Here is a 91713-nt window from a genome sequence, read left to right as displayed (position 1 = left end):
GTGGGCTTATGCGGTATTAGCAGTCGTTTCCAACTGTTGTCCCCCTCTTTGAGGCAGGTTCCTCACGCGTTACTCACCCGTTCGCCACTCGATTGAGGAAGCAAGCTTCCTCTCTCTCGTTCGACTTGCATGTGTTAGGCGCGCCGCCAGCGTTCGTCCTGAGCCAGGATCAAACTCTTTATAAATGATATTTATCACTTAAAAAGTGTTAAATCTTCTTTCGCTCAGCACGCAATCGCTTGCGTCCTGTGTGAATTACTTTGTTTGGAATTGTTTAACGTGTTTTTCCAACACGAAAATAGGTTCCGTTACAAGTTTTTCGATATTGTTCAATTTTCAAGGTCCTGTGCGCCTCAGCCTTAGCGGCTGACGACTTGATTATTTTACCACAGAAGTGATTTTTTGTCAAGCTTTATTTTTGAGAAGCTTTTGAAGTTTTGCGAACTTGGAGCACTTTAAGTTTCTCGGTATCAGCCGGAACTTTTCAGCGTCTATTGGTTCTTTTCAAGGGCTTCCTGCCGAGCTTTCAGAAGTCATTCTTTTGTCTCAGCGCTTGGCGCTCAAGTATAATACCACACCCCGGTGCTCTTGTCAACACTTTCTGACATCTTTTTTCCAAATTCTTTGCGCAAGGCAAAAATCCCCCTGTTTTTCTCTTATTATAATAGCCGCCTTTTCTTGACAAGGCGGCGGGCAGAACGTATCATGGAGTCATCCCGTATCCTGTATGAGATAGCTATACTTTAATATAAAGGAGAAGCGCCATGTCCTGTGTTCCTGTCCGCGGCTGCCGTATCGGCGAAGGCCGCCCCAAAGTCATTCTGCCCATCGTAGAGCGCACCGAGGCTGCGATCCTGGAAAAGGCCGCTGTGTTTTCCACACTGTGCGCCGATTGTGTGGAATGGCGTGTCGATCTGTTTGAAGCAGCCGCTGACCCCGGGGCAGTGGTGCGCTGCCTGGCAAAGCTGCGGGTCCTCTTAAAGGAAAAGCTGCTGCTTGTGACCCTGCGCACAAAGGAAGAGGGCGGCAGCATACCGGTCAGCCATGAGGGATACCTCCGTTTTCTCCGCACCATTCTGGATACCGATTGCGCTGACCTCATTGATATTGAGTTCTTCACCGCAGGCACAGACCTTCCCGCACTGGTTCAGGACGCGCACACCGCCGGGGTCAAGGTCGTGTGCTCCAGCCACGACTTTCACAAGACCCCGCCCAAGGCCGAGATGGTCTCCCGGATGGTGGCCATGCAGCAGGCGGGGGCCGACCTGCCCAAGCTGGCCGTGATGCCCCAGAGCCGTGCCGATGTGCTGGAGCTGCTGGCCGCCACCGCCGAGATGACCGACCACCACCCCGAAACGCCCGTCATTACCATGAGCATGGGCCCACTGGGAGCCGTAAGCCGCCTTTGCGGCGAAGCTTTTGGCTCTGCCATGACCTTTGCCAATCCCGGCACGGCCAGCGCCCCCGGTCAGGTGGGGCTGGATGTGGTCAACGCTGTGCTGGACAGCCTGCGGCTCAGCTGATCTATCAATACACAGCGCCCCCGGAGAGCGATTTGCCTTCCGGGGGCGCTTTCTGTTTTATTCTGTTTCTATTTCCCGTGCGATCTTCTGAAAGCAGAAGTACGGGATCACGGTTCCGGCCACAAAGGAGGCGGGCCAGCCAAGCCAGACCACATCCAGATTCCGCATTCCCCATGCGCCCACAGCCACCACCGCAATTTTTGTAATGAGCTGCATCACGCCGCCCATCAGTGCCTGATTCGCCTTATCAACGCCCCGGAGCACCTGCTGATACACCTGCATCACACCGGCCAGGATCCCCGGCACCGCCGTGATCAGCAGAAACCGCTGCACCACAGTCAGGATCTCCGCAGACGGCTCCGCGAGGAACAGCCCTGCCATCTGGCGGCCGCAGAACAGCAGAAACACTCCCAGCACAGTGCTGACCACCAGAGACAGCTGCAGGGAGGCCCGTACCCCTTGCCGGATGCGCTGCGGCTTGCCGGCTCCGTGGTTCTGAGAGGCATAGACGCTGAGGGAGGAACCGATGGTCTCCACCGGCATCAGGGCCAGCGTTCCGATGCGGCTGGCGGCAGTGTAGGCCGCCATGGTGGCCTCGCCGAACAGATTGACAGCGCTCTGTGCCACCAGATTGCCCAGATTGTTGAAGGCAGACTGCACCGCAATGGGAATGGCCAGCACCGTGATCTGCCGCAGCAGCTTTCCATGGAGCCGGAGGTCCTGCCGCCGCATCCGCATCATGGGATATTTGCGGAACAGCAGCACCGCCGCCACCACCGCCGACAGGGCCTGCGCCAGTGCCGTGGCCCAGGCAGACCCGGCCACTCCCCAGCGGAACACAGCCACAAACAGCACGTCCAGGCCAATATTGCTCAGAACAGAGACGATCAGGCAGTACAGCGCTGTCTGGCTGTCCCCCAAGCCCCGGAATGCACTGGAAAACAAATAATACATCAAGGGGCAGATCATGGTGATGAAACTGATCTCCAGATAGGCAGTGGCTTCCTGCAGGGGGCCCTCCGGGGTCCCCATCCACCGCAGGATGGTACCGGAGAAGGTCAGGCCCATCACCATCATCCCTGCCGACAGGAACAGCCCCAGATACAGGCTGTTTACAAAAGCCCTCCGCATCAGCTCCTCGTTCTTCTGGCCAAAGTACCGGCTGATGATGATCCCCACGCCCACATTGATGCCGATCATCAGAGCTGCCAGCAGCAGGATCACCGGCATGGTGCTGCCCACCGCCGCAAGGGCGGTCTGCCCGAGATACCGCCCCACCACAATGCTGTCGGTAATGGAGTAAACCTGATTCAGCAGGTTGCCCATCAATGTAGGAAAGGTAAAGGCCCACAGCAGGGAGATCGGCTTTCCCTCTGTCATATCCAGATTTTTCTTCACGCACATCCTCCTTTGCATCAAAAAAGCTCCTTCAGAATGCCCGCAAGCACGCAACCCCGGTTTCAGGGGGGTCCCTGTTTGCAGCACTCCAAAGGAGCCTTTGTTGATTTGATTTTTCTGATACCAGTGTACCACAGCGGCGCTGATTTGTCCAGCGCTCCGGGGTCAGTGGACAGAGGTGCGGACGAGGGCGCGCTTGAGGCGGGCCTGGGCCAGCTCATATTCGCGCTCATCCAGGTCCTTCCGGGCCAGGATCTCTTCGGCGCGCTTCTTGGAGGCCTCGGCGCGGGCCTGGTCGATCTCCTCTGCCCACTCCCAGGTGGTAGCGACCAGATGGACATCCCCGTTCAGCACGGTGAGCATCCCGCCCATGCAGGCGGCGCGGCGGCGCTGGCCGTCCGCGTCCACGATATGGGCTTCGCCCATTCCCAGCGCGGTGCAGTAATCACCATGCTTTGCCAGAATGGCAAGGTCGCCGTCGATGGCACGGCAGACCACCCGTTCCGCCTGACCGTCAAAGGCACAGCCGTCCGGCGTGACCACCGTCAGATGAAAGGTCGTCATGGTTTACCCTTTCTTCGCCTTGGCGAACACATCGTCGATGGTGCCCGCGAACAGGAAGGCGCTCTCGGGCAGGTCATCGCACTCGCCGTTCAGGATCATCCTGAAGCCGCGCAGGGTCTCCTTCAGCGGCACATACTGACCGGGCATACCGGTGAACTGCTCCGCAACATGGAAGCTCTGGCTCAGGAAGCGCTGCACCTTGCGGGCGCGGCTGACGGTCAGCTTGTCCTCTTCGCTCAGTTCGTCCATGCCCATGATGGCAATGATATCCTGCAGCTCCTTGTAGCGCTGCAGCACCTTCTGAACATCGCGGGCGATCTCGTAGTGCTCCTGACCCACGACCTCGGGGCTGAGGATGCGGCTGGTGGAATCCAGCGGGTCCACAGCGGGGTAGATGCCCTGAGATGCAATGTCACGGCTCAGGACCGTGGTGGCATCCAGATGGGTGAAGGTGGTGGCAGGGGCCGGGTCGGTCAGGTCGTCGGCGGGAACGTAGACAGCCTGCACCGAGGTGATGGAACCCTTGCGGGTGGAGGTGATGCGCTCCTGCAGAGCGCCCATCTCAGTGGCCAGGGTGGGCTGGTAACCCACGGCAGAGGGCATACGGCCCAGCAGAGCCGAGACCTCAGAGCCTGCCTGCGTGAAACGGAAGATGTTGTCGATGAAGAGCAGCACGTCCTGATTCTTGACATCGCGGAAGTACTCCGCCATGGTCAGGCCGGACAGGGCCACGCGCATACGGGCTCCGGGAGGCTCGTTCATCTGGCCGTAGACCAGAGCGGTCTTGTTGATAACGCCGCTCTCGGTCATTTCACCGTACAGGTCGTTGCCCTCGCGGGTGCGCTCGCCAACGCCGGTGAACACCGAGTATCCGTTGTGCTCGGTGGCAATGTTATAGATCAGCTCCTGGATCAGGACGGTCTTGCCGACACCGGCACCGCCGAACAGACCGATCTTGCCGCCCTTTGCGTAGGGGCAGATCAGGTCAACGACCTTGATGCCGGTCTCCAGGATCTCTGTGGTGGACTGCTGCTCCTCATAGCTGGGGGCAGGGCGGTGGATGGGCCAGTAGGCCTCCGGGGTGGGGGCAGGCTTATTGTCCACCGGCTCACCCAGCAGGTTGAACACGCGGCCCAGGCACTGGTCACCCACAGGCACCCGGATGGACTCGCCGGTGTCCACGGCATCCGTGCCGCGCACCAGACCATCGGTGCTGCTCATGGCAATGCAGCGGGCCACATTGTCGCCGGTGAGCTGAGCGACCTCCACCACCAGCTTCTGGCCGTGGTTGTCGATCTCAATGGCGTTGAGCAGGTCCGGCAGCTCGCCATCCTTGAACTGGATGTCCAGCACCGGGCCGATGACCTGGATCACCTTGCCGATGTGTTTTTCGGACATAGGCTATTCTCCTTTTTTAGATTTCTGCGCCTGCCACGATCTCGGTGATCTCCTGCGTGATGGCAGCCTGACGGGCGCGGTTGTAATACAGATTCAGATGGTCGATCATTTCGCCCGCGTTCTTGGTGGCGGCATCCATGGCGGTGCGGCGGGCGGCCAGCTCACTGGCCACGCTCTCGCACACGGCACCATAAACGATACCGGCCACATACTCGGGGATGATGGCGCGGAACACTTCCTCGCTGCTGGGCTTGTACAGGATCTGACTGCGGCGGGCAGCGGCCTTCTGCTCCTCGGTGGGCTCAATGGTCAGGGGCAGCACCTCCATGGTGACAGCGGTCTGGGTCATCATCGAGTCGAACCGGGTGTAGCAGAGTTTCACTGCGTCGTAATCGCCCTTCAGGTAGCCCTCGGTGATCTTCCGGGAGAGGGCAAAGCACTCACCCACCGAGACATCCGCCGCCAGCAGCACCTCTTCGGTGAACAGGTCGGCCCCGTGGTGGGCAAAGTACTCCTGACTTCTTTTGCCAATGGGCAGCACCGTGACCGGGCCCTGCTGGACCTCCGCCTGCTTGAGCACGTTGGAGTTATATCCACCGGCCAGGCCGCGGTCGCCTGCAATGACGACCAGCAGGGTGCGTTTGATCTCTGCCCGGCGCAGGTAGGGGCTGCGGGCCCGGGGGTCTGCAGCCGCAATGCCGGTCAGCGTGTCGTGCAGCGTTTCAAAGTAGGGGCGGCTGTGTTCCACCCGCTCCTTGGCACGGCGCATTTTGGAGGAAGCCACCAGCTCCATGGCCTTGGTGATCTGCATGGTACTCTCTACGCTTTTGATGCGCAGCTTGATGTCCTTCATGGAACCTGCCATGCGTTACGCCTCCTTCCCTCAGTGCGCCTTGACGAAGCTCTCGGTGTAAGCGGACAGAACGCCCTTGAGTGCTTCCTCGGTGTCCTTGTCCAGATTGCCGGTGGTGCGGATGGTCTCCATCACAGCGGCACCGGCGGCATCATTCTCGAGATATTCGTACAGGCCCTTTTCGTATTCGGCCACATCAGCCACCTTGACCTTGACCAGAAGATCATGGATGGTGGCATACAGGATCGCCACCTGCTTTTCCACGGGCACGGGGGCCGAGCGGTTCTGCTTGAGCACTTCCACAATGCGTTCGCCCTGTGCCAGACGGGCCTTGGTGTCCGCGTCCAGATCGGAACCGAACTGGGCAAAGGACTGCAGCTCGCGGTACTGGGAGTAGATCAGCTTCAGGGTGCCGGCCACCTTCTTCATGGCCTTGATCTGGGCGTTGCCGCCAACACGGGACACCGAGATGCCGGGGTTGACAGCGGGCATAACGCCCGAGTGGAACAGCTCCGTTTCCAGGAAGATCTGACCATCGGTGATGGAGATGACGTTGGTGGGGATGTAGGCCGAAACGTCACCCGCCTGGGTCTCGATGATGGGCAGAGCCGTCAGGCTGCCGCCGCCCAGCTCATTGGAGAGCTTGGCCGCGCGCTCCAGCAGACGGGAGTGCAGGTAGAAAACATCGCCGGGGTAAGCCTCACGTCCCGGGGGACGGCGGATCAGCAACGAGAGGGCACGGTAGGCCACCGCGTGCTTGGAAAGGTCATCATAGATGATGAGGACATGCTTGCCCTGGTGCATGAAATATTCGCCCATGGCACAGCCGGAATAGGGGGCGATATACTGCAGGGGGGACAGCTCGGAGGCCGTGGCGGACACCACGATGGTGTAGCTCATGGCACCGGCCTCGGTCAGGCTCTGCACCAGGTTTGCCACGGTAGAGCGCTTCTGGCCGATGGCGACATAGATGCAGATGACATCCTTGCCCTTCTGGTTGATGATGGTATCCGATGCAATGGTGGTCTTGCCGGTCTGGCGGTCGCCGATGATCAGCTCACGCTGGCCGCGGCCGATGGGGATCATGGAGTCGATGGCCTTGATGCCGGTCTGCAGGGGTTCCTTGACCGGCTGGCGGTCGATGATGCCGGGGGCCGGGCTCTCGATGGCCCGGAACTCGGTGGTCTCAATGGGGCCTGCGCCGTCAATGGGCTGGCCCAGTGCATTGACCACGCGGCCGATCATCGCCTCGCCCACGGGCACGGAAACGACCTTGCCGGTGCGCTTGACGGTGCTGCCTTCTTTGATGCCGACATCGGAGCCCAGCAGAACGATGGAGACCGTGTTTTCCTCCAGGTTCTGGGCCATACCGTATTCGCCGTTGTCAAACTGAAGCAGCTCACCTGCCATGCACTTTTCCAGGCCGCTGGCCCGGGCGATGCCGTCGCCTACCATGATGACCGTGCCGACTTCGCTCTGCTCGATGACATTCTCGTAGTGCTTGATCTGGGCACGGATGATCTTGGAGATCTCTTCAGGTTTCAGTTGCATTGTCTTGTATTCACCACTCAATTCTTAAAATCTTTCGGGTGGAAATTCGATGGATCACAGTGTCACGGACGCGATATCCCTGCGCAGCGCCGCCAGACGGTTCTGAACCGTTCCGTCCAGCTCGGTGCCCTCGATATCCAGCCGGATGCCGCCCAGCACAGCCGGATCGACCTTTGTTTTCAGGTCGATGGTCTTGCCGGTGAGCTTTTCCAGCTTTTCGTGCAGGCTCTTCACCTGCTGCTCCGTCATTGCCACTGCAGTGGTTGCCGCTGCTTCCAGAATACCGTGTGCCTGATTGTAGCGCACCCGGTAGGCCCGGGCGCAGCCGGGCAACTCCCGCAGGGTGCCCTTCTCGCACAGGATCTTCAAAAAGTTCAGCACATAGAGGTGGACCCGATCCCGCAGCGCTTCGTCCAGCAGGCCGCAGCGCTCCTTTTTGGGGATGCTGGGGGTGCTGAGCAGATGCAGGTACTCCGGGCTTGCCTTAAAAAGCGCCACGGCCTCGTCCAGCTCGCCCAGAATGCGGGTCTCCAGCCCTTCCTCCGCTGCCAGGTCATACAGGCTTCCGCCGTACATCCTTGCTGTCTCGGTCATGATGCTTCACCCACGTTTTTGATAAATTCGTCGATCAGGTCCTTGTGGTCGGCTTCCTTGATCTCACGCTCGACCACCTTGGAGGCGATCTCCATGGCCATGCCGCCGATCTCGTCCTTTGCCTCGTTCACGGCCTTCTTGCGCTCCTGCGCAATGTCAGCCTCCGCCTTCTGCTTCAGGGCAGCGGCCTGTGCACGGGCCTCGCCCACGATCTCTTCACCGCGGGCGGTGGCCGTTTTCTGGGCACGGGCAACGATCTGGTTGGCCTCGGCGCGGGCATTCTGCAGGTTCTGCTCGTACTCCGCTTTCATGGCCTCAGCCTCCGTGCGCAGCTTTGCAGCATCGGCGATCTGGCTGTCCGCCTTGGCCTTGCGCTCGGCGATCACCTTTTTGACCGGATTCAGCAGGAACTTTTTGAAGATGAGCAGCTGGATCATCAGGTTGCAGATCTGGGCCAGAAAGGTCCAGCCGTCCAGCGTGATCAACGCCTGGTACAGTTCCATAAGCGTCTCCTTTCGTTCTTTTGTAAAAGGTTCCGCTTATGCCAGGAACTTCATAAACATGCCGGGTGCCAGGAAGATCAGCAGCAGGCCGGTAACAAAGCCGTAAATACCGGTGGTCTCGGAAAGTGCAACGCCCAGGATCAGGGTACTGGTCACGTCGCTCTTGCACTCAGGCTGGCGGCCCACGGCCTCACAGGCAGCGGCGGCAGCGTTGCCTTCGCCGATACCGGGGCCGATACCTGCGATCAGTGCGCAGCCTGCGCCGATGCCGCAGCCTGCCAGGGCGATACCACGAGCAAGGTACTGAAAGTCAGTCATAAGTTTTGTCCTCCAAAAAAGTTTTTTGTTTTGGGAGATGCCGTTGTGAGGGCTTAGTCCTCACCGGCAGCACGTTTGATGAAAATTGCGGTCAGGGTACAGAAGATGAACGCCTGAATGCAGCCGCCGAACCAGTCGAAATACAGGCCCGTAAAGGCCGGGATGCCGATCTGGAACAGCTGGATCTGGCTCAGGAAGCCGGGCAGCCAGCCGAAGATGACATGGCTCAGGCTTGCCAGCGCCCAGTACAGCAGTGTGGAAATGACAGTACCGGACAGGATGTTGCCAAAGTGACGGAACGCCATGCTGACGGGGGTCGAGATCTCCGACAGCACATTGATGGGTGCCATGATGAAGATCGGGTCCAGCAGGCCCTTCAGATAGGAAAAGATGCCGTTGGTCTTGATCTTGTAGTACATGATCAGCACAAACACCACAATGGCCCACGCAGCCTCGGTGTTCAGGTCGGCCGTGGGGCTCCACAGGCCAATGACACTGATGAGGTTGCAGCCGATGCTCAGAGCGAAGATCGAGCCGATCAGGGGGATATACTTGTCAAAGTGATACCCCATGTTGTCGTGCACGAACTGATCCAGCCGCTCCACGATGAACTCGGCCGCGGCCTGTCGCTTTGAGACATTTTCCAGCTTGAGGTTGCTGCCCAGCCAGATGGCCAGGCCCGAAAGCAGCGCCATGACGATCCAGGTAGTGACTAGGGTCTGGGTGATCTTGAGATCGCCCAGCAGGGGGATATCGGTATGGATGGTATACAGGATCTTTGCGCCGTTCAGTTCCATTTGTTACGTTTCACCCCCTTTGTCACGGGGTTCAGCCTCCGGCTCCGGGGCGGGTTCGGGGTCGTCCTCCACAGAGACATCCACCGAGGGCCCGGCCGGTGCAAGGGGCTTGTACTTGCCGGTTATTTGCAGGTAGTAGATCGTAACACGCGGGAACAGCAAGGGCAGAACGCTGGCAAAGGGCTGGAAGCAGGGTGCCCCGATGGACACGATGATCCACACCGCCTGCAAAAGCATTCTGACGTTGTAGGAAGCTTGTAATGTGGCTTTGCGCCGCTTCTCATCCTGCTCGTCGATGACCTTCTGACACACGATGCAGATGCCCGCAAAGTTGCCGATGGCCACGGCCGCGCCGATGAGACTGCCCAGAACGACAGTGTAATCAAATTTCACCCAGCCAACCAGGTGCAGCGCCGCAAAGGCCACCCACAGGGCAGCGGTGCAGATGGCCGTGCCGCAGGCGATGCGCGTCAGCTCCTTTTTGGATTCCGGCTGTAGTTTCATAAAGGGGAACCTCCTGTAATGTTTACTGATGTGAGTTGAACCCCACCCGCTTCGGTTTTTCCTTTTTGGCGCGGTCCAGGTGCTCCTTGGCAAAATACCAGAAGTTCTGCGCCCCGGAGGCAAGGCCCAGCAGGATGGCCGGCAGGAACACCCATTCCGGCCAGCTCCAGCTGTTCACCGCCCACCAGGCACCGCCCAGGCACATGACCAGCGGCAGCAGCATATTCAGGCCCAGCTGGGTCAGCCAGACAAGATCTTCCAGCGCCTTGTACCAGCCCTTCATGCGGTGTCGCCCTCCCTCTGTGCGCAGGCCCGAACCAGCAGCCCGCCGCACCCTTTCGCAATGGTTTCGCTCCGGTTAAGAAGCTCATATGGATAGTATAATTCAATTCACTGAACTTTTCAATCAATTTTCCACCGATTTTTGGTAAAACTTCATAGTTCGTTCACACTAACGCCATAATTGTACGTCCACGGTGGAGTATGTCCGTCTCCGGCAGCATCAATACCAAAAATATGATAGGTTTCTTGTGCAAAACGCAAAAACCGCCCAGCTCATTTGAGAGCCGGGCGGCGTTATCCTGGAAGTGCGGGGGTCAGCTGTCCTTGCGCTTGATCCACACCTGCGTGCCGTAGAAGGGATTGGCAGTACCAAGGCACAGGCCCTGGTCGGTGGTGGCGAATACCCGCAGACCATGGTTGTAGGGGTCTCCAAAGCCGTCCACTGTGATGGTCTGGAAGTTCACGCCGTCCTCCGAAACATACAGGTCAAAGCCCTGTTCTGCCTTGCGCAGGTAGTTGAGCAGCCGGATGGCACTGGCGATGTTGCCGATCGTGATGTTCTTGAACACGAATTTGTAGGAAAACTTGATGGTCTGGGCCAGCGTGTCGGGATTCCCGTTGCCGTCGGGATCCGTCTCCTGCAGTGCCTTCATCAGGGTCTTGAGGTAGTCCCACTGGGTCTTCCACTGCGCGGGGGTGCGCGTCAGCAGGTTGCCGTTGACGAACTGACCAATGCACTCCAGCATACTGCTGGTGTCAAAGGTGCCCACATACAGCTTGCCATCGTACACCTGCATCCGCCAGATGTACTGGTTCTCGCTGCGCCCAAAGCCGGACTTTAAACCAGAAAGGCTGCCGGAGGGGAACATCTTGGTGGCATTGCCCACCACAAGCTCCATGTTCTCGTCCCTGTCCATGCGGTACAGGTTCACCGACTGCTCCAGATTGGCGTTGATGAATCGGCAGTCCAGTCCGCCGCCAAACTGACCGTTGGCGTTCTTGCCGGTCTTGGCGAAAAGGATGCGCTCCAGCGCGATCTCCTCATCGTTGTACTCACCAATATAGAGGTGGTCGTTGTACACGATCAGGTTCGCCGCACCGGAGCGGGTGCGCTCCGGGTCGATGCCGAAGGTGTAGCGGGCACCGTCCTTTTCCTGATCGCCTGCCACGGGTGTCCATGTGAAGGTGCCGTCCGCATCCTGGTCCCCCCGCACCAGTGCAAAAGACTGCATGGTGTTGTCGTCCGGCATATTGTCCTCGGTGCCGGTGCAGATGGACACATACAGGCGGCCGTTGAACTCAGCCATATCCCAGATGCTGCCGCCGTAGATGCTGTCGGCGTAGTGATAGGCGGGGTAGTTGAACAGGCTGTCGGAATCCGCGATCTGGGTAAAACCCTTTTCCGGGTCGGAGGAGATCAGCAGGGCGGCGCTGCTCTTGCCGGTGGCGGCATCCATGGTCACGTTGCTGATGACCAGCTGATCCTTGTAGACACACATCCCGCGGATGCCCACGGAGATGCCCTGCTGGTAGGCTGCGGCATAATCCTGCACACTGTTCAGACCGATATACACCGGCTTGCACACATCGGTGGCGGGGTCTACCTGCCAGATGCTGGGCAGAAAGCCGATGCCGCCGCCGCCCACACTGCCGCAGAAGTACAGCTTGCCGTGATACTCCAATGCGTTACGGAACAGGGGTGTGTAACCGTTGTAGGAGCCGGACATCAACACCTTGGTCTCGCCGGTCCTGGTGTTGATCTTCACCAGCACGCCCTTGGGCCGGCCGCCATCCTCCTCGGTCAGAAAGAAAGTGCCGTTGTAAAGGGCATCGAAGGTGGCGGCAAGCACCTTGTCGTCGTATTCGTCGCCCAGACTACTCTTCATCAGGGAGAGGGTGTTGCCGATGGCGGCGTAGCAGGTGCCCACATACAGCCAGTCGCCGTAGCCGACCGCTGACCATGCGTAGTTCTGACCCCGGTCACCGGCGTTGTAGGCGGCATCCTCCGGGTCAGTCACCACCGCCACCGCGCTGTCTCCCAGATAGTCCACGATGCCATCTGCGGTTTTGACATCCTTTTCCGGGTGGGTGATCTTCTCAAACGTCTGGTCGTCCTTGCTGTAAAAGAAAGTGTTGCATTCGTCGAGAGGTTCCAGAGTGGTCAGTTCCTCCCAGCCATCGGCCTGCCCGACCGCCTCCGTGCCTTCTGCCGACACCAGAAGCTGCACCGGCAGAGCGGACAGCATCACTGCTGCCAGCACGCCGCTGATGACACGTTTCCAGTTCATATCGTTCTCCTTATCTACTCTGCCATTTCTTCAAAAACAGGAAAGAGCTGTCAATGTTCTTCATTGTAGCACAGTCCTGCCGGAAGCGCAAAGGTGCCTTGCTGCTTTTTGCGGATGATCCTTGTAAAATATGTGTGGAAGTCCGCAAAAAAGCCGCCCGGCTCCTGCGAACCGGGCGGCAAAAGGCAGACTTTTGAAAATGATTTACCAGAGGTTTGCGGTCTCGTTATACAGGCCCTCGTAGCTCTTGGCGGAGAGGTCCCAGCTGAAATCGCATTCCATGTCGTGCTTGACGAGGTTGTGCCAGTCCTCTTTGTTGTAGTAGCGATCCTGTGCACGGCAGCAGGCATCGTACAGCTCATGGGCGCTGTAACCGGCAAAGGTAAAGCCATTGCCCTCGCCCAGCGTGCAGTCATGGATGGAATCCCGCAGGCCGCCGGTCTCGCGGACGATGGGAGGCGTGCCGTAGCGGCAGGCCACCATCTGTGCCAGGCCGCAGGGCTCGCTCTTGGAAGGCATGATGAACACGTCTGCACCGGCGTAGATCTCCTGAGACAGGGCGGGCTCAAACCCGATGTAGGTGCCCACGCGGCCCGGGTGACGGGCGCACAGGTCAGAGAAGAAGGTCTCGTACTGGTTCTCGCCGCTGCCCAGAATGACCAGCTCGATGCCGCGGTCCACCAGACCGTCGGCAACGCTCTGCACCAGGTCAAAGCCCTTCATGCCGACCATACGGCTGACCATGGCAAAAACGGGGCTGCCATCCTTGTGCAGGCCAAACTTGTCCTGCAGGGCCTCCTTGCACTTTGCCTTGCCCTCTTCAAAGTTGGTGACATCGTAGTTAAAGGGGATCTTGGGGTCGGTGGCGGGGTTATTGGCCTCCATATCGATGCCGTTCAGGATGCCGCAGAGCTTATACTGCTTTTCCCGCAGCAGGGCATCCAGACCGTAGCTGAACCAGGGGTCCAGGATCTCCTGTGCGTAGGTGGGGCTGACGGTGGTGATCTTATCTGCCGTCTCAAAGGCACCCTTCATAAAGTTGGCGCAGCCATCGTACTCCACGATGTGCTGGTCACGGTGGCCGATGCCGCAGGTGTCCTCCAGGATATCGGTGCCGTACTTGCCCTGATATGCGATGTTGTGGATGGTGAAGATGGTCTTGATCCGGTTGAACTTATCCAGATGGCGGTAGTACAGGTTCAGGTAAACGGGAACCAGTGCGGTCTGCCAGTCGTTGCAGTTGATGATATCGGGAGTGAAGTCGATGTAGAACAGGGTCTCCAGCACAGCGCGGGAGAAGAAAGCGAAGCGCTCGCCGTCATCGTAGAAGCCGTACAGGCCGCGGCGCTTGAAGTAATACTCGTTGTCCAGGAAGTAGTAGGTCACGCCGTTGACCTCAGCCTTGAACAGGCCGCAGTACTGGCTGCGCCAGCCCACGGGCACCGAGTAGTTGGTGACATACTCCAGCTTATCGCGCATTTTCAGGTCGCCGTACAGCGGCATGATGACGCGGGCATCCACGCCGTCCTTGACCAGAGCCTTGGGCAGGGAGCCTGCCACGTCGGCCAGACCGCCGGACTTGGCAAAGGGGGTCGCTTCCGAAGCGGCATACAGGATCTTCATAGTATTTCTCCTTTCCAGAAAAAAGGGCGGATACACAAAGAGCGGGCGGGGGCGCAAAGGCCCCCGCCCCTCTTTGAGAGGGGCTACCGGGGAGGGGAGCCGCCCCTGTGAAAGTTTCAGTGTATCAGGCTCAGACGGTGTGGTTCTTCTGAACATAGACCGGGAAGCTCTCGGTACCGGAGAGCTTCTTGTCGGCGGTCACACGCACATTCTTATCGGTGACAACGCAGTCCAGCTGAGCGCCTGGTTCCACAACGGTATCCTGCATCAGGACACAGTTTCTGACCACAGCACCCTTCTTGACGCGAACGCCGCGGAACAGCACACAGTTCTCCACGGTGCCCTCGATGACACAGCCATCGGCCAGCAGGGAATTGCTGACGGAAGAGCCGTTGACGTAGCGCACGGGGTTGTCATCACGGATCTTGGTGTAGACAGGGCTCTCCTTGGGGAACAGAGCGTTCAGGTTCTTCTCATCGATGAGCTTGAGGTTCTCATCAAAGTAGCTCTTCATGTCGCAGACATGGGCCACATAGCCGGTGTACTCCAGCGCACGGATGTTCAGGATGTTGACGTTGTGGGCCAGGATGTCACGCTCAAAGTAGATCAGGCCGCGGGAGGTCGCATCCTTGACCAGCTTGATCAGGGTCTCGCGCTCCAGAACGTAGATGTTCAGGTCCAGGTTCTGGACACCGGGGCGGTAATCGTTGAACAGCAGCTCGGTCACACGGCCATCGGCATCCACAGTCAGGGTGTAGTTGTCGTTCTTGCGGCCCTCGGGGATCTCAGTCTTCTGGTAGGCGATGGTCACATCCGCGCCGCTTGCCTGATGGGCAGCCAGCAGGGCGTTGAAATCGTAGTTGATGGCGATGTTGGCATCGCTCATCACAACGTACTTCTCCTTCTGGTTCTCCAGGTAGCTCAGGATGGAGCCCAGAGCCTCCACACGGCCGGAATAAATGCGCACACCCTTTTCTGCAAAGGGAGGCACGATGTTCAGGCCGCCGTGACGGCGGGCCATATCCCACTCACGGCCGGTGCCCAGATGATCCATCAGGGAGTGGTAGTTCTTGCGCACCACGATGGAGACATTGGAGATGCCGCAGTTTGCCATGCTGGACAGCATAAAGTCCACCATGCGGTAACGGCCTGCAAAGGGGATCGAAGCCATGGTGCGCTCAGTCACAAGCTCCGGTACGGTGTTATCATAGCTGTTGGGGAAAATGATGCCCAACGCATTGTTGTTCTGGCTCAGCATACTTCCTCGCCCTCCTTGACGGAATCAAATACTTTGGCACCCTCTTTTACGGTAGCGCCTGCGCCAACGGTAAGGCCGGTACCCACGTGTGCAATGGGGCCCTCGCCGCCGATCTTGGCACCGGCGCCCACCACAACGTCCTCAGCCAGGATGCAGCGCTTGACCACGGCACCTGCCTTGACCACAACGCCATCCATCAGGACAGCATCCTCAACGGTAGCACCCTCTTCCACGGTAACGCCTGCGCTCAGGACAGAGTGCTTGACGCGGCCATAGATCTGGCAGCCCTCGGTGATGAGGGAATCCTGCACCACGGCGCGGGGGCCGATCTTCTGGGCGGGCAGCACGGGGTTGCGGCTGTAGATCTTCCACTTCTTGTCGAAGATATCAATGCCGGAGTTTTCGGGGTCCAGCACTTCCATGTTGGCTTCCCACAGGCTGTCGATGGTGCCCACGTCACGCCAGTAGCCGTTGAAGTGGTAAGCATACATCTTGCGGCCATCCCGCAGCAGAGCGGGGATGATGTTCATGCCAAAGTCGTTCTTGGAGTTGGGATCAGCCTCGTCCTCTTCCAGGTACTTCTTCAGCACATCCCAGTTGAAGATGTAGATGCCCATGGAAGCCAGGTTGGACTTGGGAACCGGGGGCTTCTCCTGGAACTCGGTGATCTTATCGTTCTCGTCTGCCACCATCAGACCGAAGCGGGAAGCTTCCTTCCAATCGACCTCCATGACAGCCACGGAGAACTCCGCGCCCTTTTCCTTGTGGAAGCGCAGGAAGTCGGCGTAGTCCTGCTTGCAGATCTGGTCACCGGACAGGATGATGACGTACTCGGGATCATAGCTGTCGATGAAGCTGATGTTCTGGTAGATGGCGTTTGCAGTGCCCTTGTACCAGTCGGTGCCCTTTGCCTGCTCGTAGGGGGGCAGGGTGTGCACGCCGCCGTACAGGCGGTCCAGATCCCAAGGCTGGCCGTTGCCGATGTACTCGTTCAGCTTCTGGGGCTGATACTGGGTTGCGATGCCCACAGTATCAATATTGGAGTTGACGCAGTTGGACAGCGGGAAGTCCACGATGCGGTATTTGCCGCCGAACCCCACTGCAGGTTTTGCCGTTTTCTGTGTCAGCGCGTACAAGCGCGAGCCACGTCCGCCGGCAAGGATCATTGCCACAATTTCTTTTGCCATAGCTTTATTCTCCCCTTTTACACATTTCCGGATTTATTGGATTTGGAAATGGTTTGACTGTGTTGTGCGGATGCGCCCCGGTCACTCCTCGGTCTTGGCGGCCTTTTTGGCGCGGGGCTTGCGGGCAGGCTTTTCGGCTGCCGCGGGGGCAGCTTCAGCGGGCTCGGCTTTGGGTTTGCGGCCCCGCTTGGCGGGTGCTGCTTTGGGTTTGCGGCCCCGCTTGGCGGGTGCTGCTTCGGGTGCGGCAGCGGCTTCTGCCTTGGGCTTCCGGCCGCGCTTGGCCGGGGCCTTTTCCGGTGCAGGTTCCGCTTCTGCCTTTACCTTGCGGGTGGAGGTCTTCTTGGGCTTTTCCTCCTTCACGGCAGGCTCAGCCTTGGCGGTCTTCGTGGTCTTGGCGGCTGTCTTTTTGGCAGCGGTCTTTTTCACGGTCTGGGCCGTCTTGGCCGGATCTGCTGCCTTGCGGGTGCGCTTGGTGGGCACCTCAAAATACAGGGTGCTCATGGGCGGCAGGGTGATGGTAATGCTCTGCTCAAAGCCATGCAGGGGCTTCTTGTGGGTGCGCACGGACTTGTTATGGACCGCGCCGGAACCGCCGAAGGCCTCGTCATCGCTGTTCAGCACTTCCTTGTATGTACCTGCCACGGGTGCGCCCAGGGCATAGCCCTCGCGCAGGACGGGGTTGAAGTTGCAGACCACCAGGATCTGCTTGCCGTTTGCGTCCTTGCGCAGGAAGGCGACCACGCTCTGCTTGGAGTCATCGGGCACGATCCACTGGAAGCCCTCCCAGCTGTAATCGATCTGCCAGAAGGCGGGGTGCTCTTTATAGAAGGCGTTCAGGGTCTTGACGTAGTTCTGCAGCTCGGTGTGCTTGTCGTAGTCCAGCAGCATCCAATCCAGCTGCTTTTCCTCGTTCCACTCCGTGAACTGGCCAAACTCCTGCCCCATGAACAGCAGCTTCTTGCCGGGGTGGGCCATCATGTAGCCGAAGAAGGTGCGCAGGTTGGCAAACTTAGCCTCGTACTCGCCCGGCATCTTGTTGATCAGGCTGCCCTTGCCGTGCACTACTTCATCGTGGCTGATGGGCAGCACAAAGTTTTCGCTGAAGGCATAGAAGAAGCTGAAGGTGACCTTGTTGTGGTTGCCCGCGCGGAAGAGCGGGTCGGTCTTCATGTAGCTGAGCATGTCGTTCATCCAGCCCATGTTCCACTTGAAGTTGAAGCCCAGGCCGCCGTCGCTGGCCGGTTTGGTGACCATGGGCCATGCGGTGGACTCCTCCGCGATCATGCACTTGTGGGGGTGGCGGCCCAGAACCGTATCGTTCAGCTTGCGCAGGAAAGCAACTGCTTCCAGGTTCTCCTTGCCGCCATTCTTATTGGGCTCCCATTCGCCCTGCTTGCGGTTGTAATCCAGATACAGCATGGAGGCCACGGCATCCACGCGCAGACCATCGATGTGATACTGCTCCAGCCAGTACAGGGCGCTGGAGATCAGGAAGCTCTGCACCTCGCTGCGGCCGAAGTCGAACACCATGGTGCCCCACTCCTTGTGCTCGCCGCGCTTGGGGTTGGGGTCCTCGTAGCAGGCTTCTCCGTCAAAGTTGTACAGGCCGAAGCCATCCTTCGGGAAGTGGGCGGGCACCCAGTCCATGATGACACCGATGCCGGCCTCATGCATCTTGTCCACAAAGGCCATGAAGTCCTTGGGGGTGCCGTAGCGGCTGGTGGGGGCAAAATAGCCCGTGACCTGGTAGCCCCAGCTGCCGTCGAAGGGATACTCCATCACGGGCAGAAGCTCCACATGGGTGTAGCCCATCTCCCGGATGTAGGGGATCAGCTCGTCGGCCAGCTCGGAATAATTATAGGGAACCTTCTCGTCCTTCAGCTTCCAGCTGCCCGCGTGCATCTCGTAGATGTTCATCGGGCCGTTGATCACGTCCGCCTTTTTCTGAGCAGTCTGCCAGGCATCATCGTGCCAGGCAAAGCCGGTGATATCGTAGACCTTGCTGCCGTTGGAGGGCCGGGTCTCCGCGTGGAACGCATAGGGGTCGGCCTTGTAGATCAGGTCGCCGCCCCGGGTGGTCACACAGTACTTGTAGACATCGTATTCCTTTACGCCGGGGATGAACAGCTCCCAGACAGAATCCCCATCCACTTTACGCATCGGGTGGCTGCCCGGCTTCCAGCTGTTGAAATCGCCCACCACACTGATGGCGGCTGCATGGGGTGCCCAAACACGGAACACCACACCGGACTCTCCGGCGCGGGTCTCAAGGTGTGCACCAAAGTAACGGTATGCTTCGCAGTTGTTGCCCTGCTTGAACAGATAAATCGGCAGATCCGAGGGATCTTTCTGGATCTTTTCTTCCTTCGGTCTCATAAACAGCTCCTCCCCGTACAGGCCGCAGTGAGCCTATACCTTTGTACTCTCTTATATTAAAGAATTTTGTCCGATTTTTCAAGGGCTTTCCGTCAAAATCTACTATAATCTTTTCGTCAATATTTTTTCATTGTGGTCAACTTATCCAATTTTACACAAGAATTCTCGGCAAACTTTACAGAATATAGGGCAAAAAGAAAAACCCGCCTCATTTTTCCTGCAAATCCAGGAAACTGAAGCGGGTGCTTTTTCAAATTTTCCGTGTGCTATGCGGTTCAGCCTACAACGTAAACGTTGACCTGAATGGCTCCGTTGATGACCGACTCTGCGTAGGTCTCATAGAACAGGTCCACCAGGATCTGGCCCTTCTGCACCGCGATACCGGTGTCGGTGGCAACGGCATAACCGTAAACAAAGCTGCCGTCCGTGGAAGTGATGTACAGCAGCGTGCCATAGGGGATGACGCTGGGGTCAACGGCAACGGTGCCGTAGCCCAGGCCCAGGCCCGACGAGCCCTTGCCCGTGCGGGAATAATAGCCCGTGGCCTTGCCGGTGAGGACCTGGCTGTACGAGGCGGGGGCGTTGGTGGTGCCGTCCGGCCCGGTCAGGGGAGAAACGGGCGCACCGGCACCATAGGTCTTGATGACATGGTCGGTGGGCTCCACCGTGGTGGTCACATCCACCACCATGCTGTTTTCCAGCTCGCCGTCCACATACTTTTCGCGGGTGGTCACGGTCTGCTGACCCTCCGCCCCATGCTGCAGGGTGGTGGCCCGGCCGGTGTTGCGGAAGTACAGGCTGGTGTAGACATACTGGGTGTCGTAGGGGATGGTCTGGGTCTCCACCTTGTCCTGGTAGTCCACCCGGTGCACCGTGATCTCACTGCCCACAGTGACCAGCTGATCCAGCGCAGGCTCGGTGTAGTCATCTGCCTCCAGGGTGATGCCGGCGCGCTCCAGCGCATCGGCAACGGTGCCAAAGGCCATCTTCACCGGGTACTCCTGGCCGTCGGCCTGGATGTTCACGGTGAAGGCCCGCTCAATGTTCAGGGTGGCAAGATTGCCGCTGAACGCGGTGTAGTAAACGTGGTCGCCCTCTTCGGCCTCAATGCCGGAAAGGCTCATGACGCGGGCAGGGTCGGTCTCACTGCTGACCACCAGCTGACGCGCACCATCGGAGTCGGTGACGTAGGTCAGCCGCAGATTCGCGGCGGTCACAGCCAAAGTGAACACAAGGCTCACTGCCATGACGCAGAACGCCAGCACACGGGGTGTGACCGCACGAGCGCGGTCAGACAATGCTTTTTGAAATTTGACGGAAGCGATACGAGACAACTCCTCTCTTTTCATCATTTTGGAATGCGGCGGGCTCTTCCTTTGCCCGCAAAGCGCAGGGCATTTTTCCCTGCAAAGGGCCGTCTTTTTATACGGCGTTTTACTTCCTGAGAAATAAAATTTAGACGCTCCAACGTGTGTATGATCCGTTGAGCGGGCACTATTTTAGCAGACGACGGCCCATTTGTCAAATCTGTGCGCTTCTGCTTGACAATTGTTTCACATAGTTTTTTGTGCAATCTGTACATTGTTTTCCTTGATTCAGAATGATTTCGGGCGTTTCCTTCTGAAATTTTCCCAAAAAATTGGTCGTATTTGTTCATAATTTTTTAACATTTTAAGTCTGTTTCCCGGGGAGAAATCGCCGGGTTCTTTTGCACATTCCGGCGCATCAATCATGCGTAATCCGACATTTTGCGGCACAAATTCCCCGCTGTTTTCCTGCCGGAAATAACGGGGAGTTTCTCCGCAGTTTCTGTCAAAAACCGGCTTCCAGCAAAATGCCGAAAGGTAAAAAACGCCATAAAAAAAGACCGCGCTTCCGTGCCCTGCCGCAAACCGGTACAATGGGGTCAAAAAGAAGAAAGGAAGGTTTTTATGCAGATCAAGATTACTCCCCGCACGCTGGGCGGCACCGAATTCACAGCCCAGCCCACCCGGCTGCACCTGGGCGCACAGAACGCCGAGGGCGTGGACCGGCTGGTGTTCCAGCTGCCTGCGGAATGGGCCGGGTGCAGCGTCACCTTGCACATCCGCCACAGCGACGGCACCCTTGCCGCACCCCTTGTGCTGGATGCAGCGCACAGCGCGCCCGTGGGCCGCAGCTTCACGGGCTGGCCCGCCGGGCAATGGATGCTGGCCGCCACCGACGGCAGCGGCTATACCGCTTACACCCGCCCGGGCCGATACGATGTCTACGACATTCTGCCCACCGACGGCACCGAGGAGGAGCCCAGTCCCTCGGTGTACGAACAGTTCATCGCCCAGGTATCGGGGCAGGCCGATGCGGCGGTGCAGGCGGCCCAGAACAGTGCCGCCAGTGAGGCCAATGCCGCCCGGCAGGCGCAGGCCGCTGCCGATGCTGCCGAGCGGGCAGCACTGAATGGCAGCCGTGCCGCGACCTCAGCTTCCCGCGCCGAGAGCGCCGCCCTGCGCGCCGAATCCTTTGCGCCCGAGGACGGCACCCTGCTCAGTGTCAACGGCAAAGGCGGCGCGGTGGTGCTGGACGCGCAGGACGTAGGCGCGCTGCCTGCCCCGGTGGCCCCGCAGGCTGGTGCCCTCCTGCGGGTGCTGTCCATCCGCAGCGATGGCAGTCTGGTGGTGGACACCGTCACTCCCGCCGCCCTCAAGACCCTGCTGGAGGCCACCTGATGTTCACGGTGCTGGATGTCTCCCGCTGGCAGGGCCGCATAGACTGGGATACCGTAAAAGCCAGCGGCAGGGTCCACGGCGTGATGCTGCGCGCACTGGGCAGCAGGAGCGGCACGCCCTACATCGACCCCATGTTTGAAACAAACTACTCTGCCTGCACCCGGCTGGGCATCCCGGTGGGGGTCTACTATTACAGCTGTGCCGTTACCGCCCCACAGCGGGATGCCGAGCTGGCCCTCCTGCACGATGCCCTCAGGGGAAAGCGGCTTCAGCTGCCCGCTGCCATCGACGTGGAGGATGCCCGCCTGCGTGCCCTGGCACCAGACGCGCTCTCCGCCCTTGTTGCCGGGGCGGCACGGCAGCTGGAGCACTGGGGCCTGTACGCCATGGTATACACCTACACCCATTTTGCAGATACCGCCCTGCACATGGACACACTGGCCCCCTTCGACCTCTGGCTGGCGGACTACCGGGGCAAACGCCCGGCCCGCAGGCACGGAATGTGGCAGTACACCAGCAGGGGCAGGGTACCCGGCATCTCCGGCCCCGTGGACCTGAGCCGCACCGAAAAGGATTATCCCGCCCTGCTCCACCGGGCGGGGCTCGACCGTACCATCCTATAAAAGAAAGGAGTTCCCCATGAAGAAATGCAAGATCTCTCCCGCCACGCTGGCCCGCACGGCGGCGCTGGCACTGGCGCTGACCAATCAGGTGCTCAGCGCCACCGGCCACCGTGTCCTGCCCATTGAATCGGCAGAGCTGGAGCAGCTGGTCTCCACCGGCCTGACCATTGCCACCGCGCTGGTCAGCTGGTGGAAGAACAATTCCTTCACCCCGGAGGCCATCGAAGCCGATGACTTCCTCTGCCAGCTGAAGGAGCACAGATAACCAAAAAGGGACGATGCTGTTGCGGCATCGTCCCTTTTTGGTTATCTGCTTTTGTTCTGAAGCACCGGCTCAGGAAATGGCATCCACGTCCCACTTCATGCGGACGGCATCCGCGCCATCCAGTTTGATATTCAGTGCACCGGCATTGTCCAGCACCTGCTCCGGGGTGCGGGCACCGCACAGCACATGCAGGCCGGGGATCATCCGGGCCGTCAGGGCAATGACCAGCTGGGCCATGGTGCAGTCGTATTTCCCGGTCAGGTCGCCCCACTTGGCCAGCAGATCCAGCGCCTGCTTCCGGCGGGCGGGCTGGAAGCTGGGGTTGCTGTTCCGGGTGCTGCCCTCGGGGAAGGTGGTCTCCATAGTGACCTTGCCGGTGAGCAGACCCTGCTCCAGCGGGGAGTAGGCCTGCACCGAAACACCCAGCTCCCTGCAGGTGGGCAGGAGCTGCTTTTCGATGCGGCGGGTCAGCAGGCTGTACTTCTCCTGAATGACATCCAGCTGGCCGTACCGGCAATAGCCCCGGATGAGATCCGCCGTCACGTTGGACGCACCAATGGCGCGGATCTTGCCCTGCTCCTTCAGCTTCATCATGGCCTCCACGGTCTCCTCCAGCGGATAGAGGCCGAGGTCCGGGCTCTGCCAGTGGGTGTACAGCACATCCAGGTGGTCGGTGCCCAGGCGGCGCAGGCTGTCCTCCACGTCCTCGATGATGCTCTGCGCCGAGAGGTCTCGGTAGACGGCGGTGCCGTCCACGACCTTGTGGAGCACCGGCGTTTCATGCCGCCACTCCAGGCCGCATTTGGTGGAGAGCACCACCTTGTCCCGGTCGATGTGTTTCAGGGCCTCGCCCACCACGGTCTCGCTGTGGTACAGGCCGTAGATGGGCGCGGTGTCGATCCACCGGATGCCCTGCTCCACAGCAGTCTGGATGGCTTTGACCGAAAGGGCATCATCGTTGTCGCCCCACCAGCTTCCGCCGCCGATGGCCCAGGTGCCCATGCCCAGAAAAGGCACTTCGATGCCGCTGCGGCCAATGTTCAGGTTTTCCATATACGTTTCCCTCCATGCCAGCAGTGTTCCCCGCAATGGGAACCATTCATACAGAGGCTGGCATCTTTTGTTGTATTTTTTGCTTTTTTACAAAAAAGAGAACTGCGGTGCGAGTCAGCTCCGCACAGCAGCCCTCTTTTTTCCAATCAGATATTGCCGAACTCGCTCAGTTCCAGCTTGTCGTTGTGGGTCTCGGCCCAGCGGACGGCCCAATCAGAGGTGAACAGCAGCAGACGGTTGCCCTTCATATCCTCCACAGCCTTGGTATCGCTGGTCAAATCCAGGTCGCGCAGGTTGTAGGTGTCGGGGTCGTTCTTCACCCAGCGCAGCTGCTCAAAGGGCAGCTGCTGCATCCGGATCTCCACGTTGTACTCGGTGTTCAGGCGGTACTCCAGCACTTCCAGCTGCAGCACACCGACCACGCCGACCACCACTTCCTCCATGCCGCCGCCGACTTCGCGGAAGATCTGGATGGCACCCTCCTGGGCGATCTGCTCCATACCCTTCACGAACTGCTTGCGCTTCATGGTGTCCTTCTGCTCGATGCGGGCAAAATGCTCCGGTGAGAAGGTGGGGATGCCCGCAAACTCGACCTTCTTTTTGCCGGTGCACAGGGTGTCGCCGATGGAGAAGATGCCCGGGTCAAACAGGCCGATGATATCGCCCGCGTAGGCCTCATCCACGATGGCGCGATCCTGCGCCATCAGCTGGGTGCCGGTGGCCAGCTTGATGTTCTTGCCCTCCTGCACGTGGTAAGCCTCCATGCCGCGCTCGAACTTGCCGGAGCAGATGCGCATAAAGGCGATGCGGTCACGGTGGGCCTTGTTCATGTTGGCCTGGATCTTGAAGATGAAGGCCGAGAACTCGTCACGGCAGGGGTCCACCGGCTCGCCGGTCAGGCTGTCCACACGGGCCAGCGGGGTGGGGGTGAGCCGCAGGAAGTTTTCCAGGAAGGGCTCCACGCCGAAGTTGGTCAGAGCAGAGCCAAAGAACACTGGGCTCAGCTCACCGCGCAGCACCTTGTCGAGGTCAAATTCCTCGGCAGCGCCGTCCAGCAACTCGATCTCGTCCACCAGCTGCTGGTGCAGGTAGGGGGTCAGCAGCTCGTCCAGTGCGGCATCGCCCAGTTCGGCCTCGGTCTCGTTGACCTTCTTCACGCCGTTGGCGCGGCCGTCGCTGGAGAAAGCCAGCACCTTGCGGGTGTTGCGGTCAAACACGCCCTTGAACTCCTTGCCGCAGCCGATGGGCCAGTTCATGGGGTAGGTCTTGATGCCCAGGATCTCCTCGATGTTTTCCATCAGCTCAAAGGGATCGCGGGCTTCGCGGTCCATCTTGTTGATGAAGGTGAAGATGGGGATGTGACGCAGGGTGCAGACCTTGAACAGCTTGATGGTCTGGGCCTCAACGCCCTTTGCCGCATCGATGACCATGACAGCGGAGTCCGCTGCCATCAGGGTGCGGTAGGTATCCTCCGAGAAGTCCTGATGGCCCGGGGTATCCAAAATGTTCACGCACTTGCCTGCATAGTTGAACTGCAGGACAGAGGAAGTGACAGAAATACCGCGCTGCTTTTCGATGTCCATCCAGTCGGACACAGCGTGCTTGGCGCTCTGCTTGCCCTTGACGGAACCGGCCTGATTGATGGCTCCACCGTACAGCAGCAGCTTTTCGGTCAGGGTCGTTTTGCCGGCATCGGGGTGGCTGATGATCGCAAACGTCCGGCGGCGCTCGATCTCTTCACGATTTGTCATATATTGATTTCTCCTGAATCAGAATGGCTCTTTATTCGGTCAATCTCACGTTACATTGGTGATTCTCCGTAAACTGGCTTGCCCTCTCAGTCTGCTTCGCAGCCAGCTCTCCCAAAGGGAGAGCCGGTTGCTGCTCCAGGTACAGGCCCTGCAGATCTGCAGCACTTCTCCTTCCAGATGCGTTGGCTCCCCCTTCGGGGGAGCTGGCAAAGCCGACAGGCTTTGGCTGAGAGGGCAAGGATGCCAAAATTACACACAACTTATATTTTACCAGCAATTCCACCTAGATGCAAGAGTTTTTGTTATTTTTTCAGGAGGAAGCAGGGCAAGGGGGCGGTATCGGCCCAATTGGCGAAACCGCAGACAAGGGCGGTGCACTGTTTCAGGGGCCGGGAGCGCATCCACTGAAGGATCTCGGTCTTTTCGTCGGAACCGATGACCTTGCCGCTGTACAGGATGGCGCTGAGCACCCCGCCGGGCCGCAGAGCCTCGAGGGCGGCTTCCAGCGCCGGGATGCTGCTTTGTGCGCGGGAGAACACCCCGTGGTCGGCACCGGGCAGCCAGCCGAAGTTGAACATCACGGCATCAACGGTGCCGGGCTGCACATATTGTAAGAGGTTGGCGTGGCTGTCGCAGTGAAGCTCTGCCGCAAGGCCCTTCCGTGCAAGGTTCTGCCGGGTGGAGGCAATGGCTTCCGGCTGGATGTCAAAGCCCAGCACCCGGCCGCCTTCACCCACAAGGCGGCAGAGAAAGGCCGTGTCGCCCCCGTTGCCGCAGGTGGCATCGATGCAGAGCCCCGGGTCAGTCAGCCGCGCGGCGAGGAAGTCCTGCACAAGCTTCACGGCCGTCAGGTCGGGGGTGCGGCGGCGGCACAGGCCGCTGCCCTCTGCCGCAAAACCAAACTTTGCCCAGAAAGCCAGCTCCCCCGCATCGGCAGGCAGAGGAGCCGTGAACACCGTGGCCATCTCTTTGTCATAGCCGCCCAGGCTACGCAATACCTCTTTTAACAGGTAGGAGCCGTAGCCCTTGCGCCGCCATTCCGGCACAATGGTCAGGGCAGTGATGTCCGCGCCCTGCTCCGTGGGCCGGGCCTGGCAGGTGCCAATGATGGTTTTCTCTTTATACAGGGCATAACCGCCCGGAATCTTTTCCAGTTTCATAATTTGCTCCTTTCGCGAGCTTGCCCTCTCAGTCTGCTTTCGCAGACAGCTCTCCCAAAGGGAGAGCCTATTGTGGCTCCGAATAAGGCCCCTGCAAATCAGCGATTGCTCGCCTGTCAGATGTGTTGGCTCCCCCCTTCGGGGGAGCTGGCATCGCGCAGCGATGACTGAGAGGGTCGTTCTTAAAATACCAAGCCCCCGCGCCGCTGTCAAGGCTTCCCGCTGCGACCTTATTTCACATATTCTTCACCCGGTCAGCGATTCCTTTTCACAATTACCGGATACAATAGAAACAGTTCCAAGGAGGTGCGGCAGAAGCGCCCCCTCCGAACCATTCCCTTTGAGAAAGGAAGTAACCAGTATGGATAACGAGAACAAGTGGGAATACGATTATTCCTCTGAACATAGCCAGACCGGCGAGACCGGCTACCCCAACGTTGGCTCCTCCGGCATGAACACCGCCAACACGGCAGGCACCTACGGCGAGGCCGCACAGGCTGCCCCCCAGGCCGAGCCGAACAGCGGCAGCGATGGCGGCGCGGTGCCGCCTCCGGAAGGCCCCCGGTATCAGGCCGCACAGGGAAGCCCCAAACAGCCCCCCAAGAAGCGCCGCCGGAAAAACGGCAATATCGCCCGCAGTGCAGTTGCGCTGGTGCTGGCCGCAGCCATGGGCTTTGTCGGCGGCTTTGTGGGAGCCCAGGTGGGCAACACAGGCGGCAAAGTGGTCATTCAGCAGGTGGCACCTTCCTCCACGTCCAGCAGTGATTCCGGCTCTGCCTCTGCGGTGAACACCGCTTCCGGCATGACCACCGCTCAGGTCTCTGAGATGGTCAGCCCCAGCGTTGTGGTCATCACCACCGAGCAGGTGGTCTACTCCCAGTGGTCCTGGTACGGCCAGAACCAGGTGGAGAGCGGCGCAGGCAGCGGTGTCGTGATCAGCTCCGACGGCTATATCCTGACCTGTGCACACGTTGTGTCCGGCGCATCTAACATCACCGTAACCATCGGCGATACCGATTACCCCGCCACCGTGGTAGGCGAGGATGACACCAGCGACGTGGCTGTCCTCAAGATCGATGCCACTGACCTGACCCCCGCCACCGTTGGCAACAGCGACAGCCTTGCCGTGGGCGAGAGCGTGCTGGCCGTGGGCAACCCGCTGGGTGAGCTGGGCGGCACCGTGACCAGCGGCATCGTCAGCGCCCTGAACCGCAGCGTGACCATCCAGGGCACCAGCTCCACCAACACCATGTCCCTGATCCAGATGGATGCCTCTGTCAGTCCCGGCAACTCCGGCGGCGGCCTGTTCAACATGAACGGTGAGCTCATCGGTCTGGTCAACGCAAAGTCTTCCTCCAGCGATGCGGAGGGTCTGGGCTTCGCCATCCCCATCAACGATGCCATCAAGGTGGCACAAGATCTGCTGGAGAATGGCTATGTCTCCGGCCGCCCCTACATGGGCATCACCTATCTGGCTGTGACCGATGCCCAGACCGCCGCACAGCTCAACGTCACTGCCTACGGCGTTTACGTTGTGGATGTTGTGCAGGGCGGCCCCGCCGACAAGGCCGGTCTGAAGACCGGTGACCGCATCGTAAGCATCGACGGCACTGAGATCGCCCAGAAGGACGACCTTGGCACCCTGATCCAGCAGCATGCCGCCGGTGATACCCTTTCCATCACCGTGGCCCGGGAAGGCCAGATGCAGACTGTCAGCCTGACTCTGGGCGAGAAGAATGCCCAGACCCAGCAGGCACAGAAAAACTCCTGATTTTCCCCAATCTTTTTCCTGATCCATAAATCAAAGATCCCCTGACCGGCGTGAACTGGTCAGGGGATTTTCAATTGCAGGTTGTCAAGCAACGGCAGACCGTATTTTTACACCTGCCCGAACACGGTGGCGCTCAGGGGCAGGAGGACGGTCTGGCCGGTGCAGATGCGGCTGCTGCCCCGCCACAGGCTGGAGGAGATGCCGTCGCTCAGCAGCTTCCAGCTGCCGCCGGGCAGGGTGACGACCTGCGTCGTCTCGGTGGGGTTATAGTAGACGCACAGGGCGCTCCATGCCGCGCCGTCGCCCCACTGGGCAGGGAGCCGCCAGCCCACAAGAGGCTGTTCCAGCGGGAAGAACTCGATGGCGGCAGGGCTGGCCTTGTCCAGCGCGCCCAGCCGGGGGAACGCCGCCCGCAGACCAATGAGCCCGCGGTAGTAATCCACAAGGCTGTGGAACTGTTCGGCCCGGTGCCAGTCCAGCCGGTTGAGGGCCGGGCTGGAGCGGTAGCTGTTGCCCTGCCCCTTCTTGGTTCGGGCAAACTCCTCGCCCGCCTGCCAGAAAGGCAGGCCCATGCTGGTCAGGTAGATGCCCGCTGCCAGCCGGTTCTGGGCCAGCGCGGTCTTGTCCACAGCGGCAAACTCCGGGCGGGCGTAGCGCACCATCAGGAGCTTATCCCACAGGGTGAAGTTGTCGTGGGCCGAAACGTAGCTGATGATCTGCCCCGGGGCGTGAGGCGGCAGCTTTTCACTGCGGCACCACGCTGCCACCGAAGCACCGATATCCCAGAAACTCCCGGGCTTGCCCTCCACAAAGCCCGGCTCCCGGGCATCGAAGCAGCCGCCCTTGATGGCATCCCGGGTGTTGTCGCAAAAGATGCCGATGCGCTCGTTCAGCATATTCAGGTTGTTCTTGTTGGCCTCGTACCGGTGCAGGGCGCTGCAGCCGCCCTGCCACGGCTCACCGTACATCAGGATATCCCGCCCGCCGGGCAGTTTGTCCAGTTCAGCCCGGAGGAGGTTCATGGTCTCCACGTCATACAGGCCCATCAGGTCAAACCGGAAGCCGTCGATGTGATATTCCCGTGCCCAGTAGAGCACCGAATCAATGAGATAGCGCCGGGCCATGGGCCGCTCGGAGGCAAACTCGTTGCCGCAGCCGCTGCCGTTGGAGAGGGAACCGTCGTCGTTCTGGCGGAAGTAGTAGAGGGGCACCACCCGGTTCAGCACATTGTCGGAGCGGTACATGTGGTTATACACCACGTCCATTACAACGCCGATGCCCGCCGCATGGAGGGCCGCGATCATCTGCTTGCACTCCCGCACCCGCACCTCACCCCGGGTGGGGTCGGTGGAGTAGCTGCCATCGGGCACATTGAAGTTGGTGGGGTCGTAGCCCCAGTTATACTGCCGGGTCAGGGGGCGGCTCTCATCCACGCTGCCAAAATCGAAGATTGGCATGAGCTGAACATAGCTCACCCCCAGCCGTTTGAGGTAATTCAGGCAGGTAGGGTGGATGCCGTCGCTGCTCAGGGTCGTGCCCTGCTGGGTAAAGGCCAGAAATTTGCCCCGCCAGGCTGTGTGCACACCGCTGGCCGGGTCTTGCGAGAAATCCCGGACGCTGACCTCCCACACACTGCGGCGGGCCGGTGGGATCACTGGCCGCACATCCCGCTCCCAGCCCTGCGGGTCTACCCGGGCCGGGTCAAAGATCATGCTGCGCACCCCGTTCACCCCAGCCGCGCGGGCGTAGGGGTCCGCTGCATTGCAGGTGCCAAACGGGGTGGTAAGGGTGAAATCGTAGTATTTTCCGTGCTGGTCGCCGGGCAGATAGATGCTCCACACACCCTTGTCCTGCTGCTGCAGGGGCAGGGTGCCCACACAGGCCCCGCCGGTGCCCCGGCGGTACAGGTTCACTGCTGCCTGTTTTGCCGTGGGAGCCCACAGGCGCAGGTGTGTCCCGGCGGGGGTATACTCCACCCCCAGCGGGCCGTAGTATTCCGTCTGGCGGGCAAAGGCTTCGCTCTCAAACAGCGTCTTCCATTCAGCAGGTGTTCTTGGCTCCATGGCAATTCATCCTTTCATTTGACAATAGTGTAACGAACTTTGTCCTTTATTTCAACCCTTTCCTTGCAAAACGTACCAGACTCCACTATACTGAAAGAAAAAGCACTGCACGGAGGGAAGTTTTATGGCATACACCGATGATTGGGAAAGTCTGATGAACGGCGTGTTCGGCCCGGGGGGCAGATTCAAGGCCGCCCCCGGCACTTCTGCACCCAAAACAGGCGGCAGCGCCGCCCTGCCTGACCTGAACGCGGCGCTTCTGGAACAGCAGAAACGGCTGGACGAGCTGTTGAAGCAGCAGAACGCCCAGCTCAGGACCCAGAGCGATGCCACCGCCGCCGCGCTGGAAAGCAGCCGCCAGATGCTGCGGGACATGGAGGACGAAGGCCTGCTGGCCAGGGGCACCACCGACGTGAAGCCGGAGCACCTGGGCAGCTTTGAAGGCCTTGCCGCCGAGGTCAAGCAGACGGTGCTGGGGCAGGATGCTTTTGTGGACAGCGTGGTGCGGGCCATGCGCCGCCCCTTTGTGCTTGGCACCGAAGCCCCCGCTGCCCGCAACGTCATTCTGCTCACAGGCGGGGCAGGCACAGGCAGGCATTTTGCACTGGAAGAAACCGCCCGCTGCATGGCGGCCCGGGGTCTTTTGCAGAGCGACAGGATCGCCACGCTGGATCTGGCCCTTTACCCCAATTCCGGAGCCGAGAAGCTCTTCCTGCAGGACCTCTACGCCGCCCTGCACGCACCCGGGGAGATCCTTGCCTTTGAGCACTACGAGAGCTGTTATCCCGGCTTTCTGAAGACCCTGTCTGATCTGGCCGTCAAGGGCAGCGCCCCCCTGTCCAGCCGGTATCTCGTGAACAAAGAGGGCATCCTTGTGGATGCAGGCACGGCGCTGGCCCCGGGAGCCGTCAGCCGTATCGACCCCTGCGGCAAATACCTCATCTTCTACTCCCACAAGGGCCGGGAGGCACTGGCTGACAAATTCGGTGCGGCGCTGGTGTCGGCACTGGGGGATGTCTGCGAGACGGCCTCCTACACCCGGGAGGATCTGGCCGCCCTTGCCGCACAGCAGCTCAACGGGCTGGCCCAGAAGATCCGCACCCGGCTGGGGCTGACCCTTTCCGCCGGGGCCGACGTGCGGGACTATGTCGCAGCTCAGTGCACCGCACAGAAGGGTGCGGCAGGCCTTTCCGCGTGCACTGACCGCATCTTCCGCGCCCTGAGCGAATACTGCCTGCGGACCGATGAAACCCTTACCGGCACCGTGACCCTGACCGCCGGGCCGGAAGGGGTGCTGTTCCGCCTGAACGACGACGCAGACCAGCCCCTGTTCGACCTGCTGCCCGCCGCCTACACCGGTGCGCTGGATGCCATCCGCGCCGAGATCAACGAGCTGGTGGGCCTTGCCCCGGTCAAGGAATATGTGTTCGGTCTGGCCGACAACCTGCAGGTGCAGCAGCGCCGGGCCGCCGCCGGGCTCAAGACTGCCAGCCTTTCGATGCACATGATCTTCACCGGAAACCCCGGCACCGGCAAGACCACCATTGCCCGGCTGGTGGCGAAATACCTGAAAGCCATCGGTGCCCTCAAGGGCGGCCAGTTGGTGGAGGTGACCCGTGCCGATCTGGTGGGCCGCTACACCGGCCACACCGCCCCCCTGACCAACAGCGTCATCGAGAGCGCCCTGGGCGGCGTGCTCTTCATTGACGAGGCATACAGCCTTTACCGCGGCGAACAGGACAGCTTCGGGCTGGAAGCCATCGACACGCTGGTGAAGGGGATGGAGGATCATCGGGATGAGCTGGTGGTCATTCTGGCAGGTTACACCAGGGAGATGGAGACCTTCCTCACCGCCAACAGCGGCCTTGCCAGCCGTTTTCCCAACCGGATCGAGTTCCCGGACTACACCGCCGTGGAGCTGCTGCAGATCACCCAGGTCCTTGCCAAAAACAAGGGCTACACCCTGGCCGAAGCCTGTACCGAACCCCTGCTGGGCTATTATGCCCGCTGGCAGACAGCCGATGCCCGCACCGCCGGCAATGGCCGCCTTGCCCGGAACACACTGGAAAAGGCCATCTTCCACCAGAGCCGCCGCCTTGTGGCCGAGCCCGCCGCTGCCCTGGATCTGATCCTGCCCAGTGATCTGGAATTGAAAGAACCGTAAACACGCAAAAAAGGACTGCTTTCGCAGTCCTTTTTTGTTATTGATGCTGTTCTGCCAGCCGGGCGGTCATCTCCCGCATTCCCTGCCGCACTTCGGGCGGGGCAACCACTTCTATCTTGCCGCCAAAGCCGCAGACCCAGCCATAGAACTGGTCACTGACGCAGATGGGGACATCGAAATGGAAGCAGCCATTCTCCTCGGGCAGGAACACGGGCGTTGCGCCAAAGCGCTCCCGCATGGCACCTTCCAGATCCGCGGTGCACTGCAGGGTAACGCGATGCTCCGGCCCGCCGTACATTCCAAAGTGCTTGCGCAGATAGGCAGGCAGGTCAAGATCCGCAAACTGCTCCTGACCCCGCCGGGGCGCATCCAGCACCCGGACCCCGCTCATCTTGTCCACCCGGTAATGGCGGATGCCCTTTTCATCGGCAAAGGCAATGAGGTAGTAACACCCGTTCTCCCAGGCCAACTGCCACGGGCTGACGGTCCTTTTCTCTTTCTCGCGGCTGTCGGCTTTTCTGTAGAGGAACTCCACCATTTTACCGTTGTTGATGGCCTCGTGCAGGGCATCGATGCTGTACAGCAGGCTCTTGCTGTCGGTCTTGGGACGGCCCTCCACATAGACCTGACGCTGCAGCTGGCTGCCCTCGTAGTTGGAGCAGAGCTTTTCCAGCTTGTGGATCAGCCGCCTGCTCGTGGTGCCGGATACCACCCGGCTTGCCTGCACGGCATCCACCAGCAGCTTGAGCTCCGCCAGATCAAAGGTGCGGCTGGCAAGGAAATACCCGCCGCCCCGGCCCCGGCGCAGCTTGATATCATAGCCCAGCGCACCCAGTGCCTCAATATCGCTGTACACGCTCTTGCGCTCACAGCGGATGCCCTGCGCCTCCAGCAGCTCCACCAGCTGCGGCACGTTCAGCAGGTGGTTTTCATCGGTCTGCTGCTCAAAAATGCGCAATAGCGCCAGCAGCTTGGATTTCTGGCCTTCCTGTTTGGGCATTCGGTACACCTCATTTTTTCGTGTTGTGCCAAGCCTCTCAGTCTCGCTTCCAGCTCTCCCCAGCAGGGGAGCCAGGAGAAACAGCAGTGCTGTGTGCTGAAAAGGTTACGGCGCTTTCTTATCAAACGCCGCGCGGCGCTGGGTGGACAGGCGGAACATCTCCTCCAGCTTTTCCCGGTCATCGGCCACAAGGGCGTTGCGCATCTCGTTCAGCGCCCCGCTGAACTGGTCGATCTCGGAGATGAGGTTTTCTTTGTTCCAGAGGAACAGCTCCGCCCACATCTTATCGTTGATGCGTGCAATGCGGGTCAGGTCCCGGAAAGAATCTCCGGTGTACTCGCACAGCGAGGTATTGTCGTTGGCGCACATCAGGCTGACGGCGATAGCATGGCAGAGCTGGCTGACATAGCCGATCATCCTGTCATGCTCCTGCACGGTCAGGGTGCAGATATGCTTGAAGCCCAGCACCTCGGCCAGCTCCCTGGCCCACTGAACGGCCTCCGGGGTGTTCTTTTCTGTGGGAGTCACGATGAAGTTGGCCGGGGCAAAATTCACCTCGGCGGCGTGCTCCACGCTGGAGGTCTCACGGCCCGCCATGGGGTGGCTGGCAATGAACTCCACACCCGGCCTGCACATAGCCTGAATGGGCTCCACCAGACCGGTCTTTACACCCGACACATCGGTAAAGATGCAACCCTCCTTCAGCAGGTTGCCGTAGGTCCGGAACCACTCGATCAGGGCCGTGGGGTACAAGCCAAAGATGATATGGTCGGCCTGACACACCAGATCCTCAAAATCGTGGGTCTTGCCGCTGGTGATATAGCCGTGGTCGAGGGCATACTGCAGATGGCCCTCGCTGCGGTTGATGCCGTCCACATGGAACCCGGCCCTGCTCAGCTCCAAGGCGTACTTGCCGCCCAGCAGGCCCAGGCCCACAATGAGATAACGCTTTGATTTATCCAACATGTTCCACCTCCGCGCCCAAAGGCTTGATGGCTTCCAGAAAATCCGGCCAGCTCTTGGCAACGGCCTCGGCTCCGCTGATGGGCAGGGCCAGCCCGGCGGCCAGCGCCAGCACCGCAAGGCTCATCACCACGCGGTGGTCGTTGTGGCCGGAAAGCGGCTGCTCCGGGGCATGGAGCGCGCCGGCACAGCCATGGATGGTAATGGTGCCGCCCTCGCTCTCCAGCTGCCCGCCGCAGGCCCGCAGCTCGGTCTCCATGGCCTCGATGCGGTCACTCTCCTTGATGCGGAGACGTTCGGCGTTGCGGATGACTGTGGTGCCCTCACACAGCAGGCCCAGCACCATCAGCACGGGGCCCAGGTCGGGGCAGTCGGCAAGGTCGATGTCCGTTCCGTGGAGCGGGGCCTTTTCAAACACCACGCCCTGCCCGGTGCGGGTGAATCTTGCACCGCACCGCCGGAGGATCTCCAGAATGGCGGCATCGCCCTGCAAGGTCTCCTCAGACAGGCCGGTGATGGCCACACCGCCGGTCACAGCGCCCAGCACGGCAGGAAAGGCCGCCTGGCTGTAATCGCCCTCCACGGTGTGATCACCGGGAAGATAGTGCTGCCCGCCGGGAATTTCCAGCGTGTTTTCATCCAGCCAGCGGCTCTCCACGCCAAAGGCGTGCTGCACCGCGCGGGTCATATCGATGTAGCTCCGGCTCTCCACAGGCGGGATGAGGTGCAGGGTGCTGGTGCCGCCCAGCAGGGGCAGGGCAAACAGCAGCCCGCTGATGAACTGGCTGGACACGTTGCCCGCCAGCTCGTATCCGCCCGGGGTCAGGGCACCTTCCACAGTCAGGCGGTCCGCGCCCTGCTCAAAACGCAGGCCCTGCTGCTGATACAGCGTTTTGTAGACCGACTGGGGCCGCTCCATCAGCCGCCCACGGCCTGTAAAAGTCACTTCCTGCCCGGTCAGGCTGGCCAGCGGGATGAGGAAGCGCAGGGTGCTGCCGCTCTCACAGCAGTCCACGGGGGCATCAACCGGCAGAAAGCGGCCCAGCCCCTCCACCACCGCGTCGTTTTCCCCGGTGGTGACACGGGCGCACAGCCGGGCCGCCGCACCCAGCGTGGCGGAGATATCCTTGCTGAAAGCAAGATGATGGAGATGGGAGGTTCCCTTTGCCAGCGCCGCGCAGAGCACCGCCCGGTGAGCCATGCTTTTGCTGGGCGGCGCGGCGATGTTGCCGCCCACCGTCCGGCTTGATTTTATCGTAATGTTCATCGTGTTACTTTACCTGGCTCGCCCTCTCCGTCAGCGCTTTGCGCTGCCACCTCTCCCAAAGGGCGAGGCCTTGGCAGTCCACCGCAAGGTCTGTGGTTTCGCCAGAGGCTCTCCCTTTGGGAGAGCTGGCAAAGCCGTCAGGCTTTGACTGAGAGGGTGAGGCCGTTCATCGTGTTACATATCCCGGCCAATGGCCCCTGCGACCTGACGGCACTTTGCCATAGCCTGTGCAAAGGCATCCGGGGTCAGGCACTGTGCGCCATCGCTCCATGCGTGGCGGGGATCATAGTGGACTTCCACCTCCAGACCGTCGGCACCGGCGGCCACAGCGGCGATCATCATCGGCTCAACCAGATTGGCCTTGCCGGTGGCGTGGCTGGGGTCCACGATGATGGGCAGATGGGTCTTTTCGTGGATGATGGGCACAGCAGAGAGGTCGAGGGTGTTGCGGGTGTACTTCTCAAAGGTGCGGATGCCCCGCTCGCAGAGAATGACCTGCTCGTTGCCGCCGGCCATGATATACTCTGCGGACATGATCCACTCCTCGATGGTGTTGCACAGGCCGCGCTTGAGCAGAACAGGCTTGTGCATCTTACCCACGGCCTTGAGCAGCTGGAAATTCTGCATGTTGCGGGCACCGATCTGTACCACGTCCACATATTCCTCAAACTCCGGGATCCGGTCCTCGCTCATCAGCTCGGACACGATGGGCATTCCGGTGGCCTCCCGTGCCTTGACCATATCGAGGATGCCCTCGGTCTCCAGACCCTGGAAGGAGTAGGGAGAGGTGCGGGGCTTATAAGCGCCGCCGCGGAACAGGCTTGCACCGCCCGCCTTTACGCCGTTGGCAATGCGCAGTGCCTGCTCTTCCCCCTCGATGCTGCAGGGGCCTGCCATCACGGCGATCTTCTCGCCCCTGCCGATCTTCACGCCGCCGCAGTCGATGATGGAATCGGCGGGGTGGAACAGGCGGTTGGCTCGCTTATAGGGAGCGGACACGCGGGTGACGTTGTCGATCCAGGGGTTGGCCAGCACGTCACGCTCATCGATCTTGGTGGTATCGCCCACCAGACCGAACACATTGTAATCCTTGCCGGTGATCAGGGTCACATCCAGGCCCTGCTTCTCGAATTTGTCTACGATCTTTTCCAGCTCTTCCTTGGGGGTGCCTTTTTTGGTCGAAATGATCATCTTGTTTCTTTTCCCTTCTGTTTTGTCTCTATGCTTTCCGTTTTGCTGCACAGCCTGCCCTACTTGCCAAGGGCTCCCCCTTCGGGGGAGCTGGCGAGCGAATGCGAGACTGAGAGGGTTGTTACTGCACCAGGTGCGTCTGCGCGCCGCCATCCAGCCGGAGCAGCTGCACAAGGTAGGCGCAGGCATGGAGATATCCGCTGACCCCCTCGCCTGCAAAGCGGCCCTGACAGCCAAAGGAGACCACATCCACGCTGCGGAAGGGCTCCTTGCCGCTGGGGTCGGCCAGCATCACTTCCACGGCGGGCACGCCGCACACCTGCAGCGCTTCCAGAATGGCCACGCTGTAATAAGCGTAGCCGCCCGGGTTGAGGATGATGCCATCGGCCCGGCCTGCCGCCGACTGGATCTCATCGATGAGGTCACCCTCGTGGTTGGACTGAAAAAAGTCCACCTGAACATCCATCTGGGCACAGCCCGCCTCGATATAATCCAGCAGTGTATTGAAATCGATCTGCCCCTCCATGCCCGGCTCCGTGAACTGGGTCAGGTTGAGGTTGGGACCGTTAATGACTAAAAATTTCATCCAGCGCCTCCATTGCCGCCGTCACGGCATCCGCAGGGGTGGTCTTGTTGGGGATCACAGCATCCGCTACCGCCAGATAGAGCGGACGGCGCTGGGCTTCCATGGTTTTCAGGGCCTCAGGGCTGGTGGAAAGGGGCCTTCCGCCGCCCACCAGCAGATCTTCCAGCGGCCGGTCGATAAAGAGCACGATGCCGTTGGCGTGGAGCGCCCGGAGGTTTGCCGGGTCTTTGATCACGCCGCCGCCGCAGGAGATGACCTGCCGGTTCTCCCTGGCAAAGCGGGCGGTCTGCGCGGCCTCCAGCTTCCGGAAGCCTGCCTCCCCCTCAGCGGCAAAGATGTCCGGGATGCTCCGGCCGTCGGCCTTGACGATCTCCTCGTCCAGATCCACGAACCGCTTGCCCAGCCGTTCCGCCAGAGCGCGGCCCAGGGTGGATTTGCCCGAGGAGGGCATCCCGATGAGGGCAATGTTCAGCTGTTCCCGCCGCAGTTCGCTGGTCACACGGGCGATCTCGGCACCGGCATCCTCAAACTTGCGGTCGAGGAAAAATTCTGCCGCGTACACTGCCTGCGCCACCAGCATTTCCAGGCCACCGACGGCAACGGGCACCCCCAGCTCCTCGGCCCGGAGGATGAGCTCGGTCTTATCGGGATTATAGATGACATCGATCACGGCTTCCAGCCCGGGCATGGAGGTGATATCCAGGGCGCTCACGCCCACATTGGGGTACATGCCCACCGGCGTGGTGTTGATGATGATCTGCGCCCCGGTGGTCAGGGCCTGAGCATAAGTCAGCTCTCCCTTTTCGGGGTCTGGATGGCGGCTGACGGTATAGATCTGTTTCGCGCCCCGGTCATGGGCCACGGCCCATGTGGTGTTGTGGGTGCCGCCGGTGCCCAGAATGAGCACAGTCCTGTCCTTGAACTCCACCCCGTGTGCATCGCACAGATAGGAGAAGCCGGGGTAATCGGTGTTGTAGCCGTAGAGCAGGCCGTTCCTGTTGACGATGGTGTTCACGGCGTTGATGGCCTTGGCGTGGGGGTCGATGTAGGAGCAGTACTCCATGACCACCAGCTTATAGGGGATGGTGACATTGATGGCCCTGAACTGCCGCCGGGTCAGAAAGGCCCGGACTTCCTCTTCCGTGGGCAGGGGGCACAGGTCGTACCGGTAGCCGCAGAGCATCTCGTGGATGACCTTGGAGTAGGAGTGGCCCAGCCGCCCGCCGATGAGTCCGTATTCCATTTACAGCACCTCCTTGCGGTAGCCGGTGGGGTCCTCCATCCAGGCCATGCCGTATTTTGCGGTGAGCAGGTCGCCCACGGCCAGCGCGGCGGCGCAGGTCTGCACAATGGCGGCCCGGGGCACGATGCAGGGGTCGTGGCGGCCCTGAATGGACAGCTCCGCGTCCTTCTTTGCGATATAATCCACCGTGTCCTGCGTTTTGTAGATGCTGGGGGTAGGCTTGACCGCCGTGCGGAACACCACGGGCATTCCGTTGGAGATGCCGCCGTTCAGGCCCGCATTGTGGTTGGTGGCGGTGACGATGCGCTCCCCCTGCATCCGGAAGGCATCGTTGGCCTCCGAGCCCTTCTGGTCCGCAAAGCCGAAGCCGGAACCGAACTCGATGCCCTTGACCGCCGGGATGGAGAAGGCCAGGTGAGCGAGCTTGCTCTCCACGCTGTCGAAATAGGGTTCACCCACGCCTGCGGGCAGGCCCAGAATGGCGGTCTCCAGCACGCCGCCCACACTGTCGCCCTCGGCACCGGCGGCACGGATGGCAGCTTTCATGGGTTCCTCCACACTGCCGTCCAGCAGGGCAAAGCCCTCGGACTTGTTCAGCAGTTCCTCGGCCTGCGCCGCCAGCGCGGCGGGATCATCCAGCGCAAAGGGGGCATCACTGATCCCGGCACACCGCCCGATGTGAGTCACGATCTCGATTCCGGCCCGGTTCAGGGCTCCCAGCACCAGAGCGCCGCCCGCCACCAGCGCGGCGGTGACGCGGCCCGAAAAGTGGCCGCCGCCCCGGGCATCCTGATAGCCGTGGTACTTGGCGTAGGCCGTGTAATCCGCATGGCCGGGCCGCAGCAGGTCAGCCGTTTTGGCATAGTCGCCGCTGCGGGTGTTCTGGTTTTCGATCATCAGGGCAATGGCGGTGCCGGTGGTGCGGCTGTTGACCACGCCGGATAAAAACTGCACCGCATCCCCCTCCACACGGGGGGTGGAAAGGCCGTCGCCCCGGGCACGGCGCTTATCCATGCAGGCAGCAAGAAAGGCTTCGTCCACAGGCACGCCCGCCGCCATGCCGTCCAGCACCGCACCGACAGCCCTGCCGTGGCTCTCGCCAAAAATGGTCAGCGAAAGGTCGCTGCCAAAGGTGTTTTTCATGGCTTACTCCTCCACACCCAGCAGGGGGCGCAGGCCCTCCACGGGGATGGTCTCGGCCCGCCAGCAGCCCAGACCCGGCACCTTGATCACCGTGATCTGGCCGCCCTGGGCCTTTTTATCGTGCAGCATCTCGGCCAGCACCTTTTCCTTGTTATAGGTGGTGCGGGTGGGCAGGCCGATGCGGCGGTAGACCGCCCGCACCCGCTTCTGCAGCGCCTTGGATTCGATCATGGGCAGCATCCCCAGCGCCACGCACTCGCCATGGAACAGGCCCACGGTGCGGCGGCCCTTGATGCCCTTGACAGCCTCGATGCCGTGGCCGATGGTGTGGCCGAAGTTCAGGGCCTTGCGCATCCCACGCTCGGTCTCATCCTGCTCCACAACGTTCTTCTTGAACCGCAGGCTGCGGTAGATGATCTCGCTGATCTGGGTATCGATATCGCCTTTTTCAAAGATGGCAAACAGCTCAGGGTCCGCCAGCAGGCCCGCCTTGACCGCCTCCGCCAGGCCGTTGATGTAGTGGCGGCGGGGCAGGGTGGAAAGGGTGGCCGGGTCCACGATGACCAGCTTGGGCTGCCAGAACGCGCCCACGATGTTTTTGGTATCGCCCAGATCCACAGCGGTCTTGCCGCCGATGGAGGAATCGATCATGGAAAGGGTGGTGGTGGGGCAGTTGATAAAATCGATGCCCCGCATGTAGATGGCAGCGGCAAATCCGGCCAGATCACCGACCACGCCGCCGCCCACGGCCACCACCAAGTCGCCGCGGCCCATGTTGAACTCCAGCATCTGCCGGAGCACCGTTTCCAGGACCTTGAAGCTCTTGCTGGCCTCGCCCTGCGGCACCGTGATGATGGTGGATTCCCGGCACTGGTCGGCCACGCGCTGAGCATACTCGGCAGGCACGCCGCTGTCGGTGACAACGGCCACCTTGCGGTCCAGCCGGGCAAACTGGTACAGATTTTCCAGTGCACCGTTTTTCAGGATGATATCATAACTGCGCTCGCCCAGATTCATGGTGAGCTTTGTCCCGATGAAATCGCTCATTTCGTATACACTCCTAACAGCCGTACCGTGCGGCAGACATGATTCAGCTCGCGCAGCAGCGCGGCGGTCTTTTCGGCGGCGGGGTCTCCCACCAGCTCGACATAAAAATAATAATCAAAGGGGACGTGGGGCAGCGGGCGGCTCTTGATGGACTCCATATCGTAGCCGCTGGCACCGATGACCTGAATGACCTCGGCCAGCTTGCCGGGCTTGTTGTCCAGCGTGAACAGCAGGGAGAACCGGTTGCCCGCCGTGGGCTTTTCGCGGCTGAGGACGATGAAGCGGGTGGTGTTGTCGCCATCGGTGTTGATGCTGGGCACCAGCACCTCCAGCCCGTACAGGGCGGCCGTTTCCACGCTGGCAATGGCCGCCTTGGTCCGGTCGCCGCTCTCCGCCACAAACTTTGCCGCCATGGCCGTGTTGGGCATGGCCGTGGCAGGCAGGCCGAACTGCTTCAGGAAGGTCTCGCTCTGGGCAATGGCCTGCTGGTGGCTGTACACACGGGTCAGGTCGGAAAGCTGGGTACCGGGCAGCACCAGCAGGTTCTGGGAGATGGGCAGGTCGTAGACATCCACCACCCACAGATCCGGGTGGTTGTAGCACAGATCCAACACAGCGGAAACATCGCCTGCGTGGCTGTTTTCAAAGGGCACCACGCCGTGGGCGGCATCGCCCTTCTCCACGGCATCGAACACCTCATCCCAGGTGGGGCAGCTCACGGCCTCGGCATGGGGAAAGAGCGCCCGGAGCGCGATGTGGGCAAAAGCACCTTCCACGCCCTGATAGGCGGCGCGGTTGCGGCCCAGCACCTCGGCCTCGTACTGCTTGGCCACGTCCATCATGTTCTGCACATGGTCCCGGTAATAGGGGCGCAGGGCCGGGTCCCCGATCCGCGCTTCGGCCTTGTCCAGCACCACCTTTTCGCGGGCGGCATCAAAGATGGGCAGGCCGTGGGCCTTTTTGTATTCCGCCACGCTGAGCACCGCCTTCATCCGCCGCTCAAACAGGGCAGCCAGCTGGGCATCCACCGTGTCGATCTCCCGGCGGGCCTGTTCCAGTGCGTCCATCATTCCACATCCTTTGCATTTCGTGATACTGGATTAGTATACCATAACTCGGACACGGAAACAACAAAGGGCGCACGGTTTCAGGGTGGACAACTTTTCAACTAGCACCTGTAAAAAGCGAATAGAATTGAAGAGGTGCCGCCCGTGGCAGCACCTCTTCAGCGTTTCAGATCTTCCCGGCTTCGCGCCGTTCCATAGTATCTCCCATAGGGGTTTTCCAGCTCAGCGGCACGGGGCGGAACAGCCGCGGCAGGCGGTTCCGGCGCGGGGGCCGGGCGGCGGGGCGCGCCTTTTTCCCGGCGCAGGATACGAAACCGCATCGGCTCACCTCTCCGCTTCCACGGTGGAGACTGCCCCGGCGGTCAGTGCCTGCCAGAGCTCCTCGCCTCCCGCAAGGTTCTCCTCGGTGCCGGTGTTCCAGGCTCCGCGCATCCCGACGTAGAAATCCGCAAGATAGGTCTGGCTGTCGCCGCCCTGGGCGTGGGTGGTGTCGGCGCGGTACTCGCCCAGGTCCAGCCCGGTCAGCACCGGGCAGTCCGTCCAGCGGTAGACCATGTTCCACCAGTCGCTGTCGCTTCCGGCTTCGGGCAGGGTGCCGTCCAGATACCGCAGGGAGCCGGTGCTCTCCTGAAAGCCTGCCGGGTCATACAGCAGGAACACCGAACTCAGGCCGCCCGCCACATCTGTGGCCAGCTTGGTGGTGCCCGCCATGGTCAGGTAGGCATCGCTCTCGGTCTGGGTATCCCCGGCAGAATAATCCAGCGTGTAGACATTCAGGGTCACGACCGTTTTGCCGTCGCCGTTCAGGTCCTCGCCGTACCGGGCCAGCTGCTCCTGCAGGGCGGTCACGGTGTCATCCGGCAGGTAGTAGGGGGCCACCGCTGCCACATTATAATCGGGCTTGGTGGTAAAGAAATACTGCCCGATGAAGCTGTAAGCCACAAAGGCCGCTGCAATGCCGATCAGGAGGACCCACTTGAGGTTATAATCCCACCAGTTGGCCCAGCGCTCTTTGCGGGTATACTGTTTTTCCGCCCGCGGGGCAAGGTCTGCGGGGTCGATGTCCCGCTCGTAACGATAGCTTGCCATAGTTCTCCTTACAGTTGGGCCAGAATGGTCTGGCGCACGGCATCGGGCAGCTGCTTCTGTTCCGCCTTGCTCATGCCTGCGGTCTGGATGGCGGGCAGGATGCGCACCCGGATATCGCCGGGCGTGGCCCGCAGGCCGTGGCCCTCAAACAGGCCCCGCGCACCGGAGATGGCCACCGGCACCACGGGCACCCCCGTCTTGATGGCAATGCGGAAGGCACCGGCCTTGAACTCGCCCGCGCCGCCCTCTTCGCCCTTGTAGCGGGTGCCCTCGGGGAAGATGACGAAGCTCCGGCCGCTCTCCACGATGGCGGTGGCATCGTTCAGGGCCTTGACGGAAGCGCGGATGTCATCCCGCTTGACGAACACACAGCCCAGCAGCTTCATCCAGCGGTTGAGCAGGGGGATCTTTTCCAGCTCCTCCTTTGCCAGAATGCCGTGGGGCGCGTCCAGCGCGGTCAGCAGGATGGGGATATCATAGTAGCTGCGGTGGTTGCCCACGAACACGCAGGGCCCCGCCGGGATATTCTTCTGCCCTTCCACCGTCATCCGGGCCCCCGTAACACGCAGGATGCCCCGGCTCCAACGGGGGATGTTGGCCTTGACGATCTGCTCCACCGTGTCCAGATCCCCGGCAGCCAGGGCACGCTCGGCCCGGCGCAGGGTGGCATAGTGCACGATCATATAGCCAAACAGATAAACGAATAACGCAATGGTGCGTAAAATGCTCAAATTCCTTTCCTCCTTCCGGCCAAAAAGGCCAGTATCATTGTAACATACTTTGGGACAAAATGGGAGAGAACACACTTTTTTTACAAATACGTGCTTTTTAGCTTGCAAAATCCACAAAATCCGGGTATATTTATAAGCAGAAAGGTAGCACAATGGCATTGCTGCCCATTACAAAAGAGAGGTATTCCGGAACAAATGGGTTTATTTCCTTCTTCTAAAGATTTCAAGGACGGGCCGGGCGTTGAAAAGGACACGCCCCGCAAAACGGGCGTAGGCCGCTTTTTTGAGCTGGTGGGCCGCGATATGAGCGGCATGTTCCTTGCAAACCTGCTCACCTGCATCGGCTTTCTGCCGGTGATCTGCCTGGTGTACATCGGCTTCCTGATGAACAACCTGACCGTGATGATCGTCAGCGCCATTGCGGGCGGCATCCTTGCAGGCCCCGCGCTGGCCGGCATGTATGATACGGTGCTGCGCGCCCTGCGTGACGAGGCCGGTTACTGGTGGACGACTTACCGCCGGGCCTTCCGGCAGAACTTCAAGGCCAGCATCCTGCCCGGCATCCTGTACTGCGTGGTCGTCACAGTGCAGATCTTCCTGGTCTATTTCTGCTTCAACATGCTGTACCACGGCACCAACGTGGGCGTTCCCATGTGGGTGGCCACGGTGCTGAACCTTGTGCTGTTCCACATGCTGTTTTCCTACATGTGGCCCCAGATCGTGCTGCTGGATCAGCCCCTGCGCCTGACGCTGAAAAACAGCCTGAACTGCATGATCGCGTTCCTGCCCCACGCGCTGGCCGCAGCGCTGGTCACCATCCTGTTCTGGGGCCTGGTGATCCTGTGCATGCCGCTGGGCCTGCTGCTGATGCTGGTGTTCGGCTTCTGGTTCCAGTGCGAGATCTGCTGCCAGATCGTCTACGGCGACCTGAACCGGGTGTTCCACATTGAGGAGAGCATCCAGAAGCTCCACGATGCCCAGCTGGAAAAGGAGCTGCGCGCCGAGCGCGGCCAGGACACCCCCGAAGAATAACACTGCGCCGTCCACAGCGCGCAAAGGAGAGAAGTGCGGATGGAACAACGGAACAATCTGGTGCTGCACGGCACCGAGACCTTCTCCCGGGGCGCACTGGACAATGTGGCGCTGGAAAGCGGCGCGGTGGTGCTGGATTCCTCCGCCGGCCGCTACCTGCCCTACGGCAGCTATACCACCCCGGAGTTCGCCATGCCGGCCTTCTGCAACCTGAATGTCAGCTGGAACGCCAGCGCCCCCCACAACACCATGGTCGAGGTGCGCTGCCGGGTCTATGCCGGGAACACCTGGACCGGCTGGCTCAGCTTTGGCAAGTGGGCACCGGATTACCCTCGCTGCAGCATCAAAGCCCAGAGCGAGGACGGGCTGGTGTTCCTGATGGGGGACACCGTCACCGTTGCCACGCCGGGCGGCGGCACCGGCATCCAGCTGCAGGTGAATCTTTCCACCAACGATGACAAGGCAACTCCGGCTGTCCGGCTGCTGGCCGCCGCCGCACGCCCCCTTGCCTGGGAGAAGCACAACGGCCACCCGCTGAACCGGCGGCTCTACCTGCCGGAATACTGCCTGAGCGCCCACGACCCCAGCTTTGGCCGGGAGATGGACCTGCCCCTTGTGATGGCGGCCCTGATGAACCGCTACGGCGAGGATATCCTGCCTGAGGAAGTGGCCTACGCTATGGAGGACAAAGCCACCAGCTCCACCGGTAATGCCGCCTTTGCGGCTGCTGCGGCGGGCTGCTGCGGCTACCCCTGCTGGCAGGCCTGGATGGATCTGGCCGACCTGCGCGCCCAGATCCACGATGACTGCTCCATCGCAGTCCGGGTGGAGCGCCGCATCCGGGGCCAGCGGGACCCCGTGGGGGTCTGGATGGGCCTGCGGGGCTTTGGGCACGATGATGCCGTTCTGGCGGATTTCGTGCTGCTGAACGACCCCACTGCCGACAGCGACGGTGCCGTGAACTGCACCATGGCGCTGACGGATTTTATGCGATATTTCACGGGCCGGGCCATTGCCCTGCGGCCCAAGCAGCGGGAAGTGGCCGCCGACCTGCCCAACCGGGTGCGGTGCGACCTGACCCGCGCCGAGGATGGCAGCTATTTCTTTGAGCAGCGGGGCCAGCAGGACCCGCTGCCGGAGGATTTTTCCGGCTGGGCGGCCTATGCCGTCCACGATGGCGTGGCCCACGCCACCACCGCCCACCGCACCTTCCGCCGGATGGAGCGCACGCCCGAGGGCGGGCTGCTCTTCCCGCCCGAACAGCTGGCCGCAGGCGGCCGCTGCAGCGTGTACGCGGTGGACCAGACCGGGCGGATGCGGGTGGCGGAAGTTCGTCTCCCCGCGCCCCCCAAGCCCGCGGCAGAGCCTGCCGCACCCCAACAGGACCCAAGCACCGTGCAGCCCGGCCTCTGAGCCGGCAGCGCAAAGCGCTTTTCGGGATAGAAACCACAACATAGGGAGGAACACATTATGGCAAAAACGATCATCACCATTGGACGTGAGTACTGCACCGGCGGCAACTACATCGCAGAGGATGTTGCAAACGCACTGGGCATCAAGCTCTACGACAAGGAGCTGATCACCATGGCCGCAAAGCACTCCGGCCTCTCGGAGGAAGCCGTAGCCGCCAGCGAAAAACGCCGCACCCACAGCCTGCTGTACAGCCTGTATACCATGGGCAACGAGCTCCCGCTGGGTGATCAGGTGTTCATCCTGCAGAGCCGCATCATCAAACAGCTGGCCGAGGAAGGCCCCTGCGTCATTCTGGGCCGCTGCGGTGACTATGTGCTGCGGGAGCGCAAGGATGTGCTGCGCGTGTTCATCTACGCACCGGTGGAATGGCGGCGTGAGCTGGCCAAGACCGACCCGTTGGTCAAAGCACACGACGAGAAGGGCATCAAGGAAGAGATCGAAAAGACCGACCGCAACCGTGCTGCCTACTACAACTACTACACCCAGAACCGCTGGGGCGATGCCCACAACTATGATCTGGCCATCAACGCCGCCCTGGGCCGCGAGACCTGCGTCAAGATGATCCTGGACGCTGTCGCCGCCAAGGAAAAGACCATGGCCGAGTGATCCCCGCCGGGCCGGACGGCCCAAAAAACAATGCTGCTTCGTGGGTAGGGTGCTTTTGTGCTCTGCCCACGTTTTGGGCAACGGCATCGCCCTCCTGTTCAAGCATAAACCCTCGTCTATCATTCAACGTCAAAAGGAGAAATCGTGGAAAACAAACAGCTCAATCTTTCCGAATCCGAAAACATCATGGGCACCATGGATGTCAACCCGCTGCTGATCAAGCTCAGCATCCCGATGATGATCTCCATGCTGGTGCAGGCACTGTACAACGTGGTGGACTCGATCTTTGTCGCCCGTGTCAGTGAGAACGCTCTGACCGCCGTCTCTCTGGCCTTTTCGCTGCAGAACATGATGTTCGCCGTGGGCATCGGCACCGGCGTGGGTGTCAACGCCCTGCTCTCCAAGAGCCTGGGCGAAAAGAACCAGTACCGCGCCAACAAGACCGCCGAGAACGGCCTGTTCCTGGCACTGTGCAGCTACCTGGTCTTTCTGGTGCTGGGCCTGACCGTTGTGCGCCCCTACTTCTACGCCCAGACCGCCGATGCCGACATCGCCGAGCAGGGCATCCGCTACCTGACCATCTGCTGCGTGCTCAGCCTGGGCATGTTCATGCAGGTGATGAACGAGAAACTGCTGGCCGCTACCAGCCGCACCACCCTGAGCATGATCAGCCAGCTGGTGGGTGCCATCGTCAACATCATCCTTGACCCCATCTTCATCTTTGGCTACTGCGGCGAGGCTCTGTCCGGCACCACCGGTGCAGCTTTGGCCACCGTCATCGGCCAGTTCTGCGGCGCAGGGGTCTCCTTCTACCTCAACCTCCGCAAGAACCCCGATATCCAGCTGGATTTCAATGGCTTCCGCCCCAGCGCCGAAGCCATCAAGCGGATCTACGTTGTCGGCTTGCCCAGCATCGCCATGCAGTGCGTGGGCAGCGTGATGACCTTCCTGATGAACCAGATCCTGATGGCCTTTACCGCCACCGCCGTGGCCGTGTTCGGCGTTTACTTCAAGCTGCAGAGCTTCGTGTTCATGCCCATCTTCGGCATGAACAACGGTATGGTGCCCATCATCGGCTACAACTACGGTGCCCGCAAGCCCGACCGCGTCAAAAAGACCATCAAGTGCGCCATGTTCTATGCCGAGGCCATCATGCTGGTCGGCTTCCTGCTGTTCCAGTTCCTGCCCGACAAGCTGCTGGGCCTGTTCTCCGCCAGCGAGGCCATGCTGGCCATCGGCAAGCCTGCCCTGCGCATCATCTGCTTCCACTTCCTGCTGGCCGGCATGAGCATCATCCTGTCCTCCACCTTCCAGGCGCTGGGCAACGGCATGTTCAGCCTGATCATCTCGGTCTGCCGCCAGCTGGTGGTCCTGCTGCCCGCCGCCTGGCTGCTGAGTAAGACCGGCAACGTGAATATGGTGTGGTGGTCCTTCGTCATTGCAGAGCTGGTCAGTGTGACCCTGAGCTTTGTGTTCTTTGCCCGCCTGGACAAGAAGATCATCGAGCCCATGTACGACAACGCTGCCGCTGCACAGTAAACTGTTTCAGAACCCGTCCGGCACAAGAAAGGAACGTGACCTTTTATGGCAAAGAAGTTGAAATGGAATCTGATCCTGATGAGCGTGCTCTACCTGGGGCTGGGCATCTTCCTGCTCATGCGGCCCTCCACCGCCCTCAACGTGGTCTGCTACGCCCTGGGCGGCGTGGTGCTGGTGTGCGCCGCCGTTCAGCTGGTGCGCTACTTTGCCGTGGAGCGCGGCATCTTTCAGAGCCAGCTCACCCTCATCTCGGGCATCATCTGCCTGGGCCTGGGCGCGTTCCTGATCCTCCGCAGCGACATCGTGGTGCGCATCCTGCCCATCGTGTTCGGCCTGTTCGTCATCTTCGACAGTCTGGGCCGCATCCAGAACGCTCTGGACCTGCGCCGCTGTGAGTACCCCAGCTGGAAGGGCTTCCTGCTGCTGCCGGTGCTCAGCGTGGTGCTGGGCGTGGTGATGATCCTGAACCCCTTCGGCACCATGGAGACACTGGTCATGGCCATTGGCATCATCCTCATCATCGAGGGTGCCATCAACCTGCTCAGTGCCCTGTACACCGTGCTGGCCATCCGCCGCTTTGCCAAGCTCCACCCCGAGACCCAGTCCATGCTGGAATCCCTGACCGGTCAGGACCTGAACGGTGACGGCGTGATCGCCCCGGACATCGCCCCTGCCGACGTGGAAGCCTCCGCCGTGGAGCTGGATCATGTGGATGAGAGCGCTGAGGTGGAGCAGGAAGAGGATTAAACTCCCTCCGTCATCGCTGCGCGATGCCACCTCCCTCCATGAGGGAGGCTTTGGCCACCCCCATAAAGCTTCCCTCCGAGAAAAGGCTTCCTCTCCGAGGGAGCTGTCGCCGACAGGCGACTGAGGGAGTTTGTAACTAATAGCAAAGGATAAAACTAGAGATGGAAAAATACGATCTGATCATTGTGGGTGCCGGTCCGGCCGGCATCTTCACCGCTGTAGAGCTGCTGCGCCACGGCAGCAAGAAAAAGATCCTGTTGGTGGAAAAGGGCAAGCCGGTGGAAAAGCGCCACTGCCCCAAGGCCGAGCTGGGCCACTGCGTCAACTGCCGCCCCACCTGCGCCATCACCACCGGCTTCTCCGGTGCAGGCGCGTTCTCGGACGGCAAGCTGAGCCTCTCCTATGAGGTGGGCGGCGACCTGCCCAGCCTGATCGGCGAGGAGTTCGCACAGGAGCTCATCCATTACACCGATAAGATCTACCTCGAGTTCGGTGCCGACCCCCATGTGGAGGGCATCTACACCGGCGAGGACATCAAGGAGATCCGCAAGAACGCCATCCACGCCGGCCTGAAGCTGGTGGACTGCCCCATCCGTCATCTGGGCACTGAGAAGGCCCAGCAGCTGTATCTGGCCATCCAGAACTATCTGGCCGACAACGGCGTGGAGATGCTGTTCAGCACCGAGTGCGAGAACATCATCCTGGAGAACGAGGAGTGCAAGGGCGTGTTCATCAAGGGACCCAAGGACGAGGAAGCCCATGCCGTTTATGCCGATACTGTGGTCATCGGCACGGGCCGCCGCGGTGCCGACTGGCTGGAGAAGATCTGCGCCGAGCACCACATCGCCCACAAGCCCGGCACCGTTGACATCGGCGTGCGCGTGGAGTGCCGCAACGAGGTCATGGAAAAGGTGAACAAGGTGCTGTACGAGTCCAAACTCATCGGCTACCCCAAGCCCTGGAAGAACAAGGTGCGCACCTTCTGCCAGAACCCCGGCGGCTTTGTGGCTCAGGAGAACTACGACAACGACCTGGCCGTGGTCAATGGCCACAGCTTCAAGGAGAAGAAGAGCGAGAACACCAACCTGGCCATCCTCGTCTCCCACAACTTCACCGAACCCTTCAACCAGCCCATCGCCTACGCCCAGAAGGTGGGTGAGCTGACCAACATGCTGGGCGCGGGCCACATCCTGGTCCAGCGCTACGGCGACATTCTGGACGGCAAGCGCACCTGGCCCAAGGAGCTGGCACAATCCAACGTCAAGCCCACCCTGAAGGATGCCGTGGCCGGTGATATCACCGCCGCCATGCCTTACCGCGCCATGACCAACATCATCGAATTCATCAAGATGCTGGATATGGTCGTGCCCGGCTTTGCCGCCAACGAGACCCTGCTTTACAGCCCCGAGCTGAAGTTCTACTCCAACAAGGTCAAGATGGACGAGAACCTCGACACCAACATCCGGGGCCTGCACTGCCTGGGTGACTCCTCCGGCTGGACCCGCGGCCTGATGATGGCCTCCGTCATGGGCGTACTCATGGGCCGGAAGCTGGCCGAAAAGGAAGGGTGCTGATTGCATCTTCCCGCCCCTTAAAACGCAAAAAGGGACTGCTCCAGCGGAGCAGTCCTTTTTTGTAATTTCAGCGCAGCTTATTCCGGTTTGGAGAATTTGACGGTCAGCGGGTTCTGGCGGGATCCCGGTTTATTTTGGAATGGTATGTATTTTCTTGCCAGATTCAATTGATTTTTCACCAAAAAATCGGTATACTATTTCCAGAGTACTGTGCGTTGTGCCCAATGCACAGCGCGCACAGGGAGGTATTGCTATGCACGATTCCCCGGGAAGCGTCGTCACCCAGCTGTGCTCCGGGCTCCAGCTTTACAGCGCCGAACGGCGCATTGCGGACTGCATTCTTGCAGATGTAAAGTGGGCCTCGGTCGCCACCTCTGCGGAGCTTGCAAAGGCCAGCCACTCGTCCGAAGCCACGGTCACCCGGCTGTGCCACAAGCTCGGCTACGCAAATTATCGCAAATTCCAACTGGAGCTTGCGCGGGATGTGCTGGAGCAGCAGGAAACGGAGGCCCGCAAAAGGCCCCCCAATGACCCGCTGCATCAGGCCCTGCTCGATCTTCAGAACAACCGTCAGGAGGAGGTTCAGGCCACCATTCAGGCCTTGAACCTTGTCCAGCTGAGAAAGGTGCTTTCCATTCTGCGGGCGGCAGAAATCATTGAGATCGAAGCCAACGGCAGCAGCCTGCCCGTTGCCATGGATGCTTCGCTCAAGCTGGGCAGTCTGGGCAAGCGCTGCATGATCAGCCCGGTACCAGAAAAGGCACGGTCTTTCGCTTCGGCACTGACCCCAAAAGATGCCCTGCTGCTCATTTCCAGCGCAGGCCGCTGCGAGGCGTTGGAGACGGCCGCCCGTGCCGCCAAGAAGAACGGCACACCGGTCATCCTCATCACCTGCGACAAGCGCTCGGCGCTGGCAGGCCACGCCAGCTATACCCTGCTGGCCTCCAACCGTATCCAGCGCATTGCCAGCGATATGCTGCCTTCCCAGCTTTCGGCAGCGCTGGTGGTGGAGGCGCTCTACTACCTGCTGGTGGGCAATTTCGATCTGAATTAAACGCAAAAAAGTCCCGGCCGTTCTGGTCGGGACTTTTTGCTGTGTTTAAGCGATCATGCGTTAAAAACGTACTTGTCCATGCGGTGGAACGCCTCCTCGATGCGGGAACGGGGAGAAGCCAGATTCATGCGCAGGTGGCAGGGGCCAAAGAACATGGTGCCGTCCTGGATGGCAGCGCCCACATCCCAGCAGGCATGCTCCACATCCTCAATGGTCTTGCCGTGGGCCTTGCACCAGTCGGTGCAGTCCACGAACAGCATGTAGGTACCCTGCGGCTTGGAGACGGTCACGCCCTCGAAATGCTTCTCGATGTAATCGCAGGCAAAGTCGATGTTGCCGGTCAACACCTCGCAGAGCTCGTCGGTCCACTCGTAGCCCTCGGGCTTGTAAGCACCGATCAGGGCGTGCATGGAGAGAACGTTCATCATGTTGTAGTGGCTCAGGCTGGACTCTTTTTCCATGCGGTCACGCCACCAGCTGTTGTAAACGATATGGTAGCTGCCCACCAGACCAGCCAGATTGAAGGTCTTGGAGGGGGCATAGAAAGCGGCGGTGCGCTGGCGGGCATCCTCGCTCACAGACTGGGTGGGGATGTGCTTGTTTCCGCTCAGGATGATGTCCGACCAGATCTCATCGGAGACCACATACACATCGTACTTCTTGTACAGCTCCATGGCCTTTTCCAGCTCCCAGCGCTCCCACACACGGCCGCAGGGGTTGTGGGGGTTGCACATGATGGCGGCATGGATCTTTTCCTCTTTCAGGTGCTTTTCCATGTCCTCAAAGTCCATCCGCCACACGCCGTTTTCATCCTTGACCAGCGGGCTGTGGACAGCCTCATAGCCGTTGTTCTTCAGGCTCATGGTGAAACCGATGTAGGTGGGGCTGTGGATCAGGATCTTGTCGCCCTTGGAGCAGACGCAGTTCAGGGCGCTGATCACGCCGCCCAGCACGCCGTTCTCGTAGCCGATGCACTCCTTGGTCAGGCCCTGCACGCCGTTGCGCTTTGCCTGCCACCGGATGATGGAATCGAAGTATTCATCGGTGGGGTTGAAGTAGCCAAACGCGGGGTGGTTGGTGCGCTCGATGATGGCTTCCTGGATGGTGGGCACGGTGGGGAAGTTCATATCGGCCACCCACATGGGGATGGCATCAAAGCCCTCCTTGGGGGCGGCGGGGGCAAAGCCGGTGCCAAGGCCATCCACTGCAATGGCATCCTTGCCGTGGCGGTCCATGATGGAAGTGAAATCGTATTTCATAGCGGTGCTCCTTCTCTCAAAATTTTTATCTGGCCCCACTTTAACACACTTTGCCGCCGGGTGCAAGCAGCCAGCACGTTTCCCCGGATATCGTGCGGAAAAATCACGAATTTTTACGGTAATTGCACGCAAAAAGCCGGTCGGCATACGCCGACCGGCTTTTATTGGTATTGACTTTCCGGATCAGCCCAGCATCTCGTGAGCGGTCTTGCAGATGGTCGCTGCATCCAGACCGTACAGCTTGAGCAGGTCCCATGCGGGGCCGGAGCAGCCGAACTTGTCCTGCACGCCCACGCGGCGAACAGGGGTGGGCAGCTTCTCGCTCAGGACGGCGCAGACAGCCTCGCCCAGACCGCCGATGACGCTGTGCTCCTCGGCGGTGATGACCTTGCCGCACTCCTTGGCGGCCTTGAGGACGATCTCCTCATCCAGAGGCTTGATGGTGTGGATGTTGATGACCCGGGCGTGGATGCCCTCGGCAGCCAGCTGCTCGGCAGCCAGGCGGGCCTCGTTGACCATCAGACCGGTAGCGATGATGGCAATGTCGTTGCCTTCGGTGATCTGCTCACCCTTGCCCAGCTCAAAGTGGTAGGTGGCCTCATCGTGGAACACAGGCACAGCCAGACGGCCGAAGCGCAGGTAAACAGGGCCCTGCATGGCGTAAGCGGCACGCACAGCGGCGCGAGCCTCCACATCGTCTGCGGGGCAGATCACGGTCATGCCGGGCAGGCTGCGCATCAGGGCAAAGTCCTCGCAGCACTGGTGGGAAGCACCGTCCTCGCCCACAGAGATGCCGCCGTGGGTGGCACCGATCTTGACGTTCAGGCGGGGGTAGGCGATCGAGTTGCGGATCTGCTCAAAGGCACGGCCTGCGGCAAACATGGCAAAGCTGGAAACAAAGGGAACATAACCCATGGTGGCCAGACCTGCGGCCACGCCCATCATGTTGCCCTCTGCAATGCCGCAGTCGAAGTGACGGTCCGGGTGCGCCTTGCGGAACATGCCGGTCTTGGTGGCGGCAGCCAGGTCAGCGTCCAGCACCACCAGGTCGTCGTGGCCCTCAGCGGCCAGCTCTTTCAGGGTGTTGCCGTAGCTGTCACGGGTAGCGATCTTCTTCACTTCTGCCATCTTACTTGTCCTCCTCTTCCAGCGCGGCGTAAGCTGCATTCAGCTCCTGCATGGCCTGTGCGTATTCCTCATCGTTGGGGCCCTTGCCGTGCCAGTCAACGGAGTTCTCCATAAAGGAAACGCCCTTGCCCTTGAGGGTATCCAGAATGATGCAGGTGGGCTTTTCGTTCTCAGCGCGGAAAGCGGCGATGGCGCTCTCAATGGCATCAAAATCGTGGCCGTTGATGGTCAGCACGTTGAAGTTGAAGGCCTTCAGCTTCTCCTCCAGCGGGGCGCTGTTCATCACGGTCTCGGTGGTACCGTCGATCTGCAGATGGTTGCGGTCCAGCATGACGCAGAGGTTGGACAGGCCGTAGTGAGAAGCAAACATAAAGGCTTCCCAGCACTCGCCCTCTTCCACCTCGCCGTCACCCAGGATGGTGTAAACATTGATGGGCTTACCGGCGTGCTTGGCCCCCAGTGCCATGCCGCAGGCGGCGCTCACGCCCTGACCCAGACTGCCGGTGGACATATCCACGCCCGGCACACTGTTCATGTTGGGGTGGCCCTGCAGGTAGCTGCCGATCTTGCGCAGGGTCTTGAGGTCCTCCACCGGGAAGAACCCGCGCTCAGCCAGCGCGGCGTACAGCGCCGGGGCCGCATGGCCCTTGGAGAGCACCAGACGGTCGCGGTCAGGGTTCTTGGGATCCTTCGGATCCACCTTCATCTCTACGAAATAGAGGTACGCCAGCACCTCGGCGATATCCAGGCTACCGCCCGGATGGCCGCACTTGGCGCTGTGAGTGCCCTCGATCACGCCCATGCGGATGTGGCAGGCGTGTTTTGCCAGGGTAAGCTTTTCTGCATTTGTCATCTTTGGTCCTCCCGTATGAACCTCAGCGTTTGCATCGGATATGGTACGCACCCGGGCCGTACGCCCCGATGCGCTATTTCTCAAGTCTATATTATCTATTCTATGCAAAAACGTCAAGGTTCTTTCGTCAAAATGTACATCCCTTGGCAAAATCGCTTGTAAATGTTCCCGTTTTTGTTGAAAATGCAGGTCCATTTTGCCCCCGCAAAACATTTTTGCAGCTTTTGGCCGCTTTGCAATATCATCTTTTGCCGCTGTATGATATAATAAGATGAATTCGTTTGCTTTTTTTATCATTTTGGGAGGTTGCTATGTCTTTTTCCGCACCCACATCCCGGGCACAGCGCAGCCGCAGGATTTTGCCCTGGCTGCTGTACCTGTATGCCCTTGTGCTGTTTGCCATGCACTTTGTCCGCATTTTTGACAACTCCTTCTGGGGAGATGAGGGGTTCAGCATCGGCCTTGCCCAAATGAATGTTTTTGAAATGCTCCAAGTCACAGCGGCAGATAATCATCCGCCGCTGTACTACCTTTTCACACAGCTCCTATATCATCTTCTGGGCAATCACGGATATGTCTATCATCTGTCGGCTCTGATTCCCTATGGACTCATTCTGATTCTTGCCTGTACGGTGATTTTCAGACAGTTCGGATTGATTCCCGCAGTTGTTGTTTCCACTTTTGCCTCTTTGACTGATACCGCTATCATGTTCAATGTCGAGGCCCGAATGTATTCACTCGGCGCTTTCTTTGTGTTAGCGGCCTATCTGGCACTCCATAACATTCTTCATTCCGGTAAAACCTCCGATTGGGTCATTTTCAGCGTCGCCTCTCTTTGTGCCGCTTATACGCACTACTATGCCCTGATTTCCGTTGCATTTTTCTATCTGGCTCTGCTTTCTCTGCTTCCGCAGGATAAGAGCAGCTTCAAAAAAATCCTTATCACTTATTGTGCCGCAGTGGTCGTCTACCTTCCCTGGCTTCTGGTATTGCTTCCCACTTTCAAACGTGCTGCGGCAGACTGGTGGTCCACCTTCATTCCTTCTCCGATCAATTGTATCGGATTCTTCTTCAATCCTTCTTGGACAGTCCTCATTTTCGGTCTTGCATTCCTTCTTTATTTCACAGCACAGGCCAAGTCGTCCTCTAAATGGCTCTTCGCCCCTGATACGATTTGGCTTTTGACTGGCTTGCTTTCTGCCGCCGGCACCTCCGCAGTCGGGCTGATCGTTTCACATGCCGTTCGCCCGCTTTTTCTCGTTCGATACCTTTATCCGCTCACCGCAGTCGTTTACCTGGTTTTTGGCTTTCTTCTGTCTAAAGTCCGTTGGAGAACTATTCTGTCCAGTATTCTGATTTTGGGAACGCTGGTGTGCAGTCTACCGGATTTCTACCAAACCTATCAGCGGGAAAAGCGCATCGACCTTGCGACCACCCAGTGTCTGGAAGTTATTGCCCCCTCTCAGGATGCAGTTCTTTATACAACGAACTACTTCCTAGACTGGACACTCTTTGATTATTACTTTCCGGGACGTGTCCATGCTCAAATCGAATCCTCCAATACTTCTCAGTGCTTCACTTCTTCCGATCCTGAAATCTGGCTCTTTATGGAACATGCGCTTTCTGATGCCGAATTGAATGCAGCCTCCGACAATGGTTATTCTCACGCCAATGTCTGTAACAGTACATTTGCAGAAGGCCCCGGTGAAGATTCCTTTTATTACATCTACAAATTTCAAAAATCCGCAAACACCGCCCCGTAACCATCCTCATCCGCTGAGCTTGACAAGGCGGCTTTGCATCTGCTATACTTTTTGCACAATTCCCGGCTGAAGCCGGGGCTTTGCGGGCCGAAGCCCGTGTTTCTCCCCGCAAACATTATTTTGAAACAGACACCATGAAGGGGTCTGCCGCTGGCGCGCGTGCTGGCGGCAGGCCCTTTTTGTCTGTGCATTTTCAGGAGGAATCATTGATGAATACCAAGACCCGTTCCACGACCCGTGATCTGGTGCTGGCCGCACTGTTTCTGGCACTGGCCTTTGTGCTGCCCATGATCACCGGCCATGTGCCTCAGATCGGCAACATGCTCTGCCCCATGCACTTCCCGGTGCTGCTGGCTGGCTTCGTGCTGGGCGGCCCCTGGGGCCTGGCACTGGGCTTTGCCGCCCCGCTGCTCCGCTCGGTGCTGTTCGGGATGCCCCCGATGTACCCCATTGCCATCGCCATGGCCTTTGAGCTGGCCACGTATGGCGCTGTGGCCGGTTTCATGTACCGCAAGGTGCAGCACACCCTGCCCATGATCTACGCCACCCTTGTCACCTCGATGGTGGCAGGCCGCCTTGTCTGGGGTGCGGTGCGCTTTGTGCTGGCCGGTCTGTCTGGCTCCAGCTTCCCGTTCAGCGCGTTCCTGTCCGGTGCGGTGCTCACTGCCGTGCCCGGCATCGTGGCGCAGCTCATCCTCATTCCGCTGATCGTGGCTGCACTGCAGAAAGCAAAGCTGACGGCTTAATCCCCCTGCGCTGACCGAACTCACACAGCAAAAAAGCCCGGAACCGTACCTGCTATGGCGGCAGGTGGTTCCGGGCTTTTCAGTTCATATTACAGTGTGGCAGCAGCTGTAACAAAAAGAAGGAGAATCTTCAACCGGCAAATTGGAGAAGATCAGCCGGCAAAGCTTGCATTGACAGCGCGGCGGTTGCTCTGGTTGACAAAGTTCTTCTTTGCGCTCTCGAGCAGGCTTGCAAAAGCCAGGCCAATGCCGCAGTTATCGGACACGCCCTCGGTGACAGTCAGGTAAGCGTCCATCATAGTGTTGTCCAGAATAGCAGTGTTCTTGTTCATCATAATAAATATCCTCCGTATATCGGTAAATGTCATTGTGTTTTTTGGCAGGGCCTCTATCTCCCTGCATCCTCAGAGCGGAACCGTTCAGAACCCTTCGTTCTTTTGTTCCCCTCTCTGAGGATGGCCATATTATGCCACTCAATTATGAAATCGTTTTATAAATTCTATGAACAAACTATGAATTTAGTGATACATTTTTAACGTTCTTTCGTTCTTTGCGCAACTAGCACAAAACGTTTTTTATGAAAAATAAAGTTCTTGTATACATGGACGATTGAAACCTTGTTTGGAAAGTTTTTTCAGATTTTCTCTCTGTTTTGCCCAGAATTTCTTCTGCAAAAGGGGATACTCTCATGCAAAATCCGTCAAAATCCGTCAGAATCCGTCAATTTCAAACAGGACGAGGGCTTTCCTGTGCAAAATGCCCAGAAAAAGTTCCAAACAAAAAGGCCGCCGTGCCAGCAGCACAGCAGCCTTTGAAAAGCCATTTCAGTTTTGTCAGTTTTGCATCACTTGCACAGGAACGCCGGCAGGGGCTTGCCCTCCTTGCGCCACTGGTGATATTCCGCAGTGGCGGCAAATTCCACGTCACCGGCGGAGTTCAGGGCAGTTTCCACGGAATCCTGCACCACGCCGATGATAAAGCCGACACCAACCACCTGCATGGCGATATCATTGGAGATGCCAAACAGGGAGCAGGCCATGGGGATCAGCAGCAGGGAGCCGCCAGCCACACCGGAAGCACCGCAGGCACCCAGAGCACTCATCACCGAAAGAAGGATGGCGGCGGGCAGGGACACCTGAATGCCCAGCGTATTGGCCGCAGCCAGCGTCATAATGGTAATGGTGATGGCGGCACCATCCATATTGATGGTAGCACCCAGCGGGATGGAGACGGAATACATATCCTTATCCAGCCCCAGCTTTTCGCACAGATCCATATTGACCGGGATGTTGGCGGCAGAGCTGCGGGTGAAGAAGGCGGTCAGGCCGGATTCACGCAGGCAGCGGAGCACCAGCGGATACGGGTTGCAGTGCAGATACACAAAGATGATAAAGGGCGAGACGACCAGTGCCATAAAGAGCATGGTGCCCACCAGCAGGAGCAGCAGCCTGCCGTACTGGGTAAAGATGGACAGGCCGTTGCTGGACACGTTGGTGTACACAAGGCCCATGATGCCGAAGGGTGCCAGATTGATGATCCAGCGGACGATCTGGGAGACTGCATCCGCTGTGTTCGCCAGGAACAGCTTGGTGCTGTCTGCGCCGTACTTCTTCATGGCCAGACCGAACAGGCAGGCCCAGAACAGGATGCCGATGTAATTGCCGTTCAACAGGGCACTGACGGGGTTTGCCACAAAGTTGGTGAGCAGGGTGTTCATCACCTCGCCCAGACCCTGGGGCACCACCTCGGATTCTGCCGCCTCGGCCAGAACGATGGTCTGAGGGAACAGGAAGCTGGTCGCCGCCGCAATGGCGGCGGCCAGGAAGGTGGTGAGCATGTACAGCCAGATGACCGTGCCAAAGCGCCGGTCCAGCTTGGACGTGCCCTGCGCCAGCGCACTGGCCACGATAACGAACACCAGCACCGGGGCAATGCCCTTCAGGGCACCCACGAACAGGCTGCCGAACTCTTCCACCCAGCCCGCACCGGGCACCGCCAGTGCCAGCACCGCACCGACCGCAAGGCCGATGACGATGCGCAGGATCAGGCTGGTGGCATTGTACCTTGCCGCAACCGCTTTCAACGTTTTCATAACTTTTCTACTCCCCTATCCAGATTGTGCGCCCATCGCGCACAGTTTTCCCATTCCTCTACACGGAACAAGTACGATTATACGCCTCGCAGGCCAAAAAGTCAAAGATTTTACCCGCTTTTTTTGTTTTTCATTTCAACATATACAGACACGAGCTTTTTTCACTGTCCGTATATGAAATACAGATTCACAAAAAGAGACCGCACCCCGTGTGTTTCGGGATGCGGTCTGTTCCTGTTTTAGTCGAGATAGGACACCTTGCCGGGTACAAAGCCCTGAATGCCCATGCCGGGCGCATCGGAGACGGTGATGTTCTTTTCGTCGAACACGGCACCGCCGAGGATGTGGTCCTCGCTGCAGAGCACCGGGCCGTCGAGGTCGATCTTGGTGATGATCTTCTTGGCGCAGGCCAGCTCCACAGCGGCGTTGACCGAGATCTTTGCTTCCAGCATACAGCCGATCATGCACTCCACGCCGTACACCTCAGCGGCGGCGGCAATGCGCAGGGCATTGGTGATGCCGCCGCACTTCATCAGCTTGATGTTCACAAGGTCGGCCGCGCCGGTCTGCATGATCCGCAGGGCATCTGCCGGGCTGAACACGCTCTCGTCGGCCAGCACGGGCACATCGGCATGGCGGGTGACATACTGCATCCCCTCAAGGTCTGCGGCGGGCACGGGCTGCTCCACGAACTCAATGTCCAGCCCCTTCTCCTGCATCTGGTTCAGGATGCGGACCGCCTGCTTGGCGTTCCAGGCCTGATTGGCATCGATGCGGAGCTTGATGTCCCGGCCCACGGCCTGCCGCACTGCGGCAAGGCGGGCCACATCCAGTTCAGGGTCAATGCCTACCTTGACCTTCAGGCAGTCGTAGCCGCGCTGGACGGCGGTGCGGGCATCCCGGGCCATCTCCTCGGGCGGGTTGACGCTGATGGTGATATCGGTCACAATGTTCCTGCGGGCACCGCCCAGCATCCGGTAAACAGGGGCGCTGTACTTCTGGCCCAGCAGATCCCACAGGGCCATGTCCACAGCGGCCTTGGCGCTGGTGTTGTGGACAAGCGCCTTCTGCACAGCGGCGGTCAGATCCTCAAATTCATCGAGATCGCGGCCCAGCAGGGCAGGGGCGATATGATCCTGAATGGCACCGAGGATGGCCCCGGTGGTGTCGCCGGTGATGACACCGGTCGGGGGTGCTTCGCCGTAGCCCACCGCACCGGTATCGGTGTGGAGCTCCACGATAACATCCTCAACGCTGTTCACAGTGCGCAGTGCCGTTTTGAACGGCACCCGCAGCGGGGTGGAAATGCGGCCCAGCCGCACCTGTGTGATCTTCATAGTCCCATCCTCCTTCTTATTCCAGCGGCAGGTTTGCCAGCTTGACAATGGCGTTTGCAATGATCTGGGCGTTCTGCACCAGACGTTCCAGATCGATGCATTCATCGGGCTGATGCTCTGTAACCGGGTCACCCGCGAACAGGGGGCCAAAAGCCACCACATTGGGCAGCATCTTGGCGTAGGTGCCGCCGCCGATGCACTTGGGCGGGGCATTGTCGCCGGTGGCATCCCGGTAAACCTCCAGCAGGGCGCTGACCAGCGGGGTCTCGGCAGGGTAGTAGAGCTTTTCCTTGTGCACCTGCCCATCCAGCGCCCAGCCTGCGGCCTCAAAGGCGGCCTGCACAGCGGGCTGGCAGTCTGCCCGTTCCATGGTCACAGGATAGCGGTAGTTCAGCTTGACCCACAGATGCTGCGCGTCGCCCTCGATCAGCCCCCAGTTGCAGCTCATGGGGCCGGAGAGCGCATCCTCCAGCCGGTGGCCCAGCAGGCGCTCGCCGTAGGGGTCGATGCCCAGCTTCTCGGCCAGAAAGTGCACGGCCTGTTTGGCATCCCCCTCCAGCGGCAGCCGGTCAAGGTAGCACACCAGCCGCCCAATGGCGTTTTCGCCCTGCTCCGGGTGGCTGCCGTGGGCCGAAACGCCCACCGCTTCCACCTGATAGCCGCCGGGGACGGCTGTCACGGTGATGTGCTCTGCATCCGGCAGGGCGGCCCCCGCCGGGGCGGTCAGCACAGCGCAGGCGTAGTCCGGCACCACATTGCCGGCCACGCCGCCCTGCACCCTGCTCAGCTGCCAGGCACCGGTCTGGTGCAGCTGCACAGCATAGCTCTCGTTCAGGATGCCCTTTTCGCCGTTGATGAGCGGATACTCGCCGTCCGGGGTGAAGCCCAGCACCGGGATCTCCCCGCCGTGGGCCTTGTAGTACAGCACGTCCCGGTCGTTGGTCTCCTCGTTCAGGCCGAACAGCAGCCGGACACGGCGGTTGAGCGGAATGCCCAGATCCCGGATGGCCTTCAGCGCGAACAGGCTGGCCACCACCGGGCCTTTGTCGTCAATGGAACCCCGGCCATACAGCCTGCCGTCCTCGATCTCGGCGGCGTAGGGCGGATGATGCCAGCCCTCGCCCTCGGGCACCACGTCCAGATGCCCCAGCACCGCCACCATCTCGTCCCCGGTGCCGATCTCGCACCAGCCGATGTACCGATCCATGTCGGTGGTCTCAAAGCCCAGCTCATGGCAGAGGGCCAGCGCCTCGGCAAAGCAGGCATCCACCTCCTCGCCAAAGGGCTTGCCCGGCAGCGGGTCGGCCTCCACACTGCGCCTGCGCACCAGCCGCTGGAGCGCCGCCACCATCTGGGGCCGCAGCGCCGCCACGGCCTCGTTCAGTTTTTTGTCCATACGTTCCACCCCTTTTGTGATTCATTTCACAGCTTGTATTATAGAACGATTGCCCCCGCTCCACAAGCCCCCAGTTCCACGAAAAAAACGCCCCCGCATACTTCATCAGAAGTATCCGGGAGCGCTCGGTCAGTTTGCTGGCTCTGCTTGTCACCGTTGCGAAAGCCGCATTTGATGCTGGCTGGAAGATTTCTCACGAGAAGAGCGATAAAAACAAAGAAGATTGACCGCCTCTGTTTCCCCAAACCGAACGGTCAATCTTTTTTGATCCACTAGAAACGGGAAGCTGACCAAACATTGCTCGTCAGCACCTTTTCTATTTGTAGTATAGTCAATTTTAAACGATTTGTCAAGGGATTATCCGCCACTGTCAGACTGCCGTCTGTTTTTTCTTTTTTTTTTTTTTTCAATTTTTTTGAAAAAGGGTGAAAGGATTTCGCGCGGCGTGTATTTAAGGAAGTAAGAGCATCCATTTTTGCCGGAGCTCCACTTCCGGCCCAAAGAAAGTGAGGGACCCCCTATGAAGAAACGACTACTCAGCCTTCTGGTGGCGCTGTGCATGGCGGTAACGCTCCTGCCCGTGTCGGCAATCACAGCGTGGGCGGAGGAAAGCAGCTCCAACTCAACTACATTAAGAATCGAAAATGGCTATCCTGTCGGTTCTATCGATGATAACGGTACCCATACTACAAGTTGTTCTGGCGATGGCTGGAGCTATGATGGCACTACTCTTGACCTGCATCCTGACAGCCCGACAGAATATGATTTTTTATCAATTATTTCCGGCTATGAACCTATCACCAAATGTAAACTCACGATTGGAGGAGATGCAATCATTGTTGGGGGAATTTTCGACAACACTGTGATAAATAACGGAAAAATCAGTGGCGGTCAATTTTCTTCTTCCTCTTCTCTCACAAATCATGGTACTATTACCGGCGGCCTTTTTTCTTCCGTTTCCAATGAATCTGACGGCAAGATTGAAAATGGCACGTTTAGATCTACCGTTACCAACAACGGCACCATAAAGGGCGGCATTTTTGATAAAAAACCAGCGGGTGACACTGTCGCTAGCGGCTATACCTTGAATGTGAATTTCCCGGAGAATGGCAGCTATGAGTGTTACGATGCAGGAATCAATTATTTCGGCAACAGCGGTTATGTCATTCCCAATTCCGACCATAATACCAGCATCACCATCCATATTTTTTTCCGTAACCGTCAAGCAATATTATTTCCTATTGATGTTACATTCGGAAACACAAACGACACACATTGTTTGTTAGAAGATTGGGCACCAAGTGCAAGATATTACGATGATGGTAGTAGTTATTTTTCTGTCACTTTTACCGCACCACACGCCGATGCGAACACCGTTACCCTGAGCATGCTGACCCGGCTGGTGATCGATATAGACGGCTACCCCGTTGGCACCAAGGGCGGCACCCAGGATTACAGCGGCAACGGCTGGAGGTTTGAGAAGAGCAATAAAACGCTGACGCTGGAAAGCGGAGATTATTCTTTTTGGGAACAATCAGAAGTCAATTGTCCTGTCATCATTAAAGACGGGGTCACTACAATTGGCGGCATGTTCTCCAAAAAAGTAACAAATTATGGCACTGTAGAAAAGGCTGTTATTAACAACATTTTCGAGAATCGCAATACCGTCAAGAATTCGTATTTCTTCAACTCTTCTTCCAGCATAGCAGTCACAAACCATGGCGGTACAATGCTTGACTGCCTATTTGAGAATGCACCTGAAGGTATTGAGTCTCACACCATAACCGAAGTGGAAGACTATTTTATTTCTGCTGAACTAGATGGCATTGCCTATCAGGCAATTCAAACCAAGTTTTATTTTACTGGCACTCCAAAGCTTCGTGTAAACCTGGTAAAGAATGGCAATGTCAAACCCGTCACTTCCATCAATCAGAAGCTCAATTATGGCGGGTTAATAGAAGATTATCCGGTCGGCTACATTTTCACCGTGGAAAACGATAATGAAGATGTTGTGCTGAACGCCGCTCCTGTACCGGGTAAGGATGACCCGAAGCCCGACCCGAAGCCCGAACCCAAACCTGACCCCACTCCCGAAACCTACACCCTGACGGTAAAAGGCGGCACGTTCACCTACAACGGCGGCGAAGCCATGACCAGCGCCAGCGTGCCGGTGGATGCCGAGGTCAAGGTGACGCTGAACCAGAGCGCCGTGCCCGAGGGCATGGTGTTCGACCTGTGGGCCATGGATGAAGCCAGCCTGCTGGGCAACCCGGCGGTCGCCTACAACCAGGAGAGCTTTACCATCCCGGCGGGCAGCGTGGCCAAGGGCAGCACCGTGACCGTGGAAGCCCAGTACCGGGATGCCACCATCGAGAGCGAGCCCAGCATTCTGGGCACTGCCGCCATCATCGGCGTGGCCGGTGCAGGCACGGCGGTCATCGTGTGGCAGGGCTACCGCATCGGCATGGAGCTGTACGAGAAGTATTTCCAGCCCACGCCGGAAGAAACTGCGGCAGAGCAGCCCGCCCCGGAAGCTCCGGCAGCAGCTGCCGCTTCCTGAACGCAGGCGCACCCGCTCCCTTCCACGGCTGACAGAACCGCATAAAAACAGCGCCGCTCCATCGTTTCCGGTGGGGCGGCGCATTTTTGCGGTTCAATCCCGGCGCAAAGGCAGGGTAAGGGACATTTTCTGGTAGGCAATGCGGGGCGTGCCATCCTCCACATGGATGATGCCGCACTTGGTAAAGCCGTTTTCTTCCAGCAGGTGCTGCATGATCTTGTTGTCAGCGTGGGTGTCGGCCCGCAGGCTCTCGCAGTGCTCCAGACACCAGGTGATCACAGCGGCGGCAACGCCGGGGTGCCTGCCCGCCGAAGCCAGCCGGTGGATGGTGCCGTAGGGCAGGGTATCGTTCAGCCACTTGCCATCCTCGATCCGGGCATAGGTGGGGTCCGGGCCAAGGATAAAGGCAAACACGCCCTCCAGCTCGCCGTTGACAAGGTAGAGGAACAGCCGGTTGGAATCAATGTCCTCTTCCAGCAGCTTCTGCGGCGGAAAATGATCTCCCCACTGGGTGGGGTTGCCGGAATCCGCCATCGCCTGCCGGGCGCGGGCATAAATTTTCAGGATCGCATCCAGATCTGCACGTCTTGCTCCACGAAACATCTTCATCCAACCTCTCTTCCGGCAGGCCGCTGCCCGCCCTGATCGTTCTGCCTTAATATAACACAAAACGGCCCTCTCCGTCAAAGCCTGCTGCAAAGGCGGAGAGGGTCGTTCACTGATGCGCTTATGTGCGCTGGCTGCGTGCCCGGCGGTACTCCCGGGGGCTCTGGCCATACCGCTCATGGAACAGGCGGTAGAAGTAGCTGGTGTTCTCGTAGCCCACCTGGGTGATGATCTGCTGGATGTTCAGGTCGCTGCGGCGCAGCAGGCGGGCGGCGGTCTCCATCCGGTGCTTCTGCAGCAGCTCCTTATAGGTCTTTCCGGTCTGGGCCCGGACGCACTCGCTGACATACGCCAGCGAAACGCCGTAGCTGCGGGCCACATTGGAAAGGCTTGCTTCGCGGTAATTCTGGGTGATCTCCTGTAATGCCGCCTGGACCAGCGCTTCGCGGCTGACCGCCTCGCCGCGCGTTTCCAGCGGAAAATTCTTGGTCTGTACCATAGCGTAAAACCCTCCGTTGCGGCAGCGGCGGGCGGGGACAGGGGGATGCCGGACACCCGCCGCAGCCAGTTCATCAGGCTTTCTGGGGAAGCCTTTCTGCCTATAATACGGGCGGGTCACAGAAATAATTGCAAATAGCTCAAATTTTTACAGAAACAAAAGATCAGAACATATTTTCGTTATGATAACGCCCGCTGCGGACAAACTCCACCCACTCGGCCAGGTTCACGGCGTGGTCGCCGATGCGCTCCAGATATTTGATGACCATGAGCAGATCCAGGGCGGCATCCACCTTGCCGGGGTCGGCGGCGATCTCCTGCGCCAGCGTATGCTTGATGGCGTTGAAATCGTAGTCCACCTCATCGTCGGCGGCAATGACCCTGAGGGCGGCCTGCTCGTCCTCAGAGGTCAGGGCATTCAGGGCATCCAGGATCATCTTGTGCGCCTTCTGGCCCATCTTGATGGCCTGGCTCACAGCAGGGTCACCCTCCTTGCGGACAGTGACCAGATGGGGGATGATCTCCGCGATATCGGAGGCATGGTCGCCGATGCGCTCCACATCCGTGACCACCTTCATGGCGGTGGAGATGCGGCGCAGGTCGCCTGCCACCGGCTGCTGGCGGAGCAGCAGGGTCATGCAGCGGTGCTCAATGTCCCGCTCCATGTTGTTGATGCGGCCATCGCCCTGCGCCACGGCGGCGGCAGCCTCGGCATCGGCGGTGCAGAGGGCTTCCATTGCAGCTTCCACGGCATCGGCAGCGCTCTGCCCCATCTCGGTCAGGGCCGTTTTCAGGGCGGCAAGGTCGTTTTCGTATTGTGTACGGTTGCTCATTGCGTTTTACTCCTTAGCCGAACCGGCCCGAAATGTAATCCTCGGTGCGCTTATCCTGCGGGGTGCTGAAGATCTGCGCCGTTGGGCCGGCTTCCACCAGCTCGCCCAGCAGGAAGAAGGCGGTGCGGTCGCTGATACGGGCAGCCTGCTGCATGTTATGGGTCACAATGACCACAGTGTAGTTCTTTTTCAGCTCGCTCATCAGCTCCTCCACCTTCATGGTGGAGCCGGGGTCCAGGGCACTGGTGGGCTCATCCATCAGCAGGACTTCGGGCTTGACAGCCAGGGCGCGGGCAATGCACAGGCGCTGCTGCTGGCCGCCGGAAAGGCCCAGAGCGCTCTTTTTCAGGCGGTCCTTGACCTCGTTCCAGAGGGCGGCACCCTTCAGGGAGCTTTCCACCAGCTCGTCCAACTCTGCCTTGTTGTGCACACCGTGCAGCCTGGGGCCGTAGGTGATGTTATCGTAGATGCTCATGGGGAAGGGGTTGGCCTTCTGGAACACCATGCCCACCCGGCGGCGCAGCTCGGTGGGCTGCATCTCGCGGGCAAAGATATCCTGCCCTTTCAGGCGGACATCGCCCTCGATGCGGATCCCGGGCACAAGGTCGTTCATCCGGTTCAGGGTCTTCAGGAAGGTGGACTTGCCGCAGCCGGAGGGGCCGATGAGGGCCGTGATCTCCCGCTCGCCCATGTCCAGCGAAATATCTTTCAGCGCCTTGAAATCCCCGTACCAGAGGTTCAGGTTTCTGGCTGTGATAATGGGTGATACGTTTTCCATAGTTTTCCTCGAGATCTCCTCGTGTATTAAACCCCTCAGTCTCGCATACGCTCGACAGCCCCCCTAGTAGTGGGGCCCTTGGCATAGAGGGGAACTTGCAGTGCTTCACGCTGCGCCAGGGCCGCCCCTATTAGGGGCGGTGGCAATGCGAAGCATTGACGGTGGGGTTTATCTACTGCTTCTGTTTCAGTTTGGTTTTGGCCAGCCGGGCTGCCAGATTGATGGCAAGCACCAGCACCAACAGCACTGCACCAATGGCCCAGGCGGAGTCGAAATCGCCGTCCTCAAAGGCACGGAGGTAGAGCAGCACCGACAGGGTGGCACCGTTGGAGGTGTAGGCCTTGAGCACGCCGCTGGCAATGACCTCGGCGGCACCGGCGGTGAAGAGCAGCGCGGCGCTTTCGCCCACGATGCGGCCCACGGCCAGGATGCAGCCGGTCACAATGCCGTCGATGCTGCAGGGCAGCACGATGGTGCGGATGATGTGCCATTTGCCCGCGCCCAGACCCAGCGCGCCCTCACGGTAGCCCTGGGGCACCGTTTTCAGGGATTCCTGGGTGGTGCGGATGATGGTGGGCAGGTTCATGATCACCAGCGTCAGGCTGCCGGAGAGCAGGCAGGTCTGGAAGCCCAGCGTCTGGGCGAACACCAGCATACCCACCAGACCGTAAATGATACTGGGGATGCCCGCCAGCGTCTCGTTGGTGAACTCGATCACCGAGATGACCTTGCGGTTCTGGGCGTACTCGGTCAGGTAAACGGCCGCGCCCACACCCAGCGGCAGTACGATCAAAAGCGTCAGCAGGATGACATACAGCGTGTTGAGGATCGCAGGCAGGATGCCGTCCGTTCCCCTCAGCACACTGGCGGTGGTGGTCAGGAATTTCCAGCTGATGTGCGGGATGCCGCGCACCAGCACCATGCCCAGAATGCCCGCCACCAGTACGATGACCAGCACAGCCGAAGCCCAGACCAGAGCGTTCATCACGCGGTTCCAGGTGCGGCGGGAGGCAGAAGCACTGTTATTCATCGCGCTTTCCTCCCTTCAACACCACATTGAGCAGGATATTGATGCCCATGATAAAGACGAACAGCACCAGCGCAATGCTGAACAGCGCCTGTTTCTGCAGGCCGCTGGCGTAGCTCATCTCCTTGGCAATGGCGGTGGTCAGGAAGGTGACGCTGCGGAACAGGCTGTCCGGCATGTTGGGGCTGTTGCCAGCCACCATCATCACGGCCATGGCCTCGCCGATGGCGCGGCCGATGCCCAGCACGATACCGGCTGCAATGCCGCTCCTGGCAGCGGGGACGCTGACCTTGAACCAGGTCTCGGCATCCGTTGCGCCCAGAGCCAGGCTGCCCTGCTCATACTCCGGCGGCACAGCGTTGAGCGCTGTGACCGACACCGACACAATGCTGGGCAGGATCATCACCGCCAGCACCACAATGGCGCTCAGCAGGCAGGCACCGGAGGCCTTACCAAAGGTCTTGGCCACGGCGGGCACCAGCACCTGCATGCCCAGCAGGCCGAACACCACGCTGGGGATGCCGCTCAGCAGCTCAATGGCGGTCACGACCACGGTGCGCACCTTCGGGCCTGCGGCCTTGGAGAGGAACACCGCCGTCAGCAGGCCGATGGGCACACCGATCACGGTGGCACCCAGCGTGCCGTAAACGCTGGACAGGATGAAGGGCAGGATGCCGTAGGCCGGGTCGGCAGCGGTGGAAGCCCACCGGGTGCCGAACAGGAACCGGAGCAGCCCGATCTTCTGGATGGCAGGCACACCGGAGAGGACCATGTACACTGAGATCAGGAGCACACAGCCCACCGCCAGGATGCCGCAGAGGAAGAAGATGAAGTTCATCACCGCTTCCAGCCACTCAGCAGGGGTTCTGGGAAGAGAAAACTTTTTGTTGTTCATAGCATCATTGCTTTCCGCAATTACTCATTCACAGGAACAGCACCGGCAGTGCGGATCAGGTCAGCAGCATCGGCACTGGTGGCAAAGTCGAAGAAAGCCTGTGCCTGCTCAGACAGGGTGACAGACTTGTTGGTGACGAACACGAAGGGACGCTGCACCTCGTAGCTGCCGTCCTTAACGGTCTCCTCGCTGCACTCCACGCCGCCAACGGTGACCATCTTCACGGTGTCGCCCACAGCGGACAGGGAAGCGTAGCCGATGGCCAGAGGGTTGGCCTCCACAGCGCTGATGACAGCACCGGTAGCGGTCAGCTCCTGCGCGTACTTGCAGCTGTCCTTGACATCCACGATGCTCTCAAAGCCATCACGGGTGCCGGAGCCAGCCTCACGGCCGATCAGAACGATCTCGCCGTCGTCACCGCCCACCTCAGACCAGTTGGTGATCTCGCCGGTGAACATCTGTTTGAGCTGGTCAACGGTCAGATCCTCCACCTTGCTTGCATTGTTGACGATGATGGCGATGCCATCCAGAGCGATGGTGGTGCCATCCACGTCAGCCTTCTCGTCGTCCTTCAGGGCACGAGAGGACAGGCCGATGTCCAGGGTCTTATCGGTAGCACCGGTGATGCCTGCGCCGGAACCGGTGGGGTCGTAGCTGACGGTGACACCCGGCTCAACCTCAGCAAAGCCTTCGGTCAGGGCAGCGATAACGTTCTTCATGGAGGTGGAGCCACCGGTAGCAACGTTGCCGGACAGGGCAGCAGCGGTGGAAGAAGCAGTGGAGCCTGCAGCGGCAGAGGCAGAAGAAGCTGCAGCAGAGGAAGCAGAACCGCCGCAGGCGGTCAGGGCAGCAGCGGCAGCAACTGCACCGCAGACAGTGAGAAACGAACGGCGCGTGATCTTTTTCATAATATTTGTCCTCCAAACATCCGGGCTTTCCGTTCCCGGCTCTTGTTTTCGTGTTTTCCTTGGGTACGGCACTATTGTATCCCAGTCGGTAAGCCGCTTCGACCACAAGCGGGAAAAATCGAGGTAAATTGTTTGGACATGTTTTTGCCCCAATGTAAAATTCGGGCGCAAAAAAGCCCGGGGTGCGGGTGCACCTCGGGCTTTTGGGGGATATCAGACTTTATCGACAGCGGAGACTGTCACTTTGCCGTCACTCGTCAGAGCAAACTCAGCTGTCCTGCCCTGCAGGGTCACATACAGCTTGAAGGGTACGCCCTGCTTAAAAGAACCGTACCCACTGGCCTTTGCACGGAACTGCGGCACATAAGTCTTTGTCAGTTTAGAGGAGATTTCCTCTTTTCCGTTGGTCAGTTCCAGCGCGGTCTTATCAATTTTTGCCGCAAAGACACCGGCAAAATTGTATTTGATCTCGCTGGCTGCACCATTGTACCGAATCCGCACATTGGGTTTGCAGAGGTAGCCGTTGGCGTTCTCATTGCCCACGACCTCATCACCAGTGATGGTCATGTTGCCGGTCATGGTCACTTCAAACTCACCCAGCCCGATGGTTGCGGACGGGATCTCGCTGCCGCCTCCATCACAGCCGGTGAGGACACCAGCGGCAGAAGCGGCCAGCACAGCGGCGGCAGATGCTTTCAGAAAATCACGGCGGGAAAAAACATTGCGCATCAGAAATTCCTCCCATTTCAGATCTGGTTTGTTCCTATCATCATAGTACCATATTTACCCAGACTGTCAAGGGACAGAATTCAACCTCTCAGAACTGCACCTCCACGCCATCGGGGCGGTAGAAGGTGACGTTCCTGCGCCACTGGGTCTCGCCCATGGTGCGGCGGTAGCAGTCTGCCAGCTGCCGCACGGCTTCCTCGGGGCTGCGCACCTTTCCGCCGCAGCAGGGGAGCACCAGCACCCGGAACCAGGCATCAAAGAGATGCTCTGTCCAGCCGGTGTCCTTGGCCCCGCACCGGGCGTAAAAGCCCAGGCGGCGCACAGCCATGGCCTCGTCCTCCGCTTTTTCAGGGCACTCCGCTTCAATGAGGATGGCCTGCGCGCCCTTCTCGTGGTCAGGCAGGGCGGCCAGCAGAGCGGCTCCGATGCCGCCGGCCCGATACTGGGGCAGAACGGCAAAGTAGTCCAGCTGGCTCACCTCACAGCCCACGGGCCGCACCATCAACAGATACGCCACCAGCGCGTCGTCCTCATACACGCCCCAGGTGTGGGCGGTACCGGCGGCCTCGCTGTTCAGGATCATGCTCAGGGGCTTCAGCTCTCCGGCAGGAAAATCCCGGCGCATCTCGTTCAGGTAAACGTTCGTCAGCTCTTCGGCGGTCAGCAGCCGCCAGGTCAGGCTCTCGGGGTTCATACGATACGGGTTCCTTTCTGGTAGACAGCCTGAATATTCAGTTCCTTGTCCGCCAGGATCACATTGCCGTAGCGGCCTGCAGCCAGACTGCCGTAATCATTGTCGATGCCAATGCTCTTGGCGGGGTTTTCGCTGGCGGCGCGGACAGCGCTTTCCAGCGGGACGTTCATCTCCAGCACGGCACGCTTCATGCAGTCGTACAGGCAGGTGGCACTGCCCGCAATGGTGCCGGGGTGCTCGGTCAGGGTGGCGCGGGGGCCGCTGACCGTGACCGCCTGACCGCCCAGGCTGTACTGGCCGTCGGGCAGGCCGCAGGCCATCATGCTGTCGGCGATCAGGATGACATGGTCATCCCCGAAGGTGTTGAAGGTGAACCGCACCATGGCCGGGTGGATGTGAACGTTGTCGGTGATGAGCTCCACCTCCGCGCCCCGTTCCAGCGCCGCAATGATGGGGCCAGGCTCCCGGTGGGTGATACCGGGCATGGCGTTGTACAGGTGGGTCATGTGGGTCGCGCCTGCGTCAAAGGCGGCGTTGGCGGTGTCGTAGCTGGTGCAGGTGTGGGCAATGGAGATCCGCACCTCGTCATGGCAGGCAGCAATGAACTCCAGCGCACCCGGCTCCTCCGGGGCGATATCCACCAGCTTGATCAGGCCGTTTGCCCGCTTCTGCAGGCGGCGGAACATGGCAACATCCGCCTTGTGGAGATACTCCGGGTTCTGGGCACCCACCTTGTTGGGGCTGATGAAGGGGCCCTCCATGTTGATACCCACAAGGTCTGCGCCTCTGCCGTTTTGATGGGCGGCGGCAGCATCCATCACGCCGTTCAGGATCTCTTCCGAGAAAGTCATAGTGGCGGGGCAGATGGCCAGCACACCCTTACCGGCCTCAAAATCGGCCAGGGTCTGGATGGCTTCTTCATTGCCGTCACAGAAATCCTTGCCCATGGCACCGTGGAAGTGGATATCCACCAGGCCCGGCAGAGCGTAAGCGCCCTTGGCATCCACGATCTCTTCGCCTTCCTCCGGCTGTGCAAAGGGCACGATGCGCCCCTCCCGGATGGTCAGGCTCCCCTCCTCAAAGGTGTGGCGGGGGGTATAAATCAGAGCATTTTTGATGATCATAGTATCGGTCTCCTAACCTCTCAGGCGCTTCGCGCCAGCTCCCCTGATAGGGGAGCCAAGTTCATGCTGTTACTTTCTTGCCTCTCCTACCAGGAGAGGTGGCATCGCGTCAGCGATGACGGAGAGGTTCTGTAATTACAGCAGGCTCAGTGCTTCCTCATCGGCCACAAGGATGCAGTCGGGGTGCATCTGCAGGATGGAGCCCGGGCACTCGGGGGTCACAGGGCCGGAGACGACCGCCTTGACTGCCTTTGCCTTTGCCAGACCGTTGGCCACCACCAGCACCTTGCGGGCCTGCATGATGGTCTTGATGCCCATGGTGTAGGCCTGCTTGGGCACCAGATCCTCGTTGCCGTCAAAGAAGCGCTTGTTGGCCTCGATGGTGGCAGGGGTCAGATCCACGCAGTGGGTCTCCAGCTCAAAGGCCTCGCCCGGCTCGTTGAAGCCGATGTGGCCGTTGGGGCCAAGGCCCAGCAGCTGCAGGTCGATGCCGCCCACGCTGTGGATGATCTCATTGTACTTTTTGCAGGCATCCGCAGCATCGGGGTTGGTGCCGTCGGGCAGGTGGATGGCCTCGGGGCGGATGTTGACCTTGTCAAACAGGTTCTTGTGCATAAAGCTCCAATAGCTTTCGGGGTGCTCCTTGGGCAGGCCGCGGTACTCGTCCAGATTGACGGTGGTGACCTCAGAGAAATCCAGGTCGCCCTTGTTGTACCAGTCCACCAGCTGAGCGTATGCGCCAACAGGGGTGCCGCCGGTCGCCAGACCCAGCACGCAGTTGGGCTTCATAATGACCTGTGCGGAGATGATGTTGGCAGCCTTGCGGGACATGTCCTTGTAATCTTTTGCACGAATGATCTTCATAATGGGGAACCTCCTGTTATTTTGCTTTGTTGTTTTCAGTATAGCATATTTTCCAGCCAAAAGGGTAGCCGGTTTGTGAACAAAACAAAATGCCGCCGAAAGCGGGGCGTAAACGCCCGCCCTCAGCGGCATTTTTACAGTTTGGGAACGGATGCGGAAGCAACCAGCCTTCCGCACGGAAACGTGCTCAGAAGGATGCTTACAGCATCTTCTTCAGCTCATCATACACGAACTGCACCTTGGTGCCGATGATGACCTGGCAGGTGGTCTTGTCGGGGCGGATGACACCGGCAGCACCGGCAGCCTTCACAGCCTTCTCATCCACAGCGGTGTAGTCCTTAATGGTGAAGCGCAGGCGGGTAGCGCAGTAGTCCACGCTGGAGACGTTCTCCTTGCCGCCGATGGCCTTCAGCACGCCAGCAGCAACCTCAGTATAGTTGTTGTTGGCCAGAACGACCTTCTTCTCAGCCTCTTCGGCATCCTCGTCCTCACGGCCGGGGGTCTTCAGGTCGAACTTGGTGATGGCGAAGTAGAACACGAAGTAGAACACCACGAATGCAGCGATGCCCAGAGGAATGATCATCCAGGTCTTAGCAGCTGCAGGCAGAGAAGCGGAGAACACCAGGTCGGTAGCACCTGCGGAGAAGCAGAAGCCAGCACGGAAACCGGAGTAGTAGGTGATGATGGTGAAGATGCCGTACAGAGCGGAGTACACAACGTACAGCGGGAAGCACAGGAACATGAAGCCGAACTCAAAGGGCTCGGTAACGCCGCAGACGAAGGCGCAGATGGCAGCGGACAGAACCAGACCGATGGCAGCCTTCTTGTTCTTGGCGGTACGGACCATAGCCAGTGCAGCACCGGCGATACCGAACATCATGCAGGGGAAGAAGCCGGACATGTACATACCCAGGCTCCAGCCCACGTCAGCAGAGGTCTCACCTGCCCAGAAGTGGGACAGGTCGCCCAGGCCGATGGTGTCGAACCAGAACACATTGTTCAGAGCGTGGTGCAGGCCGGTGGGGATCAGCAGACGGTTCAGGAAGGCGTAGATGCCAGCACCGATGCCGTCCATGCCTTCGATGCCTCTGCCAATGGCGACCAGTGCATCGAAGATGACGGGCCAGACGAACAGCAGAGCGACAGAAACAACGATGGAGATCAGGCCGGTGGCGATTGCAACGAAGCGCTTGCCGGAGAAGAATGCCAGCCAGTCAGGCATCTGAGTGCTCTTGAACTTGTTGTAGCAGGCTGCACCCACCACAGCGGCCAGGATGCCGATGAAAGAGTTGCCGGCCACCTTCTGGAAAGCGATGTAGGTAGCGGTGCCCTCTTCCAGGGTGCGCACCATGCTGACCACGCCGGGGCTCAGCAGCTGCTGCATCATCAGGTAGCTGACCAGGCCAGCCAGACCAGCGGTACCGTCGTGGTCATCAGCCAGGCCAACGGCTGCGCCGATGGCGAACAGCCATGCCATGTTATCGATCAGAGCGCCGCCTGCCTTGACCAGCAGGAAGCCAACGGTGTAAGCTGCACCGGAAGTTGCAGCACCGGGAACGCCCATGACACCCGGGGCCAGGGCATAACCGAGACCCATCAGGATGCCGCAGATCGGCAGCACAGCGACGGGAAGCATCAGAGCTTTGCCCAGTTTCTGGAGATACTTCATCATAAGACACATTCCTCCTTAAAGAATGTTGTTGTTATGGATGCCTCTGGTTGCAGGCTGTCCATAATTGCGTAACAATATTTTAACACATCCTCCGAAAAAAAGAAATAGGGTTCACGCCCGTTTTCGCAATTTTGCACCAAAAATCCTTGAATTTGCATCTTTCGTGAAAAACTTTTTGGAATTATTGCGCATTTCAGAGCAGGATTCTGAAAAAACTTTTCTTTTGCCCTTTCTTCCCAAACCGCTTGCATCCCGCGCCGGAATCGGGTACTATACTTATAAATAGAAAATACAAGACCCAGGGAGGTTCTTTTTATGGAATGGACTGATATCCGCCTGACCGTGGCCAAGGCCGATGCCGACAACGCCGAGGCCGTTGCCACCATGATCGCCGAAGGCGGCATCTATATCGAGGATTACAGCGACATCGAGCAGCAGGTGGCCGAGATCGCCCATGTGGATCTGATCGAGCAGGAGCTGCTGGACAAGCCCCGCGACACTGTGATCATCCACATGTATCTGGAGCCGGGCGCTTCCCCCGTGGAGACGCTGGCCCTCATTCAGGCCCGGATGGAAGCGGCGGGCATCGCCTACACCGTGGAGACCGAGGGCGTGGAGCAGGAGGACTGGCAGAACGGCTGGCGCAAATACTACCACCCCATGGACATTGGCAAACGGCTGGCCATCGTGCCCTCCTGGCAGGAGTACGACACCGACCGCGTCAAGCTGATCCTTGACCCCGGCCTTGCCTTTGGCACCGGCGGCCACGAGACCACCAGCCTCTGCCTGGAAGCGCTGGACGAGCGGGTCATGGGCGGTGAGCGGGTGCTGGACATCGGCACCGGCAGCGGCATCCTTGCCATTGCCGCCCTCAAGCTGGGCGCAGGCAGTGCCGAGGGCGTGGACATCGACCCCGTGGCCGTGCGCACCGCAGGCGAGAATGCTGCCCTGAACGGCGTGGCCGACAAGCTGACCGTTCTGGTGGGCGACCTGTCCGACAAGGCCAGCGGCAGGTACGATATCATCACCGCCAACATCGTGGCAAACGCCATCATCAGCCTTGCCCCCGCCGTGCCCGGCCTGATGGCCGAAAACGCCACCTTTATTGCCAGCGGCATCATCGACAGCCGCAAGGACGAGGTGATCGCCGCTCTGGAAGCCGCCGGCCTGACCGTGCAGGAAGTGAAGGAGAAGCGCGGCTGGGAGTGCATCGTCTGCAAAAAAGCGTAATTACAGAAGCTTTCATGATTTCTTTCAGCTGGCTTGCCCTCTCCGTCACCTTCGGTGCCACCTCTCCCAAAGGGAGAGGCCTTGGCAAAAAGATGAAGTTTGCGTGGACTGCCAAGGGCTCCCACTTTGGGGGAGCTGGATTTGCGAAGCAAAGACTGAGAGGGCGAGGACGTTTAAGGAGAACCACTATGCCTCACCGTTATTTTACAACCGAAATCTCCAATGGCACCGCCACCCTGCGGGGGGCCGATGCCCATCATCTTTCCCGCGTGATGCGGGGCAAGCTGGGGGACACTGTCATCTTATGTGACGGCAACGCCGTGGAATACACCGCCACCATCACCGGCTTCGGGCCGGAGACGGTGGAGTTCAGCGTGGAGCCGGGCTATCCCAGCGCCGCCGAACCCAGCGTGGAAGTGACCCTGTTCGTGGGTTACCCCAAGCAGGACAAGCTGGAACAGGTCATCCGCCACGGCGTGGAGCTGGGCTGCACCCACTTTGTGCCCTTCTTCAGCCGGTACTGCGTGGCCGCCCCCAAAAAGGAGGAGCAGAAAAACGAGCGCTACAACCGCATCGCCTTTGAAGCCGCCAAACAGTGCGGCCGGGGCGTGCTGCCGGATGTCGCACTGCCCCTGCCCAATTTTGGGGCCCTCTGCCGCAGTCTGGAAGGGTACGATCTCGTGCTCTTCTGCTACGAGCTGGGCGGCGCGCCCCTGCGCCAGCTGCTGGCAGACGCACAGCCTGCCGACGGCCAGCGGCTGAAGATCGCCCTCATCACCGGTGCCGAGGGCGGCTTTGCCGTGGAAGAGGCCGAAATGGCCGCCAATGCAGGTGTGAAAACGGTCGGCCTCGGCCCCCGCATCCTCCGGTGCGAGACCGCCCCGCTGGCGGTGCTCTCTGCCGTGATGACCCTGACAGGCAACTTGGAGTAATTTTTATTTCCACATATACAAAAAGGACGGCGCATGCCGTCCTTTTTGTTTACTTTATTTTCGCGTTCATCAGCGCTTTTTTCACCTCAATGAGGTTTTGCGGGCTGACCGAGAAGCTCCGCAGGCCCAGCTGCAGATATTGCAGGGTGTTGGCCGGATTGCCCACCGCGCTGCCGCAGATGGTCACGGGGATCCCGCCCTCCCGGGCAGCCTCCACTACCATGCGGATGAGCTTTTTCATTGCGTGGCTGGCCGGGCGGTAGTAGCGCTCGGCAATGGAGATATCCCGATCCACCGCGTGGGTGTACTGGGTCAGGTCGTTTGTCTCGATGACAAAGAAATTGCACCCGTGCTCCACGAATTCTTCTGCCGTCAGGCAGGCCGAGGGCACCCCGAACATCACGCCAAAGGGCGTGTTCGGGTCAAACTCCTCCCCGCGCTCCCGCAGCAGCTGGCGGCAGTGCGCTACCAGCCGCATGGCCTCATCCCAATCTTCGAGGTTGGTCACCATGGGGAACATGACCCGCAGGGGGCCGTGGGCTGCCGCCCGGAGCAGGGCGCAGATCTGCGTCTCAAACTGGTGGGTCTGGCGCAGGCTGCTGCGGATGCCCCGCAGGCCCAGCTTGGAGGATTCCAGCCCCCTATGGATATCGGCCATGGCGCGGTCCACACCAAAATCAAAGGTGCGCACTGTCACCACACCGCCCTTTGCGGCGGCAATGCAGGATTGATAGAACACGAACTGCTCCTGCTCGTCCACCGGGCGGCCCGGCAGCATCATATAGCCGCTGCGCAGCAGGCCCACGCCGGAAGCGCCTGCCTGCAGCGCCGATTCAATATCCTCCTGCCCGTAGCAGTTGGCCAGAAGCTCAAACGGCACATCATCCTTTGTCCGGTTGGGCAGGACGCTGATGCGGGCGGCTTCCGCGCTCTCCCACTGCAGCTCACAGATGCGGCTGACCGCCTGCTGGCGGGTGTTGGCATCCGGGTCCAGAATGCACTCGCCGTTGTTGGCATCCAGCACCACGGTGCGGCCGTCGCAATCATCCAGAAACTCCCGTCCCACCTGCACCACGCAGGGAATGTGCATGGCCCGCGCAATGATCGCCGCGTGGCTCTGCTTATTGCCCTCCGAAGTGATGATGCCCAGGATCATCCCCGCCGGAACGCTGAACAGATCGCTGGGCATCAGCATCTCTGCCGCCAGGATCACCGGGTGATCCAGTGCCAGCCAGACCCGGGGACGGTTGGTCAGCACGTTCACCACGCGGCGGGCGGCATCCAGAATATCTGCACTGCGCAGCTGCATGTAGGCGTTGTCCTCCATGGCCGCAAGCTGCTCTGCATAGCGGTTGCCCGCACGGTACATGGCTTCGGCAGCGCTGATGCCCGCCTTGATCTGGAATTTGACCTCGTTCATAAAGCCTTCATCTTCCAGCATCATGCTCTGGAACAGGAAGATGGCCTGCTCCGTGGGGCCGCTGCGGTCTGCCATGCCGTCCAGCTCACGCTGGGCTGTCCTGACAGCGTTTTCCAACAGACGCTGTTCCCGTTCCGCGTTGAACGGCCCGGCAGAAAAATTTTCGTGCCAGCGCTCCAACCGGCTCACCTTTCCCATCACAAGGCCCGGCGAGGCGCTGTGTCCCTGATAGACCTTCATTCCTCGATCACCTCCGGCAGTACCGGCCCGGTAAGGGCACGGCAGACCAATGCCTGCAAGAACGTATTGGGCAGCAGAGCGGCCCGTGCGGCCTGTGCCGCATTGCCGCTGCCCTCAAACAGGGGCGCAAAGCTCTCGATGCGCTCCCGGTCGCATTTTTCCAAAAAGGCTTCCGCCAGTGTCCGGGTGGTATAGAACACGGTGGGGTCCACGCCCGCATCCTCGGCGGCAGCTTCCAGCGGGGCCAGCTGGGCATCCTTCATGTTGGCCAGCAGCAGGGCCGCATCCGCTGTCAGGGTCACGGGGTATTTTTCCCGCACCGCCTTCTGCACCTGCTGGAATTTCCACGCAAAGGCGGCGGCATCCTCACAGCTCTCGGCGCTGGTGGAAACGGCATAGGCGCAGCCCCGCAGGTATCCCATGGCGCGGCGGGTATCGTAGTAGCCCAGCTCCATGTTCCGTCTGGCGGTATCAGGGTCAAAGTGGAGGATATCCCCCAGCTCCCAGTAGCTGCGGATCATAGTGGTGGGCAGGCCGGTGCGGTTGGGCAGGGTGATGCCCACCCCTTCCAGATCAACACAGACCAGTTCCTCCGCGCCCATCTTCTGGGCCAGCGCGGTGGGCATATTGTCCCGGTAGCCGCCATCCAGGAACTGCACCCCGTCGATCTGCTTTGCCCGCAGGGCGGGGAAACAGGCTGCCGAGGCCAGCAGGTAATCCTTTACCTTGCCCGCCGGGATATCCTCCAGCGTCAGCTCCCGGGGCTTCAGCCCCCGCTTTTCCACGGTGACAAGGCCGAACCGGATGGGCGAAGCCCGCAGGGCATCCTCATCCAGCACCCGCTCCACGATCTCTTCCAGCGGAGTCACGTCCATACCGCCGTCCCGCACCACTTCCCGCAGGAAGGCGTGCAGCTCAGAGAGGTCGGCGTTTTCCTCCGGCAGCTCCATCACATCCTGGCTGCGGATGCTCATCCACATATCCCGGGCCGTTTCGTACAGGTCCAGCGCAAACATGGCACCGTTCAGGCTGCCCACACTGGTGCCGGTGATGATCTGGGGCCGCCAGCCCAGCTCGGTCAGGGCACGCCACACACCCACCTGATAGCTGCCGCGCGCACCGCCGCCTGCCAGCACCAGTGCCTTGACCGGGGTATCATTCTGTGCCATCTGGAACGCCTCCTAGTCATTCTTTGGAAATCTGTCAAAAGTATACCATATTTTCCGGAAAAATTCTCCCTGTTTTTGGAACAAAATCCATGGTATAATTTTGTTAACTTGTGTGAAACGATGGTGGAGGTAAAACAATGCACTGCAACAACTGGATCTTTGATATGGACGGCACCCTGACCGACAGCATGACCGTGGTATGGGAGGGCGCGCCCGATGCCCTGCTGGCCCGCTATGGCCGCACCCCAAAATCCGACCTCCACAAAACGCTCCTGACCATGGGCATGGCCGATGGCGCGGCCTACCTCATCCGGGAGTATGACCTGCCCCTAAAAATGGAGGACTACAACGATGTGATGTGGGATGTTATCACCAAGCTCTACGAGACCGTGGAGCTCAAGCCCGGCGTGCGGGAGCTGCTGGCCCGCCTGAAGGCCGAGGGTGCCCACATGTGCATCTGCTCCAACACCTGGAACGCCCAGTGCCGCACCGTGCTCACCCGTTTGGGCATCGATGAATATTTCGACTTCTATGTGGAGGCACAGGGGGCGCTCCACAAGAGCAGGCCGGATGTATTTTTCCAGACCCTTACACGCCTGGGCGGCACTGACCCCGACCGGTGCGTTGTCTGTGAGGATTCCCTCTACGCCGCCTGCACCGCCCACGATGCAGGCTTCCACGTCATCGGCATCGCCGATGCCGCCAGCAAGTCCGATGAGCCCGCCCTGCGGGAGGTCAGCGACCAGTTCCTGACCGACTGGACGGAGCTGGACTGGGACAAAGTATGACCCCTGCACCATGCAGAAAGCGGCCCGCAGAAGCAGGCCGCTTTCTTTTTGTATGATAGACCTATCCTTCCAGAAACGCCCGGAACGCCGCCCTTACGGCGGGCTCACGCCCCCGGGGGATGGGCACCCGTGCCCCACTGCGCATCCAGAGCTCTCCGGCGGAGAGCTGGGCGGCGGCGGCAAGGTTGACCACATAGGAGCGGTGGGGCTGCAAAAAACGGGCATCGGCCAGCAGGGGCTTTGCCACCTCGGAAAAGGGGACCCGCAGGGAGAGGGAGGCCACGTCCTCGCCGCTGGCAAGGTGGTAGTGCACCACATGGTGGGTGCACTCCAGATACTCGATGTCCGCAAAGGGCAGGGCCCGCAGGCCCATAGCCGTGGTGACCGGGATGACCGGGCCGTATTCCGGCTCGGTGGCCCGGTCCAGCAGGGCTGTCAGCTGCTCCGGACGGAACGGGATATGCAGGTACTGCATCGCGTCCACCCGGAACGCTTCGTAGGCATAGGCCGTGGTGTGGGCCAGAAAGGCCAGCGGGGCCCGCACACCCCGGCGGCGCAGCTCTGCAGCCGCCTGCAGGCCGCTGCACGGGTTGGCGGCAGGCAGCTCAATGAGGTAGAGCTCGTACCGGGAGCCCGCTTCCTCCTGCTGCAGCAGGGCCGCTGTGCTTTCCAGCTGCTCCACGATGCAGGCATCGGCCCGGCGGGCATAATATTCCATGCAGTGGCGCTGCACCCGGCCCCGCAGCACAGGGTCCGGGCTGCACACCGCAATGTGAAAGATCATATCCGCTCCTCCTTTCTCTCTGCACAGCGCTTGATTTTTGCGCCATGAGGGAGTATTATGGACGAAAAAAGAAATGGGGGACACCGCCATGGATCAGCCGCTCGTCAGCATCATCCTGCCCGTATACAACGCTCAGAATCATCTGGCCCGCTGCATCGGCAGCATCCTGAACCAGACCTATAAAAACATCGAACTCATCATCCTGAACGATGGCTCCAAGGATCACAGCCTGCCCGTATGTGAGGAATTCCGCGCCAAGGACAGCCGCATCGTGCTGGTGGACAAGGAGAACTCCGGCGTGTCCGACACCCGCAACCTGGGCCTGAAGCTGGCCGGGGGCGAGTATGTCCAGTTCGTGGACAGCGATGACTACATCGACCCGGACTTCACCCAGCATCTGGTGGAAGCCGCCGAGACGCACCACGCAGACCTTGTGATTGCGCCATACAAGATGGTGATCCCCGCCGGGGCCACAAAGCCCGAGCAGGTGCTGGAAAAGCTGGAGGACAATCTGGGCGTGATGAGTGTTGCCCGGCCCCCTGAGGTGCGGGAATACGGTTTCCTGCCCGCCGGGGTCTACGACAAGGACACCTTTGCCCTGCGGCTGATGGACAAGCCCGCCTCCTACTTTTACAGCGTGCTCTGGAACAAGCTCTACCGCCGCATCCTGCTCACCGGCAATGACATCCAGTTCACCAGCGAGCTGAAATGGGCCGAGGATCTGGTGTTCAACATGCAGTATATCCAGTATGCCGAGGCCTTCGTCTCCATTGACAAAGCCGGTTACTACTACGTCCAGAATCCCCAGAGCATCTGCCACACCCAGATCAACCCGGCCTCCATCGTGCAGAACAAGATCCAGACGTTCCGGTATTATAAAGACCTCTACACCCGCCTTGGAATGTACGAGGAGGTGCGGCCCCAGCTGTATAAGTTCCTGGTGGATATCGCCGAGAGCACCTACCCCTCCGGCCCCTTCAAAAAGATCATTGAGGAAGCCAAGGAATATTGGAAAAACCGGAAAGAATAAACCAAAATCGGGAGACCCCCTGCGGGGTCTCCCTTTTTGTGGTTATGCTCCGATGGCAGCGCACTTCTTTGCCAGCCAATCCCGCTCTTCTTCATTCAGGCGGGGAGCCAGCTTCTCAAACACTTCGCGGTGGTAGGCGTTCAGCCAGTCCAGCTCGTCCCGGGTCAGGACACCGGGCACCACAGGAGAGGTGGCAATGGGCACAAAGGTCAGCGGACGGAAGGCCAGGAAGGTGCCGTACTGGTTGTCGGCCTTGTGGTAACACTCCAGCTCGTTCTCAATGCGGATACCCACCTGACCGGCCTCGTACACGCCCGGCTCATCGGTGATGATCATGCCCGGCTGGAACACCGTGGTGTTGCGGCCGTTCAGGGCGTGGGGACCCTCGTGGACGTTGCCCACAAAGCTGACGCTGTGGCCGGTGCCGCAGCGGTAGTTGATGAGGTGCTGCCACAGTGGCTCACGGGCGATGGTATCCAGCATGTGGCCGTCGCAGTAGTTCAGCCAGACAGCCTTTGCAATGTCGATGTGGCACTGCAGGGTCCAGGTGTAGAACAGCTTTTCGTCCTCAGTCAGCTCACCCAACGGGTAGGTACGGGTGATATCGGTGGTGCCGTCCAGATAGGTGGCACCGCTGTCCACCAGCAGGAAGCCCTTGCGCTCCAGCTTGGCATGGTCCTCCTCGGTGGCGTGGTAGTGCATCATGGCAGCGTTTCCACCGTAGGCGGCAATGGTGCCAAAGCTCTCCACGATGAATTTGTCCTGTGCAGAGCGGTACTTGTGGAGGATCTCGTCCACGGTCAGCTCGGTCAGCTCTTCCCCGGCAGCCAGACGCTCTTCCAGCTCCTTCTGGAACCGCACCATGGCAACCGCATCCCGCAGATGGGCTTCGCGGTCGTGAGCCAGCTCGACCTCATTCTTCACACCCTTCATGGGCAGCAGGGGATCGGCCTCATCCTTCACGGTCAGGGCGGCGTTGTTCTGCAGGGTCTCGTAAACGGCAAAGTTCACAGATGCAGGGTCAGCCAGCACGGTCTGGGGCTCGGTCTCAGCGGCCAGGAACTTGAGCACGTCATCGTACTCCTGGATCTCCACGCCGTTGGCCTTGAGCTCTGCGGCAGCTTCCGCGCCCAGACGTGCAGTGTTGATGAAGAGCACCGCGCGCTCCGGGGTCACATAGCAGTAAGACATGGCATAGGGAGTGCACTGGATATCCATGGCACGCAGGTTCAGCAGCCAGGCCAGATTATCCAGCTTGCCCACCAGCTGTGCGGTGCAGCCCAGCTCCTTGAGTTTGCCGCGCAGGCGCTCCAGCTTTTCGGCAGGGGAGAAGCCTGCATACTCCTTGGGCAGGATCCATGCCGGGGTGGCAGGCAGGGCGGGGCGGCCCTCGGTCCACAGCTCATCCTCAAGGTTCAGGGTCTTGATGGTGCCCTTCTTGGCATCCAGCTTCTTCTGCACGCCGCGCACCAGCCCGCAGGAAGCGGTCAGGCCGCACAGGCCCAGCACGCCGTTCTCAGGCAGCACCTTGCCGCAGTATTCCTCCACGGTGGGCACGCCCGGCTCACCCATCCGCATCAGCTGGATCTCGGTACCGGCGATCTCCTTTTCGGCCTGCACAAAGTAGCGGCCGTCTGCCCAGACAGCGCTCTCGGTGGGGGTGACGACGAAGTTGGAGTTCTCGCCGTGGAAGCCGGAGAAATAAGTCAGGGAGGTGTAATGGTCGGGCAGGTACTCGCTGGAATGCGGGTCACCCACCGGGATCAGATAAACGTCCACGCCGTTGGCCTTCATGGCAGCCCGCAGGGCAGCCAGACGCTCAGGAACCGTGTTCATGCTCATAATAAAAAGCCTTCTTTCTTCCATCTATCTGCCGGAAAAACGTCCGGCGGCGGGAGTCACTGTGTCCTATTGTACCATCACTCCGGGCAGAATGCAATTCACCGGCAGCGAAAAGCCCCCGCCGGGGCATCAGCACTCAGGCGGGGGCAGAAAGCACGGTCACTGCACATTCTTTTTTGCAAGATCTTTGGTATACAGGGCACGGGTGGCGTTCAGCACAGCCAGCACCATCACGCCCACATCGGCGAAGATGGCGGTCCACATACTGGCCAGACCCAGCGCACCCAGCACCAGGCAGGCGAACTTGATTGCCAAAGCAAACACGATGTTCTGATACACGATGCGCAGGGTGCGGCGGGCAATGCGCATGGCCAGCGCGATCTTGGCCGGGTCATCATCCATCAGGACAACGTCAGCGGCCTCGATGGCGGCATCGGAGCCCAGAGCACCCATGGCGATGCCCACATCGGCACGGGACAAAACCGGGGCATCGTTGATGCCGTCGCCCACAAAAGCGAGGTTTTCTTTGGGCTGCTTTGCGGCGAGGAGCGTTTCGATCTGGTCCACCTTGTCGCCGGGCAGCAGGCCTGCATGGTATTCATCCAGACCCAGCTCGGCGGAAACGGCCTTTGCCACAGGCTCCGCGTCGCCGGTCAGCATGACCGTCTTGCGGACACCGGCCTGTTTCAGGCCCTTGATGGCAGCAGCACTGTGAGGTTTGACCACATCAGCGATGAGCAGATAGCCTGCATATCTGCCCTCCATGGCAACATGGACGATGGTGCCCGGCTCGGTGATCTCGGGAACCGTCAGGCCCAGCTTTGCCATCAGGCGGGCGTTGCCGGCAGCGACGGTTTTGTCGTCCACCTTTGCGGTCACGCCGTGGCCGCCCAGCTCCTGCACATCGGTCACACGGCTGGGGTCAATGTCCTTGCCGTAAGCGTTCTTGATGCTCAGGGAGATGGGGTGCTTGGACCAGCTCTCGGCCAGAGCGGCGGCTTCCACAAGGGCATCCCCGGTCACGCCGTTTTCGGGGTGGATGCCCACCACCTTGAAGGTACCCTGGGTCAGGGTGCCGGTCTTATCAAACACCACGATGCCGGTGCGGGCCAGCTCCTCCAGATAGGTGGAGCCCTTGACCAGGATGCCGCAGGCGGACGCGCCGCCGATGCCGCCGAAGAAGCTCAGCGGGATGGAGATGACCAGAGCGCAGGGGCAGCTGATGACCAGGAAGGTCAGGGCGCGGTAGACCCAGTCACCGAAGCGGGCGGGCTGGCCCATCAGCAGCAGAACGATGGGGGGAACAAAGGCCAGCGCCAGTGCGCCGTAGCAGACGGCGGGGGTGTAGACCCGGGCAAAGCGGGTGATGAAGTTCTCGGTGCGGGCCTTTTTCATGCTGGAATTTTCCACCAGGTCGAGGATCTTGGAAACGGTGGATTCGCCGAACTCCTTGGTGGTCCGCACCTTCAGCAGGCCGGTCATGTTCACACAGCCGCTGATGACCTCATCGCCGGAACGGACATCCCGGGGCAGGCTCTCGCCGGTCAGGGCGGCGGTGTTCAGGGCAGAAGTTCCCTCCACGATGATGCCATCAATGGGCACCCGCTCGCCGGGCTGGACCACGATCACAGTGCCCACCTCCACATCATCGGGGTCCACCTGCTCCAGCCTGCCGTCCTCGCCCTCAACATTGGCGTAATCGGGGCGGATATCCATCAGGCTGGAAATGCTCTGGCGGCTCTTGCCCACGGCCACGCTCTGGAACAGCTCGCCGATCTGGTAGAAGATGATAACGGCACAGCCCTCCACATAATCGCCCAGCGCAAACGCGCCCACGGTGGCAACGGCCATCAGGAAGCACTCGTCAAAGGGCTGGCGGTTCTTGATGCCCAGCAGTGCCTTGCGGAGCACATCCCAGCCGACCACCAGATAGGGGATGCAGTAGAGCAGCAGCTCCACCGGCGTGGGGAACTGGGGCAGCAATTTGAGGATGAGCACCAGCACCAGAGCAGCAATGATCCGGTACAGGTTCTTCTTCTGCTTTTTATTCATATCTGTACTCTCCTTTTTTCTGGGTTCTGGGCCGCAATGCGCCGCGGCGGGCGGGGTGGATTCAACAGGTTTTCCCCACGGGATAGACTTTTCCACGTTTTCCCCTGAGTTTTCCACGGACTTTTCCCGGAGAAAACCTGCTTTTTCGCGTTTCTTTTTGCACTTTTTCGCAGAAGCTGTTGAAAACCCGGTGGAAACTGTTGAAAACCCGTTTTCTTTTCCACAGTTTCCTACACCGGCTTTTGGGCCGTTCTGCCCGAAAAATGCGTCACAAAAAGCTCCCCCACAGGGGAGCCGCACTGGAGTTACAAACCCCTGTTTCCTCAGATATCAAAGATCTCGCAGTCGTCCTCGACCTTTTTGCAGGCAGCCAGAACATTCACCATGGTGTTGTGGGGGTCTGCACCCTCAGCAAACTCAACCTTCATCTTCTGGGTCATAAAGCTGACGGTAGCCTGTGCCACGCCTGCAACGGTGTTGGCGGCATCCTCCATCTTCTGGGCGCAGTTTGCGCAGTCAACTTCGATCTTGTAGCTCTTCTTCATTATAAGTACCTCTCTTTATTTTATATGGACCTCTCAGGCACGCCTTGTGCGCCCGGAGGCTTTGTACTGCGTTTTCCGTTTACTCCTCAATGTGGTCCATGCCCATCGAGAGGATGCTTCTCACATGGTCATCATCCAGTGCATAGTAAACGGTTTTGCCATCCCGGCGGAAGCGCACCAGCTTGGTATCCTTGAGCACCCGGAGCTGGTGGCTCACTGCCGACTGGCTCAGCTGCACCGCATTGGCAATGTCCTGCACGCAGAGTTCATTGTCATGCAGCGCATATAAGATCTTGATGCGGGTGGAGTCGCCGAACACCCGGAACAGGTCGGCCAGCTCATACAGCACCTCGTCATCCGGCATCACCACCGGTTCCGTGTTTTCCTGCCCCGCCGGGGTCATTTGCTCCAATCCGATCATGTCCGTTCTCCTTTTGCTGCGTTTTACATGAACGTCTGCTCATGTGTTCATATTATCATGCAGAAGAGCTTCTGTCAAGGGGTTTTGCAAAGATTTCCGCATTCCTCTTAAAATCATCGAAAAAAGCCGCAAAAAACGCCCAAACGGAGGGAGATTTGCAGAAAAAAACGCCCAAACAGGTGCATCTGTGCCAAAAGTGTGGTATTCTAACAATGTATTTTCAAAATTTTCGCCTTCGGGCATCTGGAAAGGACGTATTTTTATGTTGGAAGCTGGAATCCGCGGCGAGCAGAGTGTCGCCGTTACTTCCGAGAACACCGCAAAGACCATGGGCAGCGGCACGCTGGACGTGTTTGCCACCCCCGCGCTGGTGGCACTGGCCGAAAAGACCTGCTGGATGAGCGTTGCCGCCGCGCTGGACGAGGGCTGCGGCACCGTGGGCACCCGGCTGGAGCTGGAGCACAGCGCCCCCACCCCTGTGGGCATGACCGTGACCTGCGAGAGTGAGCTGACCGCCGTGGAGGGCCGCAAGCTGGTGTTCAAGGTCTCCCTGCACGACGAGAAAGGCCCTGTGGGCGGCGGCGTGCACGAGCGGTTCATCATCAACAACGCCAAGTTTGCCGCAAAGGCAGAGAGCAAAAAGGGGTAACGGCCTCGCCCTCTCAGTCAGCGCCGTTGGCGCTGCCAGCTCCCCCAAAGGGGGAGCCTTTGGCATTGTGGGCAGGCTGACCGTGCAGATACAGCGGCACTCTGTCCTCTTCCATCACCTGCGCTTCCGCCTTTTGCTGGGCGGCGGTCAGCAGGCGGATGGCCTGTTCGTTGGCGCGGAACAGCTCAAAATACAGCGCTTTATAATCCGGCGTGGCGGCGGCCCCCTTTCCGTTTGCAATAGGGATAGTCTGCCCCGGGCCGGGACAAAAAATCAAGTGAGGAATCATTTATGAAAAAGACAAATCTCTCCTGGGTGGGGGCACTGCTGGTGTTTGCCCTGCTGCTGTGGTGCACCGCAGCCACCCCCGGCACCATTGCCGACCCGGCCAGCTACGCCCCCGCGGTGTACAGCTCCATGCTTTCCCTGCTGCCGCCGGTGGTGGCCATTGTGCTGGCCCTGAACACCAAGGAGGTCTACACCTCCCTGCTGGTGGGCATTGCCACCGGCGCGCTGCTCTTTGCCAACGGCAACCTGGAGCTGGCGCTCAACACCCTGTTTTTCAACGAGGACGGCGGCATGGTTGCCAAGCTCTCTGACAGCAGCAACGTGGGCATTCTGGTTTTTCTGGTGATGCTGGGCATTCTGGTGGCCCTGATGAACAAGGCCGGCGGCAGCGCCGCCTTTGGCCGCTGGGCTTCCACCCACATCCACACCCGGGCCGGGGCGCAGTTTGCCACCCTGATTCTGGGTATGCTCATTTTTGTGGACGACTACTTCAACTGCCTGACCGTTGGCTCTGTGATGCGCCCCGTGACCGACCGGCAGAAGGTCTCCCGCGCAAAGCTGGCCTACCTCATTGATTCCACCGCCGCGCCCATCTGCATCATTGCGCCGGTGTCCAGCTGGGCCGCCGCCGTTACTTCCAGCGTGCCCGAGGGCTCCGGCATCAACGGTTTTACCATGTTCCTGCGCACCATCCCCTATAACTATTACGCCCTGCTGACCATTGTGATGAGCCTGTTCCTCATCTTCACGGGCACGGACTACTGCTCCATGAAGCAGCACGAGGACAACGCCCGGGCCGGTGACCTTTTCACCACGGCCGACCGCCCCTACGGCGACGATGTGGATGCCGAGGACGATGCCCACGGCCATGTCATTGATCTGGTGGCCCCGGTGCTGGTGCTGATCGCGGCCTGCATCTTTGGCCTGATCTACACCGGCGGCTTCTTTGAGGGCGTGGACTTCATCACCGCCTTCTCCGACTGCAACGCCTCCGCCGGTCTGGTGCTGGGCAGCAGCATTGCCCTGATGTTCACCTTTGTGTTCTACCGTGTCCGCAGCGTGATGACGTTCCAGGATTTTGCCGCCTGCATCCCCGAGGGCTTCAAGGCCATGGTCAGCCCCATGCTGATCCTGACCCTGGCCTGGACGCTTTCCGGCATGACCAACCTGCTGGGTGCAAAATATTACGTTGCCAACCTGCTGGGCGGCTCCGCTGCCGCCCTGCAGTACCTGCTGCCGGTCATCATCTTCCTGGTGGCGGTGTTCCTGGCCTTTGCCACCGGCACCTCCTGGGGCACCTTCTCCATCCTGATCCCCATTGTCTGCCACGCTTTCCCCCAGGGCGAGATGCTGGTGGTCTCCATTGCGGCCTGCCTGTCCGGCGCTGTGTGCGGCGACCACTGCTCTCCCATTTCCGACACCACCATCATGGCCTCTGCCGGTGCGCATTGCAGCCATGTGAACCATGTTTCCACCCAGCTGCCCTACGCCATTACCGCCGCTTCCTGCTCTGCCGCGTGCTATGTGATCACCGGCCTGACCCAGATGTTCCTGGGCAGCAGCGCCAGCCTGTGGACCTCGCTGATCCTGCTGGGCGTTGCCATTGTGCTGGAGCTGGTGGTGCTGAACATTCTGCGCGTAAAGCTGGGCAAAAAGACCAAAGCGTGATATACTAAAGGAAATTGAGTGTTCGAAGGGAGACCGTACCATGCTGGAAAAAGCATTCAACGATGTCTATACCAAGTTCAAGCTCCATTTCTACCAGAACGTGTTCCAGCGCTTTGCCACCCGTGAGGCGACCCTGACCACGGTGGAATCCTTTTGCATGGAGGGCATTATGGCCATGGGGGAGCCCACCATTGCGGAGTTTTCCCGGATGATGCAGATCTCCACCCCCAACGCGGCGTATAAGATCGGCTCGCTGGTGCGCAAGGGCTATGTGGAAAAGATCCAGTCCACCACCGACCGCCGGGAGTATCACCTGCGGCCCACCCAGAAGTATATCGACTACTACAACATCAGCTACTCCTACCTGAGCACGGTGGTCCAGCGGGTGAACAAGCGCTTCCCCAAAGAGGACGTGAAGAAGCTGGAACAGATGCTGACCATCATCAGCAACGAGCTGATGCCCGAGCTGAACCTGGAAAACAACCCGGAGGCTCCGGAGGAAAAGAAAACCGCGCGCTGAGCCGCACCCTTCCGGAAACCCCGGAAGCCCGTGCGCCGACCCCGCACAGCCAGACAGGGCTGCCCCACAGAGATGTGGAGCAGCCCTGTTTTTTTCTGCCGGAACGGGCCATGCGGCCAACAAAAAAAGCCCCGGAGGGCTTGCGGGACCCTCCGGGGCGAGGCAGCGGCGTGCGGGCCCGCTGCCTCAGGGAATAGCGATTGGCAGGAGATTCTGGAAAGTAACTTTTTGGGGGAATCGTTAAGGAATGTGATGCATGGCCCAAAGGGTCAGCGGGGTGGCTGCCTGGGGCCTTTGGGGGTTGGGGTTCAGTGCTGGGACTTGTAGAACATGGCCTTGCGCTTGCGCTCCATCCAATATCCCGCTGCAGACAGCACCATGCCTGCGCCCAGCATCAGGTCTGCCAGCCAGCCGCTGGTGCCGGTCTGGATCAGCTTGGCATCCTGCAC

The 91713-nt window shown here is 59.9% G+C and carries 86 protein-coding genes and 1 rRNA gene; 23 read left to right on the top strand and 64 right to left on the bottom strand.

Annotation, left to right across the window (positions count from 1 at the left end; all coding sequences use genetic code 11):
- Nucleotides 1-185: ribosomal RNA gene (locus J3353_RS05320) — 16S ribosomal RNA — on the bottom strand; the annotation flags it as partial.
- Between the two features lie 579 nt (nucleotides 186-764).
- Here J3353_RS05320 and aroD point away from each other — a divergent pair.
- Nucleotides 765-1523 carry a type I 3-dehydroquinate dehydratase gene (aroD, locus tag J3353_RS05315; RefSeq protein ID WP_207684331.1) on the top strand — a complete coding sequence of 253 codons (759 nt, stop codon included), beginning with the start codon at nucleotides 765-767 and terminating at the stop codon, nucleotides 1521-1523.
- 57 nt (nucleotides 1524-1580) lie between these two features.
- Here aroD and J3353_RS05310 read toward each other — a convergent pair whose 3' ends face one another.
- The 18 genes from J3353_RS05310 to J3353_RS05225 all read right to left on the bottom strand — a co-directional run bounded on the left by J3353_RS05310 (nucleotide 1581) and on the right by J3353_RS05225 (nucleotide 20674).
- Nucleotides 1581-2921 carry an MATE family efflux transporter gene (locus J3353_RS05310; protein ID WP_207684330.1) on the bottom strand — a complete coding sequence of 447 codons (1341 nt, stop codon included), beginning with the start codon at nucleotides 2919-2921 and terminating at the stop codon, nucleotides 1581-1583.
- A 165-nt stretch (nucleotides 2922-3086) separates the two neighbouring features.
- Nucleotides 3087-3485, bottom strand: coding sequence for an ATP synthase F1 subunit epsilon (gene atpC, locus J3353_RS05305; RefSeq protein WP_005930258.1), 399 nt, complete (start codon nucleotides 3483-3485; stop codon nucleotides 3087-3089).
- Between the two features lie 3 nt (nucleotides 3486-3488).
- Complete coding sequence (atpD, locus tag J3353_RS05300) at nucleotides 3489-4883, bottom strand: F0F1 ATP synthase subunit beta (RefSeq protein ID WP_005930261.1); 1395 nt, start codon at nucleotides 4881-4883, stop codon at nucleotides 3489-3491.
- A gap of 16 nt (nucleotides 4884-4899) precedes the next feature.
- Nucleotides 4900-5748, bottom strand: coding sequence for an ATP synthase F1 subunit gamma (gene atpG, locus J3353_RS05295; RefSeq protein WP_156070741.1), 849 nt, complete (start codon nucleotides 5746-5748; stop codon nucleotides 4900-4902).
- Nucleotides 5749-5766: 18 nt separating this feature from the next.
- A complete protein-coding gene (atpA, locus tag J3353_RS05290; RefSeq protein ID WP_005930269.1) occupies nucleotides 5767-7287 on the bottom strand; it encodes a F0F1 ATP synthase subunit alpha in 1521 nt (506 codons plus the stop codon).
- Between the two features lie 54 nt (nucleotides 7288-7341).
- Entirely contained in the window at nucleotides 7342-7881 is a 540-nt protein-coding gene (atpH, locus tag J3353_RS05285; RefSeq protein ID WP_005930273.1) for an ATP synthase F1 subunit delta, read from the bottom strand.
- On the bottom strand, nucleotides 7878-8384 hold the full coding sequence (atpF, locus tag J3353_RS05280) for a F0F1 ATP synthase subunit B (protein ID WP_005930275.1): 507 nt from the start codon (nucleotides 8382-8384) through the stop codon (nucleotides 7878-7880). The genes atpH and atpF overlap by 4 nt, the downstream gene beginning before the upstream one ends.
- Before the next feature lie 36 nt (nucleotides 8385-8420).
- Nucleotides 8421-8702: an ATP synthase F0 subunit C gene (atpE, locus tag J3353_RS05275; RefSeq protein ID WP_005930278.1), complete on the bottom strand. Its 282-nt coding sequence runs from the start codon at nucleotides 8700-8702 to the stop codon at nucleotides 8421-8423.
- Nucleotides 8703-8755: 53 nt separating this feature from the next.
- Nucleotides 8756-9499: a F0F1 ATP synthase subunit A gene (locus J3353_RS05270; RefSeq protein ID WP_097772971.1), complete on the bottom strand. Its 744-nt coding sequence runs from the start codon at nucleotides 9497-9499 to the stop codon at nucleotides 8756-8758.
- 3 nt (nucleotides 9500-9502) lie between these two features.
- A complete protein-coding gene (locus J3353_RS05265; protein WP_005930284.1) occupies nucleotides 9503-10003 on the bottom strand; it encodes an ATP synthase subunit I in 501 nt (166 codons plus the stop codon).
- A 22-nt stretch (nucleotides 10004-10025) separates the two neighbouring features.
- Nucleotides 10026-10286, bottom strand: a complete 261-nt coding sequence (locus J3353_RS05260; RefSeq protein ID WP_005930287.1) for an AtpZ/AtpI family protein — start codon at nucleotides 10284-10286, stop codon at nucleotides 10026-10028.
- 313 nt (nucleotides 10287-10599) lie between these two features.
- On the bottom strand, nucleotides 10600-12573 hold the full coding sequence (locus J3353_RS05255; RefSeq protein WP_207684329.1) for a hypothetical protein: 1974 nt from the start codon (nucleotides 12571-12573) through the stop codon (nucleotides 10600-10602).
- 204 nt (nucleotides 12574-12777) lie between these two features.
- On the bottom strand, nucleotides 12778-14196 hold the full coding sequence (locus J3353_RS05250; protein ID WP_156065292.1) for a glycogen synthase: 1419 nt from the start codon (nucleotides 14194-14196) through the stop codon (nucleotides 12778-12780).
- Nucleotides 14197-14326: 130 nt separating this feature from the next.
- Nucleotides 14327-15454, bottom strand: coding sequence for a glucose-1-phosphate adenylyltransferase subunit GlgD (gene glgD, locus J3353_RS05245; RefSeq protein ID WP_005930299.1), 1128 nt, complete (start codon nucleotides 15452-15454; stop codon nucleotides 14327-14329).
- Nucleotides 15448-16641 (bottom strand): glucose-1-phosphate adenylyltransferase, encoded by a 1194-nt coding sequence (locus J3353_RS05240; protein ID WP_207684328.1) that lies wholly within the window; start codon nucleotides 16639-16641, stop codon nucleotides 15448-15450. The genes glgD and J3353_RS05240 overlap by 7 nt, the downstream gene beginning before the upstream one ends.
- 81 nt (nucleotides 16642-16722) lie before the next feature.
- On the bottom strand, nucleotides 16723-19017 hold the full coding sequence (gene glgB / locus J3353_RS05235; protein WP_207684327.1) for a 1,4-alpha-glucan branching protein GlgB: 2295 nt from the start codon (nucleotides 19015-19017) through the stop codon (nucleotides 16723-16725).
- A 275-nt stretch (nucleotides 19018-19292) separates the two neighbouring features.
- Entirely contained in the window at nucleotides 19293-20351 is a 1059-nt protein-coding gene (locus J3353_RS05230) for a 3D domain-containing protein (protein WP_223453394.1), read from the bottom strand.
- A 14-nt stretch (nucleotides 20352-20365) separates the two neighbouring features.
- Nucleotides 20366-20674, bottom strand: coding sequence for a hypothetical protein (locus J3353_RS05225; protein WP_207684326.1), 309 nt, complete (start codon nucleotides 20672-20674; stop codon nucleotides 20366-20368).
- 274 nt (nucleotides 20675-20948) lie between these two features.
- Between J3353_RS05225 and J3353_RS05220 the strand changes: the two genes are divergently transcribed.
- The 3 genes from J3353_RS05220 to J3353_RS05210 are packed head-to-tail and all read left to right on the top strand — an operon-like array spanning nucleotide 20949 to nucleotide 22610.
- Nucleotides 20949-21722, top strand: coding sequence for a hypothetical protein (locus tag J3353_RS05220; RefSeq protein ID WP_207684325.1), 774 nt, complete (start codon nucleotides 20949-20951; stop codon nucleotides 21720-21722).
- Nucleotides 21722-22345, top strand: coding sequence for a GH25 family lysozyme (locus J3353_RS05215; RefSeq protein ID WP_207684324.1), 624 nt, complete (start codon nucleotides 21722-21724; stop codon nucleotides 22343-22345). Before J3353_RS05220 ends, J3353_RS05215 begins: the two co-directional genes overlap by 1 nt.
- Nucleotides 22346-22361: 16 nt before the next feature.
- Entirely contained in the window at nucleotides 22362-22610 is a 249-nt protein-coding gene (locus J3353_RS05210) for a phage holin (protein WP_097769738.1), read from the top strand.
- Nucleotides 22611-22679: 69 nt separating this feature from the next.
- Here J3353_RS05210 and J3353_RS05205 read toward each other — a convergent pair whose 3' ends face one another.
- The 3 genes from J3353_RS05205 to J3353_RS05195 form a co-directional block, all read right to left on the bottom strand.
- Entirely contained in the window at nucleotides 22680-23663 is a 984-nt protein-coding gene (locus J3353_RS05205) for an aldo/keto reductase (RefSeq protein WP_207684323.1), read from the bottom strand.
- Nucleotides 23664-23809: 146 nt separating this feature from the next.
- Nucleotides 23810-25414 (bottom strand): peptide chain release factor 3, encoded by a 1605-nt coding sequence (locus tag J3353_RS05200; protein ID WP_207684322.1) that lies wholly within the window; start codon nucleotides 25412-25414, stop codon nucleotides 23810-23812.
- Nucleotides 25415-25716: 302 nt separating this feature from the next.
- Entirely contained in the window at nucleotides 25717-26574 is an 858-nt protein-coding gene (locus J3353_RS05195) for a GNAT family N-acetyltransferase (protein WP_207684321.1), read from the bottom strand.
- Nucleotides 26575-26935: 361 nt separating this feature from the next.
- On the opposite strand from J3353_RS05195, the gene J3353_RS05190 reads away from it, so the two are divergent.
- Nucleotides 26936-28345: a S1C family serine protease gene (locus tag J3353_RS05190; RefSeq protein WP_207684320.1), complete on the top strand. Its 1410-nt coding sequence runs from the start codon at nucleotides 26936-26938 to the stop codon at nucleotides 28343-28345.
- Nucleotides 28346-28452: 107 nt separating this feature from the next.
- On the opposite strand, the gene pulA is transcribed toward J3353_RS05190, so the two are convergent.
- Complete coding sequence (pulA, locus tag J3353_RS05185) at nucleotides 28453-30408, bottom strand: type I pullulanase (protein WP_207684319.1); 1956 nt, start codon at nucleotides 30406-30408, stop codon at nucleotides 28453-28455.
- A 124-nt stretch (nucleotides 30409-30532) separates the two neighbouring features.
- Between pulA and J3353_RS05180 the strand changes: the two genes are divergently transcribed.
- Nucleotides 30533-32572, top strand: coding sequence for an AAA family ATPase (locus J3353_RS05180; RefSeq protein ID WP_207684318.1), 2040 nt, complete (start codon nucleotides 30533-30535; stop codon nucleotides 32570-32572).
- A 37-nt stretch (nucleotides 32573-32609) separates the two neighbouring features.
- Here J3353_RS05180 and J3353_RS05175 read toward each other — a convergent pair whose 3' ends face one another.
- The 12 genes from J3353_RS05175 to J3353_RS05120 all read right to left on the bottom strand — a co-directional run bounded on the left by J3353_RS05175 (nucleotide 32610) and on the right by J3353_RS05120 (nucleotide 43899).
- Entirely contained in the window at nucleotides 32610-33572 is a 963-nt protein-coding gene (locus tag J3353_RS05175) for a YafY family protein (protein WP_207684317.1), read from the bottom strand.
- 105 nt (nucleotides 33573-33677) lie between these two features.
- On the bottom strand, nucleotides 33678-34538 hold the full coding sequence (locus tag J3353_RS05170; RefSeq protein WP_156062382.1) for a prephenate dehydrogenase: 861 nt from the start codon (nucleotides 34536-34538) through the stop codon (nucleotides 33678-33680).
- Nucleotides 34528-35802 carry a 3-phosphoshikimate 1-carboxyvinyltransferase gene (gene aroA, locus J3353_RS05165; RefSeq protein ID WP_156062383.1) on the bottom strand — a complete coding sequence of 425 codons (1275 nt, stop codon included), beginning with the start codon at nucleotides 35800-35802 and terminating at the stop codon, nucleotides 34528-34530. The genes J3353_RS05170 and aroA overlap by 11 nt, the downstream gene beginning before the upstream one ends.
- Nucleotides 35803-35976: 174 nt before the next feature.
- Entirely contained in the window at nucleotides 35977-36993 is a 1017-nt protein-coding gene (gene aroF / locus J3353_RS05160; RefSeq protein ID WP_207684316.1) for a 3-deoxy-7-phosphoheptulonate synthase, read from the bottom strand.
- A 121-nt stretch (nucleotides 36994-37114) separates the two neighbouring features.
- Nucleotides 37115-37579, bottom strand: coding sequence for a type II 3-dehydroquinate dehydratase (locus J3353_RS05155; protein ID WP_005928431.1), 465 nt, complete (start codon nucleotides 37577-37579; stop codon nucleotides 37115-37117).
- Nucleotides 37560-38822, bottom strand: coding sequence for a shikimate kinase (locus tag J3353_RS05150; protein WP_207684315.1), 1263 nt, complete (start codon nucleotides 38820-38822; stop codon nucleotides 37560-37562). The genes J3353_RS05155 and J3353_RS05150 overlap by 20 nt, the downstream gene beginning before the upstream one ends.
- Nucleotides 38823-39965 carry a chorismate synthase gene (aroC, locus tag J3353_RS05145; RefSeq protein WP_207684314.1) on the bottom strand — a complete coding sequence of 381 codons (1143 nt, stop codon included), beginning with the start codon at nucleotides 39963-39965 and terminating at the stop codon, nucleotides 38823-38825.
- 3 nt (nucleotides 39966-39968) lie between these two features.
- Nucleotides 39969-41012 carry a 3-dehydroquinate synthase gene (gene aroB, locus J3353_RS05140; protein ID WP_117505689.1) on the bottom strand — a complete coding sequence of 348 codons (1044 nt, stop codon included), beginning with the start codon at nucleotides 41010-41012 and terminating at the stop codon, nucleotides 39969-39971.
- Nucleotides 41009-42079, bottom strand: coding sequence for a chorismate mutase (locus tag J3353_RS05135; protein WP_207684333.1), 1071 nt, complete (start codon nucleotides 42077-42079; stop codon nucleotides 41009-41011). Before J3353_RS05135 ends, aroB begins: the two co-directional genes overlap by 4 nt.
- Before the next feature lie 158 nt (nucleotides 42080-42237).
- Nucleotides 42238-42399 carry a hypothetical protein gene (locus J3353_RS05130; protein WP_181967289.1) on the bottom strand — a complete coding sequence of 54 codons (162 nt, stop codon included), beginning with the start codon at nucleotides 42397-42399 and terminating at the stop codon, nucleotides 42238-42240.
- A gap of 4 nt (nucleotides 42400-42403) precedes the next feature.
- Nucleotides 42404-43168: a hypothetical protein gene (locus J3353_RS05125; RefSeq protein WP_156066348.1), complete on the bottom strand. Its 765-nt coding sequence runs from the start codon at nucleotides 43166-43168 to the stop codon at nucleotides 42404-42406.
- 8 nt (nucleotides 43169-43176) lie between these two features.
- Nucleotides 43177-43899 (bottom strand): 1-acyl-sn-glycerol-3-phosphate acyltransferase, encoded by a 723-nt coding sequence (locus tag J3353_RS05120; RefSeq protein WP_154276838.1) that lies wholly within the window; start codon nucleotides 43897-43899, stop codon nucleotides 43177-43179.
- Nucleotides 43900-44094: 195 nt separating this feature from the next.
- Between J3353_RS05120 and J3353_RS05115 the strand changes: the two genes are divergently transcribed.
- The 7 genes from J3353_RS05115 to J3353_RS05085 all read left to right on the top strand — a co-directional run bounded on the left by J3353_RS05115 (nucleotide 44095) and on the right by J3353_RS05085 (nucleotide 51924).
- Nucleotides 44095-44931 carry a DUF624 domain-containing protein gene (locus J3353_RS05115; RefSeq protein WP_117534582.1) on the top strand — a complete coding sequence of 279 codons (837 nt, stop codon included), beginning with the start codon at nucleotides 44095-44097 and terminating at the stop codon, nucleotides 44929-44931.
- Between the two features lie 39 nt (nucleotides 44932-44970).
- Nucleotides 44971-46344 (top strand): hypothetical protein, encoded by a 1374-nt coding sequence (locus J3353_RS05110; protein WP_156066346.1) that lies wholly within the window; start codon nucleotides 44971-44973, stop codon nucleotides 46342-46344.
- A gap of 57 nt (nucleotides 46345-46401) precedes the next feature.
- On the top strand, nucleotides 46402-47010 hold the full coding sequence (locus J3353_RS05105) for an AAA family ATPase (protein WP_097769755.1): 609 nt from the start codon (nucleotides 46402-46404) through the stop codon (nucleotides 47008-47010).
- 144 nt (nucleotides 47011-47154) lie between these two features.
- A complete protein-coding gene (locus J3353_RS05100) occupies nucleotides 47155-48549 on the top strand; it encodes an MATE family efflux transporter (RefSeq protein WP_156070769.1) in 1395 nt (464 codons plus the stop codon).
- 45 nt (nucleotides 48550-48594) lie between these two features.
- Entirely contained in the window at nucleotides 48595-49296 is a 702-nt protein-coding gene (locus J3353_RS05095) for an HdeD family acid-resistance protein (protein ID WP_005928467.1), read from the top strand.
- 161 nt (nucleotides 49297-49457) lie between these two features.
- The gene (locus J3353_RS05090; protein WP_005928470.1) at nucleotides 49458-50870 is read left to right on the top strand and encodes an NAD(P)/FAD-dependent oxidoreductase; all 1413 of its coding nucleotides are present in this window, start codon (nucleotides 49458-49460) and stop codon (nucleotides 50868-50870) included.
- Nucleotides 50871-51123: 253 nt separating this feature from the next.
- Nucleotides 51124-51924, top strand: coding sequence for a MurR/RpiR family transcriptional regulator (locus J3353_RS05085; protein ID WP_117534585.1), 801 nt, complete (start codon nucleotides 51124-51126; stop codon nucleotides 51922-51924).
- A 53-nt stretch (nucleotides 51925-51977) separates the two neighbouring features.
- On the opposite strand, the gene J3353_RS05080 is transcribed toward J3353_RS05085, so the two are convergent.
- From J3353_RS05080 to J3353_RS05070, 3 genes are all read right to left on the bottom strand, one after another.
- Nucleotides 51978-53183 carry a MalY/PatB family protein gene (locus J3353_RS05080; protein ID WP_005928475.1) on the bottom strand — a complete coding sequence of 402 codons (1206 nt, stop codon included), beginning with the start codon at nucleotides 53181-53183 and terminating at the stop codon, nucleotides 51978-51980.
- 183 nt (nucleotides 53184-53366) lie between these two features.
- Complete coding sequence (locus tag J3353_RS05075) at nucleotides 53367-54311, bottom strand: transketolase family protein (RefSeq protein WP_154276835.1); 945 nt, start codon at nucleotides 54309-54311, stop codon at nucleotides 53367-53369.
- Between the two features lies 1 nt (nucleotide 54312).
- Nucleotides 54313-55164, bottom strand: a complete 852-nt coding sequence (locus J3353_RS05070; protein ID WP_035393178.1) for a transketolase — start codon at nucleotides 55162-55164, stop codon at nucleotides 54313-54315.
- A gap of 311 nt (nucleotides 55165-55475) precedes the next feature.
- On the opposite strand from J3353_RS05070, the gene J3353_RS05065 reads away from it, so the two are divergent.
- Both J3353_RS05065 and J3353_RS05060 read left to right on the top strand, forming a co-directional pair.
- A complete protein-coding gene (locus J3353_RS05065) occupies nucleotides 55476-56927 on the top strand; it encodes a glycosyltransferase family 39 protein (RefSeq protein WP_207684313.1) in 1452 nt (483 codons plus the stop codon).
- A gap of 209 nt (nucleotides 56928-57136) precedes the next feature.
- On the top strand, nucleotides 57137-57673 hold the full coding sequence (locus J3353_RS05060) for an ECF transporter S component (protein ID WP_117505680.1): 537 nt from the start codon (nucleotides 57137-57139) through the stop codon (nucleotides 57671-57673).
- A 152-nt stretch (nucleotides 57674-57825) separates the two neighbouring features.
- Here the strand turns inward: J3353_RS05060 and J3353_RS05055 are convergent, their stop codons facing one another.
- The 6 genes from J3353_RS05055 to J3353_RS05030 form a co-directional block, all read right to left on the bottom strand.
- Nucleotides 57826-58008 carry a hypothetical protein gene (locus J3353_RS05055; RefSeq protein ID WP_035393180.1) on the bottom strand — a complete coding sequence of 61 codons (183 nt, stop codon included), beginning with the start codon at nucleotides 58006-58008 and terminating at the stop codon, nucleotides 57826-57828.
- 509 nt (nucleotides 58009-58517) lie between these two features.
- The gene (gene sstT / locus J3353_RS05050) at nucleotides 58518-59756 is read right to left on the bottom strand and encodes a serine/threonine transporter SstT (protein ID WP_370569166.1); all 1239 of its coding nucleotides are present in this window, start codon (nucleotides 59754-59756) and stop codon (nucleotides 58518-58520) included.
- A gap of 248 nt (nucleotides 59757-60004) precedes the next feature.
- Nucleotides 60005-61102 (bottom strand): dipeptide epimerase, encoded by a 1098-nt coding sequence (locus tag J3353_RS05045; protein WP_098923832.1) that lies wholly within the window; start codon nucleotides 61100-61102, stop codon nucleotides 60005-60007.
- Between the two features lie 16 nt (nucleotides 61103-61118).
- On the bottom strand, nucleotides 61119-62498 hold the full coding sequence (gene pepV, locus J3353_RS05040) for a dipeptidase PepV (RefSeq protein ID WP_207684311.1): 1380 nt from the start codon (nucleotides 62496-62498) through the stop codon (nucleotides 61119-61121).
- A gap of 272 nt (nucleotides 62499-62770) precedes the next feature.
- Nucleotides 62771-62971: a hypothetical protein gene (locus J3353_RS05035; protein WP_207684310.1), complete on the bottom strand. Its 201-nt coding sequence runs from the start codon at nucleotides 62969-62971 to the stop codon at nucleotides 62771-62773.
- Between the two features lie 299 nt (nucleotides 62972-63270).
- Nucleotides 63271-63723, bottom strand: coding sequence for a hypothetical protein (locus J3353_RS05030; RefSeq protein WP_207684309.1), 453 nt, complete (start codon nucleotides 63721-63723; stop codon nucleotides 63271-63273).
- Nucleotides 63724-63777: 54 nt separating this feature from the next.
- Between J3353_RS05030 and J3353_RS05025 the strand changes: the two genes are divergently transcribed.
- Nucleotides 63778-65058: a hypothetical protein gene (locus tag J3353_RS05025; protein ID WP_207684308.1), complete on the top strand. Its 1281-nt coding sequence runs from the start codon at nucleotides 63778-63780 to the stop codon at nucleotides 65056-65058.
- Between the two features lie 93 nt (nucleotides 65059-65151).
- Here J3353_RS05025 and J3353_RS05020 read toward each other — a convergent pair whose 3' ends face one another.
- From J3353_RS05020 to J3353_RS04965, 12 genes are all read right to left on the bottom strand, one after another.
- The gene (locus J3353_RS05020) at nucleotides 65152-65661 is read right to left on the bottom strand and encodes an N-acetyltransferase (protein ID WP_207684332.1); all 510 of its coding nucleotides are present in this window, start codon (nucleotides 65659-65661) and stop codon (nucleotides 65152-65154) included.
- A gap of 124 nt (nucleotides 65662-65785) precedes the next feature.
- Complete coding sequence (locus tag J3353_RS05015) at nucleotides 65786-66163, bottom strand: helix-turn-helix transcriptional regulator (RefSeq protein WP_035393429.1); 378 nt, start codon at nucleotides 66161-66163, stop codon at nucleotides 65786-65788.
- A 163-nt stretch (nucleotides 66164-66326) separates the two neighbouring features.
- Nucleotides 66327-66995, bottom strand: coding sequence for a phosphate signaling complex protein PhoU (gene phoU, locus J3353_RS05010; protein ID WP_207684307.1), 669 nt, complete (start codon nucleotides 66993-66995; stop codon nucleotides 66327-66329).
- Nucleotides 66996-67008: 13 nt separating this feature from the next.
- Entirely contained in the window at nucleotides 67009-67773 is a 765-nt protein-coding gene (gene pstB, locus J3353_RS05005; protein ID WP_097769780.1) for a phosphate ABC transporter ATP-binding protein PstB, read from the bottom strand.
- Between the two features lie 172 nt (nucleotides 67774-67945).
- The gene (pstA, locus tag J3353_RS05000; protein WP_207684306.1) at nucleotides 67946-68803 is read right to left on the bottom strand and encodes a phosphate ABC transporter permease PstA; all 858 of its coding nucleotides are present in this window, start codon (nucleotides 68801-68803) and stop codon (nucleotides 67946-67948) included.
- Nucleotides 68796-69695 carry a phosphate ABC transporter permease subunit PstC gene (pstC, locus tag J3353_RS04995; RefSeq protein ID WP_207684305.1) on the bottom strand — a complete coding sequence of 300 codons (900 nt, stop codon included), beginning with the start codon at nucleotides 69693-69695 and terminating at the stop codon, nucleotides 68796-68798. The genes pstA and pstC overlap by 8 nt, the downstream gene beginning before the upstream one ends.
- A 20-nt stretch (nucleotides 69696-69715) precedes the next feature.
- Nucleotides 69716-70603, bottom strand: a complete 888-nt coding sequence (locus J3353_RS04990; RefSeq protein WP_207684304.1) for a phosphate ABC transporter substrate-binding protein — start codon at nucleotides 70601-70603, stop codon at nucleotides 69716-69718.
- Nucleotides 70604-70816: 213 nt separating this feature from the next.
- Entirely contained in the window at nucleotides 70817-71332 is a 516-nt protein-coding gene (locus J3353_RS04985) for a twin-arginine translocation signal domain-containing protein (RefSeq protein WP_117535448.1), read from the bottom strand.
- A gap of 88 nt (nucleotides 71333-71420) precedes the next feature.
- Nucleotides 71421-72026 (bottom strand): GNAT family N-acetyltransferase, encoded by a 606-nt coding sequence (locus J3353_RS04980; protein WP_207684303.1) that lies wholly within the window; start codon nucleotides 72024-72026, stop codon nucleotides 71421-71423.
- On the bottom strand, nucleotides 72023-73150 hold the full coding sequence (nagA, locus tag J3353_RS04975) for an N-acetylglucosamine-6-phosphate deacetylase (RefSeq protein WP_005928694.1): 1128 nt from the start codon (nucleotides 73148-73150) through the stop codon (nucleotides 72023-72025). Before nagA ends, J3353_RS04980 begins: the two co-directional genes overlap by 4 nt.
- Before the next feature lie 135 nt (nucleotides 73151-73285).
- Nucleotides 73286-74014, bottom strand: coding sequence for a glucosamine-6-phosphate deaminase (nagB, locus tag J3353_RS04970; RefSeq protein WP_035393193.1), 729 nt, complete (start codon nucleotides 74012-74014; stop codon nucleotides 73286-73288).
- A gap of 199 nt (nucleotides 74015-74213) precedes the next feature.
- Nucleotides 74214-75686, bottom strand: coding sequence for a PTS transporter subunit EIIC (locus tag J3353_RS04965; protein ID WP_156066334.1), 1473 nt, complete (start codon nucleotides 75684-75686; stop codon nucleotides 74214-74216).
- Between the two features lie 315 nt (nucleotides 75687-76001).
- Here J3353_RS04965 and prmA point away from each other — a divergent pair, with 315 nt between their 5' ends.
- Complete coding sequence (gene prmA, locus J3353_RS04960; RefSeq protein ID WP_207684302.1) at nucleotides 76002-76916, top strand: 50S ribosomal protein L11 methyltransferase; 915 nt, start codon at nucleotides 76002-76004, stop codon at nucleotides 76914-76916.
- A gap of 188 nt (nucleotides 76917-77104) precedes the next feature.
- Complete coding sequence (locus tag J3353_RS04955; protein WP_097769788.1) at nucleotides 77105-77848, top strand: 16S rRNA (uracil(1498)-N(3))-methyltransferase; 744 nt, start codon at nucleotides 77105-77107, stop codon at nucleotides 77846-77848.
- A 49-nt stretch (nucleotides 77849-77897) separates the two neighbouring features.
- Here the strand turns inward: J3353_RS04955 and J3353_RS04950 are convergent, their stop codons facing one another.
- Entirely contained in the window at nucleotides 77898-79508 is a 1611-nt protein-coding gene (locus J3353_RS04950) for a phosphoenolpyruvate--protein phosphotransferase (protein WP_207684301.1), read from the bottom strand.
- Complete coding sequence (locus J3353_RS04945; protein ID WP_005928713.1) at nucleotides 79505-80677, bottom strand: patatin-like phospholipase family protein; 1173 nt, start codon at nucleotides 80675-80677, stop codon at nucleotides 79505-79507. Before J3353_RS04945 ends, J3353_RS04950 begins: the two co-directional genes overlap by 4 nt.
- Before the next feature lie 137 nt (nucleotides 80678-80814).
- On the opposite strand from J3353_RS04945, the gene J3353_RS04940 reads away from it, so the two are divergent.
- Complete coding sequence (locus J3353_RS04940) at nucleotides 80815-81465, top strand: HAD family phosphatase (RefSeq protein ID WP_207684300.1); 651 nt, start codon at nucleotides 80815-80817, stop codon at nucleotides 81463-81465.
- A gap of 61 nt (nucleotides 81466-81526) precedes the next feature.
- On the opposite strand, the gene J3353_RS04935 is transcribed toward J3353_RS04940, so the two are convergent.
- Complete coding sequence (locus tag J3353_RS04935; protein WP_207684299.1) at nucleotides 81527-82249, bottom strand: LytTR family DNA-binding domain-containing protein; 723 nt, start codon at nucleotides 82247-82249, stop codon at nucleotides 81527-81529.
- An 88-nt stretch (nucleotides 82250-82337) separates the two neighbouring features.
- Here J3353_RS04935 and J3353_RS04930 point away from each other — a divergent pair, with 88 nt between their 5' ends.
- A complete protein-coding gene (locus J3353_RS04930) occupies nucleotides 82338-83279 on the top strand; it encodes a glycosyltransferase (protein WP_035393431.1) in 942 nt (313 codons plus the stop codon).
- Between the two features lie 42 nt (nucleotides 83280-83321).
- On the opposite strand, the gene J3353_RS04925 is transcribed toward J3353_RS04930, so the two are convergent.
- From J3353_RS04925 to J3353_RS04910, 4 genes are all read right to left on the bottom strand, one after another.
- On the bottom strand, nucleotides 83322-85121 hold the full coding sequence (locus tag J3353_RS04925; RefSeq protein ID WP_207684298.1) for an aminopeptidase P family N-terminal domain-containing protein: 1800 nt from the start codon (nucleotides 85119-85121) through the stop codon (nucleotides 83322-83324).
- Nucleotides 85122-85280: 159 nt separating this feature from the next.
- On the bottom strand, nucleotides 85281-87173 hold the full coding sequence (locus J3353_RS04920; RefSeq protein WP_207684297.1) for a heavy metal translocating P-type ATPase: 1893 nt from the start codon (nucleotides 87171-87173) through the stop codon (nucleotides 85281-85283).
- A 323-nt stretch (nucleotides 87174-87496) separates the two neighbouring features.
- Nucleotides 87497-87718, bottom strand: a complete 222-nt coding sequence (locus J3353_RS04915) for a cation transporter (protein ID WP_117476568.1) — start codon at nucleotides 87716-87718, stop codon at nucleotides 87497-87499.
- A gap of 79 nt (nucleotides 87719-87797) precedes the next feature.
- On the bottom strand, nucleotides 87798-88139 hold the full coding sequence (locus J3353_RS04910; protein ID WP_005928738.1) for a metalloregulator ArsR/SmtB family transcription factor: 342 nt from the start codon (nucleotides 88137-88139) through the stop codon (nucleotides 87798-87800).
- 262 nt (nucleotides 88140-88401) lie between these two features.
- Here J3353_RS04910 and J3353_RS04905 point away from each other — a divergent pair, with 262 nt between their 5' ends.
- Entirely contained in the window at nucleotides 88402-88788 is a 387-nt protein-coding gene (locus J3353_RS04905) for a thioesterase family protein (protein WP_005928748.1), read from the top strand.
- Between the two features lie 13 nt (nucleotides 88789-88801).
- Here J3353_RS04905 and J3353_RS04900 read toward each other — a convergent pair whose 3' ends face one another.
- Entirely contained in the window at nucleotides 88802-89065 is a 264-nt protein-coding gene (locus J3353_RS04900) for a hypothetical protein (RefSeq protein WP_143405622.1), read from the bottom strand.
- A 14-nt stretch (nucleotides 89066-89079) separates the two neighbouring features.
- Between J3353_RS04900 and J3353_RS04895 the strand changes: the two genes are divergently transcribed.
- Together J3353_RS04895 and J3353_RS04890 are read left to right on the top strand one after the other, a co-directional pair.
- Nucleotides 89080-90744 (top strand): Na+/H+ antiporter NhaC family protein, encoded by a 1665-nt coding sequence (locus J3353_RS04895; RefSeq protein ID WP_117535458.1) that lies wholly within the window; start codon nucleotides 89080-89082, stop codon nucleotides 90742-90744.
- A 40-nt stretch (nucleotides 90745-90784) separates the two neighbouring features.
- A complete protein-coding gene (locus J3353_RS04890; RefSeq protein WP_005928757.1) occupies nucleotides 90785-91264 on the top strand; it encodes a MarR family winged helix-turn-helix transcriptional regulator in 480 nt (159 codons plus the stop codon).
- The last annotated feature ends 449 nt before the right edge of the window (nucleotides 91265-91713 follow it).

Origin of the sequence: Faecalibacterium sp. Marseille-Q4137, assembly GCF_017377535.1 — a bacterium.
Taxonomy (GTDB): domain Bacteria; phylum Bacillota; class Clostridia; order Oscillospirales; family Ruminococcaceae; genus Faecalibacterium; species Faecalibacterium duncaniae.
This window is presented reverse-complemented; position numbering and strand designations above follow the sequence as displayed.

Bases quoted from the DNA above. Each gene is read 5' to 3' on its own strand.
- aroD (WP_207684331.1), top strand. From the start codon at position 765: ATGTCCTGTGTTCCTGTCCGCGGCTGCCGTATCGGCGAAGGCCGCCCC.
- atpC (WP_005930258.1), bottom strand. From the start codon at position 3,485: ATGACGACCTTTCATCTGACGGTGGTCACGCCGGACGGCTGTGCCTTT.
- atpD (WP_005930261.1), bottom strand. From the start codon at position 4,883: ATGTCCGAAAAACACATCGGCAAGGTGATCCAGGTCATCGGCCCGGTG.
- atpG (WP_156070741.1), bottom strand. From the start codon at position 5,748: ATGGCAGGTTCCATGAAGGACATCAAGCTGCGCATCAAAAGCGTAGAG.
- atpA (WP_005930269.1), bottom strand. From the start codon at position 7,287: ATGCAACTGAAACCTGAAGAGATCTCCAAGATCATCCGTGCCCAGATC.
- atpH (WP_005930273.1), bottom strand. From the start codon at position 7,881: ATGACCGAGACAGCAAGGATGTACGGCGGAAGCCTGTATGACCTGGCA.
- atpF (WP_005930275.1), bottom strand. From the start codon at position 8,384: ATGGAACTGTACCAGGCGTTGATCACGCTGGACGGCTGGACCTTTCTG.
- atpE (WP_005930278.1), bottom strand. From the start codon at position 8,702: ATGACTGACTTTCAGTACCTTGCTCGTGGTATCGCCCTGGCAGGCTGC.
- J3353_RS05270 (WP_097772971.1), bottom strand. From the start codon at position 9,499: ATGGAACTGAACGGCGCAAAGATCCTGTATACCATCCATACCGATATC.
- J3353_RS05265 (WP_005930284.1), bottom strand. From the start codon at position 10,003: ATGAAACTACAGCCGGAATCCAAAAAGGAGCTGACGCGCATCGCCTGC.
- J3353_RS05260 (WP_005930287.1), bottom strand. From the start codon at position 10,286: ATGAAGGGCTGGTACAAGGCGCTGGAAGATCTTGTCTGGCTGACCCAG.
- J3353_RS05255 (WP_207684329.1), bottom strand. From the start codon at position 12,573: ATGAACTGGAAACGTGTCATCAGCGGCGTGCTGGCAGCAGTGATGCTG.
- J3353_RS05250 (WP_156065292.1), bottom strand. From the start codon at position 14,196: ATGAAGATCCTGTATGCCGCTTCGGAAGCGACCCCCTTTGCCAAGTCC.
- glgD (WP_005930299.1), bottom strand. From the start codon at position 15,454: ATGCTGAGCCAGAACAACAATGCGTTGGGCATCATTTTCCCCAACAGC.
- J3353_RS05240 (WP_207684328.1), bottom strand. From the start codon at position 16,641: ATGGCAAAAGAAATTGTGGCAATGATCCTTGCCGGCGGACGTGGCTCG.
- glgB (WP_207684327.1), bottom strand. From the start codon at position 19,017: ATGAGACCGAAGGAAGAAAAGATCCAGAAAGATCCCTCGGATCTGCCG.
- J3353_RS05225 (WP_207684326.1), bottom strand. From the start codon at position 20,674: ATGAACAAATACGACCAATTTTTTGGGAAAATTTCAGAAGGAAACGCC.
- J3353_RS05220 (WP_207684325.1), top strand. From the start codon at position 20,949: ATGCAGATCAAGATTACTCCCCGCACGCTGGGCGGCACCGAATTCACA.
- J3353_RS05215 (WP_207684324.1), top strand. From the start codon at position 21,722: ATGTTCACGGTGCTGGATGTCTCCCGCTGGCAGGGCCGCATAGACTGG.
- J3353_RS05210 (WP_097769738.1), top strand. From the start codon at position 22,362: ATGAAGAAATGCAAGATCTCTCCCGCCACGCTGGCCCGCACGGCGGCG.
- J3353_RS05205 (WP_207684323.1), bottom strand. From the start codon at position 23,663: ATGGAAAACCTGAACATTGGCCGCAGCGGCATCGAAGTGCCTTTTCTG.
- J3353_RS05200 (WP_207684322.1), bottom strand. From the start codon at position 25,414: ATGACAAATCGTGAAGAGATCGAGCGCCGCCGGACGTTTGCGATCATC.
- J3353_RS05195 (WP_207684321.1), bottom strand. From the start codon at position 26,574: ATGAAACTGGAAAAGATTCCGGGCGGTTATGCCCTGTATAAAGAGAAA.
- J3353_RS05190 (WP_207684320.1), top strand. From the start codon at position 26,936: ATGGATAACGAGAACAAGTGGGAATACGATTATTCCTCTGAACATAGC.
- pulA (WP_207684319.1), bottom strand. From the start codon at position 30,408: ATGGAGCCAAGAACACCTGCTGAATGGAAGACGCTGTTTGAGAGCGAA.
- J3353_RS05180 (WP_207684318.1), top strand. From the start codon at position 30,533: ATGGCATACACCGATGATTGGGAAAGTCTGATGAACGGCGTGTTCGGC.
- J3353_RS05175 (WP_207684317.1), bottom strand. From the start codon at position 33,572: ATGCCCAAACAGGAAGGCCAGAAATCCAAGCTGCTGGCGCTATTGCGC.
- J3353_RS05170 (WP_156062382.1), bottom strand. From the start codon at position 34,538: ATGTTGGATAAATCAAAGCGTTATCTCATTGTGGGCCTGGGCCTGCTG.
- aroA (WP_156062383.1), bottom strand. From the start codon at position 35,802: ATGAACATTACGATAAAATCAAGCCGGACGGTGGGCGGCAACATCGCC.
- aroF (WP_207684316.1), bottom strand. From the start codon at position 36,993: ATGATCATTTCGACCAAAAAAGGCACCCCCAAGGAAGAGCTGGAAAAG.
- J3353_RS05155 (WP_005928431.1), bottom strand. From the start codon at position 37,579: ATGAAATTTTTAGTCATTAACGGTCCCAACCTCAACCTGACCCAGTTC.
- J3353_RS05150 (WP_207684315.1), bottom strand. From the start codon at position 38,822: ATGGAATACGGACTCATCGGCGGGCGGCTGGGCCACTCCTACTCCAAG.
- aroC (WP_207684314.1), bottom strand. From the start codon at position 39,965: ATGAAAAACACCTTTGGCAGCGACCTTTCGCTGACCATTTTTGGCGAG.
- aroB (WP_117505689.1), bottom strand. From the start codon at position 41,012: ATGAGCGATTTCATCGGGACAAAGCTCACCATGAATCTGGGCGAGCGC.
- J3353_RS05135 (WP_207684333.1), bottom strand. From the start codon at position 42,079: ATGGACGCACTGGAACAGGCCCGCCGGGAGATCGACACGGTGGATGCC.
- J3353_RS05130 (WP_181967289.1), bottom strand. From the start codon at position 42,399: ATGCGGTTTCGTATCCTGCGCCGGGAAAAAGGCGCGCCCCGCCGCCCG.
- J3353_RS05125 (WP_156066348.1), bottom strand. From the start codon at position 43,168: ATGGCAAGCTATCGTTACGAGCGGGACATCGACCCCGCAGACCTTGCC.
- J3353_RS05115 (WP_117534582.1), top strand. From the start codon at position 44,095: ATGGGTTTATTTCCTTCTTCTAAAGATTTCAAGGACGGGCCGGGCGTT.
- J3353_RS05110 (WP_156066346.1), top strand. From the start codon at position 44,971: ATGGAACAACGGAACAATCTGGTGCTGCACGGCACCGAGACCTTCTCC.
- J3353_RS05105 (WP_097769755.1), top strand. From the start codon at position 46,402: ATGGCAAAAACGATCATCACCATTGGACGTGAGTACTGCACCGGCGGC.
- J3353_RS05095 (WP_005928467.1), top strand. From the start codon at position 48,595: ATGGCAAAGAAGTTGAAATGGAATCTGATCCTGATGAGCGTGCTCTAC.
- J3353_RS05090 (WP_005928470.1), top strand. From the start codon at position 49,458: ATGGAAAAATACGATCTGATCATTGTGGGTGCCGGTCCGGCCGGCATC.
- J3353_RS05085 (WP_117534585.1), top strand. From the start codon at position 51,124: ATGCACGATTCCCCGGGAAGCGTCGTCACCCAGCTGTGCTCCGGGCTC.
- J3353_RS05080 (WP_005928475.1), bottom strand. From the start codon at position 53,183: ATGAAATACGATTTCACTTCCATCATGGACCGCCACGGCAAGGATGCC.
- J3353_RS05075 (WP_154276835.1), bottom strand. From the start codon at position 54,311: ATGGCAGAAGTGAAGAAGATCGCTACCCGTGACAGCTACGGCAACACC.
- J3353_RS05070 (WP_035393178.1), bottom strand. From the start codon at position 55,164: ATGACAAATGCAGAAAAGCTTACCCTGGCAAAACACGCCTGCCACATC.
- J3353_RS05065 (WP_207684313.1), top strand. From the start codon at position 55,476: ATGTCTTTTTCCGCACCCACATCCCGGGCACAGCGCAGCCGCAGGATT.
- J3353_RS05060 (WP_117505680.1), top strand. From the start codon at position 57,137: ATGAATACCAAGACCCGTTCCACGACCCGTGATCTGGTGCTGGCCGCA.
- J3353_RS05055 (WP_035393180.1), bottom strand. From the start codon at position 58,008: ATGATGAACAAGAACACTGCTATTCTGGACAACACTATGATGGACGCT.
- J3353_RS05045 (WP_098923832.1), bottom strand. From the start codon at position 61,102: ATGAAGATCACACAGGTGCGGCTGGGCCGCATTTCCACCCCGCTGCGG.
- pepV (WP_207684311.1), bottom strand. From the start codon at position 62,498: ATGGACAAAAAACTGAACGAGGCCGTGGCGGCGCTGCGGCCCCAGATG.
- J3353_RS05035 (WP_207684310.1), bottom strand. From the start codon at position 62,971: ATGGATGCTCTTACTTCCTTAAATACACGCCGCGCGAAATCCTTTCAC.
- J3353_RS05020 (WP_207684332.1), bottom strand. From the start codon at position 65,661: ATGTTTCGTGGAGCAAGACGTGCAGATCTGGATGCGATCCTGAAAATT.
- J3353_RS05015 (WP_035393429.1), bottom strand. From the start codon at position 66,163: ATGGTACAGACCAAGAATTTTCCGCTGGAAACGCGCGGCGAGGCGGTC.
- phoU (WP_207684307.1), bottom strand. From the start codon at position 66,995: ATGAGCAACCGTACACAATACGAAAACGACCTTGCCGCCCTGAAAACG.
- pstB (WP_097769780.1), bottom strand. From the start codon at position 67,773: ATGGAAAACGTATCACCCATTATCACAGCCAGAAACCTGAACCTCTGG.
- pstA (WP_207684306.1), bottom strand. From the start codon at position 68,803: ATGAATAACAGTGCTTCTGCCTCCCGCCGCACCTGGAACCGCGTGATG.
- pstC (WP_207684305.1), bottom strand. From the start codon at position 69,695: ATGAACAACAAAAAGTTTTCTCTTCCCAGAACCCCTGCTGAGTGGCTG.
- J3353_RS04990 (WP_207684304.1), bottom strand. From the start codon at position 70,603: ATGAAAAAGATCACGCGCCGTTCGTTTCTCACTGTCTGCGGTGCAGTT.
- J3353_RS04985 (WP_117535448.1), bottom strand. From the start codon at position 71,332: ATGCGCAATGTTTTTTCCCGCCGTGATTTTCTGAAAGCATCTGCCGCC.
- J3353_RS04980 (WP_207684303.1), bottom strand. From the start codon at position 72,026: ATGAACCCCGAGAGCCTGACCTGGCGGCTGCTGACCGCCGAAGAGCTG.
- nagA (WP_005928694.1), bottom strand. From the start codon at position 73,150: ATGATCATCAAAAATGCTCTGATTTATACCCCCCGCCACACCTTTGAG.
- nagB (WP_035393193.1), bottom strand. From the start codon at position 74,014: ATGAAGATCATTCGTGCAAAAGATTACAAGGACATGTCCCGCAAGGCT.
- J3353_RS04965 (WP_156066334.1), bottom strand. From the start codon at position 75,686: ATGATGAAGTATCTCCAGAAACTGGGCAAAGCTCTGATGCTTCCCGTC.
- prmA (WP_207684302.1), top strand. From the start codon at position 76,002: ATGGAATGGACTGATATCCGCCTGACCGTGGCCAAGGCCGATGCCGAC.
- J3353_RS04955 (WP_097769788.1), top strand. From the start codon at position 77,105: ATGCCTCACCGTTATTTTACAACCGAAATCTCCAATGGCACCGCCACC.
- J3353_RS04950 (WP_207684301.1), bottom strand. From the start codon at position 79,508: ATGAAGGTCTATCAGGGACACAGCGCCTCGCCGGGCCTTGTGATGGGA.
- J3353_RS04945 (WP_005928713.1), bottom strand. From the start codon at position 80,677: ATGGCACAGAATGATACCCCGGTCAAGGCACTGGTGCTGGCAGGCGGC.
- J3353_RS04940 (WP_207684300.1), top strand. From the start codon at position 80,815: ATGCACTGCAACAACTGGATCTTTGATATGGACGGCACCCTGACCGAC.
- J3353_RS04935 (WP_207684299.1), bottom strand. From the start codon at position 82,249: ATGATCTTTCACATTGCGGTGTGCAGCCCGGACCCTGTGCTGCGGGGC.
- J3353_RS04930 (WP_035393431.1), top strand. From the start codon at position 82,338: ATGGATCAGCCGCTCGTCAGCATCATCCTGCCCGTATACAACGCTCAG.
- J3353_RS04925 (WP_207684298.1), bottom strand. From the start codon at position 85,121: ATGAGCATGAACACGGTTCCTGAGCGTCTGGCTGCCCTGCGGGCTGCC.
- J3353_RS04920 (WP_207684297.1), bottom strand. From the start codon at position 87,173: ATGAATAAAAAGCAGAAGAAGAACCTGTACCGGATCATTGCTGCTCTG.
- J3353_RS04915 (WP_117476568.1), bottom strand. From the start codon at position 87,718: ATGAAGAAGAGCTACAAGATCGAAGTTGACTGCGCAAACTGCGCCCAG.
- J3353_RS04910 (WP_005928738.1), bottom strand. From the start codon at position 88,139: ATGATCGGATTGGAGCAAATGACCCCGGCGGGGCAGGAAAACACGGAA.
- J3353_RS04905 (WP_005928748.1), top strand. From the start codon at position 88,402: ATGTTGGAAGCTGGAATCCGCGGCGAGCAGAGTGTCGCCGTTACTTCC.
- J3353_RS04895 (WP_117535458.1), top strand. From the start codon at position 89,080: ATGAAAAAGACAAATCTCTCCTGGGTGGGGGCACTGCTGGTGTTTGCC.
- J3353_RS04890 (WP_005928757.1), top strand. From the start codon at position 90,785: ATGCTGGAAAAAGCATTCAACGATGTCTATACCAAGTTCAAGCTCCAT.